Raw genomic sequence first — 103,578 nt, 5'->3', positions numbered from 1 at the left:
ATACCTCAGTATCTGACCCCAATTTGGTAAGCGTCAGAACTTGTATAAGATAACAACGGATTTATGATGCACTTTTTCGATCCGCAGCGATCAAACCACAGGATTTTGCGATCAAAACATCCCTGCAACGCGAAAATAAAATTATAAACTAATACCTTTGTACTATATTAAATTGCCGATAAAACAGCATTAAAAAACTATTTTTATAAAAAAACCATTAAGTTAGGTTTTTTTCGTTCATTTATTAACAAACAGCTTGCGCTGGCCTGAAAAATCACCAAAATAGACGTCAGCCCCCAAGGCTAATTAAATCCTCAGGAGATGTAAAAATGAAACGTACACAACAAGGTTTTACCTTAATTGAATTAATGATCGTTGTAGCGATCATCGGTATTTTAGCTGCAGTAGCACTGCCAGCTTATCGTGAATATGTAGCCACCTCATACGGCGGCCAGGCTATGAAAGGAGCTTCCGCATACGTAACCAAAACTCAGGCCTGTGTGCAGACCGGTATTGGTTGTGCCACATTAGCAACCGAAATAACCAATGAAACCAAATTAACAAATGTTACACCTGCTGAAGCTACAGCTGTTACGTTGACTTGGACAAATGAAGGCTGCATATTAACTGCTGTTATGGGTGCTGATGGTGCCTTGGCCTATTCAACAACAGGGGTTGCTCCGAAAGCCACCACACAACAATGCCAAAAAGGTGCCGGTCTAACTGTAACAGCGCCGTAAGCTAACCTGAATGAATTTAGAAGCCAGCTCATTTAGCTGGCTTTTTTATTGGGTTTAATGCTAAAAACATATTTATACGACTATGCCCCCGCTAATACACTATAAACTTGAATAACCGCTAAATGCTGGCATAATCAAACCATTCACGAATATTTAATCCATCATCAGGATACCAACGCTGTATGGCGGTAAATGCAAACTCCACTTTATTAAAGCGCTTATTACAGCAAGGCATTATTGATAGCGATAAAGCCACTAAAGCCATTAGTGAAAAAAGCGGCAATTACCGAACCCTGCCGGAACTGTTAATCAATGAAAAATTAATTGGCTCAGCCCGGCTGGCAGAAATGGCTACCCAGGTGAGCCATGCGCTGAGTATTGACCTGGATTACTACGACCTGGTGTCGGTACCGGAAGACTTACGCAACGAAAAACTCATTCGTAAAAACGATATGCTGCCGCTGGCTAAGCGCGGCCGCAATATGTATTTAGCAGTCATTGACCCTACCAATATTGCAGCGATTGAAGACTTTGAATTTAACACCGGCCTCAATGCTGAAGTGGTGGTAGTTGAATTTGATAAGTTACAAAAGCTGATTGAAAAGTTATTTGATAGCAGCTTTAACCTGGCGGGCGATGCCGCCGACTGGGATTTAGGCTCACTCGGTATTGTTGAGGAAGAAGAGGACGAAGGAGTCAGCGCCGATAAAGAAGACCAACCAATTATTGCCTTTATTAATAAAATGCTGCTGGATGCCATTCGTAAGGGCGCTTCCGACTTACACTTTGAGCCCTATGAAAAACTGTACCGTATTCGCTTTCGGATTGACGGTATATTAAACGAAGTAGCCAACCCGCCGGTGGCGCTGGCCAGCAGGTTGTCGGCGCGGTTAAAGGTTATGTCCCGCCTCGATATTGCTGAAAAACGGGTACCACAGGATGGCCGTATTAAACTTAAACTCTCCGCTAAAAAATCTATCGATTTTCGGGTAAGCAGCTTGCCTACTCTTTGGGGCGAGAAAATTGTAATGCGGATACTTGATTCCGACAGCGCCATGCTGGGAATTGATGTTTTAGGCTATGAAGATATTCAGAAACAGCGCTATTTAGCCGCTTTAGCGCAGCCGCAGGGCATGATTTTAGTGACCGGCCCTACCGGTAGCGGAAAGACAGTATCACTTTATACCGGCCTGGCTATTCTTAATACCAGCGAGACTAATATTTCTACCGCCGAAGATCCGGTGGAGATTAACTTAACCGGCATTAACCAGGTCCAGGTAAACCCACGTGCCGGCTTAACCTTTGCCACGGCGCTTAAATCGTTTTTACGACAAGACCCGGATGTGGTGATGGTCGGTGAGGTCCGTGATTTAGAAACCGCCGAAATTGCCATTAAAGCGGCCCAGACAGGTCACTTAGTATTATCAACTCTGCACACCAACTCGGCCCCCGAAACCTTAACCCGACTGCTGAATATGGGCGTACCAGCCTACAACGTGGCCAGCTCGGTCAGTTTAATTATTGCGCAGAGGTTGGCCCGTCGGCTTTGCCCAAAATGCAAGGCACCGGAGCAATTACCAGAAGCGGAATTATTACGCCAGGGCTTTACCCAGGAGCAGCTGGGAAATATTACTATTTTTAAACCGGTCGGCTGTGAAAACTGCACTAATGGCTATAAAGGCCGGGTTGGTATTTATGAAGTGATGCCAATAAGCGGTAAAATGGCCGATATTATTATGGCTGACGGTAACTCGCTGGATATTGCCCAGCAGGCAGCAAAAGAAGGTATTAACAGCTTACGCCAGTCGGGCTTAATTAAGGCTGCAGCTGGAGTAACCAGTCTGGCGGAAGTAAACCGGGTTACCAAAGGCTAGCAGGCACCAGACATATGAAAAAAAATGATAATTAACAAAAAAGCAAAAATTGACAGTTAGCAATTACTATTAAATCCAGCGCCCTAGCGCAGCAACAGGACACACGACATGGCTCAGGCACAAAAATTTAAAATTAAAGAGCTGGAAATTTATCAATATAAAGGGGTAAACCGTCGCGGTAAAAAAGCCGATGGTGAACTGAAAGGCAATAGCATTGCCGAAGTCAAAGCGCTGTTACGCCAACAGGGTATCACCCCCTCGAAAGTTAAACGCAAGCCAAAATCACTCTTTGGCGGCGACAAGAAAATCACACCAGCTGATATTGCAGTGGTTACCCGGCAGATTGCTACGATGCTCGGTGCTGGTGTACCGCTGGTACAAAGTGTCGATTTAATTGCCAATGGTGCCGATAACAAAGGCCTTAGAGTACTAATGCAGAAAATATCGGTGAAAATTCAGTCTGGTCTGCCATTATCAGAGGTCCTGCGGGAGCACCCCAAATATTTTGATGAACTGTATTGCGACTTAGTAAAATCGGGTGAGCAGTCCGGCGCTCTGGATCGGATATTTGACCGCATAGCGATTTATAAAGAGAAAGCGGAAGCGCTTAAATCGAAAATTAAAAAAGCCATGTTTTATCCGGCTGCAGTATTAGTGATAGCAGGCATCGTTACCTCAATATTACTTATTTTTGTGGTGCCGCAATTCGCTGAGATTTTTGCCGGCTTTGGTGCCGAATTACCTGCCTTTACTTTGTTTGTACTGGGTATTTCCGAAATGATGCAGGCATACTGGTGGGTAGTATTATTTGGCATTATCGCTTTTGGTTATGTAGTAAAGAAAACTTATGCCAATAACCTAAAGTTTCGCACTATGGCCGATGGCTGGATTCTCAAAGCCCCGGTGATCGGTAATATTTTAAATAAGGCGGCGGTGGCCCGCTTTGCCCGCACCCTGTCTACTACTTTTGCTGCCGGTGTGCCATTAATAGAAGCTTTAGATTCGGCCGCCGGTGCCTCCGGCAATGAAGTGTACCGCAATGCCATTATGCATATCCGGGAAGAAGTGTCATCCGGTACCCAGATGTATTTAGCCATGAAACAAACCGACCAGTTTCCGGAAATGGTGATTCAAATGGTATCGATTGGTGAAGAATCCGGCGCACTGGATGGCATGCTGGATAAAGTGGCCAATATTTATGAGCAGGAAGTAGATGATGCGGTGGATGGCTTAACCGCACTGTTAGAACCGATGATAATGGCGGTATTAGGCGTGGTTATCGGCGGCTTAATTATTGCTATGTACTTACCTATATTCAAGATGGGTTCGATTATCTGATGAGTGAATTTGTAAGTTTGTTAAGCCAGCATAGCTGGCTTTTTATTGCGCTTGTAGCGGTTGTTAGTTTACTAATCGGCAGCTTTTTAAACGTACTGGTGTACCGGCTGCCTAAGATGATGGAGCGGGAGTGGCAGCAGGAATATCAGGCCTATTTTCAGGCTGATGCTGTTGTTAGCGCCACTGACAGTGGCAAAGCCGCGGGCGCTGCCAACAAAGTCAATGCCTCAGCTTTAGGTACGCCTGAGCGCTTTAACCTGGCAGTGCCGCGCTCGGCCTGCCCGAAGTGTCATACGCCGATTGCGGCACGCGATAATATACCTGTACTAAGCTGGTTACTATTAAAAGGCCGTTGCCGCCATTGCAAAGCGCCGATAAGCAGTCGTTACCCGGCGGTAGAAGCGCTAACGGCAGTAATGTCGGGCCTTGTAGCCTGGCAGTATGGCTTTGGTACGCTGGCCCTGGTGCTGATTTTTGTCACCTGGGGCTTAATAGCGCTCAGTTTTATTGATATTGACACTATGCTGTTGCCCGACAGCCTTACCCTGCCACTGTTATGGCTGGCCTTAGTATTTAGCTTAACTGATTCAGCCTTAGTTAACCCTGGCCAGGCCATTATTGGCGCCGCTGCAGGTTACCTGACGTTATGGCTGGTGTATTGGGGCTTTAAACTGCTAACCGGCAAGGAAGGCATGGGCTATGGTGATTTTAAATTACTGGCGATATTTGGTGCCCTGCTCGGCTGGCAACAACTACCACTAATTATTTTATTATCATCTTTGGTGGGCGCGGTTATTGGCGCCAGCATGCTGGCGATTCAGGGCCGTGATAAGGCTACGCCTATTCCGTTTGGCCCCTATATTGCTGCCGCTGGCTTTATTGCCTTGTTATGGGGTGAGCAACTTACCAACGCCTACCTGAGTTATCTTGGTGCCTGATACTTTGGTTACCGATAAAGGCCGTTTTATTGTTGGTTTAACCGGCGGTATTGGCAGTGGTAAATCTACCGTTGCTAATTTATTTAAGCAGCTAGGCATACCCTCAGTAGATGCGGACATTGTAGCGCGCGAAGTGGTTGCCCCTGGCAGCCCGGTACTGGCAAAAATAGCCGCGCAGTTCGGGCCAGAGCTATTACTGGCCGATAACAGCTTAAACCGGGCATTATTACGCCAGCTTATTTTTAGCGATGCGTCAGCAAAAAAATGGCTCGATAACCTGATGCATCCGGCGATTCGGGCGGCAATGCTAAGCCAATTAGCGAATTTGCCGCCAGCGCCTTACGTGCTGTTAATTGCGCCGCTGCTGCTGGAAAACAAACTGCAGACTTTGGTAAACCGGGTGCTGGTAGTCGATATAACGGAACAAAACCAGCTGGCGCGCACTCTAAGCCGGGATGCAGTGAGTTCCGGTGCTAATGCTGAACAAGTGCAGGCCATTATTGCCAGTCAGATCAGCCGGCCCGAACGTTTGGCACTGGCTGATGATGTTATTGATAACAATACTGAAATTACAAACGCGGGTATTGAACACGACAGTAGCGCCGCGACGCTGCAGCAGCAGGTTAAGCTGTTACATCAACGCTATATAACACTGGCAGCAAAAGTTTAATAACAGGCCACAATTTACTATGACCGACAATATGACGGACAGTATGACCGATACAGCCGAGATTATTTACGAACACCCACTCAATGAGAAAATTCGTACTTATTTGCGTCTGGAGTTTTTATTTCAGCAGGTGCACAGTCAACTGGCTCTGGCCGATGAAAACCAGCAGCAAAGCTTTTTTACCAATCTGTTTGCCTTAATTGAGGTGATGGATCGCAACGACGTTCGGCCCGACTTAATTAAAGATATCGAGCGCTGTGAAAGCCAGCTGGTAATGTGGTCGCAACATCCTTCGGTGTCAGATTCGAAATTACAAACCATGCTGCAGGCAGCAGTACGCATGCAATCTGAGCTATTACGCAGTGGCAAATTGCTTGGTGCACTAAAAGACGACAACTTTTTAGCGCCGTTACGCCAGCGTTTCAGCATACCCGGCGGTTGCTGCTACTTTGATATGCCGCAACTGCAATACTGGTTTAGCTTGCCGCTGAGTGAGCGTCAGGCCCAAGCCGAAGACTGGCTTAACCAGGTTGCCCTGGCTGAGCAGGCTATTCGTTATGTACTAAGTTTTATCCGGGAGCGCAGCCATTATCAGAATGTGGTCGCCGAAAATGGTTTTTACCAGCAAAATGCCGAGCAATTTGAATTATTGCGAATTAAATACCCGGCTGGCGAAGGCACTTATCCTACCGTAAGCGGCAACAAATACCGCTATGCCATTCGCTTTATGCAGCTGGATGCCGACAGTGCCCGCAGCGCTGCCGCCAAATCACAGCAATTTCAACTGGCTTGTTGTTAGCACTGCATATAAACGTTTAGTCGAGTATGGCGTAAAAAGCAGACACCGATTCACCCACGCCGACACGCCGTAAACCCATCCATGGGGTCTCGTTTCCGCCCGTCCAGGGCTTCAACGGTCGGCTTAGGGTAAACCGATGTCGGCTTCAATACGTTCTGCTGAACTCCTACCTGCGCTACCAAAGCGAAGCTGTTATACTAAACGCCGGATTTAAAGTTTGAATCAGAGTTAAGCTATGCCAACTACCGTTAAATGTCCCACTTGCAGTACCGCCGTTGTCTGGGACGCCAGTTCCGCTTTCCGCCCTTTTTGTTCAGAGCGCTGCAAATTAATTGATTTAGGTGACTGGGCTGCGGAAAACCATCGCATCCCGGATAAAGCACCAATAGATGCTGATTTATCAGAGCAGTATCTGGAAGAACTGGAGCAGGAGTTTATCGCTCAGGATAATCAGTTTTTCAAGAATTAAGCTATTGCATTCTGATTTTATTTAACTTTACCTCGTCACAATTCTTTACATTTTGGTAATGGGTACAGGGTTTTAGCCTGATATATCAAAACGTTAGAGAGTGGCATGTTTTGTGCAAAATAGCGTTTATTGTACAAAAGTAGCGCTGTACGAAAGTGTCTTTGTACAAAACCGCCGTGGTACAAAAGCGTCTTGGTGCAAAAACGTCTTAGTACAAGAGTGCCTTTGTACATTGAACGTCGCTGTACAGAAATTGTGTTGAATAACTTTCAGGATGAAACCTATGAAATTTTTAAAGATAGCCTCAGCTATTGCATTGCTGGGTATGGCCGGAGCAAGCCAGGCCTTAATGATTATTACCGACGGTAATGTTGCTTTGGGTGTTGGTGATCTGGGCCAGCTTAATGTCGAAGGTGGTAATGCAGACGTGGCGGGCACCACAGGTGTTGGTTTGCGTTATATCAGTGAAGGCGTTGAGTATGAATCGACTTTCCATGGTTGTGAATGCGAAGGATGGGGCGTAGCAACTGGCGGTACTTCAGGCTATGCCAATAATGCCGTTGGCACGGCAGGCCTAAGCCTGGTGAGTTTTGACAGTACTGCCACTACTGCAACGTCTGTAACCAGCATGGGTGGCCTGCTGCAGATAACGCATGACTTTGCCCTGGCAACCGAAACCGACAACCTGTTCCGGGTGGCCGTAACCATCGAAAACATTAGCGGCGCCGATATTGCCAATTTGTTATATCGTCGCACCTTCGACTGGGATGCATCACCAACACCATTTGATGAGTTTGTCACTATAGGCGGTACAGCCGGTGCAAGTGCGGTGCTAGGTGCGAACGACAATGGTTTTTGTAGCTCTAACCCGTTAGAGAGCTGCTCACCTCAGCTGGGCAATAGCGGTGACTTTACCGCAGCTGGCCCGGATGATATTGGCTCTAACTTTGATTTTGATTTTGGAGCCTTACTGACTGGTGAGAGCTTCAGCTTTGAGATATTTTACGGTGGCGCTGCAAACCGCAATGCAGCGTTAAGCGCGTTAGCTAGCGTAGGTGCTGAAGTCTATTCATTCGGCTGGTCTGGTTCAGATGTTAATCAGGATGGCTTTGCTGATGATGACGGTGCCATCACCCCTACTTATATTTTTGGCTTTTCTGGTGTAGGTGGTACGGTAATTATCGATCCTGATGACCCGGTAGACGTGCCAGCACCTGCCAGCCTGCTGCTGTTTGCAACGGGTTTTCTGGCACTGTTTGCGCGTCGCAAGCGCTATGCTAAGCTGTAAGCATTGTTAATTGCATAAATTATAAAGCCTTGCTATTGCAAGGCTTTATGTTTTTAGCGGTATAAAATGTTTAACCGTAATACTCCCAGCTAATAAATGTTTAAAGGAATAAAACATGGCCACGTTAAAATTTCAGCGCCCACTGCTAAAAGGTAAGTTGCAGCTAGTAAAACTGGCAGGTTTAGCCCTGTTAAGCAGCGTGCTTAGCCAAACCGTTAGCGCTGATACCAGTAAAGCAACCGTTGAGGCATATGGAGACTGGCGCAGTGTTTGTAATGAACAATGCGTTATTGCCCAGGGCCTGCAGAACCCTGAAAACCCTGATATCATCTATTCCAGCCAGGTGGCTTATGTTACAGGCAGCAGTGATCCGGTGTTGCAGCTTAATTTACCACTGGGAATATATCTGCCACCGGGTGTGGCAATTGATATTGGTGATAATAAGCACAGAGCACCGGTTACCGTTTGCTTGCCACAAGGCTGTAAAGTGTTGCTGGTATTAAGCCCGCAAATTATTAAGCAACTGCAAGAGAATGCCGCCTATACGGTTAAGTTGTTTGTTACTGAACAAACACCGCGCCAGCTGAAGTTTTCGCTGCGGGGCTTTACTGAGGCACTGGCCAGTTTACCCACTAAGAATGATGATTAACGACTAAGGTCTACCAGCGCTGACGCCGCAGCACTAAACGTTAGCGTTGCGCTGTTGTAACCGCTCAACTATGGGTTGGTTGGCGGCTGGCAAGGTAATAGTGGTTAAATCGGCGATATTTACCCACTGTAGCGGCTGCCCCTCCATCCCCCTGGGTACGCCGCTAAATTCGGTCACTAACCAGATATCCAGAGTAACCTGCCGCTCCGGATAAGCATGCTGCAATACCATAAAAGGTTCGGCCTGGGTGACCGTAATGGCCAACTCTTCTTCAAGCTCACGGGCCAACGCTGCTGCAACGGTTTCACCCGCTTCAACCTTTCCGCCGGGAAACTCCCATTTGTCACCCTGATGTTGCTTGGCATTGCGCAGCGCCAACAATACCTGCTGCTGGTGCTGATGTTGCCGCTGCTCTTGTTGCTTAAAAATAACCCCTACCGCTACATGCAGCTGCGGTAGAGATTGTTGCTGGCTTTGACCACTGGTCATTGCACTTGCTGCCTTAACTAAGTTTGCCATGACACTGTTTGTATTTTTTGCCCGAGCCACACGGACACGGGTCGTTGCGGCCCACTTTGTCACCGTCACGTACTACTGGCGTTGGCATGGCGCCGCCGGGGGTAGCGCGTGCTTGTGAAACATCGGCCGGTACGTCAGTGCCCATCTGGCCTGCGTCTGCATGCTGATAATTGTGCGGTACGGCATCGGCCTTACGGCGTTGCTCTTCCACTGCCTCAACATCTTCTGCAGCTTTAACCTGTACCCGGCTTAATACACCAATGACGTCAACTTTCAGCTCATCCAGCATATTTGAGAACAGTTCAAACGCTTCGCGCTTGTATTCCTGTTTCGGATTTTTCTGGGCGTAGCCGCGCAGGTTAATACCCTGACGTAGATGATCCATCGCCGCCAGGTGCTCTTTCCAGTGTGTGTCCAGGCTTTGTAACATAATCGCTTTTTCAAATTGGCGCAGGACTTCTACCCCAACCATCTGCTCTTTATGTTTATACCCTTCACTAAATTCCTGCTGAATTTTATCGCGAAGTTTTTCTTCAAACAGCTTTTTATCATCGGACAGCCACTGGCTTACAGGTAAATCCAGTGCGAAGTCAGCTTTTAAACGCTGCTCCAGGCCAGGAATATCCCACATTTCGTCCAGTGACTGCGGCGGAATATACTGACTGACCACGGAATCGACCACGTCTTCGCGAATAGCGCTGACGGTCTCGCTGATGTCAGTAGCATCCAGTAGCTCGTTACGTTGCTCGTAAACCACTTTACGCTGATCATTGGCTACGTCGTCAAATTCTAATAATTGCTTACGGATATCGAAGTTGCGGGCTTCTACCTTGCGCTGAGCATTTTCAATAGCGCGGCTTACCCACGGGTGTTCAATAGCTTCACCTTTTTCCATACCCAGGCGGCGCATCATGCCAGCCATCCGATCAGAAGCGAAAATACGCATTAAGGTGTCGTCCAGCGACAGGTAAAAGCGTGATGAACCCGGGTCACCTTGCCGACCCGAACGGCCACGCAGCTGATTATCGATGCGGCGTGATTCGTGCCGCTCAGTACCTATAATGTGTAAACCACCCGAGGCAATAACCTCGTCGTGCCGCTGTTGCCAGTCGGTCGTGATCTTAGTCACTGAGTCGTCGGTTTTCTCGCTAAGTGCCGCCAGTTCAGATTGTAAACTACCACCCAGCACAATATCGGTACCCCGACCTGCCATGTTAGTAGCAATAGTTACCGTACCCGGGCGGCCGGCATCAGCAATAATTTGCGCTTCATTTGCGTGGAACTTGGCGTTTAATACCTGATGCTTAATTTTAGCTTTATTCAGTAAACCAGACAGATACTCAGAACTCTCAATAGAGGCGGTACCCACCAACACCGGGCGCTTAGCGTCACGGGCTTTAATAATATCTTCGATAATGGCGTTATACTTATCTTCGGCGGTTAAATACACCAGATCGGCCATATCGTTGCGTACCATAGGCCGGTTGGTAGGCACAACAATAGTTTCCAGACCGTAAATTTGCTGAAATTCAAACGCTTCAGTGTCGGCGGTACCGGTCATGCCGGCCAGTTTATTGTATAACCGGAAGTAGTTCTGGAATGTAATAGAGGCCAGGGTTTGGTTTTCGTTCTGAATTCGTACGCCTTCTTTAGCTTCCACCGCCTGGTGCAAGCCTTCTGACCAGCGCCGGCCTTCCATGGTGCGGCCGGTATGCTCGTCAACAATAACGATTTCACCGTCTTTGACCACGTAGTCAACGTCGCGCTTAAACAACTGGTGCGCACGTAGCGCCGCATATACATGGTGTAACAGAGTGATATTGGCAGCAGAGAATAAGGTATCGTCCTGCTCGATCATGCCGGCTTCACGCAGCATGTCTTCTACTTTTATCTGGCCTTGTTCAGTTAGGTAAACCTGACGGGCTTTTTCGTCCACGGTAAAGTGGCCGTCACCATGGTTACCTTCTTCGTCTTCTTTTTCCTGCTTTTCCAGCTGCGGAACCAGCGTATTAATTTTCTTATACAGCTCTGAGCTGTCTTCTGCCGGACCGGAGATAATAAGCGGCGTGCGCGCTTCATCAATTAATATTGAGTCAACTTCATCGATAATGGCAAACGCTAAGTCGCGCTGCACGCGGTCTTGCGGTGAAAACGCCATATTGTCGCGCAGGTAATCAAAACCAAATTCGTTGTTGGTACCATAGGTGATATCTGCCTGATACGCCTGCTGCTTAGCCTGATGCGCCAAACCTGGCACGTTTACACCTACAGTCAAACCTAAAAAGCTGAACAGCGGCTCGTTGGTTTCCGCATCCCGCCGCGCCAGGTAATCGTTCACGGTAATAACGTGCACGCTTTTGCCGCTTAATGCGTTTAAGTATGCTGGCAAGGTTGCGGTCAGGGTTTTACCCTCACCGGTACGCATTTCAGAAATACGCCCCTGGTGCAGCACAATACCGCCCAGCAACTGCACATCGAAATGGCGCATTTTAAACACACGGGTACTGGCTTCACGCACCGTGGCAAACGCTTCGGGCAGAATATCTTCTAAACTGGCACCTTGTTCGATCCGCTGTTTAAACTCGGCCGTTTTTTGCTTTAACGCCTCGTCGCTTAATGCCTGATATTCGGCTTCAAGCGCGTTGATCTGCTGCACCTGTTTCTGTTGTTTTTTCAAAAAGCGGTCGTTACGGCTGCCAACTAATTTGGCGAAAAGTTTTCCAAACATTATCCAGATACCATTTAAGTTAAAACTGCTTTGCAGCCCTGGCCAGGCCAGTTATTTATTGTCGTTGTAAGTTACTGCCTGCCGGCAAAAACGGCTATTGGCAGGATATGGTGCCAGCCACGATAAGTTTCAAGTCTGGCCAACAGTAGCAGCACCGATAAAACCTGTTACACTTATCCGGCCCGCTGTTCAGTCCAAATAAGTACGCTGTTAATGAAACGCTATAGTCATAAACCCGAAGATTTAACTAAGCTGTTTGGCCAGAGCTCTCTGGCATCGATGCAGCAACAGTATGAACTTGTTCGCAAATTAAACGCCGAGTTATGCCTTATTTTACAGCTGGAACACCTGAGTTTTTGTCAGGTGTCGAGCATTAATGCCGGGCGGGCGGTTATTTTATGTCAATCGCCAGGCTGGGCAAACCGGTTAAAGATGCAGCGCGATGCCATTCTAGACAATTTCCGACAAAAAATCTTGCCTGATTTAGCCGGAATTGATATTGAAGTGTCGCCCCACGGTCAGCTGCCCCGGCAGCAAGTGCAAGCAGAGGCCAAAACCGCGGCGACACCGCCGGCAAAAGGGCTATCAGACGCTGCCCGCAGTGCACTTACTGAAACCCTGAAACACAGCGACGACAAGGTAAAACAAGCGCTGGCCAGACTATTGGCAAAGTAAACTAAAATCACTCTGACCCTTTTTCCATTTTTTTGGGGACAAGTTGAGGTAAATTAAATCACTCTGACCCTTTTTCTACTATTTTGGGAACAAAAAAGCCGACATAAAGTCGGCCTTTTATAATGAGGATAGTAATTAAGCCAGTTGCGGTGCCAGGTATGAGATGGGCATATGGGCTTTGTCTTCAAATGTGACAAATTCCCAGTTTTCCTGTTCGGCTAATACGGCGCATAATAGCTGGTTATTTAAAGCGTGACCGGTTTTATACGAGATAAACTCGCCCAGTACGCTGTAACCCGCCATATATAAATCGCCAATCGCATCCAGAATTTTATGCTTGATAAATTCGTCTTCGTAACGCAGGCCATCCTGGTTTAATACCCGGAACTCGTCAAGCACTACCGCATTGTCAAAACTACCGCCCAAAGCCAGGTTATTCGCCCGCAGGTATTCAATGTCATGCAGGAAGCCGAAGGTACGGGCCCGGCTGATGTCTTTGATAAAACCAGCAGCCGAGAAGTCCATTTGCATACGCTGGGTGGTTTCGGCAATAACCGGGTGGTCGAAATCGATGGCAAAATCGATTTTAAAGCCGTTATGAGGGCGAATTTCCGCCCATTTATCACCATCTTCCACCCGCACAGTGCGTTTGATCCGGATGAATTTCTTGGCCAGTTTCTGTTCATTGATGCCAGCTTCCAGCAGCAAGTAAACAAATGGATTGGCGCTGCCGTCCATAATTGGAATTTCAGCTGAATCGACTTCAATGATCAGGTTATCAATACCCAGACCGGCGATAGCGGCCATTAAATGCTCGGTAGTAGACAGGCGCACGCCCTGTTCATTAATTAAACACGTACACATTACCGTGTCGCCCACCATCTCGGGGGAAACTTTAAAGTCTACTATCGGATCCAGGTCAACACGACGGAACATAATGCCCGTGTTATCAGGTGCAGGCCGGAGAGTGAGCGTAACCTTTTCACCCTTGTGTAACCCAACACCAATAGTACTGACTGTTTTAGCGACGGTACGTTGTTTAATCATAATTTATTCCTGCTCAATTTTTAAGCAATCACAAAATGGCGGCGAAGCTTAGCATAACTTCGTTAACATTACCAATGTAATGGCGTATTCAACTACCCGTTATGTTGGCCAATATCAGCTGAACAGTGGCTTAACTTCAACTGTTACTAATATTATTTCTGTTGCACCAACGGTGCGCCAGGCCTGTTACAACCGGTCACTGCAGGCAGTTTAATCTGCCTGCTTACGCAAGAATGCCGGAATATCAAAGATATCGATACCACCTTTGCTTTCTGGCTGCGTTTTTGTTTGCGCCGCTTCTTCTTTATGCGGGTTTGCTGCCGGGGCTGCATGACGCATAGTGTTGCCCTGCTGAACATAGGCCTGAGCTGGCTCTGCACGGTGGCTTGGAACCAGGCTTATATCCGGCCGGCGGTCAGCACCAATGCCGGTCGCTACTACGGTTACCCGTAATTCGTCGTGCATTTCCGGGTCAATAACGGCACCCACTACCACAGTAGCATTTTCAGAGGCGAACGCTTTCACGGCATTACCAACAATCTCAAACTCTTCGATGCTGATATCCAGGCCGGCAGTGATATTAACCAGAATACCCTTAGCACCTGATAAATCGATATCTTCTAACAATGGGCTTGAAATCGCCTGCTCGGCAGCTTCCTCAGCACGATCAGGACCTGACGCGCGACCGGTACCCATCATGGCAGTGCCCATTTCAGACATTACAGTACGTACGTCGGCAAAGTCGACGTTGATCAAACCCGGACGGGTAATTAATTCAGCAATACCCTGTACTGCACCCAGTAGCACGTTGTTCGCGGCTTTAAACGCATCCAGCAAACTGGTGCCTTTGCCCAGTACTTTTAACAGTTTATCGTTCGGGATAGTGATCAGTGAATCAACGTATTTGCTCAGCTCCAGAATACCTTCATCAGCATAAGCAGTGCGTTTTTTTCCTTCGAACGGGAATGGCTTGGTTACTACCGCTACCGTTAAAATACCCAGCTCGCGTGCGACTTCCGCTACGATAGGCGCAGCACCGGTACCGGTACCACCGCCCATACCGGCAGCGATAAAGATCATATCTGCGCCTTGCAGAGTTTTCTTGATGGTTTCGCGGTCTTCCTCGGCCGAACGGCGACCGATTTCCGGGTTAGCGCCAGCACCTAAGCCTTTGGTCACACCGGCACCTAACTGCAGGGTGACATTAGCAGATGAATTACGCAGGGCCTGGGCGTCAGTATTGGCCGCCACAAATTCAACACCCTCGATATTGCTGGCAACCATATATTCGACAGCATTACCGCCGCCGCCGCCAACACCTATTACTTTAATTACAGCTTCTTGGCTGTGGTTTTCCATTAACTCAAACATAGCTCTCTCTCCGTTTTTACGCTCTTTAAAACTCACCTTTGAACCAGCTGCTGATTTTTTTCAGCAAGCTGCTAACTGGATCGCGGTTTTGCGCCGCGCTTTTTTGCTGGGCCCGAACATCCTTGCCGTACAGCAATAGCCCGACTACGCTGGCGTAGGCCGGGTCTTGTACATACTCTTTTAAGCCGCTGACATGCATCGGCTGGCCAACCCGCACCGGCATCTGAAACACGTCTTCGGCAAATTCCACTGCCCCTTCCATCTTGGCAGTTCCCCCGGTAAGCACTAAACCGGCGGCAATTTGTTCTTCCAGGCCAGAACTGCGAATTTCTTCCAGCACCAGCTCGAACAGTTCGTGATAGCGGGGCTCGATAACTTCGGCCAGGGTATGACGCGACATTGATCGCGCCGGCCGCCCGCCCACACTTGGCACTTCAATACTTTCTTCTTTGCCTACCATGCTGCGCAGGGCACAGGCATATTGCACTTTAATATCTTCCGCGTGGCTTATCGGTGTGCGGAAAATTTTGGCAATATCGCTGGTCACCTGATTACCGGCTACCGGAATAACCGCGGTATGGCGCAGCGCACCATTGGTATAAATAGATAAATCGATGGTGCCACCGCCCATATCGACCACACAGACACCCAGCTCTTTTTCATCGTCGGTTAATACCGCGTAGCTTGACGCCAGTGACGAGAAAATAAGTTGGTCAACCTGTAAGCCACAGCGTTCAACACACTTTTCGATATTTTTTGCCATGTCGTTGGCACAGGTAATAATATGGGCTTTCGCCTCCATTCTTACCCCTGACATGCCCACCGGGCTTTTAATACCCTCTTGCATATCTACCGAGAACTCTTGCGGCAGCACATGTAACATGCGCCGCTCGGCCGAGATAGGCACCGATTTTGCTGCATGAATAACGCTGGCGACATCATCAGCTGTTACTTCAGTATCATTAATCGGCACCATGCCGCTCTCGTTCTGACAACGAATATGTTTACCGGTAATACCTAGGTAAACCGACGAGATCTGACAGTCTGCCATCAGCTCGGCTTCATTAATGGCCCGCTGTACCGCCTGCACCACCAGGTTTAAATCGTTAACGCCACCCTTATCCATGCCCCGCGAGGCATGAGTACCCACTCCGACAATGCTTAGCCGGTTGTCAGGGGTGATTTCGCCTACTACCGCTTTTATCTGTGCAGTGCCAATATCCAGCCCTACGATCAGATCTCGTTCTATCGACTTTGTCATGCTTTTCTCTTTGGCTCCGTATTGGCATAACGCACGGCAATGCCGGTGTCATAGCGCAAATCGACTTCAGCTAATTCCTGCTCCCGGTGATTTTGCATCGTCGGGTATAATTCAATAAAACGTTGTAACCGTTTCATGGTGTCCTGCCGCCCCAGTTTCAGCGCCAGGCCTCCCTGTAGTTGCAAACGCCAGGAAAACCGTTCGGTTAACCACAGTTGTTCAGCACTAAACTGATTCAACTGCAGCAAATTTTGCATATGGCGGAACATTGTCAGGGCATCCTGCTCGCTGCCGTCCGGTCCGTGAAGCTTTGGCAAGGCCGGAACCAACTCGCTTAGTGGGGCGATAAATAACTCCCCTTTATTATTGAGCAAGTGCTGCTGATTCCAGATTGCGACCGGCTGCTGCTCTGTTACAACCACCACCAGAGTATCTGGCCATTGTTTGCGCACGGCTGCCTGATACACCCAGGGTTGTTGCTGCAGGAACTGCTGCACCTGATCAACGTTTACCCGAAAAAAATTACCCACATATTCCTGTTGCAACTGTTGTTGTAAAACCTGCTGCTGAATATGCTGAAAGTCACCGTATAACCGCACCTGTTTAATCGGTGCGCCCTGCTGGCTTTGCAGCCAGCTATGAACCTGCATACCACTCCAGGTCAATAATGCCAAGGCCAACAGAAAAAACAGCAGGCCGCCGATAAAGCCGGGCCTGTGGTTTAATTGCTGATATACCTGGCGTAAACTCATGTTATTGGTCCTGCGCTTTGGTATTTAATGCCACTTGGCCAGTATGTGCGTTGCCATCAAGAGTCTGCTGCAAAATAGTCAGCACCAGCTCGTTAAAACTTAAGCCAGCCGCTTTTGCTGCCATCGGCACCAGAGATTTTTCTGTCATGCCGGGTACCGTGTTCACTTCCAGTAAAAAGTGCTCGCCTTGCTGGTTCAGCATTAAGTCGACCCGGCCCCAACCGGTTGCACCTACTGCTTTAAACGCCGCCAAAGCATCCGCTTGCATGGCCGCAGTTTGCTCGGCAGTTAATGGCGCCGGACACAGGTACTCGGTGCTGTTAGCCTGGTATTTTGCTTCGTAATCGTAGAACGCCCGTGGCGTACGCATTTCGACAATGGGTAACACCGTGTCACCCAGAATGGCGATGGTAAATTCCCGGCCATTGATCCAACGTTCCACTAAAATTTCGCTGTCGTATTTTAGCGCAGCAGCTATTGCCTGCTCCAGCTCAGCAGCGTTACTGGCGGCACTCATGCCAATACTGGACCCTTCGTTAGCTGGCTTAACCATTACCTTGCCACCCAGATCGGATAATAACTGCGCATAATCGGTGGTGTCGTCGTGTACTACTGCAAACGCGGCTGTTGGCAGGTTCTGCGCCAGAAATAGCCGCTTACAACGAATTTTGTCCATGGCCAGCGCTGAGCCCAGGACGCCGCTGCCAGTGTAAGGTAACCCCAGTAATTGCAAAGCGCCCTGCATAGTGCCGTCTTCACCACCGCGGCCATGTAACACAATAAATACCCGCTCGGCGTTCACGTCATTCATTAATGCGGTTAAGGGCTGCTCGGCCGGATCAAAGGCCACGGCATCAACACCCGCCTGCTGCAAGGCACTAAGCACCGCTTTGCCTGAACGCAACGATACGTCACGCTCCGCTGAGTAGCCGCCAAACATCACGGCTACTTTGCCAAAGTTGCTTATGATATTGCTCATACTGCGCCCTCCGACAACTGCTTTAATTGGTTAATGTCGAGTTTCGCTAATGCCAGCTCTTTGACCAGCGAGCCAATATTACCGGCTCCCTGAGTTAGCACCACATCGCCATCTTCCAACACTTCGGCCAGCGCGCCAGCCAGGGCTTTCGGTTCGGCCACATAGACCGGCTCCAGCTGGCCCCGGGCGCGGATTGAGCGACATAAATTACGACTGTCGGCGCCGGCTATCGGTGCTTCGCCAGCCGAGTAAACTTCCAGCAGCAGTAACTTATCAACACTGGATAACACCTGAGTAAAATCTTCATACAAATCGCGGGTGCGGCTAAAGCGGTGTGGCTGATACGCCATTACCAGGCGCCGCTCAGGCCAGGCACTGCGCACGGCAGCGATGGTAGCGGCAACTTCGGTAGGATGATGGCCATAGTCATCAATTAATAAGGCTTTGCCGCGACCGGTATCAAACTCACCGTATTGCTGAAAGCGGCGGCCAATCCCCTCAAATTTGCCCAGCGCTGCCAGAATAGCCTGCTCGCTGATCCCTTCATCAGCGGCCAGCGCGAACGCAGCCGTGGCATTTAAGGCATTATGTTTACCCGGTAAATTCAGCTGTACTTCGCGCTGGTTGCCGGCAGGATCGGTAATAACAAAAAAGCTACGGGTGCCCTGCTGGCTGAATTCGGTAATTTTATAATCGGCATCGTCACTGAAACCATAGGTCAGCACGGTGCGGCCAATTGACGGAATAAGGCCGCGCAGCACTTTATCGTCGATACATATTACTGCCATGCCGTAAAACGGCAGGTTGTGACAAAACTCCAGATAGGTATCTTTCAACTTTTCGAAATCACCTTCGTAAGTGTCCATATGGTCGGCTTCAATATTAGTGATTACCGTGGCCATAGGCTGTAAATGCAGAAAAGAAGCATCGCTTTCATCGGCTTCAGCAATTAAATAGCGGCCCGCACCTAAACGCGCGTTCGAGCCAGCTGAATTAAGCAAACCACCAATCACAAAGGTCGGATCGGTGCCGGCTTCGGCAAAAATAGACGCCAGTAAGCTGGTGGTCGTGGTTTTGCCATGGGTGCCGGCAATGGCAATACCATGGCGAAACCGCATTAGCTCGCCCAGCATTTCAGCACGGCGCACCACAGGAATACGTTGCGCCAGTGCCGCTGCTACTTCAGGGTTTGCCGCTTTAATGGCGCTGGATACCACCACCACACTGGCGCCATCTATCTGGCTGGCATGATGGCCGAATTTAACCCCGGCGCCCAGCGATACCAGGCGCTCCACTACCGGATTTGACGCCAGATCAGAGCCGGTTACTTTGTAACCTTCATTTAGCAGAACCTCGGCAATACCGCCCATACCCGCACCACCAATCCCGACGAAATGGATCCGCTCTACCCGGCGCATGGCCTGTTTTTTATTTTGCAGGGTGGTCATCATACTACTTGTCCTGTTACTTGCCGGCACAGCGCGGCTATTCGCTCTGCCGCATCGTCGGTTGCCAGCGCACTGGCACGTTGCGCCATCTGCTGCAGTGGCGTTTTGTCGGTTAACCAGGGCATTAAAATATCTTGCACGCCCTGTTGTTGTAATTGTTGCTGCGACAGTAAAACGGCGGCATCGCGGTCAGCCAGTACTCTGGCATTAGCCGTTTGGTGGTCGTCTATTGCGCCGGGTAACGGCACAAAAATGGCGGCTACGCCTACGGCGGCCACTTCGCTTACCGTCAGCGCGCCGGCACGGCAAATTAATACATCTGCCCAGCGGTAGGCTGCAGCCATATCGTCGATGAAGGCGCTAACTTCAGCCGTACTGCCGCTGGCACGAAGTGGCTGATATGCCTGCTCTACGTGTTCTAACATGGCAGCGCCGGTTTGATGGCGCACGGCCACAGCTCCGGTTTTTGCCAGCTCAGCCAATTGCTGCGGCAAGGCGTTGTTTAACGCTTGCGCGCCCAGACTTCCGCCAACAATCAGAATATTCAGGCTGGCACTTGCCGGCCGGTTGGCTCGACACGCTACTAACTCAGAGCGTATGGGATTGCCAACTAATTTTCGTTTTGTGTTGCCTTTAAAGGCGCTGTCAAACGCCACCAGAATATGCTTCGCTAACCTGGCCAATAGCTTGTTGGTGCTACCGGCGATGGCATTCTGTTCATGAATAAGTACCGGTATGCCATGTAACCAGCTGGCCAGCCCGCCCGGGCCACTGGCATAACCGCCGAAGCCCAGGGTAATGGTCGGTTTAAGCTGCCGACACACTTTAGCCGCTTGCCATAGCGCTTTAGCAACCATCCAGGGCGCATGTAATTTACTGGCCAGGCCTTTGCCACGCAGACCGGCAACATTAATGCCGTAAAACGGCCAGCCAAACTTCGGCACCAGTTGCGCTTCCATCCGGTCGGTGCTGCCAAGCCAGGCGATATCCCAGCCGTCGGCAGCCAGTGCGCTGGCCACTGCCTGTGCCGGAAAAATGTGGCCACCGGTGCCACCTGCCATAATCAGCGCCAGCGGTTTAGCCATGCTTGCCTCCACTAAGGGCCTGTTTGCCTTTAAGTCGCACTTCGAAATCAATGCGTAATAGCAAGCCTGTGGCAATTAACATTATGACCAGACTACTGCCGCCTGAACTGACAAAGGGCAGGGTTAAGCCTTTGGTTGGCAGCGCGCCGGTCGCTACCCCGACATTGACAGACGCCTGAAAACCAATCCAGATTGCCAGGGCGTAGGCCATAAAGCCGTGAAAGCTTAATTGTTTTGATAAGGCACGCTGACCTATCCACAGCGCCCGGTAAACCAGGATAAAAATCAGGGTCATCAGTACTGCCACGCCAATAAAACCGGTTTCTTCGGCAATCACCGCCAGAATAAAGTCGGTATGGGCTTCTGGCAGATATTCCAGTTTCTGAATACTGTTACCCAGCCCCTGACCAAACCAGCCGCCACGGCCAAACGCCATTAACGATTGAGTTAACTGGTAGCCGCTACCAAAAGGGTCAGCCCAGGGATCAAGGAAAGCTGTTACCCGTTTCCAGCGATATTCGCTGTAAACAATCAGCACGCCAATGGCCAGCACGCCGGTCGCCAGCAAACACAAAAACTGCCAAATTTTCGCGCCGGCTAAAAACAGCAATGCCACGGCGGTGGCGAACATGACAATAACAGTGCCTAAGTCAGGTTGCATCAGCAGCAATACCGCAAACAAAAATAATACCGCCAGCGGTTTCAGGAAGCCTTTCAGGTTATCCCTTACCTCTTCATGCCGGCGCACCAGATAGCTGGCCAGATAGACAAAAAAGAATAACTTGGCCGGCTCTGCCGCTTGCAGACCAATCGGGCCTAATGATAACCAGCGGGTACTGCCGTTGACATTGCGGCCAAACAACAACACAGCGACCAGCAGTAAGATGCCCAGTAGCAGCAACCACATGTTACCGCGATGCCACCAGCTTACCGGTACCCGAAGCACCAGCACCGCCATGGTCAGGCCGATCCCCAGATACACCAGATGGCGAATGGTAAAATGCAGCGGATTATTAAACAGTCGTTCAGCAACCGGCATTGAGGCGCTGGTTACCATCACCACCCCAATTGCCAGAATAAGCATCAGCAGGGTTAAAAACAGTTGGTCGTAAGCTGCGTTGTCATCGCGCTGCCAAAGCGCACTGACGGCGTGCCATGGGTTTTGCCACGCACTCTTCCAGGGACTTAAGGTAAGCTGCTTCATAGTTTCAGCTCCCTGACAGCCCGGGCGAATAACTCACCGCGCTCGGCATAACTTTTAAACATATCCAGGCTGGCGCAGGCTGGTGACAACAGCACCATGTCGCCACTTTGGGCCAGTTTGGCGGCCTGCTTCACCGCTGCGGTTAAGTCTTTTACTTCGGTGGCGTGCGAATGCAGTGCGGCAATGGCCGGACCATCCTGCCCCAGGGTAATAACATGGTTAACGTCACGCGTCAGTACCGGGCGCAGCTCGCTCAGATCGGCACCTTTGGCATCGCCGCCGGCAATCAGAATAAGCTTGCCTTTAACATCAGAGCGCAGGCCGGCTATCGCTGCCAGTGTGGCGCCAATATTGGTAGCTTTGGAGTCATTTACCCAGCGCACACCGTTTTGAGCCAGTACCAGCTGGCAACGATGGGCCAGGCCGTTGAACTGACGCAGAGTGCGGGCAATAGCATCGCGGTTGGCTCCTGCGCTAAGCGCCAGCGCCGCTGCAGCGAGCGCGTTAAACTGATTATGACTGCCGGTAATACCCAGTTGACTCACTGGCAATAAAGGTTCGCCAGCAACGTTCAGCCATAACTGGCCTTTTTGTTCAATGATGCCGTAATCAGTATTATCCAGACTAATAGCCAGTGGCGCAGCATTATCAGCAATGGCTGCCGGGTAGGTTAACGGATCTGCCTGATTATAAACGGCCTGTTCAGTGTGTTGATACACCCGCTGTTTTGATGCGGTATAAGCCGCCATATCGGCATAACGATCAAGATGATCCGCACTGACGTTCAACACGCAGCTGGCGCGGCTGCGCAGACTATTGGTGCTATCGAGCTGAAAGCTGGATAATTCCAGTACAAATACCTCTGTATCCTGCTGGCGTATCGCGTCCAGCACTGGCAAGCCAATATTCCCCGCCGCAACGGCCTTAATACCACTTTGCTGCAGCATCTCAGCCACCAGGGTGGTAACGGTCGATTTACCATTAGAGCCGGTAATGGCGATAACCGGCTTCTGATTAAAACGGGCAAACAGTTCAACATCACCCAGTACTTCCACGCCCTGGGCTTTGGCAAAGCGGATAGCAGGGTGGCTGGTTGCCAGGCCCGGACTGATAATAATCATATCCATTTGTGCCAGGCGGTTAGCGTCAAACTCACCCAGGTAAATGCCGTCCACTTTATCGGCAGCAATCTGCTCCAGCCCGGCGGGCTTACTGCGGCTGTCCATTAGTACCGGTTTAACCCCATGCGCCAGCAAAAAGCGCACTGTGGCCAGACCCGACAGGCCCAGCCCCACTACCGCTATGCGTTTGGCGTTAAGGTTTGTTTGCATCTGTTATCTCAGTTTCAGGGTCGCCAGACCCACCAGTACAAAAATGATTGATAGGATCCAGAAACGCACAATAACCCGTGGCTCTGGCCAGCCTTTTAATTCGTAATGGTGATGGATAGGTGCCATCCGGAAAATACGCTGACCCCGTAATTTATACGAGCCCACCTGCAATATTACCGACACCGTTTCCATCACAAAAATACCGCCCATAATAAACAGTACAATTTCCTGGCGGACTAAAATGGCAATGACACCCAATACCGCGCCCAGCGCCAAGGATCCCACATCGCCCATAAATACCTGCGCCGGGTAGGTGTTAAACCATAAAAAGCCCAGCCCGGCACCTATCATCGCGGCGCACAGCACCACCAATTCGCTGGCATAGGGCAAATAAGGAATATTCAGATATCCGGCAAAGTTAACGTTACCGCTGGCATAGGCAATAATGGCAAACGCTCCTGCCACCATGATGGTTGGCACGATAGCCAGACCGTCCAGGCCGTCGGTTAAATTCACCGCATTACTGGTACCGACAATGACAAAGTAACTCAGGGCCAGGAACAGCAGGCCCAGCTGCGGCATCACATCTTTTAAGAAGGGCACCAGCAACGCCGTTTCTGCCGGGCGCTCCGCCGTCATATAGATAAATAAGGCGGTCACAATGGCAAAAACCGACTGCCAGAAGTACTTCCAGCGGGCAATCAGGCCTTTCGGGTCCTTGCGGATCACTTTGCGGTAATCGTCAATAAAACCAATAGCGCCGAAACTGACCAGCACAAACAGCACGACCCAGATATATTTGTTGCTTAAATTGGCCCACAATAAGGTGCTGACCAGAATAGAGCCTAAAATCAGCAGGCCGCCCATGGTAGGGGTGCCCTTCTTTGAGAAATGACTTTCCGGGCCATCATTGCGCACCACCTGACCGATTTGCATTTTCTGCAATCGGGCAATCAGGATCGGCCCGAAATATAAGCTCAAAAATAAAGACGTTAACACGCCCAGAATTGACCTGAAGGTCAGATAACTGAACACATTAAAAAAGCTAATGTACTGGGTTAAATATTCGGCTAACCAAACTAGCATGGGCTACGCTCCTGCTGACATCGTTCTAGCAAGTCCTGCACAACTAACTCCATTTTCGCACTACGTGAGCCCTTAACGAGTATGGTGACATTTTGCTGGGTTGTAATTAGCGGGTTCAGCCGATCTAACATCGACTGCCGCGAGCTGAAATGCGCGCCTTGTCCATTGAACAAGTCACTGGCGCTCTGTGATAACACACCCAGGGTGAATAACAGATTAATGCCCGCGTGTTTAGCGTATAAACCAATCTCTTCATGGTATAAACGGGCGTTGGCACCCAGTTCCGCCATATCGCCCAGCAGCAATACCCGATAGCCCGGATAGCTGGCCAGTAAATCAATAGCGGCTTTTACCGATTCCACATTGGCATTGTAACTATCGTCGATAAGCTTAATTTGCTTGCTCAGCTCAATGATATTGGTACGTCCTTTTACTCCGGCCATCTGTGCCAGGCCTTGCTGAACATCGCTCAGCTTTGCACCTACTGCCAGGGCAGCCGCAGCAGCAGCCAAAGCATTAGCCACATTGTGTTTACCAGGCAGGTTCAGCTGTATCAGTACCTGCTCGTTGCCGTAGTGCAGGGTAAAGCGGGCGCAGCCCTGGGCATTTAAGCTGATTTGCCCGGCGCGGATGTCTGCAGTGTCTTGTGCTGAACCAGCACTTTCTGCTGTAACATCTGCTTTGAAATTACTGGTAAAACTGATAATTTTCAAATCTTTACAACGGTTACGCCAGTAGTCGGTAAACTCACTGTCGTGTTGCATAATGGCAATACCCCCCGCGGGCAAGCCGGAGAATATTTCACCTTTTGCCCGGGCCACGCCGTAGGTATCACCAAAGCCTTCGAGATGCGAGGCCGCGGCATTGGTAATAATGGCGACATCAGGTTTTGTCAGCGAGGTAGTGTAAGCAATTTCGCCGGCATGGTTGGCGCCCAGTTCCATCACGGCAAACTGATGTTCTGGTGTTAAACGCAATAACGTTAACGGTACGCCAATGTCGTTATTAAAATTGCCCTGTGTGGCCAGTACCTGACCACAGCGGCCTAATATTGCCGCCAGCATTTCTTTTACCGTTGTTTTACCCGCGCTGCCGGTGACTGCAATGGTTTTGGGCTGTATGCGCGCTTTAATGGCCGCACCCAATTGGCCCAGTGCCAGCCGGGTATCAGCGACTACAATCTGGGTCAGCTCACAATCCAGAGCCCGCTCAACCACAATCGCTGCCGCGCCCTTTTCGATAACATCAGCAATAAAACGACTGCCGTCGTAATTCGGCCCTTTTAACGCAATAAATAAGGCCCCGGCGCTTATCGTTCGGCTATCTGTGCTGACATTACTGATTGGCTGGTCCTGACCAATTAACTGCCCCTGTAACAGGGTGGCTATTTCTGCACAGCTTAGCGTTATCATAATGCCATCTCCGACATAAGTTGCCGCACGTAAGCACGCTCATCATAATGATGTTGCTCGTGCCCGATTGTCTGAGTTGTTTCGTGGCCTTTACCGGCCAGCAGGATCACATCACCCGGCTGAGCGCTGGCCAGCGCCAGCTTAATCGCCAGCTTACGGGTAGGTTCTATCCGGAAATTATCTGTATCCTGCATGCCAGCAGCAATGTCCTGACAAATCTGCAACGGTGGCTCGCTGCGTGGGTTATCTGAGGTAATAATAGTGTGATCCGCATACTGCTGAGCCAGCTGGCCCATTAGCGGCCGCTTACCCTTGTCACGATCGCCACCACAACCAAACACACACCACAAGCGCCCGGTACAGTGCAGACGTAATGCCTGTAATGCCTGTTGCAATGCGTCCGGGGTATGCGCGTAGTCGACTACCATGGTAACACCATGGCTGAACGTAAATTGTTCCATGCGCCCGGCCAGCGGTTGCAGGCTGCTGGCCGCATGCAGTAATTCTGTTAAGTCGTAGCCCAGCGCCAGCAGGCTGCTGATAGCGGCTAACGCGTTTTGAATATTGAATTCACCTAATAGCGGCAAGTGCAGGGTATGCTCACCCGCCTGGCTGCTTAACAGGCACTGAAAACCCTGTTCGGTGGCGCTTAGCTGGTGATAACCCAGAAAACGGCTATGGCCCTGACAATCTTCCGCTTTACCATAAACCCACACCGGAATATCGTTGCGACTCGCCAGCGCTTTGCCTAACTGATCAGACACATTCAGCACGGCACAGCGGCTCATATCAGGTTGAAACAAAAGGCTCTTTGCCTGACCATACTCTGCCATGCTGCCGTGATAATCCAGATGGTCACGACTTAAATTAGTAAACACCGCAACCTGGAAATGAATACCCGCTACCCGCTGTTGCACCAGGGCATGAGACGATACTTCCATGGCAACCAGTTGACACTCTTGCGCTACCAGCTCTGCCAGAATGCGTTGTAAGTCAATGTAATGCGGCGTGGTGTTTAAGAGCGGTGTAAGCTGTTGCCATTGGCCATAGCCTAAGGTACCAATTACCGCAGCTGGGGTATCGCACTGCTCGGCCAGCTGGTTAACAAAGCAACTGGTACTCGACTTACCATTGGTGCCGGTAATGCCAATCAATTGCAACTGCTTTTGTGGCTGCTGATAAAAGCGAGCGGCCAATTGTGGCATGCGGCTGACTAAATCGGCCAGTACAACAACGCGATCATTCTGCAGTGGTTGACTCTGCTCATCCAGCGTGTCGGTTAAGACCAATGCCGCGCCCTGTGCTAATGCCTGTTCAATATACTGGTTACCGTGGGCACGGGTGCCGGGCAACGCCACAAATACATCGTCTGCTAACACCTGGCGGCTATCGAGTTGTAATTGACGCAGCGGCCGATCGGCCAACTGCGACGCCAACTCAGGCAACCATAAATGAAGTTGATTAGTTGCCATTTCGACCTCCAGTGCGGCTGATCAGCGCCGGGCCGGTGTCGGCATCAGGTGTGACATTTAACAGCTGTAAGGTGGCGCCCATAATACTGGCAAAAACCGGTGCCGCAATCTCGCCGCCATGATAGAAATCACCAGCCGGCTCGTTAATTACCACCACCGTTACAATGCTTGGGTTAGAAATTGGCCCTACCCCGGCAAACGAGGCAATGTAATCATCGCCGTAGCCACCGGCAATGGCTTTACGGGCAGTGCCTGTTTTACCACCAACCCGGTAACCATGAACCTGAGCCCGGGTTGCCGTGCCACCGGGACCAATGTTGGCTTCCATCATTTCCAACATTGCCAGGGCGTGCTTTTCTGCCAATACCCGTTGGCCAGGTTCGGGCTCGTTATTTTTAATAATACTCAGCGGCCGGTTAACCCCGCCGTTGGCCATCGTGGCATAGGCGCGGGCCAGTTGCACTGCGGTAACGGATAAGCCGTAACCGTAGGAGAAAGTAGCCCGTTCAAAATCGGACCAGCGCTGCCGGTAACTGAAAATACCACTGCTTTCACCCGCCAGGCCCAGGCCGGTTTCTTCACCCAGCCCCATATTGTTGTATAAGCCCACCACATGTTGATGCGGCATTTCCAATACCAGTTTAGCCACACCCATATTGCTGGATTTCTGAATAATGCCGGTTAAGTCCAGATTTTTATAATTATTCGGATCGCGGACCCAGCTGCCACCAATGCGCATGGTACCCGGGTGCGTATCTACAATGGTATCCAGCGTCGCAGTGCCAAACTCCAGCGCACTTAGTACCGCCAGCGGCTTCATGGTAGAACCTGGTTCAAACGTATCGGTAATGGCCCGGTTGCGAAAGCGATGCACCGGAGTATTGCGCCGGTTATTCGGGTTAAACGACGGGCTGTTTACCATAGCCAGCACTTCGCCCGTTGCCACGTCGACCACCACAGCCGAACCGGACGTTGCGCCATGCGATAACACGGCTTTTTTCAGCTCACGGTAGGCAACGGTCTGAATGCGCTGGTCAATACTCAATTGTATATTGGCTGGTGCGGTGGCGTCCTGGCGCTCCAGCACTTCAATTTCCCTGCCTTTAGCGTCTTTACGAAATACTTTACGCCCGGCCGTACCGGTAAGCAGTGCATCAAAGCGCTTTTCAATGCCTTCCACCCCAACGTCATCTACGTTGGTAAAGCCAATCAGCTGGCCAGTCACTTCGCCAGCAGGATAGTAACGTTTTGATTCCTGGCGGAAGTAAATGCCCGGCACTTTCAGTTTTTTAACGTACTCCACCACCGCCGGATTCACCTGGCGCTGCAAATAGACAAAGCGCCGCTTCGGATCATCACCTACCCGGCTTAACAGCTGTTGCGGGGTCATTTGCATAATATCGGCCAGGGCGTGCCAGCGCCGCTCATCCCCGGGGGCGTTGCGCTCGATGACAATTTTCGGATCGGCCCAGATAGCCTCAACCGGCACACTGACCGCCAGCGCTTCGCCATGGCGATCAAACACCATGCCGCGCATCACGGTATCGGCCTCTACCCGTAAACTGCGGCGATCGCCCTGGCTAACCAGCATGTCAGGCTCGATGACCTGCAACCAGGCAGCGCGTGCCAGCAATGCAACAAACACTGAGGTTAGCATGACCATGACAAACGCAAAACGCCAGCTCATCACTGACGGATACTGGCGGGCTTTGGCCTGGCTTTTCCTGGGTTTGGCGGTCATTGCGGCCTCACCATAATATCTCGCTCGCCCGTGGGCCGCTGCATATTCAGGCGGCGCCTGGCAATATCTTCAACCCGGCTGTGTTCGGCCAGCGATCGTTGTTCAAGCAGCAAGTTGCGCCACTGGGTATCAAGCTGATCCCGCTGCTGGTAGTAAGTATCCTGGGCAATAGTCAGCTGACGATTTAAATGGGCCAGATACACCACAGCCAGTGCCGAGGCAATGCAAGCCAGCAGCAACACCCCTGCCAGCTTATGTTGACGCCAGTCCTGGCTGATTAACCGTTCCAGCTGAATTTGGCTCATAGCGCCTGCCTCTCTGCTATGGCTTGCTTTTCGGCAATACGCAGCACCGCACTGCGGGCCCGCGGGTTCGCCGTCAGTTCAGCCTCAGATGGCATAATGGCTTTGCCAATCAGTTTCAGCGGAATAGCCTTGTTGAGCTGGGCATCGGTTAACGGCATGCCACGTGGTACCGGCTCACCTTTGGAATAACGGCGCATAAACTGCTTTACCAGCCGATCTTCCAGCGAATGGAAGCTGATCACCACCAGTCTGCCACCGGGCTTAAGCACTGCCATAGCAGCATGCAAGGCCAGGTTAACCTGCTCCAGCTCGCTGTTAACGTAAATACGAATAGCCTGAAAACTGCGGGTAGCAGGGTGCTTTTTCTCTTTATGGCTTTTAGGCACAGTGTCGCTAATCAGTTTTGCCAGCTGTGCGGTGCGGGTAAAAGCCGTTTCCACTCTGGCCGCTACAATGGCCTGGGCGATGCGCCAGGCAAAGCGTTCTTCTCCATATTCGCGCAGCACAAAACTAATATCTTCAACATCAGCAGTGGCCAGCCACTGGGCCGCAGACAGACCGCTGCTGGGGTCCATCCGCATGTCCAGCGGGCCGTCGCGCATAAAGCTAAAGCCTCGGTCGGCATCATCCAGTTGCGGCGAAGACACGCCTAAATCCAGTAAAATGCCATCGAGTTTGCCACTGAGCTGTTGTTGCTCAGCTACGGTTGCCAGGGCGGCAAAGGGGGTATGGGTGATGTGAAAACGCGCATCGGCTTGCAGTGGGGCTGCAGCTGCAATGGCGGAAGGATCGCGGTCTATCGCGTATAAACGGCCGTTCTGGCCAAGTAATTTTAAAATTTCACGGCTATGACCGCCACGCCCAAAGGTGCCGTCCAGGTATATACCATCGGCTTTAATCGCGAGTCCGTCAATTGCTTCTGCAAGCAAGACAGAGATATGGGTTTGGCTAGTCATTTACAGTACAAAGTCCTGTAATCGTTCAGATAATTCAACGGTGCCTGCCTGCGCTTGTTCCAGCTCAATATCCGCATTTAAGCGATCATGCCAGGCGGCTTCGTCCCAGATTTCGAATTTGTTTAGCTGGCCTACCAAGCGGATATTCTTGCTAAGGCCCGCATGCTGGCGCAGTGGCGCAGGCACTAAAATACGGCCATTTTTATCCATATCGCAGTCAGTGGCATTGCCCAGTAATAAACGCTGTAAGCGACGCTCCTGTGGGTTAAGGCTGGACAAAGACTTCAGTCTTTCTTCTATTTCTTCCCAGTCTGCCAGCGGATACAATAATAAGCAGGGGTCGTGTAAATCGATGGTGCAGATTAAATGGCCCTGATTTTCAGACAGCAGGATTTCCCGGTACCGCGCAGGTAGCGCTAACCGTCCTTTATCGTCCAATGTCAGTGTAAACGAGCCACGAAACATAACTTATTATCTGCCTGGTTAATCTGGCTGCGAATTTCAGCGCAGCGCCAGCATGAATCGCTTGGAAAATTCCAAAATGATCCACAATTACCCACAAATCCCCACAACGATACAGTTTAGGGCTCAGCTTTGACCAATGTCAAGGTAAAAACAGCGCCTGCCGATCGATATAGATCCAGTAAAAACAGGTGCCCGGCTGAAGTTGATGATTTTGGTGGGGAAAAGTGGTGAGCTTGTTTTTAGTAAAGTAACAGCGAAATGAAAATTTATTCTGCACTAACGGCTTTTTTACAGGAAAACTTGCTATTGCCGAATAAATTATTCAATATAAATTTACATATCGCATAATTATTTTTATAGCTGGTAACCTTGCCGGCAGAGCCTAAGACCATCGCCTATGCTGAGTTTACTGAAGATCCGTGGCATGCTTGACCAGATGTCGGTTATTGAGCGCAAGCTGGCCGAGTTTATTCTGGATAATGCCCATATGCTGCGCGACTACTCTTCGCAGCAGCTGGCCGATGCGGTTGGGATCAGTCAATCCAGTGTGGTCAAGTTTTGTCAGAAGCTGGGTTACAAAGGCTACCCCGATCTTAAACTGGCCATTAATGAAGCTGTGGTTACCGCCAGCACCCTGAACCGGGATCAGGCAGATAAAAACAATGAGGATGGCAGCTTACTGGGCATTGGCGAGCAATTACAATTTAGCCTGCAACAACACCTGCGCACCTTATTAACTATTAATGACGAAAAAACCCTGTTGCAGGCGGCCCGTTTATTACAAAGTGCCGACAAAATACTGCTGGCCGGTTTTGCCAAGTCGGCGATTGTGGTAGCTGATATGCAGTTCCGGTTATTGCAGTTGGGTAAGCTGGCGCTACATCACGCCGACCCGGCATTAGCCCTGCAACTGGCCCGCAGTTTAACCGATACCAGCGTGCTGTTACTGATATCCGATTCTGGCCAGAACAATGATTTGCTGAAACTGGAGCACTATGCCAAAAGCCGCCAGCTGAAAATTATCTCGTTAACCAGCTATAAAACCAATGCCCAGAGCCTGGCAGCCGATATTACGTTATTTACCCTCAGCGCAGAGGAAGACATTCGTTTAAACCCACTGCTAACCCAGTTAGCGCAGCAGCATTTATGTCATATGCTGTATTTGCAGCTTTGCCACTGGCAGAACAATGATTTAGCCCTGACAGAAAGCACAGAGCTGCTGGGGTTACTGGAAAAACCTTGAACAACGCTTACTAATGTAATTGTCACTGCCATCACAACCGGTGTTCAGGGCAGCATTTTCAGACCTTCAATAGCCGTAATACCTAAGCCTGGCGCATTACCAATGGTAATGTCGGCGTCATTAAAATTGACACTGCTGCGCACCGGATCAAAGGCACACAGTGATGGACCATCCAGGTCTATTTTGGTGATTACATCTGATTTAGCCACCGCCACGTGTACCGCTGCCGCCACACTGATACTGCCTTCCAGCATGCAGCCTATCATGCACTGCATATCATAAAACGAGCAAATGTCTGCAATTTTGATGGCGTTGGCAATACCGCCGGTTTTCATCAGTTTAATATTAATAATATCGGCGGCGCGCATTTTAATCAGTTCAATCACTTCGCGCGGACCAAAACTACTTTCATCGGCCATCACCGGGGTATGCACCCGTTCGGTAATGTATTTTAAGCCTTCTAAATCGTAAGCTTTTACCGGCTGCTCAACCAGCTCCAGCCGTACCCCGGCATCTTCCAGTTTGCGCAGGGCATAAACCGCCTCTTTGGCGGTCCAGCCCTGATTGGCATCCAGTCGGATCAGCGCTTTGCCGGCCACGGCGGCGTAGATGGCTTTAACCCGCTCAATATCTACCCCGATGTCTTTGCCTACTTTCACTTTCAGGGTTTCAAAGCCACGGTCAATGGCACTTAACGAGTCGGCAACCATTTTGTCGATGTAATCAACACTGATGGTAAGGTCAGTGGTTATTTTCGGCACGCCACCGCCCAGTATTTTATATAACGGTGCCTGATACAGTTGGGCAAACAAATCATATACTGCCATTTCTACCGCCGCTTTCGCGCTGTAATTTTTCATTATCGCGCCCTGGATCAGGCGGATAATATGGTTTAAATCGGCAATGTGTTGCCCAACCAGCTTAGGCTTTAACACACTTTTAATGGCATCGATAATTGAGCCATGAATGTCTCCGGTAATCACTGCGGTGGCAGGGGCTGAACCATAGCCAATATGGCCGGTATCGGTTTCAATCATGACTACCACGTCTTCAATTTGCTGTACGGTGCGCAGCGCCGTTTTAAACGGTGTCTTCAGTGGTATAGTAAGCATGCCCAGCCGGATATCGGTAATTTTCATAGGTGCCTCGGTTAACGCAATGATTTAATAGCGTATATTTTATCCAGATAACTGCTGTCAGTCGTCAGCTGCAGCGGGGTTAACGGTGTTACCGCCACCCCATTTAAAATGCCCCGGTACAACGCAGGTTGAGTTACTGCAGCCTTGCTTTTCGCATTAGAATCAGCGTCAGCAACATCGTTAAAAGTAAAGTACGCCAGATCATGCACGGAATGGATCACAAAAGGCTCACCAGCGTCTTCGCCCAAATACAACATCACGTGGCCCGGCCGGTAAATTAAGTCGCCTGGCTGCGCAGAACGGATTGCCGCCAGTTTATCTGCGTGACTGCTTTGGCTGCTAAAACGAACGTTCCTGCCATAGCTCCCCTCGCCTTGCTGGCCGGAGTTTCTTGGCATCAGCAAGCCAAAACTGCGGTAAATTTCAATAATAAAACCGGTGCAGTCGCGACTGTCATAATCATGACCCCAGCCATAGCGATCGCCCAGAAACTTAAAAGCCTGCTGCAGAATATTAGCGGCGGTGTAGGGTAAATACCCCTCACTGACATCTTGCTGACGGGCAATAAGGGCCGGCGTAAAGTCCAGGCTACCATCAGGCGTTCTGAGTGGTAATTTGACAATATAACTGGCATGAGGGTTCTGACCGTGCACATTATGGCCAGTGTCTTCTGTGCTTAACAAAGGTAAGCGGGTGCCCATATCCAGCAGCAACTGAGATATCGCCGGCATCTCAGGGGTAAAACTGGTAACAACCCTGGCACCGGTAACCACCAGAAACGGTTGCTGTTTAGCGTACTCCAGAACTTGCTGGCGGTGACCCAGTGCAACATTCTTTGCCTGCACCCAACCGGTATAATGATAATTTTGTACCAGCAGCCAATTATTATCCCGGCTGCGGTGCAGCACCGCTATCGCTTCCCCCGGAAACAGCGCCGTTTCCTGAAAGCGGTCTAAATCCAGCGCCATTTGTTCATTGTGCACCCGATCTTCGGTCGGCATGCTGCGCAGGTCTGTGCGCTTTACCACCAGGGCAAAGCGGATTGGGTTGTCTGCCTGCACCCCATCAGTATTCAGATTATGCTGGTAGGCCCGCCATTGCTCGGCACTAAGTACAGCACCATCAGCATAAAAACGCGGCTGCGCTGGTGTGGCGCTGGCTTTTTCAATACGCTCTCTAAGGGCAGCTGCAGTTAAGCTATCTGCCAGGCTGGCCAGCTCGGTCATTTCTGACTGCCTGGCAAAGGTATCGCTATTTCTGGCACTGATTTGCGTCTCGGTTAACAATAACTGATCGGCATCGGCTACTTTTGTCAGCCAGAAATCGGCACTGAGGTGTTTGGTACTTAACATAGGAATATCTGAGTTCGCATAAACATTTTCCTGAAAACAGTTGCTGCCTAAGCATAAAACTAATACTAACCAATAACCTAGTCTCATTTTGTCCTCTTTTTAGCAGCGGAAAAATGCCGGCTGACTTTTATAATAGCTGCAAATAGAATCAAATATTCCAATTATTAATAATTTTTAGCATAAATTATTTTCAAAACCAAAAAATTATTGCTATGTTAATTTTGTGCAGAAAATAAACACCTCGCACTTTATATAGAAACGGGTATTAAAAAGGGCAAGCAGAACCCTGTTACGGACAGCTACAATACGCAACTCCAGGAGAGATACTGATGAAGTATACCGAGCTTAAATTTATAAAAAACAGATTGGCGCAAGCCACCCAATTCGCTTTTCGCTCCCCCACTACTGTCACCGCTGTCGTACTGGCAGGTATCCTGACTTGTGCCCCTGTTGCCGCACAACAGGTGGGTGGCATTCGCGGTAAAGTCACTACCGAGCAAACAGGTACCTCGCTGGCTGGCGTTACCGTTACCGCCACCAGTAATGTGTTACCTGGCACCCGCACCGCGGTTACGAAAGATGATGGTAGCTATTCGCTACCTTTATTGATCCCTGGCCGTTACCAGTTAACCTTTACTGCCGCCGATGGTTCTGTGCGCCGCACAGAGGTAGAAGTACGACTGGAGCAAACATCAAATGTTGATGTCCAGCTGGATGGTAGTACCAGCAATATTGAAGTCATTGAAATTGTTGGCACCACTATCGTCCGGGAAGGTAATTCCAGCTTAACTAACTCGCTCGGTGCCACCGCCATCGAGAGTTTACCCATCGGCCAGGATTACCGGGACTTACTAAAGTTAATTCCAGGCGTCCAGTATTCCGAGAATGCCACTCTTGGCCCTGCAGCGGGTGGTTCAGGGGTTGATAACAAGTATGGTTTCGACGGTGTTGATGTATCACTACCACTATTTGGTAACCTGGCATCAGAACCCTCAACTCACGACGTGTTGCACGTATCGATGGACCGCGGTGGTGCCAAAGCTGTAGGCTTTAACCGCTCGGGCGGTTTCGCTATCGACACTGTATCTAAATCTGGTACTGATGAATATAAAGGCAGTGTAGAATACAAGCTGCAAGATAAAAGCATGGTATCTGACATTACCGGCGATGTGCCATACGAGCTCGACCAAAGCTGGATAACCGCTGGTTTTGGCGGGCCGGTCATCAAAGATGCGTTGTATTTTTATGGTTCTTATTACCGGCCGGAAGTTGACCGGGTAAATAAAGAAACCGCGTACGGTCCGGTCAAAAGTTATAACAGCACCCGCGATGAGTTTTTTGGCAAGTTAACCTGGGCAGCCGCTGACGACTTGCTATTCAATATCAGCCAGCGTAGCTCAGATCGTGAAGTAGTAGGCGCCTCTATTGGTACGCTGGATAGTAATGAAGGTTCATTAGGTGAGAAAGCAGAGCAGGATATCTTTACCCTCGATGGCTCCTGGCTGATTGATGGTGACACCGCGCTGACCTTTAACATTAATAATTTTTCACTGAAATCGTCTGGTACGCCCGATACCATTCTCAGTGTTAACCCAACGATTGGCTCGAGCCTCGATTTGAATAACCTGAACCAGATGGGCAGGTTCAGTGTGCCGACTTTAAGACCAGATACCCCGGAAAATGCTGCGTTTAATGCAGCAGCACAAACGCTTATTAACCAATATGGCTATATCGATGATAGTGGTAACCGTGCTGGTGGTGGCCGCGTAGGCGGTTATAACCAGTTTGATATTACCGAGTTCTCGCGCCAGAGCGTTGAAATTGCACTGGACCGGGAAATGGAGCTGGGCAATGCCTGGCACAACTTCCATATTGGCGTGAAATACTCTGAACTGAAAGAAGAGCTGAGTCGTGTTTCAAATGGCTGGGGTACCATTGGTTTCCTTGGTGGCTTAAGCACTACCGTACCTGGCGCATTCTATCAGGCGACCATCGTTGGTGCCGACCCGAGTGTCGGCAGTGAGCTGAACGTATTGGAGTCGTCAGTTAAAACCTATAACCTGGAAATTAACGACACCATTACCTCGGGCGATTTCGAGTACAACATCGGTGTGTTGATCAGTAAAGATGTGTTATACGGTCAGGGCTTGCGGGAAAATGCCAATAACCTGTCAGGTTATGAACTGGCCCCCGGCAACAAATACAAAATGTATACCATGGACTGGGACGATATGATTCAGCCGCGGCTAGGCGTAACCTGGCGTTATGACGGTGAAAACACCGTATTTGGTAACGTTGCCGTCTATCACCCTGAAGCTAACTCACTGGCCCGCGCTGCATCCTGGGATAGGTCAACCCTGAACCGGATCACCGATGTCTACTTTGATGAAGACGGTGACTTTGTTGAAGAACGCTATCGCGGTTCATCTTCAGGTAAGTTTTTTGCCGATGGTTTAAAACCACGCCGGATAGATGAATTTACCATCGGTACCACCAAAGCCATGAGCAGTCAGTTATATTTGCGTGGCCATATCCGCCATCGTAAAGGCTCTAATTTCTGGGAAGATGTGCCCAACGCCGGCCGTTTATCCGGCACTTACGGCAATGGCCAGGTACCAGCGGATATTGCCGCCAAAGGCTTGTATATTCCTGAGCTTGCGGACTATCGCTCAGAAATTGGCGGTTCAAGTTATGTTATTGCTGAAGTAGACGGTGGCTATACCAAATACTGGGAAGCCAGCATTGAAGCAGAATGGATTGGCGATCGCACCTACCTTAATGCGTCTTATGTCTGGAGCCGTTACACCGGTAACTTTGACCAGGACAATACCACCACCACTAATGATGCCAATACCTTTATCGGCTCATCATTTTATAATGACGAACCGGGTAAATTCTCCTGGGATAATAAAGATGGCACCTTAAGCTCAGACAAGCCGCACCTACTCAAAGTGTTCGGTTACTATACTCTGGACTGGGATGCCAATGTCGGTGCGTACTTCCTGTATCAATCAGGCCAGGCATGGGAAACCTGGTCAGCTGAGTATTACGGCCATGCACCAACCAGTTCTTACTATGCTGCCAACGCTTATGCAGAAAAAGCCGGAAGTCGCAGAACATCAAGTCACTGGCAGGTAGATTTAAACTACACCCAGAACTTTGCAGTAACTGACAAACTGAATATGAAGTTTCAGATTGATATCTTTAACCTGTTCGACCGTCAGACTGGCTACAACGTGAACCCCTACGATTATCAGGCAAATTACGGCGAGGCCCGTAGTTTCTACCTGCCACGTAGAATTCAGTTGTCAGTCGGTATCGACTTCTAAATCCCACGTTGTTCCTGGTACCTTTCGCCCGCCTTGTGCGGGCTTTTTTATTGCCAGCGCCAGCTTAGTATCAGCTTGCTGAGCGATTGCTGCTGCTTAATCTGCCAATCCCATTGTTGGCGGTTCAGTTGTGTACTGTTCAGCCGAACGTGCTCAGCACTGAGCCTGAGCCGATTATTGAACTGGTACCCTAGTGCCAGTAATATGGCTTCGCCATTGCCGTTGTTATCGTCGCCCTCGGTTAAATCTTTGTCATCGACCTTAAAATCATCGTAGCGCAACGTGGCGCTCAGCTTTCCTTGCTGCCAGTGCGCCAGTAAAAACCAGGCGGAGTAATCTGCATCTACCGCCGCCGGGCCCATTAGCGTATTACCGGTTAACCACTGGGCTACCAGCTGCCAGTTGTCATTTATTCTATGCTGTGCCGCTAAACTGCTGAATCGGGTACGCCAGGCATACTGTTGATGGCTGAACAGCAAAGGGTCGCCATTATTGTCGTAATAATAAGCCCGCAGCCGGGTTTTCTGGCCATATTCCCAATGCAACCCAAGGTAATAGCCGCTTCGGTGGTCCAGTTCCCTGGTGGGCTCAACCCATGAATTCTGCAACGACAAATCGCCTGTCTGCAAGCTGGGATAATCGGCAAAATTAACCCGTTCCCCTATACCCGTTTGCAGGTTATGCAGCGCAAAACCGCGCCAGGCTAGCAATGTGCCAGCAGGATCATTGCCCTGAAAAGCGCCAATGACCCCGCTCCAGCTGTGATTCGTTTGAAAGAACCGGCCAGGCCGGCTGATAACCAATTCGCCACCCCGGGTACGGACCTCCTCCGCAACCCAGCTATTAATGGCAGAAAAAGTACTGCTGTAAGGCGATGTCCAGGCCATATCGGTGTTTTCCAGCGACAATTGCGGGTAGAAATAACCAAGGCGGCCACGGATCCGATAGCCGTTAACGGGTAAGGGGGACCAACCCAACCAGGCTTCGGTAACAGAGAAACCCGCTTCCGGGCTGGCATGCCATTGGCTGTTAAGCCTGGCAGAAAAAGCTGAGTCAGTCAGCAGATCTATAGTTAAGTATTGCGGTCCGGCACTTAGCGGTTGCACCGAGTAATGTAACTGACCTGTACCGCCGTTCAGCCAGTTTTTACTCACCCGGTCGGCAGGCTCAGTTTGCGACAGGAAAAACTCGCCTTTCGCTTTATAGCTAAGTTCAACCGCAGAACTGCTAAATGCCAGAAAAGCACCAGTGACTGCGACTATCTGGCGAATTAACTGCGCTGTCATCAGCAACCTCTCAGTAATTTTCAATGTTATTCTGGTTTAAATGTACTATGTTAATTGCCTGTTTGCTAATACTGAGCATCACGATGCCAAAGTACATCTTATTGATTTTCTTTATTGTTCCATTGCAAAGCATCGCTGCTGAGCTTTTTATCACCATTACTGATGCTGCAAAAAAGCCGTTGCCATTTGCTGTTATTGAGCTGGTAAACGATAAATATCCAGCCCTAAATGCGCCGGCAACGGCACAGGTAATCCAAAAAGACCTGAACTTTCAGCCTTTTGTCAGTATTGTGTCGCAGGGCGCATTAGTCGAATTTCCGAACCTGGATAAAACCCGCCATCATGTCTATTCATTTTCGCCTGCTAAAGTATTTGAACTACGCCTGTATTCCGGCAAACCGGAAGCGCCGGTGATGTTTGATCAGGCAGGGGTAGTGACGCTTGGCTGCAATATCCATGACAATATGCTGGCTTATCTCTATGTCAGTGGCAGTCAATTTACCGCTATGACCAACGCCAACGGTGAGGCTTACTTTGCGGATCTGCCGCAGCAGGAATTTGAAATGAAAATCTGGCATCCCTGGCAACAGGAAACCCTGCCAGCACAGGCTATCCGTATTACCACCGGTAAGCAGCAACTGGTCAAGGCGCTTAATATTGTGCAGCAAGATCTGCCAGGGGCAGACAAGGCAGGGTTCAGCGACTACTGAGCGCTAACCATTAACTCCAGCGCTGGACGCTGGCAAAGACGCTGGTAATTAAGGCTGAATCAATTAAAAAAGTGAGTTGGCCATTAAGCCGGGTTCTGTTCTCTGTTGCCAGAGTGACAATCATTCCTCTAGGACTTAGGTCACCCTAAGCCTCAAGCAATCTACCCGCCCTCAACGCGGGCCGCGCCATAGAGGGCCTATTTGATCTTGCTCCGGGTGGAGTTTACCGTGCCACGAACTGTTGCCAGTCGCGCGGTGCGCTCTTACCGCACCCTTTCACCCTTACCTGATCCCACTTGCGCGGGCCATCGGCGGTTTGCTCTCTGTTGCACTGGTCGTAGGCTCACGCCTCCCAGGCATTACCTGGCACCCTGCCCTGTGGAGCCCGGACTTTCCTCCCCTTGCTTACGCAAGCAGCGATTGTCTTGGCCAACTCAGCGCGGATTATACCCTTTTTATCAGCTGGCACCAGCCCATTCTAATGCCAGCTTATAAAGCGGGTTTTTCTTTTCATTATGAATTTGCGCGGTAAGCGCTGCGGCCTGTTTCACCGGCAGTTCGGCCAGCAGAATTTTTAAGGTTTGCTGCACCTGCTCACTAATGTCACTGGCCGCTTTGGCTGGCGTTGAGGTAATCATCAGCACCATTTCACCCTGACAGCGCTGCGGGTCGTCGTTTAACCAGGCCTGGATCTCTGCAGCGGTGCCATGACAAAAGGCTTCAAAGGTTTTGGTCAATTCTTTAGCCAGCACTAATTCACGGTCGGCGCCCAGCACCAGCGCGACATCATCTAAACAGGCCTGAATACGCCGGGCGGTTTCATAACAAACAATAGTGCCCACATCAACTGGCAATGCTGATAGCTGGCTCTGACGCTGACTGCTTTTTGCCGCCAGAAAACCAATAAATAAAAATTTGTCTGTCGGCAGCCCTGCCGCGCAAAGTGCAGTAATAACAGCGCTTGGCCCGGGTATGGGTATTACCCTGACTCCGGCTTCCCGACACTGCCGCACTAGGTTATAGCCCGGGTCGCTGATCAGTGGGGTTCCGGCATCCGATACCAGTGCCAGATCCTCACCAGCCAGACAGCGCTCAATAATACTAGCCGCGCGTTGCTTTTCATTATGATCGTGCAATGCCAGAGTGCGGGTTTGCACCCCTAAGTGCGCCAGTAATTTACCAGTATGGCGGGTATCTTCAGCGGCGATACAGCTAACCTGCTTTAGGGTAGTGATAGCGCGCTCGCTGATATCCGCTAAATTGCCTATCGGCGTGGCGACAACGTATAAAATTCCGGTTTGTTTCGTCATATTTCGCTATTTAATTGAGCTTGGCGGACAGTCTAAGTAAGATAGCCCTATTAAAAGCCTAATGGTACTGTGCAACGTGAATTCCAGCAAATTAAAGCCACTGCTATTTTTAAGCCTGTGCAGCCTGTTAGCCAGCTGTGCCCAGCAACCTCAAACTACCGTTGAGCGCCCCGCAGCAGTTATCGGGCAGGAAGTGCCGGCAACCAAGGCTGAAGCTGCCGCAGATTTATATCAGCAAGCACGTGAATACCAGGGTGAAGCCAGGCAAATACATTTGCTGCGGGCCGCCCGGGCCGCATTGGCACAACAACAGTATCCGCTGGCGCTGGCGATAACCCATACATTGGCTACCAGTGAATACTCTCTTATCCGCCAGCGCAATATCGTGCTATTGCTGCAAGCCTACCTGGCAAATAATGAGCTGGAACGCGCCGATGCACTGTTGGAAAACACGCCGCTTGATACGCTACCACAAGCAGATTTAAGCGACTATTTATGGCAGGGCGCGCAGTTTTACGCCAAACAGCAGCGTAGCCTGGCGGCCAGCCGCTGGTTGCTGCAACTGGACCAGCAACAGCAAAGCACTGAAAACTATGCCCAGCTCTGGAATATATTGTGGCAGCAACTTACCGCGCTAAGCCCGGCAAACCTTACCGCTTTGCGCACCAATGCCACAAACCGCCAGCTGGCCTGGCTAAATCTGGCTGAGCTTAGCCGCCAGAATATTGGTCAGCAACAGGCATTGCAGCAAGCGCTGGCAGCATGGCATCAGCGCTACCCTCAGATGCCAGGACCTGATGCCTTGCCCGAGGCACTGCAGCAACTGCTAACGTTAACGCCTTATCAACCCAGCCGGATTGGCATATTGCTGCCATTAAGCGGAAACTTCCGGGCGCATGCCAAGGCCCTGCAATATGGATTAATCAGCGCCGCCAGCGCACAGCAAACGACCGCGCAGCTGATCTTTATTGATAGCCAGCAAAGCCCGGAGCAAATAACCTTAAGCTTAAAACAACAGATGGTCGATTTTGTAATTGGCCCCTTGTTGCGGGACCAGGTTGATATGATCAGCCAGCAGGCTGACTGGCCCTGGCCCACCTTGTTTTTAAACAGTCGTGATCCGGTACAGCCAAAGCGGGAAGATCATTTCTTTTATGCACTAAGTTTAGAAGATGAAGCCAGCCAGATGGCGGCGCTTTTTCAGCAAAAAAATTATCAGCGCCCGGTGGTGATTAGCGCCAGAAACAATATCAGCCAGCGGATGCAGCAGCATTTTGCCGCGCAGTGGCAGGCAATGGGCCACTCAGCTCCCGAACTTTATCAGTTTAGTGCCAAAGCAGAGCTGGAAACGATTATCAGTGAACTGCTGGAAACCGACATCAGCCAGAACCGTATTCGCAGTATCAGCAGTCTGGTGAGCAGTAAAACCAAACTGGAAGCCGAGCCGCATAGCCGGCTGGATATCGACGCCATTTACCTGCTGGCCGATCCGGTGCAAACCCGGCTATTCAAACCTTATGTCGATGTCTCAGTAAACCAAACCGCCCCGCGCTTACCGGTGTACGCCAGTTCACGTAGTTTTAGTGCCAGCCTGGATAGCAACGAGCAGCGCGATTTAAATGGCCTGACCTTCACCGAGATGCCATGGATGCTGGGCGAGCAAAGCAGCGTACAATTACGCGAGCAATATCAGCAACTGTTTACCGATCAGGATGAAATATTACAACGGCTGTTTGCTATGGGCCATGACGCCTATCAGCTAATTGCCAGATTAAAACAACAACAACATTTGCCTGCTCTGGTGTTTTCCGGTCTGACCGGTCAGCTTAGCCTGGACCAGCATGGCAGTATTGTGCGGCGCTTAAGCTGGGCCAGCTACCGCAACAACCGGCTTATTTCCGTGCAAGAACCCTGAGCATCAGCAAATGGTGATGAGAAACTCGTCATGAACAATAAAGGGCAATACTACGAGCAACTGGCGCTCGACTATTTGCAGCAGCAAGGCCTGACCCTGGTGTGCTGTAATTTCCAGTGCAAAGCCGGCGAAATAGATTTAGTTATGCGTCAGAACCAGCAACTGGTGTTTATTGAGGTAAAATACCGCGCCAGTAACGCGTTTGGCGGCGCGCTGGCAGCCGTTACCGTGGCCAAGCAGCAGAAGCTGCTGCGGGCCGTGCGCTGGTATTTACAGCAGCATGGTGGCCAGAGTCAGCCATGCCGCATCGATGTATTGGCAATTGAGGGGCGTGAGCCGTTTCATTACAACTGGTTGCAGAACGCATTCAGTTAAAAGGACAGGGTAATGCAGGAACATATCCGACAACTTTTCAGTGAAAATATCCAAACCATGATCGCAACCAGCGAAGCGCTGGCGGAACCGATTGAAAACAGTGCGCTGGTTATCGTCAATAGCCTGATAAACGGTGGCAAAGTGCTATGCTGCGGCGCCGGGGCCAGTCAGGCTCTGGCCTGCCACTTTGCCCAGCTGCTATTGGATCAGTTTGAAACCGAACGGCCCTGTCTGCCGGCACTGGCGCTGCAGGACGATATTTCGAGCCTGCATCCGAATAACCATATTAACCAGGACTTTCTGGCACGCCAGGTGCGGGCACTCGGCAGCGGTGCAGATGTGCTGCTGGTAATTTCGCTGACCGGTTCCGAACAAAGTTTAATTAAGGCAGTCGAAGCAGCAGTAACCAGCGATATGAAAGTAATCGCGCTGACTATTGATAACGACAGTGATCTGGCCGGCCTGCTGAACCAGCAGGATGTTGAGCTAAAAATACCCGCGCACCGACCGGCCAGGGTATTCGAATGCTATACCTTTTTACTACATTGTATTTGCGAACTTATCGACACTACGCTGTTTCCACAGCAGGGAGAACTATGAATATCAGTAAACTTATCGTCCTGGCGGTTACCATTACGCTGCTGCAGGGTTGTGTTGTCAGCGACCGGCGCACCCTGGGGTCGCAAATTGATGACAATAGCATTGTGATCCGCGCCCGGCGGGCTATTGGCACCGCTGAAATGATACCCGATAGCAGCAACATAGGTGTGACCAGCTATAACGGCATTGTCTTGCTCACCGGCCAGGTGAACAGCAATAGCATAAAACAACAGGCAGAACTGTTGGTTAAAGACACCCCTGGCGTGCGGGATATTCATAATCAGATCCGGCTTGGCAATAGTACATCGTTATCCACCCGCACCCGGGATAGTTGGATCACGACTAAAGTGAAGTCTCAACTGCTAACAGATGATGATGTCAGCGGCCTGAACATTACTGTGGTTACTGAAAACGCCGAAGTGTTTTTAATGGGACTGGTCAGTGGCGCTGAAGCCGATAAAGCAGTAGATATTGCCCGTAATGTCGAAGGGGTGGCACGGGTAGTGAAAGCGTTCGAACGCCGTTAACCTTCAAAATAAATAAAAAGGGTCAGAGTGAATAATTTATTCACTCTGACCCTTTTTTTGTTTCAACTGTCAGGGTTTTAGCATTCCTGCAGCGCTTTTAACACTTTAGAATGAAATTCACGCTGCTTCATGACAATCATCACTACCACGGAACTTATCATAAATAAAATCGGGTCTATAAACCACGACAGTGCAGATAACGAGAAGTAAATGGAGCGCAAACCATAATTAAAAGAATGGCCTGCCTGATCGATGACTTTAGCAGCCCGGTTAGCGTACAGCGCCTGATCCTCTTCATTTAAGTTGCGGCCATCCGGTGCCGCACCGATTAACACGCCACAAAAACCGTACTGACGTAATGACCAGGTAAACTGAAAAAAAGCGAAGACAAATATAAAGGTCAGCAGTAATAATTTCAGCTGAACCGAGCCTTCAGTGTAATTGGCCCAGGGCACCAGATTTGACAACATTACGCTCAGTTTTTCAGCGGAAGACATGGCGGTCAGCAAACCCGCCAAAATAAGCAATGAACTTGATGCGAAAAAGGTGACGTTGCGCTCCAGGGTAGAAATAAGCCCTACGTCCGCCATTTTGTTATCGCGGGTCAGCATTTTCTGCATCCAGTCAGTACGTTTACGCCGCAGTTCAAACGACAAACAACTTACTTTCTTGGCTTTGCGTTTAGCAAAAAGGGTATAGCCTATCCACAATACAAAAAACCAGATAACAGCAATTAAGTCTAACGGGCCTGGCATATTATGCTCCTGCAACTAAACCAAAGATGGCGTGTCAGCGCGACTTTTTAACATACCGCACTGCGTAACAGCTTGCGCTGGTAACGAAGATGCCGCCAGGCATCCATACTGTAAATACATAACGCCAGCCAGATAAAACCAAAGGTTATTAAACTGGCTGGTTGCAATGGCTCATGATACAGCCAGACACCAAAGACAAACATCAGACTTGGGCCAATATACTGAAAAAAGCCCATGGTCGATAATTGCAGGCGACGGGCTCCGGCAATAAAGCACAGTAAAGGAATGGTGGTAACAAAGGCCGCGGCCACCAGCAATAGGTTAAGCGTGGTGGAGTTATTCAGCATATTAACCGCGCTGCTGTCGGCATAGTGCCACCAGTACAACAGCGCCAGTGGCAGCAATAATAATGACTCGACAAACAAACCCGTTATTGCTTCTACCGCCAGCTTTTTACGCAATAAGCCATATACGGCAAACGAGCCGGCCAGTGCCAGCGCCACCCAGGGAATGGAGCCGAAAATAACCACCTGAATGACCACGCCGGTTGCCGCCAGACCCAGCGCCAGCCATTGTAACACTCTTAATCTTTCGCCCAGAAATAACATGCCCAGCAATACGTTCAGCAAGGGGTTGATATAATAGCCGAGACTGGCTTCAAGCATATGATCACTGTTCACCGCCCAGATAAACAAACCCCAGTTAACGCCCAGAATCAGCGCGGTAAACAACAGCCATAATATCAATGTTGGCTGGCGCAACAGCCGCATAAGCTGAGCCCCTTGTTTCAGGGCCAGCAATACCAGCAATAATAACAAGCAGGACCAGACAATCCGGTGCACCAGAATTTCCGTGGCAGCTATAAAATCAATTTGTTTAAAGTAAAGTGGGGCAATACCCCAAAGGCTGTAAGCGCTGGCAGCGAAAGCACCACCGAGCTTTTGCTCCCTGCTTAACGACATTGTATAACCCCAGAATGTCGGCCCTTAGCCAACCAGATAAGTACCGGTACCCAGTGCAATATGCACGCCTTGTTCGTTATGCAGTTCCATCCGGCATACTGCCACTTTATTGCCAGCACGGATAACCCGTGCCGTCGCAATGAACTCCGCCCCGCGGCCGGGTCTTAAGTAATCGGTACGAATATCAATAGTGCTCATTTTTCCAAAGCGTTGTACCAGTTCGGCTTGCTCAATTTCGCTGAATCGTCCCAGCGCACTGGCTACCGCCATCATACCCCCGGCCACATCCAGCACAGTGGCAATAACGCCGCCGTGTAAAATCTGTTGGATAGGGTTACCCACCAATTGCTCCGCCCAGGGAAAACGCACCTCGACTTCATCGTCGGCAAAACGGCTTACCTGCAAGCCGAGTAAACGGTTAAACGGCATTTGATCAAAGGTCGCGGCGATATAGGGTAGCAGTTGTTCAGCAGACTGGGCCATCTCAGTACAACCAGCCGCTTAGGGTCAATATTGCAGCCAATGCCAGAAAGAACAGCATATTGCGCTTCCCTAACTGTACCATGGCACTGCTTTCATCCAGCGTATTCAGCTGCTCCTCTTCCTGCGGTTCGGCAGCCAAAGCCACTTCGGTCAATACCTGCTCGTTATCGGTAGTAAAATCCATAAAATAAGCGAGTAAGGCATTAGATGCCCGGGAGAAATAGCCCACCAGGGCAAAGCCTAAACCAAATAACCGGGTTGGAAACCACTGCGCCCAAAACGTCATGTAATACACGGCGTCCGGACCATCTGTGTCGGTTTGCAGTTTGCTGTAGTCTGCAGCGGTCTGTTCACTGTCTGCTGCTGCGGTATTATCAACCAGGGTTCTGGGCTCTTGTAACTGGCGCACCAAAACATAGGTGATAACCCCAAACACCCCGAGTAATAAAAACCAGAACACCGTCGCCGCATAGTAACGAAAATTGAGCCAAATCAGCGTTTGGCCATAACTGTTTTGCTCAATACTGCTACCCGACTCCGTGCGAATTTGCTGCATCACCAGATAAGCCGCTTCACCGTCGCCCCGCTCTTGCGCATTCAGATACTGCTTGTACAGCTGGCGGTAATGCCAGCAACCAATTCCGACCAGCAACACCAGTGTATTAACAATTAGGCTGAGCAGACGGTTATCGATTAAGCCCAGCAGCAAAGCAACAATAGTACCCGGCAGCAACAACCATAAATACTGGCCCAGTTGATGACGGGCTAACCCCGCCAGCGGGGTTTTCAGACTGAAGGTTAGATAGGCTCTGACGTAGCGATGGGCCTGCCAGGCGTCGCTGCGCACCGCGAGGCGCTCAATAATTAGTGCCAACAACATGCTGATCAACGTCATTCCCTGCTCTCCATTCTTGTGGCTTGAACTACGGCTTTAATATTGGCCCGATAATACGACCAGTCAAACGCCGGTCCCGGATCCGTTTTGCGTCCGGGGGCAATGTCACAATGGCCAACAATCCGCTCCGGCTTCAGCTGCTGATAGCGCGCCAGTAAATAGTGGCTCAGCGCTATCAGGCTTTGGTACTGCTGCTCAGTATACGGCATATTATCGCAGCCTTCTAACTCTATCCCTATCGAAAAGTCGTTACAGTTGGCCCGACCAGCAAATTCACTTTTGCCAGCATGCCAGGCTCTGTTAGCAAAAGGGACATACTGGAAAATGGTGCCATCGCGCCAGATAACGCAGTGAGCCGCCACCCTTACCCCCTGCAACGATACAAAGCTGGGATGAAGACTGCAATCAAGGGTGCCGCAAAATAAGCTGTCTACCGGGCAACCCTGCTGTGGTGCTGTGGCAAAATCTCCGGCGGGTAAACTGATGTTGTGAATAACCAGCAAGCTGATTTCCTCGCCGGGGGGCCTATCATCAAAATGCGCAGAAGGGCGTTGAAGCATTGGAGGGCATACGGGCAGAGCAACGGTTTTCATCAGAATTTTGCCTTTAGCCTTTACTGTGATTAAGCTAGAGCGCTATTGTCAAGGTTGAGGCACGCGAATGCAAGCACCCGAACAACGAACTCCTTTTGCCAAAGCGTTTAGCTGGCTGGCCTGGTTATTACTATTGGTCATGCTGTTCTTGTTTTTTCAGGACTATCTGGCTGGCAAACGCAATCCAAACCAGCAACTGCAGAGCATTCAGGGCCGTGGTGGCGAAATTAGTACGGTATTGCTGCGCAACCGGGCCGGCCATTACATTGGTACCGCGCTGCTTAATGGTCAGCCGGTCGACTTTATGCTTGATACCGGTGCTACCACTGTCGCTATTGCGCAAAGTACTGCTGAGAAGCTGGGTTTACCGCGTGGCAGGCAAATTCAGGTGGCCACGGCCAATGGCATCACCAGTGCCTACCTGAGTGAAATAGCATCACTGCAACTGGGTGATATCGTACTGCAAGACGTCAGTGCCAGTGTGGTACCTAACCTTGGCGGCACCGAGATTTTATTAGGCATGAGTGCGTTAAACCAGTTAGAATTCCGCCAGCAAGGTAACCAACTGACCCTAATTCAGCGAAATTAATATGACAGAGCATGCCACAACAGTAACCCATCATCCACTTCTGGCCCTGGAAATCACCCGCAGCGTTCAAGCCGCGCTGGCCGAAGATCTGGGCTTTTTGCCGTTGGACGAAGGTGATATCACCGCCAGTCTGATCCCGGCATCACAACAGGCAACGGCAACCATTATCAGCCGTGAACCCTGCGTAGTATGTGGCACTGCCTGGGTTGATGAAGTGTTTGCCCAGCTAAACCGGGTAGCCGCAGCACAGGGAGCAGAAGCCGGTCAGGTCAGTATCAGCTGGCAGGTAGCCGATGGCGACAAGGTGGCAGCCGACAGTCTATTGTGCCGGCTGACAGGCCCGGCCCGCTTACTGCTAACCGGTGAGCGCAGCGCGCTGAACTTTTTACAGTTGCTCAGTGGCACAGCAACCGTTACCGGCCAATACGCCAGCTTGCTGGCCGACAGCGATACCCGGCTGCTGGATACCCGTAAAACCCTGCCGGGGCTGCGGTTTGCGCAGAAATATGCGGTACAATGCGGTGGCGGCGTCAACCACCGCCTGGGGTTATTTGATGCGTTTCTGATTAAAGAGAATCATATTGCTGCCGCGGGCTCTATTGATGCTGCAGTAGCTCAGGCCCGTCAGAATTTTCCGGGAAAACCGGTTGAAGTCGAAACAGAAAACTTGGATGAGCTGCAGCAGGCGTTGCGTGCTAAGGCTGACATTATTATGCTGGATAATTTCAGTAAGGCCGATATTAAACAGGCCGTGCTGATAAATAGTGGCCAGGCAAAGCTTGAAGTGTCGGGGAATATTACAGCTGAACGGTTAAGCGAACTGGCCGCCAGTGGTGTCGATTTTATTTCCAGCGGTGCTTTGACTAAACATGTCCAGGCCATCGATTTATCTATGCGGCTGAGTATTACCACCTCCGACAAGTAAAACTTTGCCGGTCAGTTAAACTACGGTTAAGTAAACTTCTGATACACTCGGCTAATTGCAACACATGTAGCTTGGTGACGGCCTATGCAGCTGACAGGAAAAGTGGTGCACTGGCGCGACGATAAAGGTTTCGGCTTCGTCGTACCTGATAATGACACCCAGCAGGTTTTTTTTCATATTCGTGATTTTACCGACAGCAAGATCCGTCCGACGGAAGGCTGTCGCCTGCAATTCAGTCTGAGTCAGGATAAACAAGGGCGGCCATTAGCCATTGAGCTGCAGGTTATCAGCGGGTCCAGATCCGCTTCTCCCCTGGCAGAACATGAGATTGTCGATCTGGACTACACCCAGGATGTAGCATTGTACTTTCGCTGTGCGTTTCTGGTGCTGGTGGTTATTGCACTGCTGTTTGGTACCCTACCCTACGTACTACCTATTCTCTATATCGAAGCAAGCCTGTTTACCTACTGGTTGTATCGCGCCGATAAAGCCGCAGCCAAAGCCCGGCAGCGTCAGCGTCTGCCAGAGCAAAGTTTACAATTATTCAGCTTAATTGGTGGCTGGCCAGGCGCCTTGCTGGCACAGAAAAAACTGTCACATAAAAAACGTAAGTTTCTATTCCAGCGAGAGTTTTTGCTGGTTATTGTCGGTAACGGCATTTTGCTTATCTGGTTGCTGTCGCAACATGGCCAGCTGTTTCTTGGCAGACTGGCGCTCTGGTCTTAACTACGCACACCTGGCGTTGTTATCAGCCTGGCTTTTGCGGGTCAGCGCTTAACTTTGCAACGGGCGCCGGCCGGCCCAGTAAATAGCCCTGAAACTGTTGGCAGCCCAATTTTGCTAATGCCTGATATTGTGCAACCGTTTCTACCCCCTCCGCGATCACCTCCAGTTCCAGGCTGTTACCCAATGCCAGAATGGTTCTGATAATGGCGGCATCACTGGGATCGTCCAGTAAATCGCGGACAAAACTGCCATCGATTTTTAACTGGTTAAGTGGCAGCCGTTTTAAATAACTTAAGGATGAATAACCGGTACCAAAATCGTCCAGCGAAAAGCGTATTCCCAGCTCACCCAATTGCTGCATCTTCAGTATGACTGCCTCGATATCCTGTAATAACTGGGTTTCGGTAAGTTCCAGCACTAAGTTCTCCGGGTTAGCACCACTGAGATACAGGGTGTCGCGTACCAGTTCCACAAAATTTGGGTCATGTAGCTGCCGCACACTTAAATTAACCGCCAGATGCCAGCCTGACTTCTGCTTATCGTGTTGCCACTGGGCCAGTTGCAGGCAACTTTGCTGTAATACCCAGGCGCCGATTGGCAATATTAAGCCGCACTCTTCGGCCAGTGGAATAAATTCAGCTGGCGATACCTGACCCAACTCAGGATCAGACCAACGCAGCAACACTTCGGCACCCACCACCTGGCCATCGAGATGATATTGCGGTTGAAAATGCAGACTAAACTGTTGCTGCGCCAATGCCTGGCGCAAACCACTAAGCATCGCCGAACGCTCGAGCACGGTGGCTTGCAATTTACTGTTATAAAAACAGTAACGGCAGCGGCCGCGGTTTTTGGCATCGTACATGGCCAGATCTGCCCGTTGCAGCAGCTCGTCTACGTTGTCTGCATCACTAAACATAGCAATGCCAATACTGGCGCTGATGGTGTAAGTGCGTTCTGCCAGCTGAAACGGCTGGCTTAATATATCCATCAGTTTCATCGCCAGTAATTCTACCCGTTGTCCGGCTAAATCAGCCCGGGGCTGCAGCTCCGGCAGCAACACCACAAATTCGTCACCACCAAACCGGGCCAGCGTATCGCTTTTACGAAGCTGATCGCTAAGCCGACTGGCAACCTGGCTCAGTAATTCATCACCTACGGCGTGGCCCAGCGTATCATTCAAATCTTTAAAATGGTCCAGATCAATAAACAGTATGGCGCCCTGAGTAGCCCCCCGGCCCGCGAGACTGAACGCCTGCTCCAGCCGCTCCAGCAATAAACGCCTATTAGGTAGCGAGGTTAACGCATCATAAAACGCCAGTTGGTGAATGGCTGCCTGGTTTTGTTTATGTTCGGTCACATCGGTAGAAATACCGCACAAGGCGTAAATTTCACCATTGGCATGGCGCAGCGGTAACTTTACTGATAAGAAAATCCGCTCTTCATTATCTTTTACCGTGGTATTTATTTCTTCTTCGACGATGCGCTCGCCGCCACTAAGCACCCGCTCATCGTTAACCTGCAACTGGCTGACGGTTTTTGCATCAAAAAACATATTGTCGGTATGGCCAACGATCTGCTCCGGCAGCCGGCCGAACAATTCAGCGATTTTATGATTGACATACTGATAGCGAAACCGCTTATCTTTAATATAAATATGAGCGTCGACGCTATTGAGAATAGTGGTTAGCCGGTCCTGACTCAGCCGCAGCCGGTTTAGCTGAATAATACTGCGCCGTTGATACCAAATTAACGTTAAAGCAATCAGTACTATTAATACGCCACTGATAACCGACCACAGCAGCAACATAGAAATATTGTCTGTCGTGGCAAGGCCTGGCTTGCTCCAGTGATTGATCGTCTGAAAATAATACGATTGAGGCTCTGCCTGCCATTGCCGCAGATAACCATCGATAACCTCTAATATCGGCAGGTTCCGGCCATAAGCTGTGGCATAAAACAGTTCAACCGGATCAAAGCGCAGCGGGTTCGCCTGCAGTTCAAATTCAGCAGCCCGGCCATTACCAAACAAATGGTTTGCTACCGCGACATCAGCCTGGCCGGCGGCGACCAAATTAAAGGCGGCCTGCAATGATTTAACCCCTTGCAATTTAATGTCCAGCTGATGCTGTTGGCTGTAGTTATACAAAAAATGGTATTGGGAACTGTCACGCAGCACCGCGACCTGCTGGCCAGCCAGGTCAGCTAGCGCTGCAATCTGATTGTCCGTTAGGCTGTATAATCGTGACCAGCTAAATAACGCCGGTACTTGATGAAAACTCATCACCTGCGCCCGCGCTTCACTGAATGCGACGTCAGGCAGAATATCAATATCACCACTTTTCAGCAGCTCAAGGCAGTAGGCCCAGTCGCAGCTCACCGGCTTTAAGTGCCATTTTTCCTGCAGCGCAATTTGCGTCAGTAAATCGCCGAAAATACCGCTGGGCATGCCATCAGCACTGACGGTAAGCTTCGGCGGATTCTGGTAAATACCGACGACCAGTTGACGGTGTTGAACCAGGCTGGTGTCATCAGCCGTTGCCGGGGGTGGCAACAACACTGGCACAAGTAACGTGAGCAATGCCAGCACGGCAATACGGCGCATAAATACTTCACTTAGTTATTATTCTGTTATTGAGCTTACTGCAGGCAGCGTAAATTGCAAATACCGTCTTTGTACAGGAACCGGTCTCCCTCGATCATTACTGTCACACTTTGAAAATAATGCCGAGCCGGTAACACCAGTGCATTAGTAAATAAGAAAATCCTAAAAATACCAGCGCAAAGATCAGTGAGCCGTTTAAATCACCAAACAGCGGCTGAAACAGCCGGCTGAATAGCCAGCCTTTAAGCAAACCGTCGCCGACCGGTATCATTACCAGCGCACGCGCCATTAAGCCTGCCAGCATAAAAAACAAAATCGCATTGGCGCCAAACACCACAAAAGGCGCGCTCCAGCGCCGCCAGCGTTTAATATCACATAACCAGATACATGCCGCCATAGCGATAGCGCAGTAACCGCTGCTAAGCACTACAAAACTGGGGGTCCATAAGCTTTTATTAATGGGTAAGGCAAAATGCCATAACTCGGCCAGCCACACCGAGATAACTCCGGCAAGCAATAACCCCCGCACTTTCCAGGACAGAGAGCGCTCGGTTTGCAGCCACTGCGCCAGCAACACCCCACTTAAACAACTGGCCACCGCCGGCAACGTTGACCATAAGCCTTCAGGGTCGAACGCAAACGGGGTGGCACTTCCATAATACAGATGGCGGGCACCCAGCACGGTATGGTCGAGCCAGGCGGCAAAGCTATTGCCAAACAACAGCAAACCGCTGAACTGATTGCCGTAGGCATCCTGATACGGCAGATGTAACATTGCCAACAGATAGACTGCGCAAAGCCCGGCTAACCAGAGGATCCGGCCACGGGTACCGCAATACAGCACAATCAGTACCGTCGCAAAATAGACCAGGCCAATCCGTTGCAGCACGCCAAGCCAGCGCAGCGTATGCAGTTTTTGTTCAATGTAGCTGTACGCCGGATCAGCAAAATTATAATAAAACAGTGCCAGAAACAGCCCCAGGCCAAACAATTTCAGACTGCGAACGGCTGCATGACGGATAATCAGCCCTTTGGGCTGACTGCTTTGCCGTTGCAGACGCAATTGCAGTGATATGCCGACAATCACAATAAAAAAAGGAAAAATCAGATCGGTCACCGTCCAGCCATGCCACTTTGCATGGCGCAGTGGCCCATAAACATGGTTCCAGCTTCCGGGGTTATTAACCAGAATCATCCCGGTAATGGTTAACCCCCGCAGGGCATCCAGTGCCAGCAGCCGTTGCCTGGGTACATTAGCCAATATGGCATCACAATGCTGCTTTAAGCCGCTTAACATTATTATTTGCTACCCTGTGACGCTGCCGTGGCTTGCTGGGCAGGTGCTGTGGACGTCGGCTTCAGGGTAACCGGCAGCACGCCGGTAGGCTTAACCTGGCCCAGTAAAACTCTTGCCAACGCCGTATAAGTAGCGCCAGGCTCGCCCGCTGCAATAGCTTTATCTTCACTGTTGTAGGCGTAGCTGGCCAGTGCCAGATCAGCATAGGGCCCATAGGTGGCGGCATCATAAGGCGCGCGCAGGCTGATATAAACATGGGGCTTTTGCTGCTGCTTTATCTGGCGTAATAAACTCAAAAAGTCCTGCTGCTGGCGCTGATAACGGGCTGCCAGTGGTCCAAGCGCACTAATATCATCCATGCCTCCAATTTCAGCAAGTGACGGCATCGGGGTGATAAAGCCACTAATCACCACCTCAGCCCGCTTCAGCAGGTCAGCGGCCTCTGTCAGGTCCTGCTGCAACAAACTAATGCTACTGATAGTAAGCGGTTGCGGGCTTTGTTGCTGTAACGCCAGACTGAGCGCTGCCGCTTTGTTATTGTCTGGCATAATCAGCAACACCTGTTTGCCGTTAAGCGTCGGCATACTGGCTTGTTCCGCCATGCCAGCTACAGAAATACGGGTCACTGCGGCCTGAGCCAGTGCCAGCTCAGCCTGCCGGTGGGCCGGACTGCCCAGTACTTTATTTGCCGCTAGCAGCTGCGTCTTTGCAGAACCGGTTGGCATCAACGGATACTGCTGTTTGAGACGACTAATCCGCTGATAGGAGGCGTCCAGTTCAGTACGCTCCAGCTGGCCCGCCAACACCGCTTGCTCCAGCGCGTTGAGCAACGCCGCTAAATCGGCCAGTTCAGCCGGGCTTTGCAGCTTTACCGGCATCAGCGCAATGTCGGCACCGGCAGCAAAGGTAGCGATCACCGCATCGTGCGGGCTGAAAAAATGGCTGATACCCGCCATATCCAGCGCATCGGTAACAATAAGCCCCTGATAATCCAGTTGCTGGCGCAGCAAGTCATGTAAAATTGCCCGTGATAACGTCGCCGGTTTTATCATCTGCTGGCCATCTTTGGCAGTAAAAGTACTGCTATCCAGCGCCGGATACTGAATATGCGCTGTCATAATCATACCGGGGTTATGCTGGTTAATAATTTTAGCAAAAGGCAGCAAGTCGACCTGATCAATCTGCTGGCGGCTATGCGCTACCCGCGGTAAACCCAAATGACTGTCGATATGGGTGTCGCCATGGCCCGGAAAATGTTTCAAGGCGGCAATAACACCACGTTGCTGCATGGCCGCCGTCATGGCACCGCCCAGTTCTGCGACCACCGCCGGGTCTTCTGCAAAGGCCCGCACATTAATTACCGGATTATCCGGATTAACATTAACATCAACTGTTGGCGCAAAATTAACGTTAATACCAAGGGCCAGCAGTTCGTCCGCAATGACACGGCCCGTCAGTTCAGCAAAATGATTGCCATGTTTCGGATAGGTAGCACCGATGGCCATATTGCCACTAAAGGCACTGGAGTGCTGGCGCGGTAGGCGGGCAACCCGGCCCCCTTCCTGATCGATACCAATAAATAACGGGTGTTTTAAAGCAGAGCGGGCCGCCGCCTGCTGCAATTGGCGGTTCAGGGTAATAATCTGCTCGTTGTGCTCAAGGTTTTCGGCAAATAAGATGACGCCGCCAATATCGTACTGGCTGATTAAGTCTGCCAGCTCCGGTGGCAGGCTGGTTAACGGCGTGCGGCACTTGCCCGCCGCCACAGGTTCAGTGCAGTAATAGCGTAAATCGAGCATCAGTTTCTGGCCCAGCATCTGCCGGACCGTGGCTGTGGTTACAGGGGCCGTCGTTGGCTGCGCCTGACTGCTCATTGCCAGCACACCGGATAGCATGCCCACAACCATCCAACTTGCCCACCGTAACCGTTGCCACCAATTTTGCTGATCCGACACACTGTTTACTCCGCTTATGTTAAGGTAACGATTGTGCTGCTATGGGCTTGCAGTAAAACAAAAAAACACGGTGCCCGCCAGTAGTGGCAGGGGGCAAAAGTAAAAATTAACGGTTAATAATAAAATCAGGCCTCGGGAATTCTGCCATGCAACTGACGTTGTTAGACTGGACGGTATTTTTTGGATATTTTCTGCTGCTGGCCAGCCTGGCTATTTGGGTAAACCGGCGTAAAGCGAATAATAGCAGTGACTACTTCCTCGGGGGCAACGCCATGCCGCCGTTTCTGGTGGCGATATCGGTTCTGGCCACTTCGCAGTCGGCAGCGACGTTTCTGGGCGGTCCCGACATGGGGTTTCGCGGCAACCTTAGCTACCTTGCAACCAACATTGGTGCCATCATCGCCACCTTAGTAGTGATTAAATGGCTAATCCCACGCTATTACCAGTTAAAAGTCACTACCGTATACGAGTTACTGGAAAGCCGCTTTAACGCGACCGCCAAAAATCACGCTGGTAAAATGTATTTATTTGGTCGGGTGTTTGCCAGTGGTGCCCGCTTGTATATGGCCGCGCTGGCGGTTGCCATGCTTTTATTCAGTAATATCGACGCCGGCAGTGTGGTGATCGCTATTATTTTACTGGCCGTGGTAGGGCTTGCTTGCACCATGGCCGGTGGTATTCGTTCGGTTATTTACACTGATGCCTTGCAGTGCGCAGTGTATGTTACGGCTGCACTGGTGGTGCTTGGCTATTTATATCATAGCTTGCAACTGGACCTGAGCAGCTTATATCAGGTGCTAAGTGAGCCGCTGGCCGATGGCAGCTCTAAATTATTACTCTTTGATTTCAGACCCGATTTCAGTAGCAGCGGGGTGTTCACTATCTGGTCTGCACTGACCGGTTTCGTGCTGTTAAATATTGCTGCATTTGGCCTCGATCAAGACATGACGCAACGGGTGCTGACCTGCAAAACCGCAGCCGGGGGCGCAAAAGCCCTGTTATCGTCGGCACTGCTGGTGATCCCGGTGATGCTGGTCTTTATTGTGATTGGTTTACTGCTGTATATTTATTACCAACGGCCCGATGTGTTTGCCAACAGCGCCAGCTATAGCGGTAGCTTTGGCGGTGAACAAATTACCGTATTTATGTATTATGTGTTAAATGAAATGCCATCGGGCCTGCGGGGCCTGGTCGTGGTGGGTGTTATTGCCGCAGCGCTATCTACCATTACCTCAGGCTTAAATTCGATGGCTTCGGTGCTGGTTGCCGATATCTACCAACCCTGGCGCGAACGCCGCCAGGCCCTAACCAGCGAGCGGCATTACGTTCACGCCGGTCAATGGGCGATGCTGCTCACTGCGGTGGCACTATCCGCAATGGCTGTGCTGTGTTTTTACTGGCAGCAATATTCTGATATGCCACTACTGGCGTTTGCGCTGAGTGTTATGGTGTTTTCTTATAGCGGCTTGCTGGGTGTATTTTTTACCGCATTATTCAGCAAGCGGGGCAACAGCCGCAGCGTGACTGCCGCGCTTTTAGCCGGTTTCAGTGTCACATTATTGCTGCAGCCTTACCTGTTGCAATTAATTAGTCCGACCCTGGCCAGTTGGGATCTTGGCTTCACCTGGCAATTGTGTCTGGGCACCCTGATTGCCTGTCTGGTTTGTATGGCAGGTAAACCACAACATGCAGCCCTTTTGACAACAGCAAATAAAGCGGAGCATTAAATGTATTTACTGGCGGTAGATGGTGGCGGCAGTAAAACCCTGGCCAGACTGCAACACACAATCAGCGGTCAGCAATGGCAGGCTGCCGGCGGGCCGGCTCAGCTATCCAATGATCTGGAACTGGCTGTCGCCACGGTTCGTCAACTAAGTTTGCAGTTATGTCAGCAAGCAGACATCAGCCTGGCCCAGGTTATGGCCTGTATTGGTTTGGCCGGTGCCGGTAATCCGCAACTTTACCGCGCGTTTTGCCAGCAACTGCAACTTGATTTCGCCGCCTGGCAATTGACCACTGATGCACGCACCTCGCTATACGGCGCCAATAATGGCGAGCCGGTTGTTATGGTAGCGCTGGGTACCGGCTCGGTGGCCATGCGCTTATCCGCGGACGGCACTGAGCAGCAAACCGGTGGCTGGGGCTTTAATATTGGTGATGAAGGCGGTGGTGCCTGGCTGGGCAAGCTGGCCGTGCGCCAGTTATTGTGGCAACTGGATAGCGACCAGGGTGTATCCAGCCCGTTAACGCAAGCCCTGGCTGCACAGTGCGGCAACGATATCCAAACGGTATTGCCCTGGCTTAAACAAGCCGGTGCCAGTGACTTTGCAGCGTTGGTGCCGTTGGTGTTTGCTCATCAGCATTGCCCACTGGCGCAGCAACTGCTGCATCAGCACGCCATTGCCATTGCTGAACTTATTTGCTGCTGCCGTGGCGAACGTTCATTGCCAGTAGTATTGCTCGGTGGCCTGGCGGCAAGCAGTCAGCCGTTGCTGAGCCCTGAGATCAACCGCTTGTTGCAACCCGCACGCGGCGATGCACTGGACGGAGGCATGATATTAGCTGCGCAGCAGCTGGCAAAGTTTTCAGGCGTTGCCGGGCCAAACAAAAACTCTGGCGGCTCCGGCGCATAACGTTTTACTAAACCCTAACCAAGTGAGTGGCTGATGAGTCAAACTGAATTGCTGCAACAACTGGCCAGTATGAGCACCGAAGCTCGCAATCCGGCGTCTACTGCTTTAGATACCCTCGACAGTCTGGAAATTGTCAGGCTGATTAACCAAGCCGACCATACGGTTGCACCGGCCTTAGTGGCAACCTTACCGGCAGTGGCACAGGCCGTTGATGCTATCGTTGCCGCGTTTGCCAGTGGCGGCCGGCTAATATATCTGGGCGCCGGCACCAGTGGCCGGCTGGGTATTTTAGACGCCGCCGAGTGTCCGCCTACTTTTAGTGTGCCGGCAAATCAGGTTATTGGTTTAATTGCCGGCGGTACCACCGCCATTCAGCGGGCAGTAGAAGGTGCCGAAGACAGTCCGCAACTGGCAGAGGAAGAATTAACAGCAATTGACTTCGGGCCAAACGACGTACTGGTTGGTATCGCTGCCAGTGGCCGCACGCCTTATGTGCTGGGAGGTCTGGACTATGGCCGCAAACTGGGTGCCACTACCGTTGCCATCAGCTGCAATAGCACAGGCTCAATACTGCAGGCAGCCGACATTGCAATTTGTGCTGAAGTAGGCCCGGAAGTCCTCACTGGCTCTACCCGGATGAAAGCCGGCACCGCGCAGAAAATGCTGCTTAATATGTTAAGCACCGCGGCCATGGTGCGCAGCGGAAAGGTTTATCAGAATCTGATGGTCGACTTGCACGCCAGTAATGAGAAACTGCAGGCGCGGGCGGTTCGTATTGTAATGCAGGCGACCGACTGCAATAGTGTTACCGCCAGCGCTGCCCTGCAGCAAGCCGATATGAACGCTAAGCTGGCCATTTTACTTATTTTAACCGGTGATGATCTGGCCAGCTGTCAGCAGGCACTGGTCAAAAGCCAGGGCTTTGTTGGTAAAGCGCTGGAGGCAAAAGCATGAAACGCTGGTTAAGTATACTGCTGCTTATTTGCTTAGCCGCCTGTGGCGACAGCCGCAGTCAGCAACCGTCAACTGCAGCAAGCCCCGCCACCCCTGGTGCAGAGCAACTGGCAGCCTATTTGCCGCTGCTTAAAGATAAAAGAGTGGGTTTACTGGTTAACCAAACCTCGCGGATAGGCCAGCAGCACCTGGTCGATGTGTTGCTGGAAAATCAGGTGAATATTGTCAGTGTATTTGCGCCAGAGCATGGCTTTCGTGGCGATCATGATGCTGGCGCTAAAGTCAGCTCGGGTACCGACAGCAAAACCGGTATTCCGCTGCTATCGCTGTACGGCGCCAACAAGGCACCCAGTGCTGCGCAAATGCAGGCGTTGGACATCGTAATTTTCGACATTCAGGATGTCGGTGTTCGCTATTACACCTATATCAGCTCTATGCACTATCTGCTGCAGGCAGCCGCTGAGCATAAGGTGACAATGCTGGTACTCGACCGCCCTAACCCCAACGGCCGCTATCTGGATGGGCCGGTGCTCGATTTAGCCTATCAATCTTTTGTGGGTATGCACCCGATACCGCTGCTGCACGGCATGACGGTGGGCGAGCTGGCACTAATGATTAAGGGCGAGCGCTGGATAACTGACGCCGATAAGCTGGAGCTGACAGTGATCCCGGTCGCGAATTACCAGCGTGATATGGCCTACAGCTTGCCGGTACCGCCCAGCCCTAACTTACCGAATGATCAGGCCATCGCGCTGTATCCGTCGCTGGGCTTTTTTGAGGCGACGCCGTTAAGTATTGGCCGCGGCACCCCGTTTCCGTTTCAGGCGATTGGTTATGATAAATTTAGTTTAGGAGAGTTTAACTTTACCCCGGTAGCGACGCCCGGTGCAGCTATGAACCCACCATTAAAAAATACCATCAGTCGGGGTCAGGACTTGCGCCAGGTAGCAGCCGGTGGCTTAGATTTAAGCTACTTAATTAACTGGCAGCAATTGTTTGCAGCCAACAATGCCACTTTTTTTAACTCGCCGGGCTTTATGGATAAACTGGCCGGCACCAGCAAACTACGACAGCAGATTGAGCAAGGGTTAACCGAGCAGCAAATCAGGGCCAGCTGGCAAACCGACTTACAGGCGTTTGCCCAGCAGCGCCAACCCTATCTGCTATACCGTTAAGCTGCGACTACTCTGCCTGATCCTGCTCCAGCCTGCGAAAGCGGGCTAACGGCGCCATTCTGGCCCGGTTCAGGCTTAACACCTCACCGGCAATACTGATGTTATCTACTTTTGCCAGTACCTCCAGAAATTGCGGTTCAAGCGTATCTTCCCGACAGGCTTTGCGGGTAGTGGCCAGCGGGCCGAAACTCAGCATGGCGTCCTGTAACTTATAGCTACCGGTCAGGTTGTTACAACCGGTATACCCCGATACCCGGCCAGCGGGATCAAACTGTAAAAACACCTGATTGTCATCAGCCACGCTTTGTTGCATCAATTCAATCAATTGCCATTTGCCAGCAATCGTTAAGCCGGCCGCCACTGCGGGTGCAGAATCATCCGGTTCATCCTGTTGTTTATCCAGCCAGTACTGTGCAGCAAGCTCGCCGCCAATTCGCTGCCCCTGCTGGTCCAGCAGCAACAGGCGGTTTTCACCCACCAGAAAACGGCTACCGTCGGCATCGTCCAGTTGGATACTGCTGCCATCGTCGCTCCATTCAAAGCGGCCACTGGTTTGCTCCGGTTCGTCAGCTCGCTCCTGATAATAGCGCGACAACTGGTACTGTTGATCAGCCTGCAATTGCAGCGTCAGCTTAATCCCGGAGCAATCGGCACACGGAATAACCCCCTGATAACTCCCGGGCCAGTCCACTGCAGTACGGCTGTTGTCGGCGCTCGCCAGCTGCTGTGCTGGCGCACTATCAGGCAAGCTCGCAGGTTTAGATTCCGGCTGACAAGCACTCAGCAGTAAAGCGGTTAATAAGGTGCTGCCAAGCAGCTGCGGTGAAAAGGTCATATTTATTCCTTTAGTGAGCAATCCAGCCAGGCTGGTGCCGTTAAATTGTCGCCGGTGGCTGATAACTGCCGGGAAAAAGTGTATTGTCCAGCATAGCACTGTACCGGCGCTGAATTTACGGCGGTCCGTGAAAATGCTCAGCATTGAACTACACTGATAGCTATTTTCTAATGGCAAACAGGATCGAAGATGAGTATTAATGTACTGGCAATTTGTGGCAGCCTGCGGGCCAAATCAACTAACCGGGGTCTGGTGCGCTATGCCATGGCCAATTGCCCTGACGGCATGAAAATACACCTGGCAGATTTAATGGAAGTGCCCTTTTACAATGCAGATCTGGGTGCTAAACCAGCAGCAGTAGCAACTTTATGCCAGCAACTGGCTGAAGCTGACGCCTTACTGCTGGCCTGCCCTGAGTATAACTATTCTTTAGCACCGGCCCTGAAAAACGCCTTAGACTGGGCCTCGCGCGAGCCTGACAATCATTTATTAAGCGGAAAACCGGTGGCGATTATGGGCTCAGCCGCCGGCATGGGGTCATCGCGTTCTCAGTACCATTTACGCCAGGTATGTGTGTATTTAAACCTCCATCCGCTGAATCAACCTGAGGTCTTTGCCAATGCTTTTAGCGGTGCTTTTGATAACGATGGCGATTTAACCGATGACAAAATTCAGGCTAACGTGCGTAAGCTGCTGGCGGCGTTACTTAGCTGGCAGCAACGCCTTAATGGCAGCAAATAACGCTAATTGCCACCAAATGCATCTAACAGGCTGGCATCTGCCAGCCTGATCACGCGGCCGTGTACCACGGCCAACTGGACCTTATTATCATTACTCAGCAAAAAAGTGGTAGAGGAACGGCGCTGCGGCCAGCGGCTTTTCACGCCTGGCGGATTTATCGCCACCGGCAACCCTGAGTTATTCGTCAGCAAATCTGGCTTACCACTAAAATGACTGTAACCCTCTGCCAGTAACTGGATATAACGCGCGGTGTTTAAGGTTAATGGTTTGGTTAACGGGTAGGCTTTACCAGCGCTGTACTGCAAGCCGCTGGCATCTACGCTGTGATAAGCACCATAAATACTGGCATCGCCTATCTCATCCAGCACCACACTGCCCCGGCCATTGCCACCGGCGTTAAAGGCTAAATCAACCTTGGCCAGCACGCCACTGCTATCCGCTTTTGGCAGACTGATATTGCTAATAATTAAGTCTTTCATGCCACCGCTGTTATTCATCGGAATAGCCTGATACCCGCTTAAATCATAATCACGGTAATTGCCGCTGCTAATTAACGCTAACCAATTTAAATACAGTTTCAGGTTTAACTGGCGGGCTTGCTGGCGGAACGGGTCATTATAATTGCCCCCTGCCTCCACCAATACCGTGCTAATGCCCATTTTAGAAAAGGTATCGCCGAAAGAGCGCACGGAGTATTCGTCATCATAGCGGCCAAGCTGCTGGGGTATCGCCTTATCCAGCATCGGTTTGACGGCACTGATTAACTGCATAGCAGCATGGCGGCTGGGGTTTATCTCCCGTGCCTCGTTATAGGCCGGTGCCAGCAAAGAAATCGTTGCCGGCTTTTTATTGTCACCGGCGCCATGATAACGGTTCTGATCATGCAAATTAAAACCATAATGGGGCTTAATTTGCTTTGCCGCCTGCATCAGCATCTGGCCTTCCGGGGTTTGCAGCGCTACCGCATCGCGGTTAACGTCAATTCCCAGCGCGTTATAGCGGCTGTTACGCGCTGCCCCATCTGGGTTTAGCATTGGAATTAAATACAAGGTAATCTGCTGCTGCCAGTCTGTCAGGCTATTATCTTGATCTTTATCTTTATCTGCTTGTGCTTGCTGCTGCGCATCCAGTACCGCCAGCAAATCAAAAATAGCCGCCGTGGCGGTGGGTTCGTCGCCATGCATTTGAGACCAGGCCAGCACTTTACGCTCGCCCTGGCCAATTTTAAACAGGTAAACAGGCCGCTGCTCTACCGAGCGGCCCAGCTCAGTAACTTCAAGCCAGTCCTGCTGCTGATAATAACGGATCAGGGGGGCAATATCGTCATGGGTGATCTGGCCTTTCGCCAGACCTGGGGTGGTAAATTCAGCGTAATCTGCTGCATTTGCCAGCCCCGTTAACACCGCACTTAATGCTAACCATAACGATATTTGCTTTAACATGGCATCCTCTCTTTCGTTAGTTAAGCCATAACTGCCATTTACCATATCACAGCCCGTAAAACTCAGCACGCTGCAGCATTGTCATCTCTGGGCTAAGCTTAGTAAACGCTAATTCAGAAGGGATATCTCCAATTGCTTAGCCCCAAACAGTTTTATCAGCAACTTCGCCAACGTAAGGTGCTCAGCACTGTGCTGGCCTACCTGATTATTGTTTGGCTAACGCTGCAGGTGGTGGCAGTGGTTTCCCAGCTATTAGTGCTGCCGGCTACTGTTGGCAATATTATCGCGATCAGCCTGATCGCTGCTACGCCTTTAGTATGCTACCTGGCCTGGTTTTATCAATATCAGCAAGGCCGGATACAGCTCTTTGCTAACCCTGACGGTCGGCCGCACGCGATGTTTGGCAGCAGGCAGGTTATGGTGTTACTACTCATCTTCATCTTTAGCGCCCTGCTGGCTTATCAGTATTACCTGCTCAGCCGGCCTGCAACGCCAGCAGAACCATTAAATCTGACGGCCAACTCGATTGCAGTGCTGCCTTTTACCGCTAAAAATCCAACTGAAAACAGCCCTGAGCCAACACCGCTGAAAAACAGCCCTGAGCTGGCGCTGCTGGTAAACAGCCTGGCTGAAGAAATAAGCAGCCAGCTTGGTCGCACACCTGGGTTAACAGTGGCGTCTGCCAATTCCGGCCAGGTATTAAGCGCCCAGCAATTAAGCGTACCCGACATTGCCAGCCGGCTGCAGGTTGCCAGCTTGCTTACCGGCACAATCAACTTACAAGACAAGCAGCTGCACATTCGGGTACAACTGCTGGACGGCAGTAACGGCCAGACCTTATGGACCAATCAGCTGCAACGCCAACTAACCGATGTGTTTGTTCTGGAGAGCGAAATCGCCCGCAGTGTGGTTAACGCGCTGCAAGCCAGCCTACCGCAAGACAGTTCGCTGTTAGATTTATCCGCCAATGCCAGCACCCAAAGCGCCGATGCCTATATCAGCTATTTAAAAGCCCGCGAGCAATACCGGCTGCAAACCAGCGAAGCGATGCAACAGGCCCGCCAGTTATTTGAACAAGCTATTGGCCAGGACCCGGAATATGCGCTGGCTTATGTTGGCCTGGCCGATACCCTGCTGCTGCTAAGCGATGGCAGCAAAGAGTTTGGCATTATTGACGTGGATATCGCTACCGGGCTGGCGAAAGAGTATCTGGATAAAGCGCTTATCCGTGCGCCGCAGCTGGCAGAAGCCTATGCCATTCAGGGCAAAATGCTGGAACTACAACAGCAGTTTGAGCCGGCGCTGACGGCCTATCAAAAGGCCTTGGCGCTTAACCCTAACCTGGCAGTAGCACATATGTGGCAGTATCTGCTGCTAAAACAACAAGGCCGTTATGCTGAGTCACTTGTAGCGCTGGAGCGGGCTTATCAGCTGGATCCGGTATCCATCGCCGTGCTGTATAATCGTGGTTATGAACAGGCAATTCGCGGTCAGTTTATTGAGGCCAATGCAAGCTTTAATCAATTACTCCAAGACTTCCCTACGTCACCGATGGGCCATGCAGGTCTGGCATTAACCGCCTTTCATCAGGGGCATTTAGCTGACAGCTTATACCACTGGCAGCAGGCTTATCACTTATCGCCTGAAAACAGTTACTATCAGCAAAATTACCGGGGCCTACTTATAACTCTCAATCTGATCGAATTGGAACCTGATTTAAAAACCAATTCGCTCTACCGTTCTAATTATTTATTGCGAATCGGCGACACAGAGACACTCTTTAACGAAATGGCTTTTTATTTGGCTGCGCGGCCAGAGGATAAATGGCTGCAATTTGAAGCAGCACTTTACCAGATGTTACTTGGGCATCCTTCTAAAGCAGTTGACTTGCTCTTACAGCACCACTCTTCTTTTAGTGAAGATGAATTGTTTGCAATGCCAATGTGCAGTCCGGCTATAGAAATAGCCTGGGCGTTACAACAAAATGAGAGAAAGCAACAAGCTGACAAGCTGCTAGTCCGTTGCCAGCAGCACTTAGACGCCGCGAAACAAAATGACTTGCGAGATAGCTACCTGAATCACCTGGCGGCACGGCTGGCCGCTTTACAAGGTAATAATGAATTAGCATTACAACAACTGCATCAAGCAATGGCCTATGGCTGGCGTGAATGGTGGACCTTTTACGATCCTATTTTGCATAGTATTCCGACCAAGCAGCTGGCGCCACTGCGCCAGCAACTGGAAAATTCACTTAATGAACAGCGGCAGCTAGTGCTGGCGCGTGCCAAACAGCTTACGCCGGCTAAACAATAGTAACCCTAAGCCAGCAAATAAACTTAAAGTAGACGGTAATGGCACCTGCACCGCACGCGGCTCCAGAATTAATACCTGTTCAGACGGCGAACTAAAACTTAATACATCAGCGCGTCTGCCTTGGTAGTAACAATTTTCATCGCCCTCATCCTCATAAAAAACAGGAAAACATTCATCACGATCATTACGGTAATAAAAATCCCGCTCGGCGCCGGAATAAAAAGTACTGTTAAAGGTTAGCGAGTATGCACCTGGCAATAACTCATCCGGCATAACTGCCGCCGGGTTAAAGCCATTCTCCCGTAACGCAGCAAAGGTCCAGCTTTGCTCGCCCTGCATCAGGGTCCAGCTGAAATCAGCGGCAAAGGCGGAAGGAAAATCCCAAATTAAGGCGCTTTCAAAGTCCAGTTGCTCACCCTGTAGAAACTCGTAGTAGCAAGGCTCTTCCTGCCAGTACTCTGGTGGTGGGAACGAGTCATAGGGCATAATCAACCAGCAGTCCCGCGGTACTGCCAACAATGGTAAGTCGCCGCTGGTAAAGCTGACCCGGTTAATGAACGGTGCCCCAGCCTGTAAATAACCGTCTCTGATAAAGCTGTTATCATATAAAGCATAGCTTTGAGGACTGGTTGAGGTTTCTGAACCACGGCCTGCACCGCGGACTAACGCAGCGTCTGCCAGAAAACTGCATAAAAGCAGCACAATTATCGAAAATCTTAAACAACGCATAACCGCTCTCCTTGTGATCGATGCTGCTATTCACCGGCTTACTGCATACCGAACCACGAAGGCAAACTTCTGGATAAAAATTAAGTTAAATTCACATCATTTAAAGCCCACTAAGTAAAGCAGAAATCAGCTAAAACGCCAGTGGCCGGCTTGCCCGCAGGCATGCTTAGCTGTATAAAAGTAACTGTATAAATTAGTTGTATAAAAATAATAAAAAGGAGCCTAAGGTGGCTGACTGGTTAACCCTGCTTCCGGCGCTTGTCGCCATTGCCGTGGTGTTGTGGCGCAAAGAAGTGATTCTGGCGCTGCTGTTATCGCTATGTACCTCCGAGCTACTGATATTTCTGCAAAACGGCCAGAGTTTTGGCGCTGGTTTATTGCTCGATGGCAGTATTCAGACTCTGGAGCGGATTATTGCCGTTACTGGTGACGCCGATAACGCCCGTATTTTAATGTTCTCGTTGCTGGTCGGCGGCTTGCTGGCCTATATGCGCTACTCCGGCGGGGTGTCTGCTACGGTGGCAATGCTGGTCAATAAAGGCATTGCCCGCAATGGCCGCCAGGCCGGTTTACTGACCTTTTTCATCAGTAGTGTGACCTTTATTGAATCGAATTTAAGCTCGTTAACTGCCGGTATCAGCTCGCGCGGTTTATTCGATAAATTTAAAATGAGTCGGGCCCGGCTGGCTTATATTATCGACAGTACCAGCGCGCCTATCTGTATTATTATCTTACTAAACGGCTGGGGCGCCTATATTCTGGGGTTGCTTAGCACCTATGATTTACCAGAAAGTCCGGTGGCCATTTTAATTGGCACCATCCCGCTGAATTTCTATGCCCTGATCACCCTGCTGGTTGTGCTGTATACCATTATCAGTGGCAAGGTATACGGGCCAATGCGTAAATCAGAACAGCAGCTGCATACCTTATCGCAGCATAGTGAAATTGAGACTGAACCCAGTCACCCGGCTTATATGCTGGTGCCTCTGATAACCCTGGTCGGCGCCATGCTCGGCTTTATGCTGTTAACCGGTAATGGCCAGCTGGTGCAGGGCTCGGGTTCTAAATCGGTGTTATATGCCACCGCACTGGCCTGCGTGGTGGTGTATGCCATGATGCTGCTAAGCCGCCGTTTTAAACATCAGCAACTGGTCGATATCGGCTTTAAAGGTATTAGCGAACTCCTGCCGCTAGTCACCATTGTGTTGTTGTCACTGTCGCTTGGCTCCAGTTTAAAACTGCTGGGCACCGGTACCTTTATTGCCAGTATTGTTGATCAGAACCTGCCGCTGGTGCTTATTCCGGCGCTGCTGTTTTTAGCCGGCGCGCTTATTTCGTTTACTACCGGCACCAGCTGGGGCACCTTTGCCATTCTTATTCCGATAGGCATGCCAATGGTCAGTCTGCTCGGCCTGCCGCCACAACTTATTCTGGCGGCTATTTTAAGTGGCGGCGTATTTGGCGATCACTGCTCGCCTATTTCCGACAGCACCGCAGTAAGCTCAGTGGCCGCCGGCTGTGATTTACTGGAGCATGTAAAAACCCAGCTGCCGTATGCACTGGTGTGTGGCGCCATCGCCTTGCTAAGCTTTGTGATTGCCGGCGTACTAATGATCTAACGAGGATAACCATGATGAAAATGGCTCTGCTTACCACCCTGCTGGCTCTGACCAGCCCGTTACCGCTTGCTGCTGAGCCATCAGTACCAGCCGACTTTACCGAGGTTTCATCGCTGATACCCGATGCTCAGATCCATATGGCGTACCTTGGCAGTAATAACTTTGTTGGCAGTCAGGTGGATGGCTATCAGGCCAATAAATGCTATTTGCAGCAAAACGCGGCCAATGCGCTGGTAACAGCCCAGCAATTGGCCGCGGCTAAAGGTTTGACGCTGTACATTTATGACTGTTACCGGCCACAGCGGGCCGTTAACCATTTTATGCGCTGGGCCAGCGATTTAGCCGATACCAGCACCAAAGCTGAGTATTACCCTAACCTGGGTAAAGACCAGCTGGTAGGCGAGTACATTGCGGAAAAATCCGGCCATAGCCGCGGCAGTACCCTCGATTTAACCCTGGCCGCCAAAGATGACAACGGCAACTGGCAGATACTGGATATGGGCTCTCCTTTTGATATGTTCGATCCGGTATCCAATGTCGGCCACCCGACCATCAGCAAAGCCCAGCAGGCTAACCGCCAACTACTGGAAACTATTATGCTGGAGGCTGGCTTTAAGGTATACAGCATGGAGTGGTGGCATTTTACCCATCAGCCACCGGTATATACCGACCAGTATTTCGACTTTGTTATCAAGTAAGCCTTAACGCTTATGCAGCCAATATGGATAGTGGCTTAGGAAACCGACAAGAATGCCGATAGAGCTATCGTTCGTGATCTGGTAGTATTCACACATGCTATTTTTTGACGACCCGACAGTTAATTAACTATGGCCAGACGTACCAAAGCCGAGGCGGAAAGCACCCGGGCTGCCATTTTAGACGCAGCAGAATTGTTGTTTTATCAGCAGGGAGTATCACGTACTACCCTGGAGAAAATTGCCGTTGCCGCTAATGTAACCCGCGGGGCCATTTACTGGCATTTTCAGAATAAAGCCGATTTATTTAACGCCATGCTTGAGCGGGTGCGTTTACCGTTTCAGCATATGCTGGACGCACTGGACAACAACATCACTGAAGAGCCCTTTGCCCAGGTACGGCAGCTGTATATTGATGGCCTGCAACTGATTGCAGGCAGTGAGCAACATCACCGCGTACTTACCATAGTATTTCATCGCTGCGAATATATTGACGAACTCAACCCGGCCGTGACTAAACAGGACGAACTGGACGATCAGGCCGTCGCAGTAATGCAGCGCGCCTTTGAACGTGCCGAACAAGCCGGGCTGCTTCGTGAAGGAGTGACACCTCGCCTGGCGGCCATGTCGCTGCACATGTATGTAGGCGGTATTATCAGTCACTTTTTGCTTAAGCCACAGCAATGCGATTTATGCCTGCATGCTCCGACACTAATAGACACCATGCTGCAGGGTTTAAAACGACCTTAGGATTGTACAGACGGATCGTACAGAGCATCGTTTTAGCTTTTCAGCCTTGCTTTCGGTTGCAGTATCAAACACACTGAAACGTCATTAGTATCGGTGGTAATTGAGTTTGATATCTTTGATTATAAAGCGGCTCATCACAATTTTTAACTATGCTTTGCTTGGTTGCTTCTGCTTATTAGCAGCGACGGCGAACGCCACTTATTTTGAAAAAATACTGATAGACAATAACTTACCCAATGTAGGCACCTATAGTATTACTCAGGATAACCATGGTTATTTGTGGCTGGCCTCAACCAATACCGGTTTAATGCAATTTGACGGCTACCAGTTTCAGCAGCATCCACTCTTAAACACCACCCTGACCAAACTAAAATCGGTACCTGATATTGATGCTATTGCTTTTGATCGCCAAAACAATTTATGGGCGGGTAGCTGGGGTTACGGCTTAGCAAAAATTCATGCCGAAAATGGTGAAATAGCGCTGTTTGACGGCGAGGCGGATCTGCTGGCAAGTCCGTTTGTGCAAAAATTATTTACTGATCAGCAACAGCGGGTCTGGGTCGGCACCACGAAAGGCATTAACCGCTATGACGAGACAACCGGCTTTAGCCGTATTGACCAGCAGACCGATAAATTGCCCAGCAGACGGATCTGGGATTTTGCTCAGACTCCTGATAATACAATTTGGATTGCCACCTCGCGCGGCTTAATAAGCTGGCGGGATAATAGTGGGTTTGGCCAGCCGCTGTATCCGCATGGTGATAGTAATGCTGACAACGTGATCCGCGCGTTGCAGGTCATCGGTGACGAGCTCTGGCTTGGCACCCGCCGCGGGTTATTTGTCTATCAACCGGCGCTGCAGCGTTTTCAGCACGTCAGCTTGCCTGATGAACAGCCGCTTCCCGTCATCAATGCCCTGAGCATCAGCGTTGAGGGAAACTTACTTATTGGCACCTTTAGTGGTATCTACTCAGTTGACCCGGTAAAACGGGTTTTTGTCAGGCGCTCTGCGCAAAATTACGTTGAACTTGAACATATCAATGTCCGGACTTTTTTTATTGATCAAAGTCAGGTGACCTGGGTTGGTACCCGGGAAAGCGGGTTATTTTTTAAAACACGGCAGCGCAGTGCCTTTCAAAACACCGCAGATTCGGCGTTGGCATCCTTACAAAATAACATTACGGCACCGCTGTTAAGCTTGCTGGCAGAACCCGAACAACTGTGGTTTGGCCAGCATGGCAAGGTTAGTCGCTATTCTCATCGCACCCGGCAGCTACAATATTATGATATCCCGGGCAGAATAAACGTTATTCGCCGCGCGCCGGATAACGTTCTCTGGGTAGGCAGCGACAATGGCATATTCCAGTATGACACCGCCGCCGAGCAATTCAGCCGGTTTGCCACACCCTATACCGCACTTAACCTGCCGCAGCAAAATGCCCGGGATATCCGGTTTACTGACGATAATAAAACCGTCATTAACCTGTGGAATAACGGCGTGCTATTGATTGATAACGACACCCAAAGCGTCAGCCATTTTTTAGCTGATATTAGTCAGACTATGGTAGGTGACGCCATCCAGGCCACACTGGTCACGCCTGATTACATCTGGCTGGCCAGTCGTTTAAGTGGCCTGTATTTACTGGATCGCAACACCTTATCCGTTGCGCCAATCTCTAGCATCAACAGCTCATTATTACTTTCATCCGATTTCACCGGCCAACTCACCTGCCTGGCTCATGCCCCCCAAAACAGTGTGGTTGTCTGCTCTGAGCAGGGTTTATTGCAAATTAGCCTGGATAGCGGAGCCGTGCAGTTAATTGATACCGACACCGGTCTTGCCGGTAAATCGCTGGTTGGGGCCCATACCGACAAACTCAATAATATCTGGGTATTGAGCACTGCCGGTCTTGATGTGATAAAGCCCGACGGCAATATCGCTCATTTTAACCGGGTGGATGGCTTAAACAGCAACGAAATGATGTTTAACGCCGTAGCTGAAGATAATAACCAGCTGTATTTTGGTTCTAACGCTGGTTTAGAGTTAGTGACCCCAGATCGGCTGCTTGAACCATTGCCATCGGTTGGCCAGGCCATTACCAAAGTAACCTTTGATCAGAAACCTGCTACCGCCAGTGGCAGCTTAACACCGCTCAAATCGATAACGGTGCCGGCAGAAGTTTCCAGAATAGAGTTTCATTTCGCCAGTTTTGATTTTAATAACCCCGCCCGCAACCAGTATCTTTATAAACTCAGTGGTTATGACGAAAACTGGCAGCAGTTAACTAACGGCAATATTGCGTCCTTTACCAATCTGGCGCCAGGTCGCTATACCTTATTTATGCAAGCCAGCAATAACCAACAACGTTTTAGCGGTCAAATCAGTCAGTTAGCGATAGAGGTTCAGCCCCATTGGTGGCAGCGCAAAACCGTGCAGTTTTTAACATTATTGGCGATTATTTTACTGTTAGCCTACGTCGTTAAATCCCGAATTAATAAAGTAAATCTGGTTAACAGCTTATTGGAAAAAGCGGTAAGTGAACGCACCACAGAACTTGAGCAAAGCCTGCAAAAGCAACAGTTAGCTTATGATGAACTACAACATCTTGATGTAATGAAAAATCAGTTTATCTCAACGGTAAGCCATGAATTACGAACGCCGCTTACGTCGATCAACGGTGCACTTAGCCTGGTATTATCTGGCACCATCGACGACAAACAAGATAAAAAGCAGCAATTACTGCAAATTGCTAACAGCAACAGCCAGCGTTTAACCCTGCTGATTAATGACTTACTCGACTTGGAAAAGCTGGTGGCTAGTCAGATGGTATTTACCATGCAACGCCATGATATTGCAAAAATTGTTCAGCGTGCCGTAAGCGAAAATTCGCCTTATGGTCATAATCGTCAGGTAAGCCTGCGATATATGCCAGCACCAGAAAACCTCGTGACAACTGCGCTGGTAGATGAGAATCGCTTACTGCAGGTACTGGCAAATGTGCTGTCGAATGCCATTAAGTATTCGCCAGAGCGAGGTGAGGTAAAAATTAGTCTGCAACAGCAAGATGCTACCATTGTTATCGCTGTCGCAGATGACGGCCCGGGCATCGCCATCGCCTTTCAACAAAAAATATTTCAACGGTTTGCTCAGGAAAATGCCGGCAACACCCGGGAGCATGGCGGCACGGGCTTAGGGTTGGCCCTGTCACAAGAGTTAATGCATGCAATGAACGGTGATATCTCTTTTGTGTCAGAACCGGGCAGTGGCACCACTTTCTATCTTAGTTTTGCCACTGTAAGCTAAAAAAAACCGGCAAGTCAGTGTGGACTGAAATGCCGGTAAAGGTACTAACTGTCTGCTCGCATAGCGAGCCCTGATAGGTTAACCTGGTTTTACCTGTGCGGTTCTGGCAGTGCTCTTACTAAAAAAGCGCATAATCACCAGATAAAACACCGGTACTAAAAACACCGCCAGCACGGTGGCTGAAATCATGCCGCCCAACACACCGGTGCCAATAGCATTGCGGCTGGCTGAACCGGCACCACTGCTAATAACCAGCGGTAATACGCCAAGGGAAAACGCCATTGAGGTCATAATAATCGGCCGCAGCCTTAGCCGTACCGCTTCTAAAATCGCGGCGCTAAGCTCTTTACCCTGCTGCTGCAGTTCACGCGCAAATTCAACAATTAAGATGGCGTTTTTCGATGCCAGACCCATGGTGGTTAATAATCCCACCTGAAAGTACACGTCGTTGCCCAAACCGCGCATATACGCCGCAATTAAGGCGCCGATAATGCCCAGCGGCACCACTAAGATCACCGCAAATGGTATGCTCCAGCTTTCATACAGCGCCGCCAGACATAAAAATACCACTAATATTGATAACGCATACAGCGCCGGCGCCTGCGAACCGGACAGTTTTTCCTGATAAGAGGTTGCGGTCCATTCAAAGCCGATGCCTGCAGGTAGCTGCGATATTAACTGCTCCATGGTCGCCATGGCATCACCCGAGCTGGTGCCGGGCGCCGGCTCGCCCTGGATTTCCATCGCCGACACACCGTTGTAGCGCTCCAGTCGCTGTGGACCATACACCCAGTCACTGCTGGCAAATGAAGCAAAACTCACCATCTCGCCGCTATTGTTACGCACATACCAACGGTTAATATCTTCCGGGGTCATCCGAAACTCGGGTTCGGCCTGCACAAATACCTTTTTTACCCGGCCGCGGTCGACAAAGTCATTAACGTAGGTAGAGCCCCAGCCAATAGCCAGGGTCTGGTTAATGTTACTTAACGACACCCCCAGCGCCTGCGCTTTTAGCTGATCAACATTAATTTGTAGCTGCGGCGCATCCTCCATGCCATTGGGGCGGACACCGACCAGGTTTTGTTGCTGTGCCGCCATACCCAATAACTGGTTGCGCGCGTTAAGCAAGGCTTCGTGACCCACCCCGCCCCGGTCTTGTAAGAACAACGAGAAGCCGGTAGCACGCCCCAGCTCGGCAATAGGCGGCAGGTTAAAGGCAAAAATCTGTGCTTCTTTTACGGTGCCGAAAAAGCCCCAGGCCCGGCCAATTACCGCCTGTACGCTATCGGCCGGCCCGCGCTCGCTCCAGTCGGCTAGGCGTACAAACGCCAGGCCCATGTTCTGGCCACGACCGGCAAAGCTAAAACCTGATACCGTAAATACCGACTGCACTGCGTCTTCCGTCGCATAATGCGCCGCCACTCTATCCATTACCGCTTCAGTACGCTCCTGACTGGCGCCGGTAGGCAGCTGCACCATAGATAAAAACACGCCCTGATCTTCTTCCGGTAAAAATGAGGTAGGTAAACGCATAAACATCAACGCCATTACCAGCACAATAGCGCCATACACCAGCATCGAGCGTTTAGGCCGGGCCAACATACCGGCAACGCCGCGCTGATAATTGCGGTTAGTGCTATCAAAACCACGGTTAAACCAGCCGAAAAAGCCGCCTTTGGCTTGGTGGTCACCTTTGTGCGGTTTTAACATGGTGGCGCACAACGCCGGGGTGAAAATAATGGCGACCAGTACCGATAACGCCATAGCGGTAACGATAGTAATAGAAAACTGCTGATAAATAGCACCGGTGGCCCCGCCAAAAAACGCCATTGGCACAAATACCGCTGATAGCACTAAACCAATACCGACCAGGGCGCCGGTGATCTGGCCCATCGATTTACGGGTGGCTTCTACCGGGCTAAGGCCCTCTTCGCTCATCACCCGCTCAACGTTCTCTACTACCACTATGGCATCATCTACCAGCAGACCAATGGCCAGCACCATACCGAACATGGTCAGGGTGTTAATGGTAAAACCAAACAACGACATAATGCCAAAAGTTCCCAGTAATACCACCGGCACCGCTAACGTCGGAATAAGCGTGGCACGGAAGTTCTGTAAAAACAGATACATCACCAGAAACACCAGAATAATAGCTTCAATCAGGGTTTGTACTACCGAGCTTATCGACACTTCAACAAAAGGCGTAGTGTCGTAAGGAATAACCGTGGTTAACCCGGCAGGGAAATAAGGTTTCAGCTCGTCCAGCTTGGCTTTTACTGCAGCAGCAGTATCCAGCGCATTGGCACCGGTAGCCAGTTCAATGGCCAGACCGGTAGCCATTTTGCCGTTATAGCGGGCAATAATTGAATAGTCCTCACCGCCCAGTTCCACCCGCGCTACGTCAGACAGTTTTACCATGGCGCCGTCGGCATTTACCTTCAGTAAAATCTGGCCAAACTCTTCGGCCGAGGTTAAGCGGGTTTGCGCCAGTATCGCCGCATTAAACTGCTGACCGGGCAAAGCCGGAGCACCGCCAAGCTGGCCGGCGGTAACCTGGTTGTTTTGCACCTGAATGGCCGCAGTCACATCGGCCGGGGTCAGCTGATACTGGTTCAGCTTGTCGGCATTTAACCAGACCCGCATCGCATACTGGCTGCCAAACACCTGGACATTACCGACGCCTGTGGTGCGGCTTAGTGGGTCTTTAACATTGGCCACCACAAAATCGGCAATGTCATCACGCTCCAGGCTGCCATCTTGTGAGATAAAGCCCACCACCATTAAAAAGCCGCCGCTGCTTTTGGCAACACGTACGCCGTTTTGCTGCACTTCCTGCGGTAATAACGGTAAAGCTTGCTGTAGTTTGTTTTGCACCTGTACCTGGGCAATATCGGCGTCAGTGCCGGTTTCAAAGGTCAGGGTCAGGCTGACATTACCGGATGAGTCTGAATTTGCCGACATATACATCAGGTTATCCAGGCCATTCATCGCCTGCTCTATCACCTGGGTAACCGCATCTTCCGCTGTTTGGGCCGATGCGCCGCGGTAAGATGCACTGATACTGATCGACGGCGGTGCAATTCGCGGGTATTGCTCTATCGGTAGTTGTTTAATGGATAACAAGCCAGCCAGCATAATTACGATGGCAATAACCCAGGCGAAAATGGGCCGGTTAATAAAGAAATTAGCCATGTTTTACGCTCCGTCTGCTGCGTTAACAGCTTTGACAGTCACCCCGGGCCGCACTTTTTGCAGGCCGGCCACGATAACCCGCTCACCTGCAGTTAAGCCGTCGGTTACCAGCCAGTTCTGGCCATAGCTGGCCCCCAGCGTGACCGGCCGCACTTCAACCGTATTGTCGCTACTTACCAGCATCACCGTCGCATCACCTTTAGGTGTGCGACTTATCGCTTGTTGCGGTACCAGTAATGCGTTGTCATTAGTGCCATGATGCAACCTGGCCCGCACAAACATACCCGGCAGTAACTGACCCTGTTCATTCGGAAACACTGCGCGCAGCGTTACCATACCGGTACCCGGGTCAACGTTTACTTCAGAAAATTGTAAACTGCCCTGCTGCGAATAACGGCTACCATCTTCCAGCAGTAAATCAACGTTAACCTCAGCGGTAGCATCGGCGCCCGTCTGCCGCTTCAATTTCAGTAGTTCAGTGCTGGATTGGCTTAGATCAACATAGATCGGATGCAATTGCCGGATAGTCGCCAGTCCCTGCGCCTGATTTGCAATCAGCAAGGCGCCTTCGCTAACCAGGGAGCGACCAATCTGGCCACTGATAGGCGCTTTAATGTCGGTATAATTCAGGTTTATCTGTGCGGTTAATACAGCGGCCTCTGCGCTGGCCACTGCGGCATCGGCCTGCATCAGGCTGGCATTGGCATCATCGAAATCTTGCTGGCTGACCACTTTGCCACCCAGTAAGCCCTTAATTCTGTCAGTTCGTAAACGGGCATTATGCTGCGCCGCTCTGGCACTGCTTAGCGCTGCCTCAGCACTGCTGAACGCGGCCTGATACGTCGCCGGGTCAATTTTATATAAAACCTGACCCGCACTCACCTGCTGGCCTTCGGTAAAAAGGCGCTGCTGCAAAATCCCGCTGACCTGTGGCCGGATCTCAGCCTGGCGGAAATTGGTGGTCCGCCCGGGTAACTCAGTGGTTAACGCCACACTGCTGGTGCTCAGGGTAACCACGGCCACCTCGGGCGTTGGCTGGCCTTGCGCCGCTGCCGGCGGCTCGCTGCAAGCAGCCAGCATCAACACGCTGGTGGTCACTAATACGGTCAGGGGTTTAACCGAAAGCTTTAAAAATTGCATATGTCGTCCTGTATTACCGCGGTTGGCTATGATAGGGAGCACGCCAGGCTGGTTGCTATGGCCAGTTTAGGCCGGCAATATACATACATCAATGTATGTTATCAAGCAAATTATAGACTGTTGCGCTGATCTGCAACCTTTTCAGGACTAGTTAACGCGATAAAACGACGGTAGGAATTTGCGTATTTACAGTAGCTGCTGCCGCTGTTCCGGCAGCCCCATGCTCAGCACAAAGGGCAACGCGGCTTGCTGGGCATCGGAAAAATCCTGCTTACAGGTCAGGCCCTGCCAGTTTATCTCGATCAGGCTTTGCGCGACGGCGCCACCCAGGCCACTGCCCGGCCCCAACAAAATAATATGATCAGGGGCGAAGTCTTTCACCGCTACCTGCACAGCCCTGCTGAAATAAAAAGTATCGTAAACCTGCTGGCCCAGCGTATAGACTTTTAACGCAGCAGGCTGCGCCACAAAAGCCGGCCAGACAATACCACGGCCATCAACCAGTGGTAGTTGTGGTGCGACAAAAAACGACTCACTAAAGCGCGCCAGTGCCTGATCTGCCGCGCTCTGCATTAACGGGCTGTGAAACGCTGCATGACCAGGTAACAACAACGGAAATTTGTCGTCGCAAGGTGGCAGTGCCTGCATGGCTTGCTGCACTGCACTCTGCGTGCCTGCCAGAACGGCATAACCGCCATAGGCTATTGACATAAACAAGGCCCCCTGATGCAGATACAATTGTTCTGCCAGCAGCGAATGCTTATCAAGATCGGGTTGCCAGTCACTGGTAAGCAGTGGGTAAATAAACTGCGCCCCGGCAGCGCTGGCCGTCAGCTGCGCCATACCGGTTACCAGCTGCATACTGTCAGGCCCCTGCCATACCCCGGCACAGCCCAGTGCGGTATACCAGCCCATCGAGTTGCCCGTCACCGCCACTATGTCGAAAGTGTCGCGGTTAATCTGGGCGAAGTCAGCCAGGCCAGCACTGAAAATAAGGGCAGCTGCATTTTCTGCTTTAACATGGGCGGCATGGCTGAATTGACTGGCACTATCCAGCGCAGTTACTGTCGGTAAGTTAAGCTCTGCGCGCCGGGCATCAAAGTCAGCCAGCTGTTGCACAAACGGGTTGCCCGCGGCCATATGTTGCTTAATGTAGCCCAGCTCGGCCCGGTTATAACTGCCGCGCCCCGGACATACCACCAACGCGGTTTTTTTCTGGCTCATGTTGCACTTTCTCCGCTTAGCAACTGCTGCACTTTATCGATGATCTGCTGCTTCGACGGCAATACTGCATACGCTGCAGCGCCCAGCGGTATAAAGCTGTCGTGGGCGGTGATCCGGCTAAGCTGATAAAAGCCGGGCCTCGCTTCACACAGCCCGGTAAATAACTCTTCACTTAATGAACCACGACGCCGGCATTCATCGACAATCAGTACCTGTGAACATTCTCCCAGCGCGTCAATAATGGCATCAAGGTGCAGCGGCACCAGGCAGCGAAGATCCAGCAGGCGCAGGGTATAACCGGCATTTTCCAGCTCTGCCGCTGCCTGACGGCTTAAATAATAACCATTGCCATAGCTTATAATGGCCAGCTGTGGCGTTGCCGCCGGGCCCTGCTCAGGCCCCTGGTTAAAGACGGCCGGCTCGCCCAGCGCTGGTATCGGCGTGTCGGGCAGCGGATAGTCGTTTAACCAGCGGCCATCGCCGGGGGCGAGTAAATCCCGGGTCATGTAAAGTGCTATCGGCTCTAAAAATATGACTAAGCGTTTTTGCTCGTAGGCCAGTTGCACTGCTTGTCGTAATAATAAAGCGGCATCAGCGCCATTAGACGGACACAGCACGATAATGCCCGGAATATCCCGAAACACCGCAAAAGAATTATCATTATGAAAATGGCCGCCAAAGCCACGCTGATAGGCCAGGCCGGCAATGCGGATCACCATCGCATTATGGTACTGGCCATTCGAAAAAAACGGCAACGTGGCGGCTTCACCGCGAATTTGATCTTCAGCGTTATGGACATAAGCCAGAAACTGAATTTCAGCAATGGGAATAAACCCCTGCTGCGCTAAACCGATGGCCATGCCCAGAATACTTTGCTCATCCAGCAAGGTATTAATTACCCTGTTACCACCGAACGCCTGAATTAAGTGCTGCGAAACACCATAAACACCACCCTTCTTAGCAACATCTTCGCCGAAAAGCACGGTATTGCTGTATTGTGCAAATAAATCGTGCAGAGTCCAGTTCAGTAGTTTCGCTAAATGCTGCGGCTTCGCCAGGTTATGTTTATCAAACTCGAATAACGCACTGCGAATGGCGCTTTGCGGCAGTGGCGGCGCCGGTAAAGCCGGTCTTAGCGGTGCTATTGCTGCCATAATGTCTGCAGCGCTTTGTAACTTGGGTCTGGCGCTGGCAACTGCCGCAACCCGGCTTATCTGGTAAGCAAGCGCCGTTACCGCATCATACAGTTGCTGACGGCTTAAAATGCCGCGTGCCAGCACACTGGCTGTGCTGGCCAGTAGCGGGTCCAGGGTCAGCTCCGCCTCGATCAGATGTTTTTGGCGGTACGCCGTTTCGGTATCCGCGCCGGCATGGCCAAACAACCGTACTGTCGATAAATGTAAAATGGCCGGCTGGCGCTTGGTCCGGACATAATGCGCCGCCTTGCGGGCCACACTGTAGGTTTGGGCTAAATCACGGCCGTCCGCGGCAAAATAACGCAGCTCTGGGCGGTCAGCCAGGCTCTGCTCTATCCAGCCCTGCGGCGTGGGGGTTGAAATGCCCAGGCCATTATCTTCGCAGACAAATAACATCGGCAACGGCACATGCTGATAAGCGGCCCAGCACGCGGCGTTTATTGCCCCCTGCGCCGTAGAATGGTTCGCCGAAGCATCGCCAAAACTGCACATGACAATGGCATCCGCCGGCCAGTTACCACTCTGGCCCAGCCGTTTGCTTAAATCGATGGCAAAGGCCGCCCCCACCGCTTTAGGCAGTTGTGAGGCAATGGTGCTGGTTTGCGGCGGAATATTCAGTGCCAGGCTACCCAGCACCTTGTGCCGGCCGCCGGAGATCGGGTCATCACTCGACGCGCAAAACGACAGCAGCATATCGTACAACGGTGTACTGCCCGGTAACTGCTTACTGCGCTCGATAAAAAAAGCACCACTGCGATAATGCAAAAACGCCGGATCGGTTAAACGCAGCGCCGCCGCAACAGCGGCATTGCCCTCATGCCCCGCGCTGCCTATGGTATAAAAACTCTGGCCTTTGGCCTGCAGCAAGCGTGACTGCAAATCGAGTAAACGGCTACTAAGTTGGCTGTGCCACAGGCGATGTAATTCGCTGTCACTCAGCCCCTGCTGCAAACTACTGGCAGGCGCTAAGCTGCCACTGTCAATCTGCTGCAGAAACTGCTGCAGCCATGGGTGAAAGTCCCCGGCCACGATTAACTAAAGGCCTGTAAGCCGGTTTGCGCCCGTCCTAAAATAAGGGCATGTACATCATGAGTGCCCTCGTAGGTATTTACCGCTTCTAAGTTCATCAGATGGCGGATAACATGATATTCATCGGCAATGCCATTACCGCCGTGCATATCACGTGACAGGCGTGCAATATCCAGCGCTTTGCCACAGGAGTTGCGCTTAATCAGCGAAATAGCCTCCGGCGGTAATTGGCCAGCATCCATCAGCCGTCCTGCCTGCAGACAGCCCAGCAAACCAATACTTATCTCCGTTTGCATATCTGCCAGTTTTTTCTGCACCAGCTGAGTCTGGGCCAACGGCCGGCCAAACTGGATCCGATCCAGCGTATACTGGCGCGCCGCATGCCAGCAAAACTCAGCCGCGCCTAACGCGCCCCAGGCAATACCGTAACGGGCTTTATTCAAACAACCAAAGGGGCCTTTTAAGCCCTTAACATCCGGGAAAATGGCATCGGCCGGCACTTCAACGTTGTCCATCACAATTTCGCCGGTTATCGATGCCCGCAGCGAAAATTTCCCCTCTATCTTCGGTGCACTTAAGCCTTTCATGCCTTTTTCCAGCACAAAGCCGCGGATCTCACCGTCTAATTTAGCCCACACCACAAATACATCGGCAATCGGCGAGTTAGTTATCCACATTTTACTGCCGTTCAGCACATAACCATCGGCGGTTTTCTTTGCAACGGTGCGCATACTGGCCGGGTCTGAGCCAGCATCAGGCTCCGTTAAACCAAAGCAGCCAACCCATTCACCGGTCGCCAGTTTTGGCAGGTATTTCTGACGCTGCGCTTCAGTGCCGTACTCATGTATCGGGTGCATAACCAAGGAAGACTGCACGCTCATCGCACTGCGATAACCGCTGTCTACCCGCTCTACTTCGCGGGCCACCAGGCCATAGCAGACATAATTTACGCCAGAGCAACCATATTTTTCAGGCAAGGTGGCGCCCAGCAGACCCAGCTCACCTAACTCGGTCATTATTTCGCGGTGAAAATGCTCGTTACGGTTGGCCAGCAACACGCGCGGCTGCAACTTTTGCTGACAATACTGATGCGCTGTATCGCGGATCATCCGCTCTTCTTCGCTTAACATTGCGGATAATTGAAACGGGTCTTGCCAATCAAATACCGGGCGGGCCATATCGCTACCTCATGCTGTGTCGATAACTAAGCTATTGTGATCAATGAATGTCTGTTGCTCACTCTACTGCGGCCTGCTATAAAGTTAAAATATATTAATTCTGTATCTGGTATAGTTTTTAACTATGGATATTCGCCAGCTTAATTATTTTGTCGCCGTGTATGAACAAGGCAGTATCAGCGCTGCCGCACGTCAGTGCTGTGTAGCACAGCCGTCACTGTCGGCTGCATTGCGTCAGCTGGAGCAGGAGCTGGGAGTAAAGCTGTTTATCCGCCTCTCCAAAGGGGTTACTGCCACAGAAGATGGCGATAAACTGTACGACCATGCCGGTAAATTACTCAGTCAGCTGCACTCACTAAAAGCATCGTTCAATACTCCGGTTAACCGGATTCAGTTCCGGCTTGGCTTAATAAAGGCGCTTGGAGTGGAGCGAATGAGTGCCCTGCTGCGCGAATTCAGCCAGCAGGTTGCCGGCCTTGAACTACACCTGGTTGAGCCGGACGAGCCCTGCGACGCCCGTATTATTACCCCGCAACAACTGAAAACCGGCGAAGTGCTGCAACCTCTGTGGCATGACCGCTACTTGTTAGCCCTCCCACCAGCCTGGCCGCTTAGTCTGCAGCCGCAGATCAGTCTGGAAGATTTCGACAACTTACCGTTAATTAAGCGGTTGCCATGCGATGCCTGGGCAGCTTTTTATCCACAGTTATTGCGGCAGGAAATCCGGCCCGACGTCCGCGCCGACATTCAAACCATCGAGTATGCACTTGGCTTGGTATCCGCGGGCGTGGGCTGTGCCCTGGTGCCCGATCTGGATAGTCTGCGCCAGCGTAGCGATGTTACTCTGCGACCTATTCAGGGCCTGCAGCTGGAACGTACCTTAGTGTTGGCCCATGGCCGCAATCAGGACAGCCACGCCTTACAAGTGTTGCGCCAGCTTTGCCAGCAAATTGCAGCCAAAAGCTGACATGATCTAAACTGGCGCAAAGCCGTACATCTGGCAATATAGATTAGGGAGTTAATCACTATGCATCTCACCATAGTATTACGTCAGGTATTGATGCTACTGACAATTCTGGCATTAACCTATCTTGCCGCCGGCGTTGGCGCGCTTGGGTCGATGAATGCGCCCGTGTTTTATCAGCAATTGCAGCTGCCAGACTGGGCGCCGCCTGCCTGGTTATTTGGCCCGGTATGGACAACCCTTTATACCCTGATGGCCATTGCGGCGTGGCTGGTTTGGCGTAGCAGCAAACATGCCCGATCAGCGCTGTGGCTGTATTTTGGCCAACTGGTGGTCAATGCACTATGGAGCTGGCTGTTTTTTGGCTGGTACTTAGGCGCTCTGGCATTTGCCAATATCCTGTTGCTACTGGTGCTAATAATCGCTACGGCACTAAGTTTCTGGCGCTATAACAAGCTGGCAGGCGCATTGCTGGTGCCTTATTTACTCTGGGTGAGCTTTGCTGCAGTGCTTAATTTCAGTATCTGGCAGCTAAATCCCGGCGTGCTGTAGCACGCCAGTGTAGTTACCCTTGATCTAACCTAAAAAATGCGCACAATACCTACAATTATCCGGTTTCAAGCAGCGTATCAGGGTATAATGCACAGGTTGCAGACATAACAGGAGTTTTCATGCCAATCAGCACCCAACATAAAGTGTATCTTCCGGCCACAGCAAAATCTAACCAGTATATTCTGGCGGAGATCAAAGCAACCCCGGAGCTTTACCAGCATTACAGCAGCGAACAGGCCTGTTATCAGCAGTTAAGCCAGCAGTTGTTTAGCCTGGCTGATAGCCTGAACCTGCACAACGTTCATTTAATCGCCACCGATAAGCTACCAGTCGTGCGCTTTCATACCGAAGCGCATGTGTTTCAGACCGCCGAACAAATTTTGTTTTTTTACAACCCGGCCTATCACGAGGCACAAAATCTGTTTAGCAAACACGGCTATCAGGCGCGTAAAATCCGTTTATTGTTTTTAGCTACCGGCAATGATATTCGTGCCAACGCGGCCGATTTTCATAGCCGGGTGTTGCAGCTGTTACAGCAATTACAACCGCAGTTGCCTGCGCAAAATTTGAAAATTAAAATTCGTGATCACCAGCATTTGTCATACGACTTACTGGCCAAACAAAAAGGCGATCGGGAAAGTTATGGCTTTAAGTTGCGTGCCATTGCCGGTCGCTATGCTACCCGTAAGCTTAGCCTGCCGGACCATAGCGCCCTGACCTATGTTCACCTTACCCTGCCACTAAGCCGGGCATTGAAACAGCAGTATGTCGCAAATGATAGTCTGGATTACAGCCCGTTGTATCAGCAACTGGAGCAGCACCTTAAAGCCTCAATTCAGGCGAAAGACTTAAACCGGGTGGCCATTATCGGCAACGGTTTAACACCACTGGTGCGCAATAGTAAGTTTGATAAACCGGAAACCACCGCCGAGTTGCAATTGCTGGGCTTTGACCCCGCCAATAATACCCAACAATTTATCAGCGACTGGCAGGGCGATAATCTGGTAGAAGCGGTACATATTTTAATTGTCGCCGGCAATGACGATATGACTGAAACTGGCTATGGCCGCTTTATGAATCAGGTAGAAGCGGCGCTGCGCAGCTTTGCCGAAAAGTTGAATGTTAACGCGGAAAAACAGGATTTAACGGTTCGCTTTCACCAACACATCAGCTACAACAGTTCAGCATCCTAAGCGGGCAAGTGCTTCTAAAGCAGAGGGCTGCTACAGCAGCCCTTTTTTTATTCCTACCCAGACTACGCACTTCGCTTATCTTACTTTCTTAGCTTGACGCGCTAAGCGACCTAAGCATTGACAAGCCGGCTTAAAGAAAACAAAATGCTACCAATGATTAACCATTAGTTAATAAACACTGTACTGGCAGTGATGCAGGTAGCCTGAATGGAAACGGAAATCCCCGCAGATTTAAAGCCAATGCTATTCGATGGCCAACTGTTTTCTGGCAAATGGGGCGAGATTTTTTTTGTCAGTAAAAACCGGATAAGTTACACCGATATGGCCAGCATTCCGGCGGTTAGTGCCGTTAACGATGCCATCTATGGCCGCTATTTTCTGCAGGATATCGAACCCGCCTGGCAGCGCGACACCATCATGCGCGATTTATACCGTTACGCCAAACCCTGGGCTACCGACCTATCCGGAATTGACAGCCAGCAATTAATGGCCGAATTATTGCTGCTATTTCAACAGGACGAATTGCGTGCCTGGCAACTGACCGACGGTTGGGCTACCCCACCCGAATCTGTCGCAGGCAATGAATACCGCGCGGCAGGTAGCACCTCTAAGCCGGGCAGTGGCTCGGGTGCCGCAAGCTCTGGCAGCAGTTCAGGTTCTGGCAGCAAGGCCACAAAGCCCAGAGGCGGCAGTGCTGCAGCAGCTGAGCCGGCCACTGCGAAAACAGCGGGGCATGAGACAGCCGCTACTGTTAACAACGACACACATTCTGCAGCACCAACGGAACAAGAAATCGCATTGGCTAAATCGGAAGGTGACACCCATTCACATCGGCAAGCAAGAGAAAAAGTGGCTCGCCATTTTTTAGCGACCCATGGCTTCTCAGATAGCCAGATTGCCAATGCGATAGGAGATGAGGAAGCAAAAATTGAAGGGGGTGTCGACTTAACAAAACCGGTAGAAGTGATAAGCTTCCCCCCTCCCGATGAAATGACCCAGTATGTTAAATCTCATGGTTACCCGGGCAATTGGTTCGATCCTACCAGTGCGCAAACGCCCGATGCGTTAGGATTGAGCGGCGAAGGGCGGACGTTAACTTCGTTTCAGGTGCCGCCGGGTAATGGCCTTCAATCCCATTCAAAACCAATTACTGATGATTGGACAAACCCTGCCAACCCAGTAAATACAAGTGGTGGCGGTAAGCAATTGTTGGTAAATGATGAAACAAAAAAAGCAGTTATCACTTTAAACAACATTGGAATGTAAAATGGATTACCAAGCACTTCTGGTAGCAGCAAATGATGTTATTGCCTGCATCGACAATAACGCTCCCAGGCACACCTCTGCCCATGTCCTGACATCAATTAGAAACCAGATGGTTTTTATTCGTGATAACGCTGCGGCTGGCCGAAATCCAGCAACTGAGCTATCGTCGGGAAGCAAATTTACCTATGCCGTGCTGGCCTCAAGAGAACTGGCCAGTCCGGACGAGATGGTGCTGCAGGATTTGATCGACAATGTCACCAAACTTATGATTAAAAAATGAGCGGGCCAAAAAGTATTGCTACCGTTGCTTACTAAGCTAAGCTTTTCATAACTGCAGCAATAAAGAACAGAAAAATGATCCTGACTATGCCGTTCAATAACAATACCCAGGTTAATTTTGAGCCTTTAACCGGTAATATTACTGCCGAAATTGATGACGCTCTGACCACCGGTATTCTGCACCATGTCGCCGGTCATAATATTGCGTTATACGCCGAGGATAATAAGCTTAAACTACAAATCGATAGCAAAATATGGCATTTTGCCGCCGACAAGCTGAATATCTGTTACCAGCACAACCCGGAAACTCGCACCACCCAGTTTGATGTCACCTCTGCTGAAGGGAAGTTCAGTGTCGAGTACCCTGCCTGGTGGGCCGCTATTCCCAACTATCAGACGATTGAACCAGAGCAAGACCCGGACGAAGATTTTCTGGCCTATTTATGCCAGATCCTAACCTCTGCCACTATTCAGCAATCACTGCTGCATAAGTGGTCGGAATTAAGTCCGTGACAGAATAACGACAAGTTATTGCAATCTCAAAAGCTGCGATAGCCAATGCCAAAATGCAAAACGCCAACCCGAAGGTTGGCGTTTTTATTCACCCTGGCTGCTAATTACTTAGCGTCAGATTTCGTGCGGCGCAACCGACGGCCACCCACTAACGCCAGTAAACCAACACCAAAAGCGGCCAGCGTGGCCGGTGCCGGCACATCTACTGCGATGTCGCGGCCAGGTGCAGCAGTAACGGTTATATTATCAATAAAGTTACCCAGCGTTGTGCCACTGATAGACGTTAAATTCAACGTAGAAGTACTGCCGGTAGCAGTGAAACTATTGAAGAAATAACTCCAGCCAGCAACGACATGGTCAGTCATATTCCAGCTTACATCAGCTACCGATACTGAAAACGCTTCGGTATCTTTGCTGCGGGCGCGGTAGAAAAAGCTCAGATTATATTCACGGCCAACTTCAGTAGCAAAGGTCTGAAAAATGGTCCATTTTCCATTTATTTTACTACTATCATTAGAATTTAATTCAATAAAATTGTTACCACTGGGCGCGGTTACTGAGTTATATGCGTTCCATATTTCAATATCGCTGCCCTGCCAACCGGCTACGGCAGTGCTGGCAAAAACTTTCCACTTATTGCTCGCAACAAAATTCTCTTCAAAATCGCCGTTCACAATTAACGTGGCATGGCTGCTGAAACTGGCGGCCAACAAGGTGGCTGCACCTAACAAGGTACGAACAGAAACTAATGACATCTTGATCCCTCAAACATTCTGCTAATTAGCGGTTACTAAACGCTCACATCATACCAGTACTGATTAAATATCGGAACATATGTTACGTGTTTTTTTTAAAAACAAAATCCTTCTATTTAAATTGGCAAAGCGGATCCTGGGCAGTTGTATGGTCATCGGCGTGTTATAAACCAATCATTGTATAAGTCGCTTCGGTTAACTACTATAATCAGCTGATTGTTCTCTGCTCTAAGCGCATCCTCAATGAACTATGCCATTATTTTTACTGCTCTGCTGGCCCTTGCCCCACTTAATACTCAGGCTGCAGTGCCGGGTCGGGCGTCAAGCCCTGCAACACTACCCAGCACGGCGCGAGCCAGCGACGCCTATGGCAGTATCCACAGCGAGCTGTTACTGGCGCGCTATCCGGTATTCGCCAGCGAATATGCCGCTTATCAGCCTTCGGCTGGCGAACTGGCTCAGATGCAAAGCCTTGAAGGCTTACAAGTAGTGGTATTATTCGGTAGTTGGTGTCACGACAGCGAACGCGAAATACCGCGCCTGCTTAAATTACTGCAACAATCAGAGGTCGAGCTCAGTAGTTTGCAATTAGAGGCGGTAAACCAGCAAAAACAGCACCCGCAACAGTTGCACAGCCAATACGACTTACGTTACACCTCTACTATTATTGTGCTGGATAACGGCCGGGAATTAGGAAGAATAATAGAAAAGCCCAGCAAGTCGCTGGCAGAAGATCTAGCAGAATTAGTGGCGCGTGACACAAAGTAAAAAAATGACATCTCAGCAGTATTAAGCCGGTTTAGACCAACGTCTAAACCGGCTTAACAGGGTAATAATCTTAATTATTTTCTTCAGCTTCGTCCTGAATCGCCTCACCCGCACTCTCAATATCTTCGCCGGCGCCTTCAATCGTCGCGCAAGAGGCCAGTGCGGTACTAAATAGTGCAACCATTACCAACGTCAACCAACGGGGTGTTTTATTTTCCATGGTGTTCTCCTTGTTCATTACCAGAGTGTGTTTATCAGCGTCATAGCAAGCACTTCAGCTTAATCAATTTCTGCAGCTATCTCTTACTAAGCTCAAATAAAGCAAAAAGCAGACCATTTTTAATGCATTGTTTTTATTAAGTTTATATAAGTAACGTTGTAAGTTGTGCTTATACTAATTACAACAACCCCGGAATATCTTTCAACAAAGCTCAGGCGTAAAACAAAGCGGCCACCACCTGCACCAATACCCAGTCCGCATTGATCTCATGCCGGGTATGGCTGCCAAGCAGTCATACCCGGCAGCAAATAACGCCGTTTATGGCAATTTAACGCATCCTTGGTATATCATCTAAGTCATGAATTCTTGCACGGATTATTATCTAAACTGATTACACCTATAACAGCGCTATTCACTAACTTGCATATAATCCTTACTCATGGACATTCCTATGGCTGTAGATACCCAATATCACCCACTCGTCCCTATTTACAGCGATACCTTTAACACCTGCTTTTACTGCGGTTGTATTGCTGCCGGGCATGACTATGCGCCGCCGTTGCAGTATCTGGAGTTTTACCTGGCGACTCGCGAGCCCAGTGAGTTTTTAAAAATACCGGCCTGTAATGAATGCCATGAGCACCTGAAAAGCTGTAAAGCCGGCACTCTGGATGAGCGGCGCAATTTTGCCAGAAAGAAGCTGGCAAAAAAATATGCCAAAGCGCTGACGATTTATGAAATGTGGACTGAAGATGAGCTGGCCACTCTGGATTTTAGCTTGCGCCACAGTATTGAAGCAGGCTTAAAACTGGGCGCGGAAACGACTGAGCGGCTGGCTTACCCCGGTTTTGCTTATGAAGCCGCTGGCCAGCAGCACCAGGTGCACTTCAGCGAGGCGCCGGTATTTGAGGTGTTTGGTGAGCAGTTTGATACCTTTCGCGAAGCGCTCGATTTTGCCAGCAAAGCATACCGCATACCAAAAAACGCGTTAAAAGAAGCTTTTGCCGAGCACGATAACAACTTTGAGCTGGCCATTCAGGCCGTGCATAAAGCAGCCGCCGATAAAGAATTTAACCAGCAGCTGAAACAGCAATGCGCAGCTTTTGCCAAGCAACATAAACAGGCGATTATTTTTGTGCACAAGCAGGTAGAGCGTTACCTTTCTGAAAATGACGAGATGACCATAACCGAAGCGTTGCAGTATTTGTATGACACGCGGGTAAAGCCAGCAAAAGCCATACGTGACTAAGCAATGCCTGCTACGCTATAACTATCTTTAAAAGATACTGTCTTTAGCAGAGAGTGCGTTTGCAATGAAATATCACCCTAAATTTAAAATCTGGCTGGATAACAAAGTATTAATTGCCAAGGTGCAGGGCAGCTGGAGCCAACAGAACGCGGAAGATTTTGCCCGGGAGCTGAAAGCGGCTGCCAAACCGTTACTGGGCGAAGACTGGGCGAGTATTATTCTGCTTGATAGCTGGCAGTTAGGGGTGCCTGGCATTGAACCCATTATAAAAGACCTGGTTAGCTGGAAGATTGAGCGTGGCTTGGGCTATTCCGCCCATGTTTACTGGCCCAGTATCGTGAAAGAATTCCAGCTGGACCGAATGATAAAGGATATTGCAGGTCGGTTTAAGGTGCAGAAATTTGAGCACCCTGACCAGGCTTTCGAATGGCTGGCCAGCAAAGGCTTTACTACCAATAACCAGCAGAAATTAGCGATTGATTAAGCCGCTTTACTGCGCTGGATCAAGCTGATGCCGTTAACCACTGCTATGCTTAAGCATCCTGATATATAACGGCAACTTATATGCAACCCACCGCCAGAACCTGCGGCATCAAGGTTAGCTGATATGGCTTCGATATCTGATCTTATAGTGATAGCAACGGCGGTTGTTATCATCTTATTTATTGCCGGGTTGCTTTGCCTGCGACTGCTTGATTACCGGGCAGATAAACAATTGATACGAAAGCTTATTGCTCAGCATCCTCCCCACCCTGGCCATTTTCACCCTGTAATGCTGCAAGACTTACCAGAGGCGGCCAAACGCTTTTTCCAATTTAGTATTGCACCGGGTACCCCGTTGTATACGGTGGCCAATATTGCCATGACCGGCCAGTTTAGTCTGGGCAATAGCAAACGGCCTGACTATCTGAACATGAAGGCAATGCAAACCCTGGCCTTTCCTGGCGGCTTTGTCTGGCAAATGCAAGCACGGCGTCAGCTGCTGAGAATATCGGGTTCTGACAGTGCCAGCTGGACCCGGTTCTGGTTGCAGGAGTTGCTACCTGTGGCGCGCGCCGGTGCCAGCCTCGACCATCGCCGATCGGCTTTTGGTCGCTATGTGGCAGAGGCGGTATTCTGGACCCCTGCGGCGGTATTACCCGGGCCAGGGGTTAAGTGGTCCCATCTGAATGAGCATAGTGCCCGCTTAACGGTTACCCATCTGGGGCTGGAGCAAGTTGTCGATTTAACCGTTGCCGACAATGGTCAGCCGCTGCACGTGAGCTTTATGCGCTGGAGCAATGCCAACCCGCAACATCGCTATATTCTGCAGCCTTTCGGCGGCTATTTATCTAATTTTCGGGAATTTGGCGGGTTCAGACTACCGGCCCACGTTGAAGCCGGCAATCACTTTGGTACCGATGATTATTTTGCCTTTTTTATCGCCGATATTAATAGCATCAGCTGGCCACAGCAATCAAACTCCCCAGCCGGCTGATAACCGAAACGGCAGCAGCACATGAGTATTGTTATGTGCTGCCCCTGCGCCAGCTTACTGCGCGCCCGGCTCAGCGAATTTAGTTAGCCAGGCTTTTACCTCGTTATACCAGTAAATAGAATTATTCGGTTTTAAGATCCAGTGGTTTTCATCCGGGAAGTAAATCATCCGCGATTCTACCCCACGGCTTTGCAAGGTACGGAATAACTCAAAGCCCTGCCCCACCGGTACCCGTAAATCCTGCTGGCCATGAATCACCAGGGTTGGGGTATTAAATTTGTTGGCATGGTAATGCGGCGAGATTTGTTTATACAGCTCAGGGTTTTCCCAGAAACCACCAAAGCGGGTGCTGTGCACAGCAAAATCGGCGGCCATTTGTGAGTACATATTATATACCGCCGCATGAATAAGCAGCGCTTTATACGGGTGCTCGGTACCCAGCAAAATGGAAGTTAAATACCCACCATAGCTGGCACCACCGGCGACCATACGATCAGTATCTATCCAGCTTTGGTTTTCAAACCATTTAGTAGCCGCCTGAATATCGGCCAGCGGTTTAGTGCGCCAGTCCGGGTTAATGGCATCGGCAAAGTCCTGACCAAAACTGCTGGAGCCGTGAAAGTTAGGCCAGGCCGTAACATAACCCCAGGAAGCAAAGGTTTGTGAGTTCCAGCGGTAGCTGAAGCTGTTGCTGAAGGCATTGTGTGGCCCGCCATGAATAAGCATTAACAGCGGGTACTTTTTGCTTTTATCAAAACCCGGTGGGTAATGGATCCACATTTGAATGTCTTTGCCTTCAGCGCCCTGATAGGTTACCGACTCGTATGTCCCCAGCTCAACGTTGCTTAAAATATCATCGTTACAGCTATCCAGCCGGCGGGTACTGCCATTGCGCGGGTTGATGCTGACTAAACGCGCTGGATATAAAAAACTGTCGTTGGTGGCAATCAGGTCATTGCCAGCCTGCACCGGCTGACCAAAACTGGTTTCGCCGCTAATGGCCCGTGGCTTGCCTGTGCGGGCATCAATATAGTACAGACGGCGGGTAGCGGCGTCGTCAATACTGGCGTAAAAGCCACGGCCATCATTAGCCCAGGCAAAATTGCTGACTGAGCGATCCCAGTCACTGGTGAGCACCCGGCTGGTTTTTTTAGCCAGGTCATACACCACCAGACGGGCGGTATCGGCATAAAAGCCTTGCAGTTGCTGCCGGCTGAACGCCAGGCTTTTACCATCCGGGCTGAACGTTGGGTTGCTGTCGGGTGCCTGATTGTCTTTGGTCAGGTTTTCGGCGGTATTACTCTGTGCATTGGCGCCGTCAAGCCGGGCTAGAAAAATATCAATTTTCGGGTCTACCTGGTTATCCCAACCATTGGCATTAAAGGCCACGTATTGCTCGTTACTGTCAATATCATAACTGCCGGCGCTTTGGTTTGAGCGCGGTAACTGCTGGCCCAGTGGCAGAGTTATGGGCTGAATATCACCGCCGCTTGCGGCTATGCGGTACAGGTGTGCCTGACGGTTTTCCTCCAGATAACGGTCGAAATACGAATAGGGCAAGGCATTCCATTGTTTGGCGGATACTTTTTGCTCTTTATCTTCTTTTAACCGGGCTGTCATTTCCTGCCAATTTTCATCCGGCCACACCCGGCTGATAAAGTATAAATGCTTGCCCACCCATTTAATGCCCGACACCCCGGTGGGCACCTCGGTCAGACGTATGGCTTCACCCGGTTTATTCATGGGCAGCAAATAAATCTGGCCGGCGTCGTCTTTATCGCGCTGGCTGATAAACGCCAGGGTCGTACCATCGGGTGAAAAGGTGGGCTCGCTGGCACGCATGCCCTCTGCGGTTAAGGCGCGTTGCTGCTGGCCATCGGCACTGAACAACCATAACCGGGTATGGCTTTTATCGGTTTTTACATCGTAGCCGGCCACCGGTGCCACGATGGTTTTGCCATCTTTTGAGACTTCCGGCGTGCCTATGCGTTGCAGTTGCCATAATCGTTCGACGGTTAAGCTGCGCTCAGCAGCGCTATCGCTGCTCTCATTCAAACTGGTACTGTTCTGACTGTAGACGCTGGTGCTGAGAAGCAGTACGACAGGTAACAGACAAAACAGCAGGTGTTTGGTTTTCATGAAAAATACTCCAGGATGGTTGCTGTTAACAAAATTTTGTTGCTCTAGCATAGTCTATCTTAAGCCACCAGGCTGATAAGGTAACTAACTAAGCGGATATATTCGTTGAGCTGGCAGGAGTTTTCCCTTATCTTGAGCATTGCTAACGGGTACTGGGCTGATTGCTAAATGCCATTAAGGGCACTAAAAAAATTCGCATGGCCTTTTTGGTGCATCGTATTGCTTGCAGTTATGCAGCACATTTATGCTGTCGAAAAGGCGTTTCTGGTAGATTTTAAGCGGTTCGAGCGCTATATCGGACAGCATACTGCTGCCCCTGTTCCGGTGTCTTCTGAATGGCAGGCACTGCTGCTTTCCGCCTCAACGCTTGGCGTGTCTGAGCAGCTTAGCGCCGTAAATACCTTTTTGCATCAGTCGCTAACCTATATGCCGGACATTATGCTGTATGGTGTGGAAGACTACTGGGCCAGCCCGGCCGAACTGTTTGCCCGCCAAAAAGGGGATTGCGAAGACTGGGCTATTGCCAGCTATATCAGTTTGCGGGCGCTGGGCATACCCGATGCCCAGCTACGGCTGGTGTATGTGCGTGCTCAGGTTGGCCCGGCTAACAGCGGCTTAAGCCAGGCACATATGGTGCTTGCCTATTATCCTGATACTGATGCTGAACCGCTTATTTTAGACAGTTTGATTCAGACCATTTTGCCAGCCTCTGCCAGAACTGACCTGACCCCGGTATTTAGTTTTAATTCTACCGGGTTGTGGGCTGGTAGTGGTAATCAGAAATCCAGACAAAGTGCGACCGCGCGGTTATCCAGATGGCGTGATCTTGTACAACGATTAGAACTGCAGGGGGTCATATTATGACACCTACAACAACCGGGTTAAGGGGTAGCGAATGTCGCTGATTAAGCAATTGTGGATTGCTATTATTGTTATCGTATTACTGGCCTTTGGCAGCAGTTTTTTTATCAGTGCCTACCAGACTAAAAATTATCTGGCAGAGCAGCTACAGGTAAAAAACATCGATAATGCCACCGGCATGGCGCTGACGTTATCCCAGATGGAAAAAGACCTGACCACCATTGAACTGATGCTTGCCGCCCAGTTCGACACCGGCTATTACCGGCGTATTGCGCTGAAGGATGTGGCCGGCAATATCGTGACCGAGTTCAGCCTAACAGCACAACCGGTTAACGCTCCTGATTGGTTTATCAGCTTACTGAATTTTGAGATAAAGCCCGGTATTGCTCAGGTTCAGGACGGCTGGCAGCGTTTTGGCAGCATAGAGCTGGAAAGCCAGACCGATTACAGCCTGGTGGCATTATGGCAAATAACTAAAGATCTGGCGCTGGGCTTTCTGATTATTGCCATGGGCTGCGGCATTACCGGCAGTATTTTACTAAACCGGGTTCGCCGGCCGCTAAATCAGGTGGTATACCACGCCGAGGCCCTGGGTAACCGTCAGTTTATTACCAGTGATGAACCGGCTACTTTTGAGCTGAAACGGCTGGTGGTGGCAATGAACCGCCTGACTGGCCGGGTACGCCTGATGCTGGAGCAGGAGCGCAAGCAACTTGATCAGCTGCAGCGCCAGTATGAGCTTGACCCGGTAACCAGCGCTTTTAACCGGGCATATTGTGCCAGCTGGCTGGAAGGTTATTTTAATAACAGCGAGCGCAGCGAAATAAAAAGTGTTTTTTTACTCAGAGTAACCAACCTGCAAGGAATTAACCTGCAACTTGGCCGCAGCGAAACGGACAACTGGCTAAGGCTGCTGGTTAACACCGTTCAGCAATATCATGGGGTGCGTTTAGTCAGCAGGTTAAACGGCAGTGACTTTTTTGTGGTATCAGACCAGGTAACCACTACCTCCTCGATGTGTGAGCAACTGCTAGGCCAGCTGAATACCGAATGTCTGCTGGATAGTAACCATACCACCGCCCCGTTATTACTGGTTGGCCTGTCGCTGGACGCCATGAGCAGCCGCCAGCAAACCTTGTCGCAACTCGATGCCATGCTGGTTGAAGTGGAATCGGCGCCACCGTTGCAAAGTAAGACCCTGCAACAGCCTCAGCCATATGACACGCTGGCGGACGCCACAGCCTGGCTTAAAGCCATTAAGCAGGCTATTGATGCAGACCGTATTATGCCGAAGCTGTACCCGGTGCAGCGCCGTGATGGCAGCCTGTTGCATCAGGAAGCAATGCTACGGCTGAACATTAATGATGAATGGTTGTCAGCAGGTCAGATCCTGGGCTGGGCCAGACGTTATCAGTTTACCAGCCAGCTGGACAGCGCCATGCTTAACCGTGCCCTCGGCCAGCTTAGCGCGGATAACAGCTTACAGCTGGCGCTCAATATTTCGGACCAAACCCTGACCACGGTGGCGGTGCATTATCAGCTGCTGACCTTACTACAGACAGTGCCAAAGTCAGTGTGTCAGCGCTTGTCACTGGAATTTGATGAACGGCTGGTGATTAAACATCAGCTATTGTTTATCAGTTTTGCCTCTGCGTTAAAAGCACTGGGGGTGAGTGTTGGCCTGCAAAAATGTGGCTATGCCATTAACGATATTCAGGATCTGGAAAAACTAGGTATAGATTATTTGAAAATTGATGCGGCTATTGTGCTGCGTTATCAGACTAGCGAGGCGGCTAAGTTACTGGCAGGATTAATTAAACTGGCGCATACCCTAAGTTTACTGGTCATTGCCGAAGGGGTGGTGTCAGTAGAGGATATTAACGGCTTACATCAGTTAGGATTTGATGGCCTGACCGGCCCTGGCATTGCCTGAGTAAGGCTCAGGGCATAATGCTGTCGTCGGCGTCTTCCTCCAGCAGATTTAAGGTTTTCATGTCATGGCGTAAGGTTTTTCGGTTTAACAGTTTAATCTGCGCTGCCATGGGTAGTTCGGTAAACCTGATGGTACCACTGGCGGTAAGCAGCTCGACTAAATCTTCCAATACCCGTGCTAACTCAGCATCGGAGTGCTGCAACTTTTTACTGTGGCTAAGCTCCCTGTTGGCCAGTTCGTACGCTGGAATATTTTTCTGCATAAATTGCAGCAAGCCCGGGTCATTATTGGATACAAATTCAGGATAGTCAGCAGATTGCTCTGTGCTTAAGGCCACTATTTCATTATTGCTGGCGCGTTTAACGTACATCAGAGCCATCCTCTAGAGAAGCATTATCAGTTGTAATCGGTCTTTAATACCCAGCTTAGCAAAGGTTGCAGTAAGGTGTTGCTTTACGGTTCTTTCCGTTATAAATAAACTTTCGGCGATGACTTTATTGCTCAGTCCACGGCGGGCAAGGCTGGCTACCTCATATTCCCGTTTTGACAAGCGGTTTTCAAAAGACTGCCAGCTATGCTGCGAGGGAATAACCTGAGATAAAAACTGATTTAACTGATTTAGCAACGAAGCCGGGATCCACAAGGCACCGCTGTTTACCGTATTAACGGCCTGGACAAAATTTACACTGTTACTGCCGGCATCCATATAACCTTTGCCGCCTAAGGTTAACGCCAGCTGCAATTCCGTAATACTAAGTTGCTGGCTGATCACAATAACCAGCGCTTTGCTACTATGTTGCTGCACCAGAGTTTGCCAGTCGCTGCGACCACTGTGAATTAACACCACTGTGCCTGCCGGCAATGGGCTGCTGGCAATGGCAGGAAAGGTATGCACTGCGGCCTGATTAAATGCCGTACACCAGCTAGAGGCGGTAAAACCCGGTGTTGTGTATATGACAACGCTGGTCATTTTTCCGCTACCTCTCTGTCATTGCGTTGCTTTTCGCCCGCAGCAAGGGTTTAAGTAGATACGACAGTACCGTACGCTTACCGGTGACAATATCTACCTGCACCGTCATCCCGGGCAAAATGGTAAGTTTATCGTCCAGTTTCTGGCTGGCCGTGCTTAATCTGACTACGTAGTAGGTGTTGTCTTTTTCATCGGTGACCGTATCGGCACTAATATGACTGACCGTGGCCTGCAAGCCACCAAAAATAGCAAAGTCATAAGCACTGATCCGGATAGTAGCTTGTTGCCCACGCTGAATAAACGCGATATCCCTTGGCGATATCCGGGCCTCGATCAGTAAGGTGTCATCTAAGGGCACAATATCCATAATATCCCGGCCCGGCGTTAATACTCCACCCACCGTATTAATATGCAGCCGCTGGATAGTGCCACGCATCGGTGATTTAACCTCGGCTTGCTGCACCATATCCACCAGCCCGGTTTGTAATTCAGCCAGGGCCGCCAGTCGGGCTCGTGATTCAGACAACTGATTACGCCAGCGGTTAAGTACCGTCAGCTTAATTTCTTTTAGCTTGTTTCCGGCTTCCATTAATGCGGACTCGGCCCGGGCTACATTGGCCTCAGCCCGTTTCATTTCACCGCTGGCTCTGGCGACATCACGCTCCAGGCGTAATATATCAATATCTGACACCGCACCCGACGCCAGCAACGGCTTGGTTACGGTCAACTCTTGATTAGTTAACGCCAGGGTTTGGCTATACTGTGCCAGAGCCGCCCGGGCTTCCACCACTTCTTGCTGGCGTTGCTGTTGCTGCTGCGCCTGGACAGCCAGTTGCTCATTTAATTCCGCCAGACTATTCCGGTATAACTGTATTTCATGCGCCAACCGCTCAGGAACCAGGGTTTGCAGATGCTCAGGAAACTGCGGCTCTGCTTCATTGGTCAGAGCAATAAGCCTGGCCACTTCAGCTTCCAGCGCATAAAACTGCGCTCTGTTTTCCGCCAGATTAGAAGATGAGCGGGTAGCGTCGACAGTAAGCAGCACCTGGCCGGTGTCGACAACCTGACCTTCCCGCACCATAATTTGGGTAACCAGGCCACCGTCCAGCGACTGGATAGTTTGCAATTGCTGTGAGGTAACGACCTTGCCATCGCCCCGGGCTATTTCATCCAGTGGGGCAAAACCAGCCCAGATTAGCAACAACACCACCGCCAGAGCGATAGCGTACAGCAGCCTTCTGGCCGATAACGGCGATTGCGCAATACGCGCCCATTCAGCTTCGGTTACCCAGTCTTTAGAATATTTCAGCCCAGGGTTACTCATGTACTGGTACCCTTAATTCTGCCCTGACGCAATGCTTCCATTACAGTGTCTTTCGGGCCGTCTGCAATAATTTTGCCGTTATCAATAACAATAATCCGGTTTGCCAGGGCCAGCAGCGGGCTGCGGTGCGTGATCAGCAACATGGTTTTTCCCTCTGCATAGCCGCCTAAATGCGTGCGAAACGCTTGTTCACTGCTGTGGTCAAGCGCTGCGGTGGGTTCATCCAGTAACAAAATTGGCGGGTCGTTATACAAGGCCCGGGCAATAGACACTATTTGCTTCTGGCCTCCTGACAGATTCTGGCCTCTCTCACCTACCTGCATGTCAAACCCTGCAGGGTGTTGGCTTATAAACTGACTCAAGCCGGAGATATTACAAATATTAAGAAAGTGCTCAGCACTTTTTGGTGTCGACGCCAGTTCAATGTTGTAACGCAATGTACCACTGAACAAGGTAATATCCTGTGGCACATAACCAATGTTATTTCTTACCTGATGAATATCTAACTGGTTGATATCGATGCCATCAAGCAACACCTGCCCCTCGGTCGGTTCATGCAGGCCCAGAATTAACTTTTCCAGGGTGGACTTACCTGAACCGTTGCGGCCGAGAATGGCGACATGTTCGCCGGGCTCGATACAAAAGCTGACATTGCTTAACGACGGTAAATCGTCATCCTGATAACTGAAGCTAACCCGTTTAAATTCTATTTTTCCCTGCAGTAATGGCTTACTAATGGTATTTTGGCTGGCATCCTGCTCTGAAGGGTATTGCATCAGCACATCAAGGTTTTCGTAAGCTGATGAGGCATAATGAAATTGCGCCAACAAGCCGGCAGCCTGACTTACCGGCGCCAATGCCCGTGATGACAGCAAAAAGACCGCAATCAGGCTGCCCTGAGTCATGTTGCCATCAATGAGCAAATATACCCCGATAATAATGACCGCAACGCCCACCAGCTGCTGAATAAATGCGGTAAAATTACTGACTGATGCCGATACGGCGCGCATTTTCGCGCTATTGTGGGCGCACGCTAACGACAGTTGCTCCCATTTATACTGAATATTCGTTTTCACGTTGCTGGACTTTGCCGTTTCGAGCGAGCCAATAGCTTCAATTAAGGTGGTATTGCGCTCGGCCGCCGACTTAGCCGACTCGTCAGACAGAAACTTAAGTTTGCGCTGCGCGAAGTAAGCGTATATCAGCGAAATTAACGCCCCGACAATAATTGGCAACAGCAAAGGCGGGCTGATGATGGTAATAACCACACAGTACAACAATACGAAAGGTAAATCGGCCAGGGCAACGATGGTTAACGAGCCAATAAAGCCCCTGACCGCTTCAAAAGACTGCACAATAGAAGCAAAAGCGCCGGTAGATTGTGGCCGGTTTTTCAGCTTCATCGACAACACTTTGTCCATAATTGCCGACGACATCATGACATCGGTTTTACTGGCGGCTATATCGACAAAATGATGGCGGAGCAACTTTAAAACTAAATCTGCCAGTAGCACCAGGGTAATGCCTGATGCCAATACCCAAAGCGTATGAGTAGCCAGGTTAGGCACCACCCGGTCATACACGTTCATGACAAACATCGGCATCGACAACGCAAACAGGTTAATCAGAATCGCTGCAAGCAATACATCCCGGTACAAGCCCCAGTTTTGCCTGATAACCCCCCAGAACCAATGCAAATGCGCTGGCAACTTAAAGTGGTTGGTTTTTTGCTCGGCATCTGTTTTCGGGCGAACATAAATTACGGTGCCGGCATAATCGCTATTAAGCTGGTCAAGGTTGACGGTTGCCACACTATGCGGCAGCTCGGGGTAACTAATCACCACTTGTTTTGTATCGTGGTCAATCTGGTGAACAATACAGGCTTTGTTGTCTTGCAGCGTTATGATGGCAGGCAACAATGCGGCATTAAGCTGTTGCAACGGTCGCTGCAGTATTTTTGAGGCCAGTTTGGCCCGCTCGGCTGCCCGGTTAAACACCGCCGGGCTTAGCATGTTATCGGCCAGTGGCAAACCACTGATCAACGCCGCCGGACTTACCGCATGCTGATGAAATTCACAAATATAAAGTAATGCTTCAAAAAGCGGCCCACCGGTATGTTGGTTATCTGGTATCAATGGGCTGCTTCCTGTATCCGGGGTGTATTATTCATCTCGCAGCACAGGACTCTCATCCCTTGCACGTACCACGGCTTCGATCCGGCGATTTAAATTATGAGCCGCTTCGGTATCAGCTTCCGATAACCGCCTGCCAGAGCCAAAGCCTTTGGTAGCGATACGCGTTTCATCAATATTAAATTTTTCCACTAACATGGTTTTCACCGCGTCAGCGCGTTGTTGCGATAATACATTGTTATACCATACCGCACCTTGCGCTGAGGTATGGCCGTTAATCTCAGTAGTGGTATTCGGATAACGCTGCAAAAACGCAGCGAAATTGGCAACGTCAGACTCGCTCTCTGCGTCAATAACACTCGAATCATGGTCGAACTTGATCTCTAAAGTGAAACTCACCATTTTTTCAGTAAAAATGGAACAACCTCTGGCATCCACTTTATCGGTTTGAGGTGTGTTAGGACAATAGTCTGCCGCATCTTTTACGGAATCATTGTCGGCATCGCTATTCATTTGCAGGCTTTCATATACATCGATCGCCGGGCATGCCGTATCTGGGTCTACACTGAGTTTCTCTGCACCAAGTTCGGTTAATGACGGCCAGCTATCAGACGTTAAACCCAGGGTGCTAAGTAAGGTTCCCATGCCTGCCAGTGTTCTGGCTTTGGCTACGCTGAGACTAAAACTGGCAGCAAGGTAGGCTCTGCTGGCCTGGAAATATTCGTTTTCAGAATCCAAAACATCCAGCAGAGAACGCTGGCCAATGTCAAACTGTTGCTTATAAGCAGTTCTTACTTTGTCGGACGACAACCGGTGTTGATTTAACAGTGGCAGCTGTTCTAACAGTTTATTACTGTCATTGTAAGAAATCTGAATGGTCTGGCGAATATTTAAACAGGCTTGGTCTCGTAACTCCTGCGCCAGGTTAATTTCTGAGTAAGCCCGTTTTAACGTGGCCGAGTCCCGGCCGCCATTGTAAAAGTTATACTTAATTTCAATACCGACCCGAGCTTCGTTCTCATCAGTTCTCAGGCCGATATCTGAGTAGTTCTGATAACCATAACTGCCCACCAGATTAACAGACGGCTTGAAATTAGCTTTCTCTGTTTTTGCTGCAAACTCTGCTGCCTTAATATTTCTAAGAGCAGCATGGTACGCAGGGCTGACCTGATAAGCCTGGCGCAATGTCTGGCTTACTGAACCAGGTAGTGCATCGGCTATCACCACTTCGCTCATGTTCTCTGCTGGCAGTTCGCCCACCACTCTTAAGTAACGGGTGGTCACATCATGCAGGTTTGACGTTTCGGTAATGACATTACTTTGCGCCAACGATACCCGGCCACTTATTTGCTCTAAATCAGCCAGTTTGGCTACACCGGCTTTAGCACTACTTTCGATTTGACGATACACTTCAAAATGCTTGTTTAAGTTATCCTGAGCCAGGGCAACCAACTTGCGCTGTGCCAGAACATCCTGATAAGCGCGGTAAGCTTCTAAGGCAACAACCTCTGCCGTTTCCAGCAAATTAAAATAAGCGACTAACTGAAAGTTAGAAAAGCGCTTAACTTCTGAGCGGGTGCGACTGCCGTCGTAAAGCATCTGAGTAAGGGAAAGCCGGGCGTAGGCACCGTCATATTCTCTGACAAAACCATAATTTTGCTTTTGGTACTGGTATCCTACCGTACCGTCAACAGTAGGCTTATAGCCCGCTCTGGCGGCATTAACATTTTCGCCCGACGCCAGGAATTCGTGCCATTTTGCCAACACATCAGGATTTTTCTCAATCGCTGTTTTCGCTGCGTCCTGTACGGATGTTGAAGCATAACCAGGTATTGACAAGGTAGTGAGGAACAGAAAAACAAAAAATTGAAATCCCTTCCAGGTTAGTACAGCTTTCACTCTATTTATATCCTTTAAATAACAAACGGCTAAAGTGCGCAAATTATATCCTATTGCTAAGCCTGCTGGCTACAGTTGTTAACAATCACAATTTATCTTTAATCTAATAAACTGTACCGAGGTCCAATAGTTTTAGTTCAGTTAATTCCTTAAAATAGCCGTTGAAGTGGTTAACTTATGGATATTCCTTATTATGTCAAAAATCGTAGCTCAAGTTGTTGAAGGTATTGTCGAAGTAAAATCTGCTGACGGTGAAGTAAGAATGCTTCAGCAAGGCGATATTCTGATGCCTGGTGATACTATTATTACCAGTGAAGGCAGCTCGGTTGTGTTGGCATATCTCAATGAGACCACGGTGATCGCTGAAAATCAGACCATTGTTATTTCTGACAGTTGGTTACAAACCGATGTTGCCGCAGAAGATTCGGTTGTGGATCTCAATTCAGCTGAAAGCATTCTGGCTGTATTAGACGAAGAAGGCGATTTACTGGAGCAATTAGAAGCGACTGCCGCAGGTGGCGGTGGTACGGCAGAAAATAGCGGTAACAGCTTTGTCAGGTTAACCCGGGTGGTTGAGCTTAACGACCCTACTTTGCTCTCACCAGGCACTTTTGCTGCAGTTGAACCTATTGTCGACACCCCAATTGCCGCCGTTGCTGCTGCAGACGATACGCCGGTGCTGCAGCCAGCCATTGTCCAGGTCGATAATATTACAGCAGATGACATTATTAATGCCGCAGAAGCTGCCGCAATGAT

The 103,578-nt window shown here is 50.5% G+C and carries 89 protein-coding genes and 1 other RNA gene; 43 read left to right on the top strand and 47 right to left on the bottom strand.

The window, feature by feature from the left end:
- The first annotated feature begins 329 nt into the window (after positions 1-329).
- The 9 genes from B2X65_RS02730 (at position 330) to B2X65_RS02690 (ending at position 8,765) form a co-directional block, all read left to right on the top strand.
- Positions 330-740 (top strand): pilin, encoded by a 411-nt coding sequence (locus B2X65_RS02730; protein WP_290610483.1) that lies wholly within the window; start codon positions 330-332, stop codon positions 738-740.
- A 182-nt stretch (positions 741-922) separates the two neighbouring features.
- Positions 923-2,614, top strand: a complete 1,692-nt coding sequence (pilB, locus tag B2X65_RS02725; RefSeq protein WP_290610481.1) for a type IV-A pilus assembly ATPase PilB — start codon at positions 923-925, stop codon at positions 2,612-2,614.
- 108 nt (positions 2,615-2,722) lie between these two features.
- Complete coding sequence (locus B2X65_RS02720; RefSeq protein WP_290610479.1) at positions 2,723-3,952, top strand: type II secretion system F family protein; 1,230 nt, start codon at positions 2,723-2,725, stop codon at positions 3,950-3,952.
- Positions 3,952-4,890: a prepilin peptidase gene (locus B2X65_RS02715; RefSeq protein WP_290610477.1), complete on the top strand. Its 939-nt coding sequence runs from the start codon at positions 3,952-3,954 to the stop codon at positions 4,888-4,890. The genes B2X65_RS02720 and B2X65_RS02715 overlap by 1 nt, the downstream gene beginning before the upstream one ends.
- Entirely contained in the window at positions 4,883-5,560 is a 678-nt protein-coding gene (coaE, locus tag B2X65_RS02710; RefSeq protein WP_290610476.1) for a dephospho-CoA kinase, read from the top strand. Before B2X65_RS02715 ends, coaE begins: the two co-directional genes overlap by 8 nt.
- Positions 5,561-5,579: 19 nt before the next feature.
- A complete protein-coding gene (zapD, locus tag B2X65_RS02705; RefSeq protein WP_290610475.1) occupies positions 5,580-6,359 on the top strand; it encodes a cell division protein ZapD in 780 nt (259 codons plus the stop codon).
- Positions 6,360-6,594: 235 nt separating this feature from the next.
- The gene (yacG, locus tag B2X65_RS02700; RefSeq protein WP_290610473.1) at positions 6,595-6,828 is read left to right on the top strand and encodes a DNA gyrase inhibitor YacG; all 234 of its coding nucleotides are present in this window, start codon (positions 6,595-6,597) and stop codon (positions 6,826-6,828) included.
- Positions 6,829-7,111: 283 nt separating this feature from the next.
- On the top strand, positions 7,112-8,116 hold the full coding sequence (locus tag B2X65_RS02695) for a PEP-CTERM sorting domain-containing protein (protein ID WP_290610472.1): 1,005 nt from the start codon (positions 7,112-7,114) through the stop codon (positions 8,114-8,116).
- Between the two features lie 115 nt (positions 8,117-8,231).
- Positions 8,232-8,765 carry an invasion associated locus B family protein gene (locus B2X65_RS02690; protein ID WP_290610470.1) on the top strand — a complete coding sequence of 178 codons (534 nt, stop codon included), beginning with the start codon at positions 8,232-8,234 and terminating at the stop codon, positions 8,763-8,765.
- A gap of 33 nt (positions 8,766-8,798) precedes the next feature.
- On the opposite strand, the gene mutT is transcribed toward B2X65_RS02690, so the two are convergent.
- On the bottom strand, positions 8,799-9,254 hold the full coding sequence (gene mutT, locus B2X65_RS02685; RefSeq protein WP_290610469.1) for an 8-oxo-dGTP diphosphatase MutT: 456 nt from the start codon (positions 9,252-9,254) through the stop codon (positions 8,799-8,801).
- Positions 9,255-9,267: 13 nt separating this feature from the next.
- Positions 9,268-12,012, bottom strand: a complete 2,745-nt coding sequence (secA, locus tag B2X65_RS02680) for a preprotein translocase subunit SecA (protein WP_290610468.1) — start codon at positions 12,010-12,012, stop codon at positions 9,268-9,270.
- A gap of 213 nt (positions 12,013-12,225) precedes the next feature.
- Here secA and B2X65_RS02675 point away from each other — a divergent pair, with 213 nt between their 5' ends.
- A complete protein-coding gene (locus B2X65_RS02675) occupies positions 12,226-12,687 on the top strand; it encodes a DciA family protein (protein ID WP_290610466.1) in 462 nt (153 codons plus the stop codon).
- 135 nt (positions 12,688-12,822) lie between these two features.
- Here B2X65_RS02675 and lpxC read toward each other — a convergent pair whose 3' ends face one another.
- From lpxC to mraZ, 16 genes are all read right to left on the bottom strand, one after another.
- Positions 12,823-13,734 (bottom strand): UDP-3-O-acyl-N-acetylglucosamine deacetylase, encoded by a 912-nt coding sequence (gene lpxC, locus B2X65_RS02670; protein ID WP_290610465.1) that lies wholly within the window; start codon positions 13,732-13,734, stop codon positions 12,823-12,825.
- A gap of 210 nt (positions 13,735-13,944) precedes the next feature.
- Positions 13,945-15,105, bottom strand: coding sequence for a cell division protein FtsZ (ftsZ, locus tag B2X65_RS02665; RefSeq protein WP_290610464.1), 1,161 nt, complete (start codon positions 15,103-15,105; stop codon positions 13,945-13,947).
- Between the two features lie 25 nt (positions 15,106-15,130).
- Positions 15,131-16,366, bottom strand: coding sequence for a cell division protein FtsA (gene ftsA, locus B2X65_RS02660; RefSeq protein WP_290610463.1), 1,236 nt, complete (start codon positions 16,364-16,366; stop codon positions 15,131-15,133).
- Positions 16,363-17,118 (bottom strand): cell division protein FtsQ/DivIB, encoded by a 756-nt coding sequence (locus B2X65_RS02655; protein ID WP_290610462.1) that lies wholly within the window; start codon positions 17,116-17,118, stop codon positions 16,363-16,365. The genes ftsA and B2X65_RS02655 overlap by 4 nt, the downstream gene beginning before the upstream one ends.
- 1 nt (position 17,119) lies before the next feature.
- Entirely contained in the window at positions 17,120-18,097 is a 978-nt protein-coding gene (locus B2X65_RS02650; RefSeq protein ID WP_290610461.1) for a D-alanine--D-alanine ligase, read from the bottom strand.
- Positions 18,094-19,548 (bottom strand): UDP-N-acetylmuramate--L-alanine ligase, encoded by a 1,455-nt coding sequence (gene murC / locus B2X65_RS02645; protein ID WP_290610460.1) that lies wholly within the window; start codon positions 19,546-19,548, stop codon positions 18,094-18,096. Before murC ends, B2X65_RS02650 begins: the two co-directional genes overlap by 4 nt.
- Positions 19,545-20,630, bottom strand: coding sequence for an undecaprenyldiphospho-muramoylpentapeptide beta-N-acetylglucosaminyltransferase (gene murG / locus B2X65_RS02640; protein ID WP_290610459.1), 1,086 nt, complete (start codon positions 20,628-20,630; stop codon positions 19,545-19,547). The genes murC and murG overlap by 4 nt, the downstream gene beginning before the upstream one ends.
- On the bottom strand, positions 20,623-21,834 hold the full coding sequence (gene ftsW, locus B2X65_RS02635; protein WP_290610458.1) for a cell division protein FtsW: 1,212 nt from the start codon (positions 21,832-21,834) through the stop codon (positions 20,623-20,625). Before ftsW ends, murG begins: the two co-directional genes overlap by 8 nt.
- Positions 21,831-23,165: a UDP-N-acetylmuramoyl-L-alanine--D-glutamate ligase gene (gene murD, locus B2X65_RS02630; protein ID WP_290610456.1), complete on the bottom strand. Its 1,335-nt coding sequence runs from the start codon at positions 23,163-23,165 to the stop codon at positions 21,831-21,833. Before murD ends, ftsW begins: the two co-directional genes overlap by 4 nt.
- 3 nt (positions 23,166-23,168) lie before the next feature.
- Positions 23,169-24,251, bottom strand: a complete 1,083-nt coding sequence (mraY, locus tag B2X65_RS02625; RefSeq protein WP_290610454.1) for a phospho-N-acetylmuramoyl-pentapeptide-transferase — start codon at positions 24,249-24,251, stop codon at positions 23,169-23,171.
- On the bottom strand, positions 24,245-25,663 hold the full coding sequence (locus tag B2X65_RS02620) for a UDP-N-acetylmuramoyl-tripeptide--D-alanyl-D-alanine ligase (RefSeq protein WP_290610453.1): 1,419 nt from the start codon (positions 25,661-25,663) through the stop codon (positions 24,245-24,247). The genes mraY and B2X65_RS02620 overlap by 7 nt, the downstream gene beginning before the upstream one ends.
- Positions 25,660-27,135 (bottom strand): UDP-N-acetylmuramoyl-L-alanyl-D-glutamate--2,6-diaminopimelate ligase, encoded by a 1,476-nt coding sequence (locus B2X65_RS02615; protein ID WP_290610451.1) that lies wholly within the window; start codon positions 27,133-27,135, stop codon positions 25,660-25,662. The genes B2X65_RS02620 and B2X65_RS02615 overlap by 4 nt, the downstream gene beginning before the upstream one ends.
- Positions 27,125-28,876 carry a penicillin-binding transpeptidase domain-containing protein gene (locus B2X65_RS02610; RefSeq protein WP_290610450.1) on the bottom strand — a complete coding sequence of 584 codons (1,752 nt, stop codon included), beginning with the start codon at positions 28,874-28,876 and terminating at the stop codon, positions 27,125-27,127. Before B2X65_RS02610 ends, B2X65_RS02615 begins: the two co-directional genes overlap by 11 nt.
- A complete protein-coding gene (ftsL, locus tag B2X65_RS02605; RefSeq protein ID WP_290610449.1) occupies positions 28,873-29,181 on the bottom strand; it encodes a cell division protein FtsL in 309 nt (102 codons plus the stop codon). The genes B2X65_RS02610 and ftsL overlap by 4 nt, the downstream gene beginning before the upstream one ends.
- The gene (gene rsmH / locus B2X65_RS02600) at positions 29,178-30,137 is read right to left on the bottom strand and encodes a 16S rRNA (cytosine(1402)-N(4))-methyltransferase RsmH (protein WP_290610448.1); all 960 of its coding nucleotides are present in this window, start codon (positions 30,135-30,137) and stop codon (positions 29,178-29,180) included. The genes ftsL and rsmH overlap by 4 nt, the downstream gene beginning before the upstream one ends.
- Positions 30,138-30,602, bottom strand: a complete 465-nt coding sequence (gene mraZ, locus B2X65_RS02595) for a division/cell wall cluster transcriptional repressor MraZ (RefSeq protein WP_290610446.1) — start codon at positions 30,600-30,602, stop codon at positions 30,138-30,140.
- Positions 30,603-30,999: 397 nt separating this feature from the next.
- Here mraZ and B2X65_RS02590 point away from each other — a divergent pair, with 397 nt between their 5' ends.
- Entirely contained in the window at positions 31,000-31,845 is an 846-nt protein-coding gene (locus B2X65_RS02590; RefSeq protein WP_290610445.1) for a MurR/RpiR family transcriptional regulator, read from the top strand.
- A gap of 44 nt (positions 31,846-31,889) precedes the next feature.
- On the opposite strand, the gene B2X65_RS02585 is transcribed toward B2X65_RS02590, so the two are convergent.
- Both B2X65_RS02585 and B2X65_RS02580 read right to left on the bottom strand, forming a co-directional pair.
- Positions 31,890-32,984: a dipeptide epimerase gene (locus B2X65_RS02585; RefSeq protein ID WP_290610443.1), complete on the bottom strand. Its 1,095-nt coding sequence runs from the start codon at positions 32,982-32,984 to the stop codon at positions 31,890-31,892.
- An 11-nt stretch (positions 32,985-32,995) separates the two neighbouring features.
- On the bottom strand, positions 32,996-34,336 hold the full coding sequence (locus B2X65_RS02580; RefSeq protein WP_290610442.1) for an SH3 domain-containing protein: 1,341 nt from the start codon (positions 34,334-34,336) through the stop codon (positions 32,996-32,998).
- Between the two features lie 329 nt (positions 34,337-34,665).
- Between B2X65_RS02580 and B2X65_RS02575 the strand changes: the two genes are divergently transcribed.
- Positions 34,666-37,665 carry a TonB-dependent receptor gene (locus B2X65_RS02575; protein ID WP_290610441.1) on the top strand — a complete coding sequence of 1,000 codons (3,000 nt, stop codon included), beginning with the start codon at positions 34,666-34,668 and terminating at the stop codon, positions 37,663-37,665.
- A 47-nt stretch (positions 37,666-37,712) separates the two neighbouring features.
- Here the strand turns inward: B2X65_RS02575 and B2X65_RS02570 are convergent, their stop codons facing one another.
- Complete coding sequence (locus B2X65_RS02570) at positions 37,713-38,951, bottom strand: hypothetical protein (RefSeq protein ID WP_290610440.1); 1,239 nt, start codon at positions 38,949-38,951, stop codon at positions 37,713-37,715.
- An 83-nt stretch (positions 38,952-39,034) separates the two neighbouring features.
- Between B2X65_RS02570 and B2X65_RS02565 the strand changes: the two genes are divergently transcribed.
- Positions 39,035-39,661, top strand: a complete 627-nt coding sequence (locus B2X65_RS02565) for a methylamine utilization protein (protein WP_290610439.1) — start codon at positions 39,035-39,037, stop codon at positions 39,659-39,661.
- A 68-nt stretch (positions 39,662-39,729) separates the two neighbouring features.
- Here B2X65_RS02565 and rnpB read toward each other — a convergent pair.
- An RNA gene (gene rnpB, locus B2X65_RS02560) (RNase P RNA component class A) lies at positions 39,730-40,098 on the bottom strand.
- Between the two features lie 21 nt (positions 40,099-40,119).
- A complete protein-coding gene (rsmI, locus tag B2X65_RS02555) occupies positions 40,120-40,971 on the bottom strand; it encodes a 16S rRNA (cytidine(1402)-2'-O)-methyltransferase (protein ID WP_290610438.1) in 852 nt (283 codons plus the stop codon).
- 76 nt (positions 40,972-41,047) lie between these two features.
- On the opposite strand from rsmI, the gene B2X65_RS02550 reads away from it, so the two are divergent.
- The 4 genes from B2X65_RS02550 to B2X65_RS02535 are packed head-to-tail and all read left to right on the top strand — an operon-like array spanning position 41,048 to position 44,388.
- Positions 41,048-42,886: a penicillin-binding protein activator gene (locus tag B2X65_RS02550; RefSeq protein WP_290610437.1), complete on the top strand. Its 1,839-nt coding sequence runs from the start codon at positions 41,048-41,050 to the stop codon at positions 42,884-42,886.
- Positions 42,887-42,916: 30 nt separating this feature from the next.
- The gene (locus tag B2X65_RS02545) at positions 42,917-43,261 is read left to right on the top strand and encodes a YraN family protein (RefSeq protein WP_290610436.1); all 345 of its coding nucleotides are present in this window, start codon (positions 42,917-42,919) and stop codon (positions 43,259-43,261) included.
- A gap of 12 nt (positions 43,262-43,273) precedes the next feature.
- Positions 43,274-43,861, top strand: coding sequence for an SIS domain-containing protein (locus B2X65_RS02540; RefSeq protein WP_290610434.1), 588 nt, complete (start codon positions 43,274-43,276; stop codon positions 43,859-43,861).
- Positions 43,858-44,388, top strand: coding sequence for a BON domain-containing protein (locus B2X65_RS02535; protein ID WP_290610432.1), 531 nt, complete (start codon positions 43,858-43,860; stop codon positions 44,386-44,388). Before B2X65_RS02540 ends, B2X65_RS02535 begins: the two co-directional genes overlap by 4 nt.
- Before the next feature lie 77 nt (positions 44,389-44,465).
- Here the strand turns inward: B2X65_RS02535 and B2X65_RS02530 are convergent, their stop codons facing one another.
- Genes B2X65_RS02530 through ampD form a run of 5 tightly spaced genes read right to left on the bottom strand, consistent with a single transcriptional unit; the run spans position 44,466 to position 48,076 of the window.
- Positions 44,466-45,143 carry a DUF599 domain-containing protein gene (locus tag B2X65_RS02530; RefSeq protein ID WP_290610431.1) on the bottom strand — a complete coding sequence of 226 codons (678 nt, stop codon included), beginning with the start codon at positions 45,141-45,143 and terminating at the stop codon, positions 44,466-44,468.
- A 47-nt stretch (positions 45,144-45,190) separates the two neighbouring features.
- Positions 45,191-46,105 carry an EamA family transporter RarD gene (rarD, locus tag B2X65_RS02525; protein WP_290610429.1) on the bottom strand — a complete coding sequence of 305 codons (915 nt, stop codon included), beginning with the start codon at positions 46,103-46,105 and terminating at the stop codon, positions 45,191-45,193.
- Positions 46,106-46,129: 24 nt separating this feature from the next.
- Positions 46,130-46,588, bottom strand: a complete 459-nt coding sequence (locus B2X65_RS02520) for a thioesterase family protein (RefSeq protein WP_290610427.1) — start codon at positions 46,586-46,588, stop codon at positions 46,130-46,132.
- A gap of 1 nt (position 46,589) precedes the next feature.
- Positions 46,590-47,483 carry a regulatory signaling modulator protein AmpE gene (gene ampE, locus B2X65_RS02515; protein WP_290610425.1) on the bottom strand — a complete coding sequence of 298 codons (894 nt, stop codon included), beginning with the start codon at positions 47,481-47,483 and terminating at the stop codon, positions 46,590-46,592.
- Positions 47,480-48,076 carry a 1,6-anhydro-N-acetylmuramyl-L-alanine amidase AmpD gene (gene ampD / locus B2X65_RS02510; RefSeq protein WP_290610423.1) on the bottom strand — a complete coding sequence of 199 codons (597 nt, stop codon included), beginning with the start codon at positions 48,074-48,076 and terminating at the stop codon, positions 47,480-47,482. Before ampD ends, ampE begins: the two co-directional genes overlap by 4 nt.
- Positions 48,077-48,143: 67 nt before the next feature.
- Between ampD and B2X65_RS02505 the strand changes: the two genes are divergently transcribed.
- From B2X65_RS02505 to B2X65_RS02495, 3 genes are all read left to right on the top strand, one after another.
- A complete protein-coding gene (locus tag B2X65_RS02505) occupies positions 48,144-48,665 on the top strand; it encodes a retropepsin-like aspartic protease family protein (protein WP_290610421.1) in 522 nt (173 codons plus the stop codon).
- A gap of 1 nt (position 48,666) precedes the next feature.
- Positions 48,667-49,590 (top strand): carboxylating nicotinate-nucleotide diphosphorylase, encoded by a 924-nt coding sequence (gene nadC, locus B2X65_RS02500; protein WP_290610419.1) that lies wholly within the window; start codon positions 48,667-48,669, stop codon positions 49,588-49,590.
- A gap of 84 nt (positions 49,591-49,674) precedes the next feature.
- Positions 49,675-50,316, top strand: coding sequence for a cold shock and DUF1294 domain-containing protein (locus B2X65_RS02495; protein ID WP_290610417.1), 642 nt, complete (start codon positions 49,675-49,677; stop codon positions 50,314-50,316).
- 22 nt (positions 50,317-50,338) lie between these two features.
- Here B2X65_RS02495 and B2X65_RS02490 read toward each other — a convergent pair whose 3' ends face one another.
- The 3 genes from B2X65_RS02490 to B2X65_RS02480 all read right to left on the bottom strand — a co-directional run bounded on the left by B2X65_RS02490 (position 50,339) and on the right by B2X65_RS02480 (position 56,173).
- Positions 50,339-52,921, bottom strand: a complete 2,583-nt coding sequence (locus B2X65_RS02490) for an EAL domain-containing protein (protein ID WP_290610416.1) — start codon at positions 52,919-52,921, stop codon at positions 50,339-50,341.
- A gap of 103 nt (positions 52,922-53,024) precedes the next feature.
- Positions 53,025-54,218, bottom strand: a complete 1,194-nt coding sequence (locus tag B2X65_RS02485; protein ID WP_290610414.1) for an acyltransferase family protein — start codon at positions 54,216-54,218, stop codon at positions 53,025-53,027.
- 2 nt (positions 54,219-54,220) lie between these two features.
- Positions 54,221-56,173, bottom strand: coding sequence for a glycoside hydrolase family 3 N-terminal domain-containing protein (locus B2X65_RS02480; RefSeq protein WP_290610413.1), 1,953 nt, complete (start codon positions 56,171-56,173; stop codon positions 54,221-54,223).
- A 146-nt stretch (positions 56,174-56,319) separates the two neighbouring features.
- Between B2X65_RS02480 and B2X65_RS02475 the strand changes: the two genes are divergently transcribed.
- The 4 genes from B2X65_RS02475 to B2X65_RS02460 are packed head-to-tail and all read left to right on the top strand — an operon-like array spanning position 56,320 to position 60,935.
- Positions 56,320-57,900, top strand: a complete 1,581-nt coding sequence (locus tag B2X65_RS02475; RefSeq protein ID WP_290610411.1) for a sodium:solute symporter — start codon at positions 56,320-56,322, stop codon at positions 57,898-57,900.
- Positions 57,901-58,806, top strand: coding sequence for a BadF/BadG/BcrA/BcrD ATPase family protein (locus B2X65_RS02470; protein ID WP_290610409.1), 906 nt, complete (start codon positions 57,901-57,903; stop codon positions 58,804-58,806). It begins immediately after the preceding gene.
- A gap of 33 nt (positions 58,807-58,839) precedes the next feature.
- Positions 58,840-59,760, top strand: a complete 921-nt coding sequence (murQ, locus tag B2X65_RS02465) for an N-acetylmuramic acid 6-phosphate etherase (RefSeq protein ID WP_290610407.1) — start codon at positions 58,840-58,842, stop codon at positions 59,758-59,760.
- Entirely contained in the window at positions 59,757-60,935 is a 1,179-nt protein-coding gene (locus B2X65_RS02460) for an exo-beta-N-acetylmuramidase NamZ family protein (protein ID WP_290610405.1), read from the top strand. Before murQ ends, B2X65_RS02460 begins: the two co-directional genes overlap by 4 nt.
- 7 nt (positions 60,936-60,942) lie before the next feature.
- On the opposite strand, the gene B2X65_RS02455 is transcribed toward B2X65_RS02460, so the two are convergent.
- A complete protein-coding gene (locus tag B2X65_RS02455; protein ID WP_290610404.1) occupies positions 60,943-61,770 on the bottom strand; it encodes an META domain-containing protein in 828 nt (275 codons plus the stop codon).
- Positions 61,771-61,959: 189 nt separating this feature from the next.
- Between B2X65_RS02455 and B2X65_RS02450 the strand changes: the two genes are divergently transcribed.
- Positions 61,960-62,511: an NADPH-dependent FMN reductase gene (locus B2X65_RS02450; protein ID WP_290610402.1), complete on the top strand. Its 552-nt coding sequence runs from the start codon at positions 61,960-61,962 to the stop codon at positions 62,509-62,511.
- Positions 62,512-62,513: 2 nt separating this feature from the next.
- On the opposite strand, the gene B2X65_RS02445 is transcribed toward B2X65_RS02450, so the two are convergent.
- Complete coding sequence (locus B2X65_RS02445) at positions 62,514-63,998, bottom strand: M14 family zinc carboxypeptidase (RefSeq protein WP_290610401.1); 1,485 nt, start codon at positions 63,996-63,998, stop codon at positions 62,514-62,516.
- A gap of 87 nt (positions 63,999-64,085) precedes the next feature.
- Between B2X65_RS02445 and B2X65_RS02440 the strand changes: the two genes are divergently transcribed.
- Entirely contained in the window at positions 64,086-66,266 is a 2,181-nt protein-coding gene (locus B2X65_RS02440) for a tetratricopeptide repeat protein (protein WP_290610399.1), read from the top strand.
- Here B2X65_RS02440 and B2X65_RS02435 read toward each other — a convergent pair.
- Entirely contained in the window at positions 66,222-66,995 is a 774-nt protein-coding gene (locus tag B2X65_RS02435; protein WP_290610398.1) for a hypothetical protein, read from the bottom strand. The two genes, B2X65_RS02440 and B2X65_RS02435, sit on opposite strands and share 45 nt — an antisense overlap.
- Before the next feature lie 227 nt (positions 66,996-67,222).
- Between B2X65_RS02435 and B2X65_RS02430 the strand changes: the two genes are divergently transcribed.
- From B2X65_RS02430 to B2X65_RS02415, 4 genes are all read left to right on the top strand, one after another.
- The gene (locus B2X65_RS02430; protein WP_290610396.1) at positions 67,223-68,614 is read left to right on the top strand and encodes a Na+/H+ antiporter NhaC family protein; all 1,392 of its coding nucleotides are present in this window, start codon (positions 67,223-67,225) and stop codon (positions 68,612-68,614) included.
- 11 nt (positions 68,615-68,625) lie between these two features.
- The gene (locus B2X65_RS02425) at positions 68,626-69,312 is read left to right on the top strand and encodes a M15 family metallopeptidase (RefSeq protein WP_290610395.1); all 687 of its coding nucleotides are present in this window, start codon (positions 68,626-68,628) and stop codon (positions 69,310-69,312) included.
- A 129-nt stretch (positions 69,313-69,441) separates the two neighbouring features.
- Positions 69,442-70,059, top strand: a complete 618-nt coding sequence (locus B2X65_RS02420) for a TetR family transcriptional regulator (protein ID WP_290610393.1) — start codon at positions 69,442-69,444, stop codon at positions 70,057-70,059.
- Between the two features lie 100 nt (positions 70,060-70,159).
- Complete coding sequence (locus B2X65_RS02415) at positions 70,160-73,363, top strand: sensor histidine kinase (protein ID WP_290610391.1); 3,204 nt, start codon at positions 70,160-70,162, stop codon at positions 73,361-73,363.
- Positions 73,364-73,441: 78 nt separating this feature from the next.
- On the opposite strand, the gene B2X65_RS02410 is transcribed toward B2X65_RS02415, so the two are convergent.
- From B2X65_RS02410 to B2X65_RS02390, 5 genes are all read right to left on the bottom strand, one after another.
- The gene (locus tag B2X65_RS02410; RefSeq protein WP_290610389.1) at positions 73,442-76,561 is read right to left on the bottom strand and encodes an efflux RND transporter permease subunit; all 3,120 of its coding nucleotides are present in this window, start codon (positions 76,559-76,561) and stop codon (positions 73,442-73,444) included.
- Between the two features lie 3 nt (positions 76,562-76,564).
- Positions 76,565-77,701: an efflux RND transporter periplasmic adaptor subunit gene (locus B2X65_RS02405; RefSeq protein ID WP_290610387.1), complete on the bottom strand. Its 1,137-nt coding sequence runs from the start codon at positions 77,699-77,701 to the stop codon at positions 76,565-76,567.
- Positions 77,702-77,887: 186 nt separating this feature from the next.
- A complete protein-coding gene (locus tag B2X65_RS02400) occupies positions 77,888-78,925 on the bottom strand; it encodes a malonyl CoA-ACP transacylase (protein ID WP_290610385.1) in 1,038 nt (345 codons plus the stop codon).
- The gene (locus tag B2X65_RS02395) at positions 78,922-81,150 is read right to left on the bottom strand and encodes a thiamine pyrophosphate-dependent enzyme (RefSeq protein WP_290610384.1); all 2,229 of its coding nucleotides are present in this window, start codon (positions 81,148-81,150) and stop codon (positions 78,922-78,924) included. Before B2X65_RS02395 ends, B2X65_RS02400 begins: the two co-directional genes overlap by 4 nt.
- A gap of 2 nt (positions 81,151-81,152) precedes the next feature.
- Positions 81,153-82,328 (bottom strand): acyl-CoA dehydrogenase, encoded by a 1,176-nt coding sequence (locus tag B2X65_RS02390; protein ID WP_290610382.1) that lies wholly within the window; start codon positions 82,326-82,328, stop codon positions 81,153-81,155.
- Positions 82,329-82,452: 124 nt separating this feature from the next.
- On the opposite strand from B2X65_RS02390, the gene B2X65_RS02385 reads away from it, so the two are divergent.
- The 6 genes from B2X65_RS02385 to B2X65_RS02360 all read left to right on the top strand — a co-directional run bounded on the left by B2X65_RS02385 (position 82,453) and on the right by B2X65_RS02360 (position 87,095).
- Positions 82,453-83,295 (top strand): LysR family transcriptional regulator, encoded by an 843-nt coding sequence (locus tag B2X65_RS02385; RefSeq protein WP_290610381.1) that lies wholly within the window; start codon positions 82,453-82,455, stop codon positions 83,293-83,295.
- Positions 83,296-83,355: 60 nt separating this feature from the next.
- On the top strand, positions 83,356-83,844 hold the full coding sequence (locus B2X65_RS02380; protein ID WP_290610379.1) for a TspO/MBR family protein: 489 nt from the start codon (positions 83,356-83,358) through the stop codon (positions 83,842-83,844).
- Between the two features lie 119 nt (positions 83,845-83,963).
- Positions 83,964-85,037, top strand: coding sequence for a DUF3083 family protein (locus tag B2X65_RS02375; protein WP_290610378.1), 1,074 nt, complete (start codon positions 83,964-83,966; stop codon positions 85,035-85,037).
- A 207-nt stretch (positions 85,038-85,244) separates the two neighbouring features.
- On the top strand, positions 85,245-86,303 hold the full coding sequence (locus B2X65_RS02370) for a polymorphic toxin type 46 domain-containing protein (protein ID WP_290610377.1): 1,059 nt from the start codon (positions 85,245-85,247) through the stop codon (positions 86,301-86,303).
- Between the two features lies 1 nt (position 86,304).
- Positions 86,305-86,583: a hypothetical protein gene (locus B2X65_RS02365; protein WP_290610376.1), complete on the top strand. Its 279-nt coding sequence runs from the start codon at positions 86,305-86,307 to the stop codon at positions 86,581-86,583.
- 74 nt (positions 86,584-86,657) lie between these two features.
- Positions 86,658-87,095, top strand: coding sequence for a hypothetical protein (locus tag B2X65_RS02360; protein WP_290610374.1), 438 nt, complete (start codon positions 86,658-86,660; stop codon positions 87,093-87,095).
- A 104-nt stretch (positions 87,096-87,199) separates the two neighbouring features.
- On the opposite strand, the gene B2X65_RS02355 is transcribed toward B2X65_RS02360, so the two are convergent.
- Positions 87,200-87,850, bottom strand: a complete 651-nt coding sequence (locus B2X65_RS02355; RefSeq protein WP_290610372.1) for a DUF642 domain-containing protein — start codon at positions 87,848-87,850, stop codon at positions 87,200-87,202.
- Between the two features lie 243 nt (positions 87,851-88,093).
- Here B2X65_RS02355 and B2X65_RS02350 point away from each other — a divergent pair, with 243 nt between their 5' ends.
- On the top strand, positions 88,094-88,618 hold the full coding sequence (locus tag B2X65_RS02350; RefSeq protein WP_290610370.1) for a TlpA family protein disulfide reductase: 525 nt from the start codon (positions 88,094-88,096) through the stop codon (positions 88,616-88,618).
- A 70-nt stretch (positions 88,619-88,688) separates the two neighbouring features.
- Here the strand turns inward: B2X65_RS02350 and B2X65_RS02345 are convergent, their stop codons facing one another.
- Positions 88,689-88,838 carry an entericidin A/B family lipoprotein gene (locus B2X65_RS02345; protein ID WP_290610369.1) on the bottom strand — a complete coding sequence of 50 codons (150 nt, stop codon included), beginning with the start codon at positions 88,836-88,838 and terminating at the stop codon, positions 88,689-88,691.
- 451 nt (positions 88,839-89,289) lie between these two features.
- Between B2X65_RS02345 and B2X65_RS02340 the strand changes: the two genes are divergently transcribed.
- The 3 genes from B2X65_RS02340 (at position 89,290) to B2X65_RS02330 (ending at position 91,564) form a co-directional block, all read left to right on the top strand.
- Entirely contained in the window at positions 89,290-90,087 is a 798-nt protein-coding gene (locus B2X65_RS02340) for a hypothetical protein (RefSeq protein ID WP_290610367.1), read from the top strand.
- Between the two features lie 64 nt (positions 90,088-90,151).
- Complete coding sequence (locus B2X65_RS02335; protein WP_290610365.1) at positions 90,152-90,571, top strand: hypothetical protein; 420 nt, start codon at positions 90,152-90,154, stop codon at positions 90,569-90,571.
- Between the two features lie 123 nt (positions 90,572-90,694).
- Complete coding sequence (locus B2X65_RS02330; protein WP_290610364.1) at positions 90,695-91,564, top strand: DUF6544 family protein; 870 nt, start codon at positions 90,695-90,697, stop codon at positions 91,562-91,564.
- 54 nt (positions 91,565-91,618) lie between these two features.
- Here the strand turns inward: B2X65_RS02330 and B2X65_RS02325 are convergent, their stop codons facing one another.
- On the bottom strand, positions 91,619-93,703 hold the full coding sequence (locus tag B2X65_RS02325; protein ID WP_290610363.1) for a S9 family peptidase: 2,085 nt from the start codon (positions 93,701-93,703) through the stop codon (positions 91,619-91,621).
- Between the two features lie 231 nt (positions 93,704-93,934).
- Here B2X65_RS02325 and B2X65_RS02320 point away from each other — a divergent pair, with 231 nt between their 5' ends.
- Positions 93,935-94,567 carry a transglutaminase-like cysteine peptidase gene (locus B2X65_RS02320; protein WP_290610361.1) on the top strand — a complete coding sequence of 211 codons (633 nt, stop codon included), beginning with the start codon at positions 93,935-93,937 and terminating at the stop codon, positions 94,565-94,567.
- A gap of 31 nt (positions 94,568-94,598) precedes the next feature.
- Positions 94,599-96,497: a bifunctional diguanylate cyclase/phosphodiesterase gene (locus tag B2X65_RS02315; protein ID WP_290610359.1), complete on the top strand. Its 1,899-nt coding sequence runs from the start codon at positions 94,599-94,601 to the stop codon at positions 96,495-96,497.
- 7 nt (positions 96,498-96,504) lie between these two features.
- On the opposite strand, the gene B2X65_RS02310 is transcribed toward B2X65_RS02315, so the two are convergent.
- The 5 genes from B2X65_RS02310 to B2X65_RS02290 are packed head-to-tail and all read right to left on the bottom strand — an operon-like array spanning position 96,505 to position 102,822.
- Positions 96,505-96,867 carry a tryptophan synthase subunit beta like protein gene (locus tag B2X65_RS02310; protein WP_290610357.1) on the bottom strand — a complete coding sequence of 121 codons (363 nt, stop codon included), beginning with the start codon at positions 96,865-96,867 and terminating at the stop codon, positions 96,505-96,507.
- Positions 96,868-96,879: 12 nt separating this feature from the next.
- Complete coding sequence (locus tag B2X65_RS02305; protein ID WP_290610355.1) at positions 96,880-97,467, bottom strand: response regulator transcription factor; 588 nt, start codon at positions 97,465-97,467, stop codon at positions 96,880-96,882.
- Positions 97,468-97,474: 7 nt separating this feature from the next.
- Positions 97,475-98,791: an HlyD family type I secretion periplasmic adaptor subunit gene (locus tag B2X65_RS02300; RefSeq protein WP_290610354.1), complete on the bottom strand. Its 1,317-nt coding sequence runs from the start codon at positions 98,789-98,791 to the stop codon at positions 97,475-97,477.
- Positions 98,788-100,926, bottom strand: coding sequence for a type I secretion system permease/ATPase (locus tag B2X65_RS02295; RefSeq protein WP_290610352.1), 2,139 nt, complete (start codon positions 100,924-100,926; stop codon positions 98,788-98,790). The genes B2X65_RS02300 and B2X65_RS02295 overlap by 4 nt, the downstream gene beginning before the upstream one ends.
- 27 nt (positions 100,927-100,953) lie before the next feature.
- Entirely contained in the window at positions 100,954-102,822 is a 1,869-nt protein-coding gene (locus B2X65_RS02290; protein ID WP_290610351.1) for a TolC family outer membrane protein, read from the bottom strand.
- A 193-nt stretch (positions 102,823-103,015) separates the two neighbouring features.
- Between B2X65_RS02290 and B2X65_RS02285 the strand changes: the two genes are divergently transcribed.
- Positions 103,016-103,578: retention module-containing protein (locus B2X65_RS02285; protein ID WP_290610350.1), on the top strand; the 563-nt coding region annotated here is incomplete at its 3' end.

Origin of the sequence: Arsukibacterium sp. UBA3155, assembly GCA_002364615.1 — a bacterium.
Classification (GTDB): Bacteria; Pseudomonadota; Gammaproteobacteria; order Enterobacterales; family Alteromonadaceae; genus Alishewanella.
Note: the sequence above shows the minus strand (reverse complement) of the source record. Positions and strands in the feature narration are given on the sequence as shown.

Bases quoted from the DNA above. Each gene is read 5' to 3' on its own strand.
- B2X65_RS02455 (WP_290610404.1), bottom strand. From the start codon at position 61,770: ATGACCTTTTCACCGCAGCTGCTTGGCAGCACCTTATTAACCGCTTTA.
- B2X65_RS02350 (WP_290610370.1), top strand. From the start codon at position 88,094: ATGAACTATGCCATTATTTTTACTGCTCTGCTGGCCCTTGCCCCACTT.
- B2X65_RS02325 (WP_290610363.1), bottom strand. From the start codon at position 93,703: ATGAAAACCAAACACCTGCTGTTTTGTCTGTTACCTGTCGTACTGCTT.
- B2X65_RS02720 (WP_290610479.1), top strand. From the start codon at position 2,723: ATGGCTCAGGCACAAAAATTTAAAATTAAAGAGCTGGAAATTTATCAA.
- B2X65_RS02690 (WP_290610470.1), top strand. From the start codon at position 8,232: ATGGCCACGTTAAAATTTCAGCGCCCACTGCTAAAAGGTAAGTTGCAG.
- B2X65_RS02485 (WP_290610414.1), bottom strand. From the start codon at position 54,218: ATGTTAAGCGGCTTAAAGCAGCATTGTGATGCCATATTGGCTAATGTA.
- B2X65_RS02355 (WP_290610372.1), bottom strand. From the start codon at position 87,850: ATGTCATTAGTTTCTGTTCGTACCTTGTTAGGTGCAGCCACCTTGTTG.
- nadC (WP_290610419.1), top strand. From the start codon at position 48,667: ATGACAGAGCATGCCACAACAGTAACCCATCATCCACTTCTGGCCCTG.
- B2X65_RS02380 (WP_290610379.1), top strand. From the start codon at position 83,356: ATGCATCTCACCATAGTATTACGTCAGGTATTGATGCTACTGACAATT.
- B2X65_RS02365 (WP_290610376.1), top strand. From the start codon at position 86,305: ATGGATTACCAAGCACTTCTGGTAGCAGCAAATGATGTTATTGCCTGC.
- B2X65_RS02730 (WP_290610483.1), top strand. From the start codon at position 330: ATGAAACGTACACAACAAGGTTTTACCTTAATTGAATTAATGATCGTT.
- ftsL (WP_290610449.1), bottom strand. From the start codon at position 29,181: ATGAGCCAAATTCAGCTGGAACGGTTAATCAGCCAGGACTGGCGTCAA.
- B2X65_RS02450 (WP_290610402.1), top strand. From the start codon at position 61,960: ATGAGTATTAATGTACTGGCAATTTGTGGCAGCCTGCGGGCCAAATCA.
- B2X65_RS02445 (WP_290610401.1), bottom strand. From the start codon at position 63,998: ATGGTAAATGGCAGTTATGGCTTAACTAACGAAAGAGAGGATGCCATG.
- secA (WP_290610468.1), bottom strand. From the start codon at position 12,012: ATGTTTGGAAAACTTTTCGCCAAATTAGTTGGCAGCCGTAACGACCGC.
- mutT (WP_290610469.1), bottom strand. From the start codon at position 9,254: ATGACCAGTGGTCAAAGCCAGCAACAATCTCTACCGCAGCTGCATGTA.
- lpxC (WP_290610465.1), bottom strand. From the start codon at position 13,734: ATGATTAAACAACGTACCGTCGCTAAAACAGTCAGTACTATTGGTGTT.
- B2X65_RS02495 (WP_290610417.1), top strand. From the start codon at position 49,675: ATGCAGCTGACAGGAAAAGTGGTGCACTGGCGCGACGATAAAGGTTTC.
- B2X65_RS02315 (WP_290610359.1), top strand. From the start codon at position 94,599: ATGTCGCTGATTAAGCAATTGTGGATTGCTATTATTGTTATCGTATTA.
- pilB (WP_290610481.1), top strand. From the start codon at position 923: ATGGCGGTAAATGCAAACTCCACTTTATTAAAGCGCTTATTACAGCAA.
- rarD (WP_290610429.1), bottom strand. From the start codon at position 46,105: ATGTCGTTAAGCAGGGAGCAAAAGCTCGGTGGTGCTTTCGCTGCCAGC.
- B2X65_RS02410 (WP_290610389.1), bottom strand. From the start codon at position 76,561: ATGGCTAATTTCTTTATTAACCGGCCCATTTTCGCCTGGGTTATTGCC.
- B2X65_RS02530 (WP_290610431.1), bottom strand. From the start codon at position 45,143: ATGCCAGGCCCGTTAGACTTAATTGCTGTTATCTGGTTTTTTGTATTG.
- B2X65_RS02470 (WP_290610409.1), top strand. From the start codon at position 57,901: ATGTATTTACTGGCGGTAGATGGTGGCGGCAGTAAAACCCTGGCCAGA.
- B2X65_RS02655 (WP_290610462.1), bottom strand. From the start codon at position 17,118: ATGAGTTTACGCCAGGTATATCAGCAATTAAACCACAGGCCCGGCTTT.
- ftsW (WP_290610458.1), bottom strand. From the start codon at position 21,834: ATGAAGCAGCTTACCTTAAGTCCCTGGAAGAGTGCGTGGCAAAACCCA.
- ftsZ (WP_290610464.1), bottom strand. From the start codon at position 15,105: ATGTTTGAGTTAATGGAAAACCACAGCCAAGAAGCTGTAATTAAAGTA.
- rsmI (WP_290610438.1), bottom strand. From the start codon at position 40,971: ATGACGAAACAAACCGGAATTTTATACGTTGTCGCCACGCCGATAGGC.
- murQ (WP_290610407.1), top strand. From the start codon at position 58,840: ATGAGTCAAACTGAATTGCTGCAACAACTGGCCAGTATGAGCACCGAA.
- B2X65_RS02610 (WP_290610450.1), bottom strand. From the start codon at position 28,876: ATGACCGCCAAACCCAGGAAAAGCCAGGCCAAAGCCCGCCAGTATCCG.
- B2X65_RS02675 (WP_290610466.1), top strand. From the start codon at position 12,226: ATGAAACGCTATAGTCATAAACCCGAAGATTTAACTAAGCTGTTTGGC.
- B2X65_RS02545 (WP_290610436.1), top strand. From the start codon at position 42,917: ATGAACAATAAAGGGCAATACTACGAGCAACTGGCGCTCGACTATTTG.
- B2X65_RS02330 (WP_290610364.1), top strand. From the start codon at position 90,695: ATGGCTTCGATATCTGATCTTATAGTGATAGCAACGGCGGTTGTTATC.
- murD (WP_290610456.1), bottom strand. From the start codon at position 23,165: ATGCAAACAAACCTTAACGCCAAACGCATAGCGGTAGTGGGGCTGGGC.
- B2X65_RS02370 (WP_290610377.1), top strand. From the start codon at position 85,245: ATGGAAACGGAAATCCCCGCAGATTTAAAGCCAATGCTATTCGATGGC.
- B2X65_RS02695 (WP_290610472.1), top strand. From the start codon at position 7,112: ATGAAATTTTTAAAGATAGCCTCAGCTATTGCATTGCTGGGTATGGCC.
- B2X65_RS02310 (WP_290610357.1), bottom strand. From the start codon at position 96,867: ATGTACGTTAAACGCGCCAGCAATAATGAAATAGTGGCCTTAAGCACA.
- B2X65_RS02305 (WP_290610355.1), bottom strand. From the start codon at position 97,467: ATGACCAGCGTTGTCATATACACAACACCGGGTTTTACCGCCTCTAGC.
- B2X65_RS02540 (WP_290610434.1), top strand. From the start codon at position 43,274: ATGCAGGAACATATCCGACAACTTTTCAGTGAAAATATCCAAACCATG.
- B2X65_RS02360 (WP_290610374.1), top strand. From the start codon at position 86,658: ATGATCCTGACTATGCCGTTCAATAACAATACCCAGGTTAATTTTGAG.
- B2X65_RS02475 (WP_290610411.1), top strand. From the start codon at position 56,320: ATGCAACTGACGTTGTTAGACTGGACGGTATTTTTTGGATATTTTCTG.
- murC (WP_290610460.1), bottom strand. From the start codon at position 19,548: ATGATGACCACCCTGCAAAATAAAAAACAGGCCATGCGCCGGGTAGAG.
- B2X65_RS02615 (WP_290610451.1), bottom strand. From the start codon at position 27,135: ATGGCAACTAATCAACTTCATTTATGGTTGCCTGAGTTGGCGTCGCAG.
- B2X65_RS02405 (WP_290610387.1), bottom strand. From the start codon at position 77,701: ATGCAATTTTTAAAGCTTTCGGTTAAACCCCTGACCGTATTAGTGACC.
- B2X65_RS02335 (WP_290610365.1), top strand. From the start codon at position 90,152: ATGAAATATCACCCTAAATTTAAAATCTGGCTGGATAACAAAGTATTA.
- B2X65_RS02535 (WP_290610432.1), top strand. From the start codon at position 43,858: ATGAATATCAGTAAACTTATCGTCCTGGCGGTTACCATTACGCTGCTG.
- B2X65_RS02375 (WP_290610378.1), top strand. From the start codon at position 83,964: ATGCCAATCAGCACCCAACATAAAGTGTATCTTCCGGCCACAGCAAAA.
- B2X65_RS02590 (WP_290610445.1), top strand. From the start codon at position 31,000: ATGCTGAGTTTACTGAAGATCCGTGGCATGCTTGACCAGATGTCGGTT.
- B2X65_RS02320 (WP_290610361.1), top strand. From the start codon at position 93,935: ATGCAGCACATTTATGCTGTCGAAAAGGCGTTTCTGGTAGATTTTAAG.
- B2X65_RS02520 (WP_290610427.1), bottom strand. From the start codon at position 46,588: ATGGCCCAGTCTGCTGAACAACTGCTACCCTATATCGCCGCGACCTTT.
- B2X65_RS02390 (WP_290610382.1), bottom strand. From the start codon at position 82,328: ATGGCCCGCCCGGTATTTGATTGGCAAGACCCGTTTCAATTATCCGCA.
- B2X65_RS02340 (WP_290610367.1), top strand. From the start codon at position 89,290: ATGGCTGTAGATACCCAATATCACCCACTCGTCCCTATTTACAGCGAT.
- B2X65_RS02505 (WP_290610421.1), top strand. From the start codon at position 48,144: ATGCAAGCACCCGAACAACGAACTCCTTTTGCCAAAGCGTTTAGCTGG.
- ampD (WP_290610423.1), bottom strand. From the start codon at position 48,076: ATGAAAACCGTTGCTCTGCCCGTATGCCCTCCAATGCTTCAACGCCCT.
- B2X65_RS02420 (WP_290610393.1), top strand. From the start codon at position 69,442: ATGGCCAGACGTACCAAAGCCGAGGCGGAAAGCACCCGGGCTGCCATT.
- mraY (WP_290610454.1), bottom strand. From the start codon at position 24,251: ATGCTAGTTTGGTTAGCCGAATATTTAACCCAGTACATTAGCTTTTTT.
- murG (WP_290610459.1), bottom strand. From the start codon at position 20,630: ATGGCTAAACCGCTGGCGCTGATTATGGCAGGTGGCACCGGTGGCCAC.
- B2X65_RS02570 (WP_290610440.1), bottom strand. From the start codon at position 38,951: ATGACAGCGCAGTTAATTCGCCAGATAGTCGCAGTCACTGGTGCTTTT.
- B2X65_RS02385 (WP_290610381.1), top strand. From the start codon at position 82,453: ATGGATATTCGCCAGCTTAATTATTTTGTCGCCGTGTATGAACAAGGC.
- B2X65_RS02565 (WP_290610439.1), top strand. From the start codon at position 39,035: ATGCCAAAGTACATCTTATTGATTTTCTTTATTGTTCCATTGCAAAGC.
- rsmH (WP_290610448.1), bottom strand. From the start codon at position 30,137: ATGACTAGCCAAACCCATATCTCTGTCTTGCTTGCAGAAGCAATTGAC.
- B2X65_RS02620 (WP_290610453.1), bottom strand. From the start codon at position 25,663: ATGATAACGCTAAGCTGTGCAGAAATAGCCACCCTGTTACAGGGGCAG.
- B2X65_RS02490 (WP_290610416.1), bottom strand. From the start codon at position 52,921: ATGCGCCGTATTGCCGTGCTGGCATTGCTCACGTTACTTGTGCCAGTG.
- B2X65_RS02585 (WP_290610443.1), bottom strand. From the start codon at position 32,984: ATGAAAATTACCGATATCCGGCTGGGCATGCTTACTATACCACTGAAG.
- zapD (WP_290610475.1), top strand. From the start codon at position 5,580: ATGACCGACAATATGACGGACAGTATGACCGATACAGCCGAGATTATT.
- B2X65_RS02460 (WP_290610405.1), top strand. From the start codon at position 59,757: ATGAAACGCTGGTTAAGTATACTGCTGCTTATTTGCTTAGCCGCCTGT.
- mraZ (WP_290610446.1), bottom strand. From the start codon at position 30,602: ATGTTTCGTGGCTCGTTTACACTGACATTGGACGATAAAGGACGGTTA.
- B2X65_RS02345 (WP_290610369.1), bottom strand. From the start codon at position 88,838: ATGGAAAATAAAACACCCCGTTGGTTGACGTTGGTAATGGTTGCACTA.
- B2X65_RS02580 (WP_290610442.1), bottom strand. From the start codon at position 34,336: ATGTTAAGTACCAAACACCTCAGTGCCGATTTCTGGCTGACAAAAGTA.
- ftsA (WP_290610463.1), bottom strand. From the start codon at position 16,366: ATGACAAAGTCGATAGAACGAGATCTGATCGTAGGGCTGGATATTGGC.
- B2X65_RS02715 (WP_290610477.1), top strand. From the start codon at position 3,952: ATGAGTGAATTTGTAAGTTTGTTAAGCCAGCATAGCTGGCTTTTTATT.
- B2X65_RS02435 (WP_290610398.1), bottom strand. From the start codon at position 66,995: ATGCGTTGTTTAAGATTTTCGATAATTGTGCTGCTTTTATGCAGTTTT.
- B2X65_RS02425 (WP_290610395.1), top strand. From the start codon at position 68,626: ATGATGAAAATGGCTCTGCTTACCACCCTGCTGGCTCTGACCAGCCCG.
- B2X65_RS02650 (WP_290610461.1), bottom strand. From the start codon at position 18,097: ATGAGCAATATCATAAGCAACTTTGGCAAAGTAGCCGTGATGTTTGGC.
- ampE (WP_290610425.1), bottom strand. From the start codon at position 47,483: ATGACGTTGATCAGCATGTTGTTGGCACTAATTATTGAGCGCCTCGCG.
- B2X65_RS02300 (WP_290610354.1), bottom strand. From the start codon at position 98,791: ATGAGTAACCCTGGGCTGAAATATTCTAAAGACTGGGTAACCGAAGCT.
- B2X65_RS02400 (WP_290610385.1), bottom strand. From the start codon at position 78,925: ATGAGCCAGAAAAAAACCGCGTTGGTGGTATGTCCGGGGCGCGGCAGT.
- B2X65_RS02575 (WP_290610441.1), top strand. From the start codon at position 34,666: ATGAAGTATACCGAGCTTAAATTTATAAAAAACAGATTGGCGCAAGCC.
- yacG (WP_290610473.1), top strand. From the start codon at position 6,595: ATGCCAACTACCGTTAAATGTCCCACTTGCAGTACCGCCGTTGTCTGG.